The organism is Massilia atriviolacea (assembly GCF_003953935.1).
Taxonomy (GTDB): Bacteria; Pseudomonadota; Gammaproteobacteria; order Burkholderiales; family Burkholderiaceae_D; genus Telluria_A; species Telluria_A atriviolacea.
This window is the reverse complement of sequence record NZ_RXLQ01000002.1, coordinates 340,259-455,601: the sequence shown is the minus strand read 5'-3', so window position 1 is coordinate 455,601 and position 115,343 is coordinate 340,259. Positions and strand designations below refer to the sequence as shown.

Genomic DNA, 115,343 nt, shown 5'->3' with positions numbered 1-115,343 from the left:
GCCGCTCATCCCGGCGCCGCGCACGAAGGAGGCGTTCGACGAGAAGAACAGCGCAAAATCCAGCGCCTCCGCCTTGAACACCTGGGCAATGCGCACACTCAGGTCGATTTTCACCGACAGCACCGCCCTGAAATCGTCTTCCGACACCGTCTTGAGGCTCTGGTCGAAGGCGCCGACGGCGCAATGGACGACGCCATGAATGACCGGGTGCTTGCGCTTGATCTGCTGGCAGGCGGCCGCCAGTTCGCCGGGCTTGCTGGCATCGGCCTGGATGTATTCCGGCGTTTTGCCCAGCGAGGCGAAGCTATCGAGTTTTTGCCGGATTTCCGCATTCAGTTCGCGGCGCCCGATCCAGATCACGTTCGCCCGGCACTGCTCGATGGCGTGACGGCTCCAGATCTCGCCAAGCCCGCCGCTGCCGCCGATGACGACATACACGCCATCGGTCCGATACGGCGCTTTTGCGTCGGCCAGGCCATCGACGCGCACCAGCTTCTGCGCGAACCATTCGCCGCCGCGCATGGCGTAGCAGGCATTTTTCGCCGTCCAAGGCAGCTTTTGCATGCTGCTCACCGCGCCACTGGTGAACGCCTGCAGGTCGAGCATGCGGATCTGCCAGCGCGGATACGCGTCCGACAGGCTGCCCGAGAAGCCCTGCAGCCCGGCGTGGGTCGGGTTGACGACGTCCGACGCCAGGACCGGAAGGCTGTTCAAGGTGACGATATCCCACGCCAGGGCGCGTTTATCGTCGCCGAGGCTTGCCAGCGCGCGCATGATGCGCAGCAGCTGCATGATGCCGCCGCGCTGGTCGCCGATGATCGTTTCTTCGGCAAAGGTCTCGACCGCGTGGGCCGATGCGATCCAGATCAGGCGCTCGACATCTTTCAGCACGGCGCCGATGTCGTCGACGCTGTCGCCTTCTGCGATATGCACGAAGCTGGCGGCAGCGTAGTGCGGCTCGAGCACCGCACGCTGCTCGCCGCTGGCGTTGACGACCACCACGCGCTCCCCTGCCGGTGCGTCGGCAGACGCTTTGACGGTATCCCAGCGTGGCGTGGTCATCAGCATGACGGCGTGATCGGCGGCCTGCTCGACAAAATCGGCAACGCCACGCACATGCACCTGATCCTGGGCGCCGGCCGTGTAAATCTCGAAAGCGATGCTGTCGTCGTCGTTGGCGAACAGGTCGACCACCAGTTCGAGCTTGCCGGTCACGCGCAGCGGCGTCTCCCAGCTGACTTCAGCGATGTCGATCGTTCCCGCCTGGTCAAGATCGCCGCTCGCGTGTTGCACCGCCAGGCGAGCCATTTCCAGCAAGGCGGAAGGCGCCATCACCCTGACGCCGTCATTGGTCTGTTCGAAGCAGGCCTCGTCGCCGCTGAAACTCGAACGGTAGCGCTGCTGGCTCAATACCGAGACATTCCTGTGCAACAGCGGGTGCAGCACGCTGGCGCTGGCCTGCTGCGCCACATTGCGCGCGCCTGCACCGATCCAGAAGCGCTCCTTTGCGAACGGATAGCCCGGCAGTGCCATGCGCTGCGGCTTGGCATCCCCGTACAGCATCGACCAATCCAGGTCCAGTCCCTTGACCCACAGGTCCAGCAGCTTGCCGAGGGCGCGCTGGCCCAGCCACTTATCGACGATCATGGCCTTCATGTCGTCGTCCTGGACGATCAGCTTCAGACCTTCCTTGTGGCGCTTAACCTGGCCCTGGTACACGCCATCGATGGCGGTTGCGCCAGCCGTGTAGGCCGCCAGCTTGGCGCGCAGTTCCTCGACCGACGCGGCCAGAATGCCCAGCCGCTCGCCCATCGCGTCGCGGCCGAGCTGCAAGGTGCAGGCCAGTTCGCCCAGGTCGACATCGCCCTTGCGGGCGTCGATAAAGTCCAGCAGGTCGCGTGCGCCCTGGCGCAGCTGCTGCTCGGTGCGGGCCGACAGAGGCAGCACCATGGCCCCATGCTGCGTGACGATCGATATGCCGGCCTTTGCCTGCACGCCCGGCTGATGCTCGGCGACGACGATGTGCGCATTGGTGCCGCTGAAACCGAAGGAACTGATCGCCGCGCGGCGCTTCGCGCCCTTGGCGACGGTCCACGGTTTGAGCGTGTCGTTGATGTAGAACGGGCTGCCATCAAGCTGGAAGTGCTCGTTGCGACGCTCGAAATTGATCGTCGGCGGCAGCGCGCGGTGCCGCAATGCCAGAACGAGCTTGATGAAGCCCGCCGCGCCGGCCGCCGTCAGGCAGTGGCCGATATTGCTCTTGACCGAACCGAGGGCGCAGAAGCCCGCCGTGTCGGTGAAGGGTTTGAACGCCTCTTTCAGGCCAGCCACCTCGATCGGATCGCCCAGCTTGGTGCCGGTGCCGTGCGCTTCGACCAGGCCGATGCCGGCCGGGTCGATGCCGAACTTGCGGTACACCGATTGCAGCAGGCGGGTTTGCGATTCTTCGTTGGGGGCGGTGATGCCATTGGTCTTGCCGTCCTGGTTCACGCCCCAGCCTTCGATCACGGCCTGGATGCGGTCGTTGTCACGCTCGGCATCGGCCAGGCGCTTGAGCATCATCACGCCGACGCCCTCGCCCGGCACGAAGCCGTTGGCGCGCTGGTCGAAGCTGAAGCAGCGGCCGTCAACCGAGAGCATGCCCGCCTGCGCCGTCATGATGTGCATCGCCGGGCCGGCCATCACGTACACGCCGCCCGCCAGTGCCAGGTCGCTGTTGCCGGCGTTGAGGCTGTCGCAGGCGCTGGCGATGGCGACCAGCGACGACGAACACGCGGTCTCGATCGACACGCACGGTCCGCGCAGGTTCAGAAAGTACGAAATGCGCGCCGCCAGGATCGAGCTTGCGGCGCCGGTAAAGCCCTGCGCGCTCAATTGCTGCTCCGGTGCGGCCTGTAGGTAGTCGCTCGGCCCGCAGCCGACGAACACGCCGCACTGGCTGCCGGACAGCGACTGCGGGTTGTAGCCGGCGTTCTCGATGCTGTGCCAGCACGATTGCAGGAACAGGCGCTGCTGGGGATCCATGCATTCCGCCTCGGTCGGCGAGATGCTGAAGAACAGGGGATCGAACATATCGTATTGCGCGAGTGCGCCGAGCCACTTGCTGTTGGTTTTGCCCGCCGTTGGCGCACCTTCCTGGTAGAACGCGCCGAGGTTCCAGCGCGTGTCGCTCACTTCCTCGATGCAGTTCCTTCCTTCGGCAAGGTTGGTCCAGAACTGGTCCAGATCGTTCGCCTTGGCGAACTGCCCCGCCATGCCGATGACCGCAATCTGCTGCGACGCGGTCGGCAGCGCCGGAACGACCGGCGATGCCGGCGCCGCAATCACACGTGCGCGGCCACGCCACGATACCAGCGCGCTGCGCGCTGCGCGTACCGGCGCAAGCGCCACCGGCGGCGCTTCGGCCGCGGCCTGCGCGGGCCGATCCTGCAAGAGTCGCGCGAATTGTTCCAGGGTCGGGTGGCTGTAGACCTTGGTCGCCTCGATATCGGTGCCGTAGTGTTCATTGATCTTGCGCACCCAGGTCACGCCGGTAATCGAGTCGAGGCCCATGTCGATAAACTGGGTCGTCTCGTCGATTTCGTCGGCGCCGAGATGCAGTTCCCTGGCCAGCATCTGCTTGATCTTTCCGACGACCGGGCCTGTCGAAGGCGGTGTGGTACGGATTTCTTCGACTGCGACACCGGCCACGAGCTGGCTCAGTTGCTTCAAGGTCGGGTGGCTGTATACCTTGGTCGCCTCGATGTCGGTTCCGTAGTGGGCGTTGATCTTGCGGATCCAGGTTACGCCGGTGATCGAATCGAGGCCAAGGTCGATGAACTGGGTGTCTTCGTCGATTTCTTCCGGCGCCAGGAACAGTTCGTGCGCGAGCATCGTCTTGAGCTTGGCGATGACGGACGACGAAGCGGCGGCTGTTTTTACGGAAGCTGCAACCGGCTTCGATTTCGCGGTGACCAGCTTCGCCTGGATATGCCCGAGCGTGTCGGCATTCTTCACGAAGGTCTGCTCGTGCATGTCGACTTCGCGCCGGTAGCTGTTGTCGCGCGCAGCGCGCAGCGCCTCGGTCGACAGGCGCTTGAGCTGCACCAGGCGGGCGCGCGGCTGCTGCGCCATGCGCGCGGCAAGCGCTATCGCCGCCGGAACCACCTCGCGCCGTGGCAGTACGGTGAGCGGTACCCCGCGTTCCTTCAACTCGCGGCCTGACATTTCGTTCGCGCTCAGCAGCGTCTCGCGCGCCAGGTCGTAGCCGATCTTGGCAGGGAACATCAGGGTGGAGCCGGCGCCCGGCGTAAAGCCGTAGCCCATGTAAGGACTCAGGTAGCGGCTTTCCTCACTGAGCATGACCACATCGGCAAACATCCCGAACGACCAGCCGCCGCCGATGCCGTGGCCCTGGATGGCGGCAATGACGGGGAGCGAACAGTCCATGGGCAGCTGGAACACCTTCTCGTCGGTGAACTGCGCCTGGCCGTCCTGGATTGCCAGCAGCGTCTCCATGGTGCCGCCGGTGGCGAAATAGCTGTCGTACCCGGTCAGCACCACCGCCTTGTAGCCCGGCGTTTGCTCGATGTGGGCAAAGGCTTCCTTCAAGCCGCCAACCAGCGCCTCGGAGAACATGTTCTTGTCGTCGCGGTCCTGCATGCCGACGACCACGACGCCATCGGCGTGCGCGGTGACCGTCACCACGCGCGAGCGCAGTGCGACGGGGCCTGGCGGCGGGACTGCGACGTCCGCCACCGCATCGGGCAGCGCGGCGCCGTCGACGCTGCGCGCCGGTTTCCATGAGCGCTTGCTCCACAACGCAGCGAGCTCGCGCGCCTGCGCCAGCGGGTCGCCCGCAAGCGCACCGAGGTCGGCGCCGGAGTAGCTGCCGCCCGCGAGGCCGATTTCCTGCCCCACGACACGGCCGAAACGCCGCGTACACGTTACCGGCACGGTGATGTAACGGGCGTCGTGTCTGTAAAACGCCATGTCGCAGCTGATGCCGAACAGCCATCCCATGCCCTCGGCATCGCCCTCGAACGCGGCGATGAGCGGAATCGGGCAGTCGCGCACTAGCTGCCGCAAGGCGGCGAAGGTCTTGTCGTCGGTCTTCGGCAAATAGCCCTGCAATGCGCTGGTGACGATGGCCACGCGCGTACCGGGCTGGAAGCCGCGCTTCAGGTCCGCCATCAGTTCCTCGACGCCGTACGCCTTGCCCAGCTTGACGACGGCGATACCCTCGGCCGGGCCGGCGACGGCCGGATCCGCAATCCCGAGTGCGTCGGCCAGGGGCAGCATATGCCGCCCCAGGTGCGTCTTCAGCAGCCCGAGGGCGAGGCGCGACTTGCGCGACAGGTCGGCAGCCAGTTGCCTGGCTTTTGCATCGACTTGCGCCTTCGGCACCACGATCCCGATGGCCGGTTCGCGGCCGGTCCGGTACAAAAACGCAGCGGACGCGGATGCGCCCAGCCGCTCCTGGAACAGGCGCTCTTCCGCAGCGCTCGGAACGATGCCCTGCCCGATGTTCGTGAAACCGCATGCCCCACCTTCGCCGCGCACGATGAAGTCGCACAGCGCCGCCAGCAGCATGCCGGCGCCACTGGCGCCATCGCGCACGACTGCCACGACCGGATACGGGAATGCGGCAACGGCGCCCGGCAGGCCGCGTTCGACGGCCTCGTTGCAGGCCGCCCGGTCGCCGCGCCAGAACTGCGCGCGGCGGGGGTTCAGCAGCAGTACCTTGAGCGCGGGTTCGCCGCGTGCGCGCTCGAACGCTTGCGACAGCGAACCGATCGCCTCGCGCACGCTCGCCGCGTCGATATCGATCGAGAAGACGCCCTCGCCCAGGTCGAACAGGCGCACATTGCCGGCGTCGTTCGATGATGCAGTCAGCTCCATCAGGGCAAAGGTGGCTTTCGGCGTCGCCGCCTGCGCTGGAACGGCCACGCTGGCTTGCAGTGCGATCTGCGCCGGCTTTTTGCGCAGCGGCGGCAGCGCCATGGCAGGCGCGGTCCCCAAGCGGATCTCGCGCGGACCAGCCGCCGGCGGCAGGCGGAGCGGCGCTGCCTGGGCGCCGAAGATGACCCTTCCCTGGCAATAGACGACGTTGTCGGCGCAATTGTAGATCTCGGCGTCGACGGCATTCTCGTCGCGCGCGAACAGGGCGATGCCTAGCTGTCGGCCAGCCGCGATCACGACAGGTTCGCCCCAGACCACGTCGCCCACCTCCCATGCACCGGCGTCGAGCCGCTTCGGTGACGCCAGTTCGACTGCGGCGCACATCATGTCCAGCACCAGATGCGGTGGCAGCGTCTTCCGCCCCGCTTCCTCCACCAGATAGTCCTCGGACCCGGTGAAGGTCGAGGTGTAACCCTGTTCGGCGAGGCTGGACGTGTTGGCGTGCACCAGCGGATGCATGGGGGCCGCCTGCGCGGCCGGAGTCGGCGCCTTTGCCTGGTTCCAGTAGCGTTCTTTTGCAAACGGGTAGGCCGGAAGGCTCATCAGGCGCGGCGTGCCTGCCGGATCGGCAAGGCGGCTCCAGTCGACGTGCGCGCCCTTGACCCACATGCCGGCCAGCCTGGCGATATCCCGGTCGGCGATCCACTGCGCGAGCGAATCCTGGAATGCCGGATCTTCTTCCAGCTGCGCGATCTCGTCGCGATGCTGTTTGACCTGGCCGCGATAGACCTCCGGCCCGCTCGCCGCGCTCCGCATGAACGCTGTTAACTTGGCTGCCAGGTCGGCGCTGGATGCGACCAGGAAGGCTGCACGTTCTTCCATCGCCTCGCGACCGACCTGCAAGGTATGCGCCATCGAACGCAGGTCGATCTCGCCTTCGAGCACCGACAGCAGCGCAGCCACCCGCTGCTGCAACTGCTCCTGGGTGCGCGCCGACAGCGGCACCACGACCTGCCCTTCGACCGCCACGGCGGCCCGCGCCGGCGCGCGATACTCCTCGATGATGACGTGCGCATTCGATCCCCCGGCGCCGAACGAGGAAATGCCGGCGATGCGCGGCAGCACCCGGCCATCCACCTCCGGCTGCCGCCATGGCTTGAGCGTCTGGTTGACCACGAACGGCGTGCTGGCAAAATCGATGTGCGGATTGAGTTTGCTGGAATGGAGCGACGGAACGATGGCGCCATGCTTCATCTGCAGCAGCACCTTGGTGACGCCTGCGATGCCGGCTGCCGACTCGCAATGGCCGATATTCGATTTGGCCGATCCGATCAGGCAGTAGCCCGCCTCGCGCCCGGCTGCCTCGACGCCTTCGTGGAAGGCGCGGGTCAGCGCGGCGATCTCGATCGGATCGCCGAGTTTGGTGCCGGTGCCGTGCGCTTCTATATAGCTGACGTGGCGCGGATCGATCGCCGCCTCGGCCAGCGCGCGCCGTATCACGTCGGCCTGGGCCTGCGGATTGGGTACCGTGTAGCCGTTGGTCTTGCCGCCGTGATTGAGGGCGCTGCCCCGAATGACGCCGTAAATATGGTTGCCATCGCGCTCGGCGTCGGACAGGCGCTTGAGCACTGCCACGCCCACGCCCTCGCCGGGGATGTAGCCGCCGCCGCCCTCGCCGAAGCTCTCGCAATGGCCGTCGCTGGAGATGAACTGGCCGCCGCTGAGCATCGTGTATTTATTCGGATGGATGCTGACGTTGACGCCGCCCGCAATCGCCAGGCTGGTGCGCCCCATGCCCAGGTCCTGGCACGCCAGATGGATGGCGCTCAGCGAGGACGAGCACATGCTGTCCAGGGTCAGGCTCGGGCCATGCAGGTTCAGGAAGTACGACACGCGGTTGGCGATGCTCGCCAGGCTGCCCGACAGATTGTATTCGCCGTACATCACGCCCGCGTAGACGCCGACCTGGCCGTCCATGCCGCTGGCGTTCGGGATTTGCAGGCTGTCGCGGGTATAGCCTGCGTCCTCGATGGCGTTCCAGGCGTACTGCAGGAACAGGCGCTCCTGCGGATCGATGCTGGCCGCCTCGCGCGGGGCGATGTTGAAGAAGCGCGGGTCGAATTCGTCCACGCCCTCGATGAAGCCGCCCCACTTGCTGTAATGGGCGCCTTCCCTGGTGCGGTCTTCGCTGTAATACGCGCGCCAGTCCCAGCGCTCCTTCGGCACTTCGACGATGCAGTCGGTCCCGTCGCGCAGGTTGCGCCAGAAGGCATCCAGGTCGCGCGATTCCGGATAGCGGCCGCTCAGGCCCACAATCGCGACCGCTTCATTGACCGGCGCCGCCGCCTGGGCAGGCGTGGACGCGAACGGAAAGCGCTGGCGCTGGCGACGCCCGCTGGCGGGGGCCTGCACGGCGGCCTTGATCGCGATCGGGCGGCTTGCCTCAGGGGCCGACGGTATCGCAAACAGCGTCGTCAGCCTGCCGGCGTGCGACTCGACAAAATAGTCCGCAAGCTGGTCGATGTTCTGGTATTCGAAGAACAGGGTCTTGGGCAAGGGACCGAAGCTCGCTTCGATCTGCTTGGTCAGGTTCATGGCAAGGATCGAATCGATGCCGTAGTTTTCCAGCGCGGCGCGGGTGTCGATCCGGTGAACCGGGATCTTGAGGATGGCGGCAAATTCCGCGCGCAGGAATGCGCGGGTTTTCGCCGCCAGGTCGGCCGATCCGGCGACGGCGGCCGGTTTGGCGGCGCTCTTGCGAATCGTCCGCTCGGCAGCCAGCGCGCGCTGCATGCCGGCGCGATCGCCATGCATCACCATCAGCAGGCTGTGGGGCAGCGCGAGGCAGCGCTTGAACGCCTCCATGCCCTGGTCGGTCGCCAGCGAGCGCAGTCCGGTCCTCTGCTGCAAGGCGTCGCTGCTGTCGGCGTCGATGTGCATGCCGCCGTCCACCCAGTGCGGCCAGGCGATGGCCACGGTGCGTCCCTTGCGCTTGCCGGCGTCGACCAGCGCGTTGCGGTAGCCCGCGAATTGGTCCATGAAGCCGTTTGCGGCAGTGTAGTCGGCCTGCCCGACGTTACCGGACCACGATGCAATCGACGAGAACAGCACAAAGAAATCCAGGTCGATGTCCTGGCTGGCCAGGTCCAGGTGCTCGGTACCCGCCACCTTCGGCTGCAGGACCTCGCTGAACTGCGCGCAACCCTTCTTGAGGATGAAATCGTCGTGCACGATGCCGGCGCTGTGAATGATGCCGTCAAGGCGGCCGTACTGGTCGACGATCGACGCCAGTACCCTCTGCGTGCCGGCGGCGTCGCGCACGTCCATCTGGCGGTACTCCACGCGGCCGCTTTTCTGCAGCGCCGCGAGCCGGATGCCGGCGTCGGACGAGCGCCCCGTCAAGACAACGCTGGCGCCCGTCGTGGCACGCAGGATCTCCGCCGCCACCAGCGCGCCCAGGCCGCCCAGCCCACCGGTAATCAGGTAGACGCCATGCTCCCTGAACGCGCATGGCGCCGCGGCGGGCATATCGACAGTACGCCAGCGCCGCGCCAGCCGGCTGTCGGCCGTGTAGTGCACGACGCGGTCTTGCGGATTGCCGACTTCGGTGCGCAGGCGGCGTGCCAGGTCGCCGCCCGGAATGGCCGGGCGTACCAGGACGATCTGGCCGACGATCCCCGGGTTTTCCAGGGCCGCCGTGTCGATCATGCCGGACAGGCCGGCAAACATCTGCGCGTCGTCGCGGTCCGCGACGACAATCTGCACGAACTGCGAACCCTGGGGCCTGGACTCCAGAATGCGCCGGATCGCCTCGAAACAATGGAGCGCGATGTCCGCATAGCCCTGCGAGAGCGCGCCGGTGACGATGTTCACGCTGGTGCAGCGTGATCCCGGCAGCAGCGCTTCCAGTTCGGCGGCGGCGATCTGCGGCAGGTCGCACAGGATGATGTGGTGTTCGCTGAATGCCGCCGCGTCGTCCTTCGCTGCCGCCGGTGCGGCGCAGCGCTCCCAGACGGGCGACGCCAGCAGCGTCGCGATCGGGCTGGCCTTCACGGGCTGCTTGTTGAGCGCCTTGATGCGCTCCAGGGCCTCCTGTTGCGAAAGCTTGCCGGCTGCCAGTGCGCGGTAGATGTTCGTTATCTCTTGCTTCATAGGTTCCCTAACTCGACAGCTTCGTCAACGGAGATCTTGTTGCTGACAATGTCAGCCAAAATCGCTTGGTAATGCGCTTCATCGAAGGCGGCGGCGCTTTCCATGGGGCGCGAGGAAAAGCCCCGCATCTGCACGCAGATGTCGCCGGCCGGGCCGCACAGGTCGATGTCGACCTTGATCAGGTCCGCCGATGCCCCCTGCCCGCCCGCCGAATAGCGCACCCAGGCCACCATCGTCTCCACACAAGGTGCGACGATGCGCAGCGATTCGAGGGCGAACGGCAGCGCGACCTTTCCGGATGCCTTGAGGCAGGTGTCGATCAGGGCGATCGATCCTTGCAGGGCGCTGTCCATCATGCTCGGATGAAGGACGTAATCTCCCGGGCGGCGCGCGCTTTCCGGCAAGCGCAGGTCGACCAGCAGCTCCCGGTCGCCCTGATGGACCGCCACGATGCCGCGCAAGGCAGCTCCGTAGCCAAGTCCCATGCCGGCAAAGGCCGGATACAGCGATGTCGCCGGCGCACTGGCGCCTGTCATCCGTGCCCGCAAGCGCTCCAGGTCGAGCGCCTGCGGCGGACTTTGCACGCCCATCGCGTAGCTGCCCTGGCAATGCAGCACTTCCTCGTCAGCGCTCTCGCTGTAGACTTCAAAGGCGACCTGCTCGCCGTGGTCGGAGAACACGGCAATCGTGACGCTTCGTGCCTCGGCAACGACGATCGGCTGGGCCCATGCGACGTGGCGCAGTTCGAGCTGGCCGATTGCCTTCTCCGCCGGCATCGCATCCATGAATGCGGCACGCGCCATCTCCAGGTACGCCACCGCCGGCAGCACCGGCTCACCGCCCACCCGGTGATCGGCGAGGAAGAATTCGTCGCCGCCGAACGTGCTGGTGTAACTTTGCTGGTTCAGGTCCGAGGTATTGCGGTGCAGGAGCGGATGCAGCACCGCCACCGCGCCGCGTGGTGCGGCGCTCTTGCGCGAACCTGTTCCGTCGACCCAGCAGCGCTCCCTGGCGAAGGGATAGGTCGGCAGGGTCATGCGGCGTGGCGTGGCGCCGGCATGCAGCTTGTTCCAGTCCAGCGCAAAGCCCTTGACCCACAGATCGGCGACCTTGGGCAGGTTCTTGCGCGCGACCCAGCTCTCGATCACGGCGCGCATTTCCGGATCGGCGGCGAAGGCGGACAGGGTGTCGTCGCCCTTCGATGCCTGGCCGCGAGCCACGTCGGGATCGCGTTCGCCGTCCAGGACCGCCTGGAGTTTCGCGGCCAGTTGCACAACCGAGTCGACCGCCAGGACCAGGCGGTGATCCATGTCGTCGCGGCCGGCTTGCAGGGTGTAGGCCAGGCTGGCCAGGTCGAGCGCGTGTTCCTGACGGCTGATGAATGCCAGCAGGTCGCGCACTTTTTGCTGCAATTGTTCTTCCGCCTTGGCCGACAGCGGCACCAGCACCTTGCCTTCCGGCGTGTGCGCGCGATGGGCCGATGGCGACGATGCCATATGCTCCTCGATCACCACGTGCGCGTTGGTGCCGCTGAAGCCGAAGGAACTGACCGTCGCCATGCGCGGGGCATCGCTGATCCAGTCGCGATACGCGGTGTTGACAAAGAACGGCGACCTGTCGAATTCGATGTGCGGATTCGGCTGGCTGTAGTGAAGCGAGGGCACCAGCTTGCGGTGCTTGATGCACAGCAGGACCTTGACGATACCCGCCACGCCAGCGGCAAAGCCGGCGTGGCCGATATTGCTCTTCACCGAGCCCAGTGCGCAGTGGCGCGCATCGTCCGCCGGCTTGCCGAATACCGACGCCAGCGCATTGACTTCGATCGGATCGCCCAGCGCCGTGGCGGTGCCGTGCGCCTCGACGTAGCCGATGCGCTTCGGATCGATGGCAAACCTGCTGTAGATCTGGCGCAGCAGTTGTTCCTGGGCGCGCGAGCTCGGCGCGGTGATGCCGTTGGTCTTGCCATCCTGGTTGATGCCGGAACCCCGGATCACGCCGAGGATCTGGTCGTTGTCGCGCTGCGCTTCCGACAATGCCTTGAGCAGCACGACCCCGCAACCTTCCGAGAACACGATGCCGTTGGCCGAGGCGTCGAAGGCGGCGCAGCGGCCGTCGCGCGATGGCATGCCCACTTGCGAAGTGAGGATGTGGCCGAGCGGCGTGGCCAGCACGTTGATGCCGCCCGCCAGTGCAAGCCGCGTTTCGCCGCTGCGGATAGCGGCGCATGCCAGGTGCACCGCCACCAGCGACGAGGAACAGGCCGTGTCGAGCGCCAGGGCCGGCCCCTTCAGGTTGAGGTGATACGAAATGCGCGCGGCCAGAATCGCGTTCGAGGTGCCCATGAACGCGGCGCCGGCCGTATCCTGGCCGTCGTCGGCCAGCACCCTTGCGTAGTCGCCGCTGGAGCAGCCCACATACACGCCGCACGCCTGGTTCGACAATGCACCCGGCGCGTAGCCCGCGCTTTCGATCGTCTTCCAGCACTCTTCCAGGAAAATGCGCTGCTGCGGATCGATCAGTTCCGCCTCTGCCGGCGAGATGCCGAAGAACAGCGAATCGAAGCTGTCGATGTTATCCAGGAAGCCGCCCCACCTGGAGTACGAGGTGTGCGGATGGCGCGGATCCGGGTCGTACCAGTCCGGCCAGGCGCTCCAGCGGTCCTCGGGCACTTCGGTCACGCAATGCGTACCGGATTTGAGGTTCTCCCACAGCGCATCGACGCTCTCGCTCATCGGATAGCGGCACGACATGCCGATGATGGCGACGCCCTCCTCGGCGGTGCCGACGACTGCCGGTAATGGCGATACGGTTGTCTGCTGTTCGATCGCCTTGCGCGCAACGCGGCGCAGGCTGATGGCGTCGATGACGACGACGACCTTGCCGGCGCGGTCGACCATCTCCACGTCAAACTCGATGGCATCGTGTTCGATGCTGCGCACCTGCGCATAGCAGCGGTAGTCGACGCCATCGAGCTCGCCGTGCACCGCCATCCGGCCGATCCTGTATGGCAGGAACTGGTCGTCGCTGGCGCCGAAGCGTTGGGCGGCAAGGTGCGCACCGTAGTTGATGACGGTGCACAGGGCGCCGTACAAGGCGAAGGGATTGGCGGTAAAGACAAAATCGTGCCGGGCGACCTTGATTATCCCCAGCGCGGCCGACTCGCCGAAGCGCAGCGATTGCAGCGGCGCGTAGTAAGTCCCGGCATTGGTGGCGATGTCCCCGTGATCGAGTGTCTTCAGGACCGCAAATCCATCGTGGAGGCGGCCGGCCGCAGGTGCGGCCGTGGTCGCGATAAAACCCTGCATGTGCAGCTTGTCGTTGCTGAAGTCGGGCGAGGCGCTCGACTTGACGAAGAACTGCAACTCGGCACCGGCGCGCCTGAACACGACCTTGATGTGGTTCTTCCGGCCCTGCGCGCCGACCATCGGATTGACGATGACGAGGTTCTTCAGCGCGACGCCGGTGCAGGCGAAATACGTCTTGCAGGCGCCCAGGACGAGTTCAAGATAGGCGTCCGTCGGCAGCAGGTGCGCGCCGAACACCACGTGCTCCTTGAGCGAGACATTGGTCGCCGGGTCGATTGCCAGGCGCACGGCGAACTCGCCATCGGCGTCGATATCGCCCTCGCCATCGCCGCAGTGGAAGTACAGGTCCTTGAACCGCCTGGCGAACTTCGGTTCGAAGCGGATTGTAGCCGCTTCACTAACGCGAGCCGGCGGCGCCACGACCGCGGGGACCGGCGCCACCGGGGCGGCGACGCTCATTTCGCCGCCGAGGAACGCCGCCAGCTCCCTGACGGTCGGGTAATCGTAGACGCGGGTGGCACCGATGCTGGTGCCGTGCTGTCTGTTGATGTTCTTGACCCACTCCACGCCGATGATCGAATCGAGACCGAGTTCCGTGAACGACTTGTCGATGTCGATATCGGACGGCTGCATGAACAACGCTTCCGCGAGGCTGATTTTCAGTTGCTGCCGAAGGCCGTCGCGCGGGACCGGCGCAGCTGGCGCCGGCTCGGCCACGCCGATCTGCGTCCGGATAAAATCGGCCAGTTCGCTCACGCTCGGATAATCGTAGACGCGGGTCGCCGATAACGCCGTGCCGAACTGCCTGTTCACCGCCTTCATCCATTCGACGCCGATGATCGAATCGAGCCCCAGGTCGGTGAACGACTTGCCCACATCCACGTCGGATGGAATCATGAACAAGGCTTCCGCTAGACTTGCCTTGAGCTGCTGGCGCACCTGCTCGGCCGGCACGGATGCCTCGCGCACCGGAGCGACGGGCACCGGCAGCGCGACGACAGGGGCCGCGACAGGCGCCTCATCCACCGCATCGATCCAGTAGCGCTCTTTGGCGAAGGGATAGCCCGGCAATCCCATGCGCCGTGGCGGGTTCTGGTAAAAGCCGGTCCAGTCGAGCGCCATGCCCTTGACCCAGAGTTCCGCCAGGCGTGGCAATTCTCTCCTGGCGATCCACTTGCCGATCATGGCCTGGAAGTCGCTGTCCGCACTCATCGCCGCCAGCGCGTCCTTGCTGCCGCTAACCTGGCCGCGATAGACCTGCGCGCCATCGAACGCGGCGAGCGCCTTTTCCAGCTCGGCGACGGTCGCCACGACGACAGCGGCGCGTTCGTTACCTTCTTCACGCCCGGTTTGCAGGGTGTATGCGAGGCTGGCGAGATCGATCCTGGCGCCGCCCTCGGCGCGGATGAACGCCAGCAGCTCGGCCGCCTTGCGCTGCAACTGCTCCGGCGTGCGCGCCGACAGCGGCACGATGACCGGGGCCCCGGTCGCGGCGCCAGCGGGTGCGGCCACGTACTGCGCAACGACCACGTGCGCGTTGGTGCCGCTGAAGCCGAACGAGTTGATCGCGGCGCGCCGTGGTTCGCTGCCGTTGCGCTTCCATTCTCGCAGTTGGTCGTTGACGAAGAACGGCGAATCCTTGAGCGAGATATGCTTGTTCAATCTGCTGAAATTGATCGTCGGCGGCAGCTGTTCGTGCTTGAGCGCGAGCAGCACCTTGAGCAGTCCCGACACCCCGGCCGCAGTCAGGCAGTGGCCGACGTTGCTCTTCACCGAGCCCAGTGCGCAGTAGTCCTTGTTGGTGGTGAATCTGGCGAACGACGCCTTGAGCCCCGCCACTTCGATCGGATCGCCCAGCGGCGTGCCGGTGCCGTGCGCTTCGATCAGTCCAATGCCGGCCGGATCGATGCCGAACCGGGTGTAGACATCGTTTTGCAGGCGCGTTTGCGAATCGGCATTGGGCGCGGTGATGCCGTTGGTCTTGCCATCCTGGTTGACGCCCCAGCCCTCGATGACGCCGTAGACGCAGTCGCCATCGCGCTGGGCATCGGCCAGGCGCTTGAGCATGACCACGCCGACGCCTTCGCCGTTGGCGATGCCGTTGGCGCGTTCGTCGAAGGTGAAGCAGCGCCCCTGCGGCGAGAGCATGCCGACCTGGGACGTCATGATCTGCATGGACGGCCCGGCCATGACGTTCACGCCACCGGCCAGCGCCATGTCGCTGGCGCCCGCTACCAGGCTGTCGCAGGCCATGGCAACGGCGACCAGCGACGACGAGCAGGCGCTGTCGATCGGTATGCTCGGCCCGTGCAGGTCCAGCAGGTAGGAGATCCGCGCGGGGAGGATCGACGGCGACGCCCCGGTGAATCCCTGGCCGCTAAGTCGTTCGCGGGTCGACAGCTGATGGTAGTCGCCCGCGTAGCAGCCGGCGAATACGCCGCACTTGCTGCCGGCGAGCGATTTCGGGTTGTAGCCCGCATGCTCGATGCTGTGCCAGCAGGTTTGCAGGAACAGCCGCTGCTGCGGGTCCATGCTTTTCGCTTCGCGCGGCGAGATGTTGAAGAAGGCCGCGTCGAACAGGTCGACGTCGTCGAGTGCGCCCATCCAGCGGCTATAGGTCTTGCCGGGTGCGGCGTCGCCGGCCTGGAAGTACAGGTCGATGTCGTAGCGGTGCTTCGGAATCTCGTCGATGCAGTCCCTGCCCTGCGCGATATTCTGCCAGTACTCATCCAGGTTGTTCGACTTGGCGAACTGGCCGGCCATGCCGATGATGGCGATGGCCTGCGTGGCCCGAACCGGCGGCAGCTCGGCCGCCTTTGCAAGTCCTGGCTGGCGCCATGATGTCAGCGTGACGGCGACCGGCTCCGGAGCCTCCACGACGGCGCCCGCAAGGCCGGCTTCCTCGGCCACGAAGGCGCTCAGCGCGGCCAGCGTCGGATAGCTGTACACCTTGATCGCCTCGATCGCGGTGCCGTAGGTGTCGTTGATCCTGCGGATCCATGTGACGCCGGTGATCGAATCGAGGCCCAGGTCGACGAACTGCTCGTCCTGCGCTATCTCGTGTTCCTGCATGCGCAGTTCGTGCGCCAGCATGGCCTTGAGACTGGCGCTGACGGCGGCAAGGTCCACCGCACCGGCGGGCGCGGCGACGGCGCTACGCTGTACCGGCGTGTCGCTGCCGAAGCGGCTCTGGATGCGTGCCAAGGTGTCCGCCTGGCCCACAAACGTCAGTTCGTGCATCGCCAGTTCGCGCGCCAGGGTATCGGCCAGGCTGACTTGCTGCGCTGCGGACCAGTGGCGTTTGAGCGCCACCAGCAGCGCACGCGGACTTTGCGCGATGCGGCGCGCCATCGCCAGGGCGGCAGGCAGGACCTGCTCGCGCGCGAGCGCCGAATGGCGCATGCCGCGTTCCTTGAGCTCTCCACCGGCAAATTCGCGTGCGGTCAGCAAGGTTTCGCGGGCCAGGTCGTGGCCGATTTTGGCCGGGAACATCTGCGTCGATCCTGCGCCAGGCGTAAAGCCATAGCCCATGTAAGGACTGACGTAACGGCTTTCGTCGCTGAACAGGGTGAAGTCGGCGTACATGCCCATCGCCCAGCCGGCGCCGATGCCGTGGCCCTGCATCGCGGCGACCACCGGCACGCTGCACAGCAAGGGAAGCTGGAACACCAGGTTGTCGGTAAATCTGGCGCGGCCCTCGTGGATCGCCAGCAGCGTGTCCTGCGTGCCGCCTGACGAGAAGTAGTTGTCGTAGCCGGTCAACAGCAGGACCTTGTAGGCGCCACTGGCTTCGACGTGCGCAAACACTTCACGCAAGCCGTTCGAAAAGGCATCCGAGAACATGTTCTTCGCATCGCGGTCCGCCATGCGCACTTCCAGCACGCCGTCCGGATGGGCGGTGGCCGAAATCACTGCCGATGCGAGCCTGAGCGCCGTCGCGGGCCTGGTCGCATGCTTTTCGGTGAGGTCAAGCGGGTTTGCCGCCTGGAGGAAGCCGGCGCTGCGCTTCTTCCAGGCGCCGAGAACGGCCGTCGGGAATGCCGATACCGCCTCGGCGATCTTCAGGGCCGTGGCAAGTACCCGGCCGGCCGGCACGACGTAAGGCATACCGAACTGGGTCCGCAATTCGGCGCCCGACGCCATGGCGCCGGCCATCAGGAACTGTTTTGCGGCGTCGTCGCCGAAGCGCAGCGAGGCCAACGCAGGCAAATGGGGATCTTGCAGCGGACCCGCATAGCGTCCCTGCTCGCTGTACACGCACGCGTCGCTGTAGTGGGCAAGCAGCCAGCCGGCGCCGCTGGCGTCGCCAGTCAGGGCGGCGACCACCGGCACGCCGGCGTCCAGCATGATGGCCCTGATGTTGTCCTCGTCCGCAGCCGGAAGGAATTGCGGCAGTTCGCTGGTCAGCACCACGCAGCGGCAAGCGCGCGTTTGCAGAACCTTGGCCAGGCTGTCCGTCAGGCCATCGGCGCTGCGGATTGTCACAATCAGAACGCGGTCGCCATGCAATGCAAGATGCAGGCCGTCGTACGCCGCTTGGGGTTGCGCATTTTTTGCGGTGACTGGCGCAAACCAGGCATCGGCGACAGCGGGAAGCGCGTGGACGGCCTCGGTAATCGCGCGCGCAAGGTGCTGTTTCAGCAGGCGCAGTGCGGTTTGCGACTTGGTCGCCAGTTCCGCTGCCAATGCCCGCGCCGCGCCGTCAACGGCATCGGCCGCGACAATCGGGCAGGTCCAGCCCTTGGCTTTGAGCTCCGCGCCGGTGGCGCCAGCGCTCAGGTACAGGAAGTCGTTCGCCTGCACCCGGCCGTAGCGTTCGGCCAGCAGGTCCTCGGCAGCCGATGGATACAGGCCATCGGCCGGCTGGGCAAAGGCGTACCGCGCCGATTCGCTGCACACCACGAAGTCGCACACGGCGGCCAGCAGGAAGCCGGCGCCCGTGGCATCGCCCTGGGCGACTGCAATGACGGGGTACGGGAATTCGGCGACGGCCTTGTACAAGCCCGCTTCGACTGCCTGCCGGTGTTGCGCCAGGCCGCCGGTGAGGAAAGCGCGGGCGCCGCCTTCGATGGTCAGCGCTTTTGCCGCCGGTGCATCGGCGACCGCGCGCATGGCGCGCAGCAGTTCGCCGATCAGCGCCGGCGAGAGGCTGGCATCGGCGATCCGGATCGTGAAAATGCCGTCGCCAAGGTCGAACAGGCCGACCGGCGATGCGGACGTTGCCGGCGCCGGCGCATCGAATACGGTTCCGGACAGCGAAATGCGCGGTTTGCTGACATGGCGATAGGCGTCGGCCGGTACCGCGTCCGGCGCGCGCAAGGCAATGCTGCGCTGCGGCTTTTCCGGCAGCGGATTGTCGACGCTGAACTGAACCAGTCGGGCTGGCGCCTGCACTGGGACGCCCGCCGCTGCGCGCCACGCCGCGCGGCCCTGGCAGTAAACGACCTCACCACGATAGATTTCGAACGCCACCTGATCGCCGCGTTTGTCGAACAAGGCGATGGTGACCGCAATGCCGCCCGCATCATCGGGCTGGGCAAAGGCAAGGTCGCTCAGTTCCAGCATCATCGATGCGGAAGGCGACGGCATCGACAGGCCGACCGCGGCGCGCGCCATGTCCAGGCACGTTGCGCGGGTCAGCCGATGCGCAAAGGTGGACGTATAGCTTTGCTGCGTGAAATCCGACGTGTTCGCGTGCAGCAGCGGATGCGGCGCCGATTGCAAGGTCGCCGTGCGCGGCGCGATCTCCAGCCAATGGCGCTGGCGCGCGAACGGGTACGTCGGCAGGCTGACCAGCGGCGGCCGGGTAGTATGCAAGCCGCTCCAATCGACGTCCGCCCCCTTGACCCAGCTCTCCGCCAGCGCTGCCAGCGGCGACAGGTCCGCACCAGCGGTCCGCCCGTCGACGTACGCCTGCAAGCGCTCGACCAAGGCGGCGGCCGAATCGGCGACGACGGCGAAGCGCTGCGCCATCGCTTCGCGTCCCGCGCCAAGGGTGTAGGCGATGGACGCCAGCGGCAGCGCGCCACCTTCGGTGCGCATGAAGGCCAGCAGGTCGCGCGCCTTCTCGCGCAGTTGGTCGGTGCTGCGCGCGGACAGCGGGAAAATCATCATCGCAGCCGGTTGCGCTGCCACCGCGGCCGGCACGTACTCCTCCACGATCACGTGCGCATTCGAGCCGCCGGCGCCGAACGACGAAATGCCGGCGATGCGCGCCACCTGCCTGCCGCCCACGACAGGCCGCTCCCACGCCGTCAGGGTCTGATTGACCACGAACGGCGTGCTGGCAAAATCGATGTGCGGATTAAGGCGCGTCGAATGCAGCGACGGCACGATCTGCCGGTGCTTCATCTGCAGCAGGACCTTGGTCAGTCCGGCGATGCCGGCGGCAGCCTCGCAATGGCCGATGTTCGATTTGGCGGAGCCGATCAGGCAGAAGCCCGTGTCCTCGGTACTCTCCTGGAACACGCGGCTGAGGGCGGCGATCTCGATCGGGTCGCCCAGTTTGGTGCCGGTGCCGTGCGCCTCGATATAGCTGATGTGGCGCGGCTCGACCCCGGCCTGCGCCAGCGCCTGGCGGATCGCGCTGGCCTGCGCCTGCGGATTGGGCACGGTGTAGCCGTTGGTGCGGCCGCCATGGCTCAACGCACTGGCGCGGATGACGCCATGGATATGATTGCCGTCGCGCTGAGCGTCCGCCAGCCGCTTGAGGACCACCACGCCAACGCCTTCGCCCGGAATATACCCGTCGCCGCCCTCGCCGAAGCTCTGGCAATGGCCGTCGCCGGAGATGAACTGGCCGGAACTGAGCATCAGGTATTTGTTCGGGTGGATCGTCACGTTCACGCCACCGGCAATGCCCACCGGCGTGCGGCCAAGCTTGAGGTCCTGGCACGCGAGGTGGATCGCCGTCAGCGACGAAGAGCACATCGTATCGACCGCCATGCTCGGGCCGTGCAGGTTCAGCGCGTACGACACGCGGTTGGCGATGCTCGCCACGTTGCTGGCCATGCCCATGCGCTTGCCCTGCATGCTAGCCTCGGCCCCCAGCAGCTGGTATTCGCCGTACATCACGCCGGCGTACACGCCGACCTGCCCCGGCAAGTCGCTGCCGTTCGGGCTTTGCAGCGAAGCGCGGGTGTAGCCGGCGTCTTCGATTGCCATCCACGCGTGTTCCAGGAACAGGCGTTCCTGCGGATCGATGGTTTCCGCTTCGAGCGGCGAGATATTGAAGAAGCGCGCGTCGAATTCGTCCACGCCGTCGATGAAGCCGCCCCATTTGCTGAAATGGTGACCCTTTTTGGTGCGGTCGTCGGTGTAGTATTCGCGCCAGTCCCAGCGATTGCCCGGCACTTCGACGATGCAGTCCTTGCCGTCGCGCAGATTGTCCCAGAAGGCGTCCAGGTCGCGCGCTTCCGGGTAGCGGCCGCTCAGGCCCACGATTGCGATGGCATCGGTGTCGGGCAGCGCCGGCTGCGGCGCCCTGTCCTCGGCGCGGCGGCGGCTGCGGATGCTCGATGTCGGCTCCTGTCCGGTCGGCGCGCTCAGCGGCGCCTTGGCCGCGCCCGAGAACAGCGCGGCCAGGGTCGCGCCGTGCGATGCGGCGAAGTAGCCGGCCAGTTCGCGGATGTTCAGGTATTCGAAGAACAGGGTTTTCGGCAGCGCGCCGAAGCTGTTCTCCAGCACGCGCGTCAGGTCCAGTGCGAGGATCGAATCGATGCCGTAGTCGCCCAGCGGCGCGCGCGGGTCGACCATGTCGGCCGCCAGCTTGAGCAAACCTGCCAGTTGCGTGCACAGGAAGGCTTCGCATTGCTGCGCCAGGCCATCGGACGGCACGGCCGGCGCTGCCGGCGCGGCCACGTGCAGCGCGGCGCCGACGCCGAGCGCCCGCTGCATGGCGTTCAGGTTCCCTTCCATGACCAGCGTGTGCCCCACGCCGAGCGCGAGGCTGCGGTAGAACATGCGCATGCCGGTCCTTGACCGCATCGGATGGATGCCGGTCGCCTCGTGCAGCTGGTCGCGCGCCGCGGCGTCGACCTGCATGCCGCCGTCTTCCCACAGCGGCCAGCCGATGGCGACGGTCCTGCCGTTGCCCCGGCTGACAGCGAATTCGTTCAGGAAGCCGTTGGCCGCCGCGTAATCGGCCTGTCCCAGGTTGCCCACGGACGCCGTCAGCGACGAGAACAGCGCCAAAAAGTCCAGGTCCAGGTCGCGCGTGGCCTGGTCCAGATGGACGGTGCCGGCCACCTTGGGTCCGAGCACCTGGCGCATTTGCTGCGCCGTCTTCTTGAGGATGAAGGCGTCGGCGGTCATGCCGGCGCTGTGGATGATGCCGTTGAGCTGACGGTGCTCGGTGCGGATCGCTGCAATCAGGGCGTCCACCTGCCCTGCATCTTCCAGGTCGACCTGGCGGTACTCGACGCGCGCGCCGTCCGCCTGGAGCGACGCCAGGACCGCCTGCTTCTGGCCGAGGTCCGCCATCGCGGCGCGCCCGGTCAGGACGATGGTCGCCGTCGCGCAGCGGGACAGGATCTCTTTTGCGAACAGCACACCCAGCCCGCCAAGCCCGCCCGTGATCAGGTACACGCCATGATCCTTGAACGGGCTTTCGGCAGGCGCGTCTTCGCTCAGGAAGCGCCATCCCGCCGTGTGGCGGGCGCCGCCCTCGTATTTGATCAGCGTATCGTGCGCGTGGGCGCGTTCGGCCAGCAGCAGGGCCGCCAGGGCGTCGGTCTGCACGCCGGCGTCGACCAGCACGATCTGGCCGGCCACCTGCGGGTTTTCCAGGGTGGCGGTCTTGAACATGCCGGACAGGCCGGCGTACAGGGTATTTTCTTCCGTGTTCGGCAGCACCAGCTGCAACAGGGTTTTTCCTTGCGGCTTGCTGTTGACGAGCGACTGGAGCTTGTCGAAGCAGGCCAGCGCCATGTCGGCGTAGCGCGTTGCGGCGTCCTCGCCGGAATCGAGCGGCCGCACCAGGCAGTCGCGCGCGATCCTGTCGGCGTCGACCTGCGGCAGCCCGCACAGCATCACATGCTGCTCGGCGTGCGCCGCCTGGCCGGCCGCCGCGTCGTTGCGCTGCCATTCGCGGGTGGCCAGCAGGCTGCCGGGTACTTCGCGGCCCAGCGGGCGCGGCGCAAAGCCACGGATGCGCACGCACAGATTGCCGTCAACGTCGAGCATGTCGATATCGAAGCTGGCCGCCTTGTCGCCGTCCGCATGGCGTGCCCAGACCAGCATCTCGGCGCTGCATGGGGCCAGCAGCTGCACGCTGTCGATCGCGAACGGCACGATCGGCGCGCGTGGCGGACGGGCCGGATCGAACATCAGCACCGTGGCCGCCTGCAAGGCGCCGTCCATCAGGCTCGGATGCAGCACATAGGCCGCGCCGCCGGCCTGCACGCTGGCCGGCAGGTTCAGACGGGCGAGCAAGGCCCGGTCGCCGCGCTCGATGCCGGCGATCGGCCGGTGCGCCGGCCCGTAGGCCAGTCCCATTGTCTCGAACGCGGCGTACAGCGCGGGCCCGGACCAGTGGCCCTGCCCCATCGATTCGGTCAACTGCGCGGGATCGAAGCGTTCGGCCGTGACACCGGTGCTGAACTGGCACCAGCCCTGGCAGTGAATCTGGTCGTCCGATGCGTAGATCTCGAAGCCGATGCGCTGGTCCGCCACGATGGCGATGTTGACCTGCGTGTCGGCGTCGACCGGGATGGGCCGCAGCCAGACGATGTCGCGCAGTTCCAGCACGCTGGCGTCCGCGTGGACGGGCGCGGCCTGCTCGATGGCGGCGCGCGCCATTTCAAGGCAGGCGACCGCCGGCAGCACCTTCTGCAGCGCCGATGCGCCCGGTTTGGTGCGCACCAGATGGTCCTTCAGGAAGAATTCTTCGCCGTTGAAGGTCGAGCTGTACTTTTGCTCGTTCAGATCGGACTTGTTGACGTGCAGCAGTGGATGCAGCATCGCCGCGGCGGGAGCGGCAGCAACAGGATCGATCCAACAGCGCTGTCTGGCGAACGCGTAGGTCGGCAGGCTGACGCGCTTGCGCCTGGCGCTCCCATTGAGCGCATGCCAGTCGATGTCGGCGCCGCCGACCCACGCTGCGGCCGTTTCGCCTTCGGGCAGGCTGTCCGGATTGCCGTCGAGGAAATTGGCGAGCCGCGTCCGCAGTTCGGCCAGCGACCCGGCCACGAAGGCAGCGCGCATGCCCATGGCCTCGCGTCCGGTCTGCAGGGTGTAGGCCAGGTCGGCAAGATCGAGCACGGGTTCGCTGGCGAGGAAAGCGGCCAGCTTCTGCACCTGGCCATGCAGGCTGGCGGACGATTTTGCCGACAGCGGCACCACGACCGGCCCGCTGGCAACTTTCTTGCCGGACCGTTTTGGCGCGACATAATTCTCGATAATCACAAACGCATTGGTCCCGCCGACGCCCAGGCTGTTGACCGCCGCGCGCCGTGGCTTGCCGCCATCGTCCCATTGCTGCAGGCCGCCATTGATGAAAAACGGCGTATTGTCGAATTTGATACGGGGATTCGGTGTGGCGTAGTGCGCGGTCGGCGGAATCAGGCCGTGCCTGACCGCGAGCACCGCCTTGATGAAGCCGGCAATGCCGGCCGCCGCCTCCAGGTGGCCGATGTTGGCCTTGACCGCGCCCAGCGCGCAAAACGCCTTCTTGTCGGTCTGCTCCTTGAAGGCGGCGGACAGGGCCTTGACCTCTTCCGGGTCGCCCATGAGCGTGCCGGTGCCGTGCGACTCGACGAAGCCGATCGACCCCGCCTCCACATCGGCCCTGGCCAGCGCCGCGCGCACGCAGGCGATCTGCCCCTTGGCGCTGCTGGCGGCATAGCTCATCTTGCCCTTGCCGTCGTTCATGATGGCCGAGCCCTTGATGACGGCGTAAATATGGTCGCCGTCGGCAATCGCGTCGGCCAGGCGCTTGACCAGCACCAAGCCCAGCCCGCTGCCGAACACCACGCCGTCGGCCGCCTCGTCGAAGGCCCTGATCTGCCCGGAGCGCGAAAAAATGTAGCCTTCCTGATAGTGATAGCCCTGCACGTGCGGCACGCGCACGGTGACGCCGCCGGCAAGCGCCATGGCGCATTCGCCATGCAAGACGCTCTGGCACGCCTGATGCAGGGCCACCAGCGAGGTCGAGCACGCGGTCTGCACGGTCATGCTCGGACCGGTCAGGTTCAGCTTGTACGAAATATAGGTCGCAAGGAAATCCTTGTCGTTGCCCAGGTGCGTAGCACCCGCCGTGATCTTCTTGAAGCGCTGGTCGAGATTGACGAAATTGGCGAAATAGCTGGTCGTGACCCCGCCCGCGCCGGCAAACACGCCGATGTTCTGGGCTTCCTTGCGGGCGTGGCCGGCATCTTCCAGCGTTTCCCACGCGCATTGCAGCAGCAGGCGGATCTGCGGATCCATCAGCTCCGCCTCCAGCGGCGAGATCCTGAAGAAGCCGGGGTCGAACATCGCCACGTCGTCCAGCAGGGCCGACGCTTTCACGTAGGCGCTGTCGGCGATATCGCGCTCGGGCACGCCGGCGCTTCGCAGTTCTTCGTCCGATAGCGCGCGAATGCTGTCCTTCTTCGCGCAGATGTTCTCCCAGAACTCGGCAACACTATTGGCACCGGGGAATTTCCCCGACATCCCGATAACGGCAACACGTTGGTCCTTGATATTCATGCGGTCCTATCTCTCGAAAAACGGAAGCGCCGTGCTCAGCGGCTGCGGGCGAGGCAGCTCACATACACATCGCAAAGGTGTTTGATGGTGCGGATGTCGGTGATCATCACGTCCTCGTCCTGGAACGGATCGACGCCGAGCTCTTCTTCCAGGTTGGCGATCAGGCCGGCCACCATCATCGAAGAGAACCCGAGTTCGTCCACGATTTCGGTGTCGTCCTTCAACGCCGGCAGGCTCAGGCTGCGTTCCTCGGCAATTTTTCGGATGACCTTGTCGATCACACTCCTCACTTCGCTGCTCATCATGCAAATCTCCTGTTCAGACTGTTAGGCCGCCGTCGACGACGAGCGTTTGACCGGTGATGAAACCGGATGCATCGGAAAGTAAAAACCGCACCACGGACGACACGTCGTCCACCCGGCCCAGGCGGGCCAGCGGGGTCTGCCGCACCAGGCGGGCTTTTTGCGCCTCGGTCAGCTCGGACGTCATGTCCGTTTCCATGAAGCCGGGCGCGACCGAGTTGACGCGGATGCCGACCGGCCCCAGCTCCTTGGCCATGCTGCGGGTCAGGCCGTCGAGGGCGGCCTTGGTGGCGCTGTACGCCGCCACGCCCTTGAAGCCGCGCACCCCGACCACCGAGGAGACGTTGAGAATCACGCCGAACTGGCCGACCATCATCTGCTTGACGCAGGCTTGCGCCAGGTTGATGGCGCCTTCCAGGTTGACCTGGATCATGCGCGCCACTTCCTTGCTCTTCATCATCGTGAGCAAGCCCTCGTGGGCCATGCCGGCGCTGTTGACGAGGTAGCCGACGCGGCCGAGCTTGTCTTTCACGCGGCGCAGATAGCCGCCCAGCTGGCCGTCGTCGCAGATGTCCAGCGCCTCCCAGTACAGCCGGCCTTCGCTACGCATCAGCAATTCGTCCAGTTCGGGCGTGCTCTTGCGGCTGAAAGTGGCCACGTGGTAACCGTCCGCCAGCAGGCTCTTGCAGATGCCGAACCCCAAACCCTTGCTGCCGCCGCTGACGACAGCGACTTTCTTTGCCAATTCCGACATGGTCATGCTCCGTGTGTGGTTGTTGCGGGTAATGGCTTATCCAGGCGAATCTTCTTGAAGCGGGCGCCGACCAGGCTGTCGTCGTCGCCGATGGTGATGAAGCCGGGCACCTTGAACGGCGCCAGATGGCGCTGGCATTGCTCGATGACGCGCTTCTTGAAGGTGGCGCTGTCTTCTGCCTGGTCCAGCAGAAACTCGGCCCAGACCATCTGGCCCACCACCGGACTCTTTTTGGCGCGCACCAGCACGTCCCTGACGTTGTCGATGGTGAGAAGAAAACTCTCCACTTCAATCGGAAAGACTTTCTCGCCGGCGACGTTGATGATTTCCGACTCGCGGCCCAGGATGTGGAGGTACTCGCCATCGACCTCGACCCGGTCGCCGGTGTTGTACCAGCCGTCCGCATCGAAGGGGCTGGGCGCGTTCAGGTAGCCCAGCATGGCTTGCGCGCTCCTGATCCACAGCACGCCGTCGCGCACCTGCACCTCGAAGCCCTCGCCGCCGATCTTCATCCATCTGGATGTGGAATCCTTCGACCTGGTGGCCAGGATGCCGAGCTCGGACAGGCCGTAGGTCTGCTTGAGCAGCACCCCCGGCAGCGCGCTGTGCAGGCTCGCCAGCGTCGAGGCCGGCATTGCTTCGGTGCCGTAGGTAATGACCTTGAGCGAAGACAGGTCGAACTGGCGCTGCACCCCCGACATCAGCAGCATGGTCAGGAACGACGGCGTGGTCGGCAGCAGTTCCACCCGGTACTGCTCGATGCAGGCGCAGATATCCCTGGCCTGGCGCGAGGCGCAGGTGACGATGGTGCCGCCGTTAAAGATCACCGAAAACAGCGTGTTCAGGCCGCCGATGTGGTCGAGTTTCAGGAACAGCAGCGTACGGAAGGCATCGCGCACCTTGCCGCGAAACTTTTGCGTCATGCGTTCGTAGTCCAGCAGCACGGCCTTGCCCTTGCCGGTGCTGCCCGAGGTAAAGATGACGACACCGGGCCGCCCCGCCGCCACCATCGGTTCCAGCAAGCCATGCAGCGGGCCTGGCGGGAGCGCCCGGCAGGCGACGCTGGCCGGGCCGATCTCACCAAAGGCCGGCACCGTCACCAGCCTGGTGGCGCACACGGTAAGCAGGCGTTCGTCGAACAGGCTGCGGTCGTCTTCGGACAGGGGAATCACGATGCAGCCGGCCTCCACCAGCGCCTGCAGCAGCGCCACCACGTCGATGTGGTAGTGCGAGACCAGTCCCACCCGCTCGCCCGCCGTCACGCCCCACTGCGCCACAGTGGCGCGCCACAGCACCACCTTGTCGAGGAACTCGGCATACGTGACAGCGCCCGATTCGTCGATGGCGACCAGGCGCCGGCCGAACTGCGCCAGCCGCTCGCCCGTCCAGTTGATTGCCGCCGCCATCATTTGGCCAGGCCTTCATCGATGAAATCCAGGCGCGCATTGCGGTATTTTTCCTGGCGCAGCAGCTTGGGGTTGTCGACGGTCAGCATCTTGTGGATTTCTCCGGGGGCGCCCAGGTTCAGCAGGAACTTGGGAAACGCACCGCCCATGTCCATGTCGTTGACGAATTCCACCTTGATGTTGCCGTCCCCCACCGGGGTGTAGCGCCACACGTTGTGCACATGCGAAAGGCGCACGCAGCAGTCGTTCGGGGCGATCCTGTTCGGCACAGCGATATTTTCCAGGGTCAGCACCTTGCTCGCCGGGTCCTGGGTCAGCTGGCCTTGCAGCAGGATTTCGCGCGGCGAGAACGGACCCGGCATGCCCAGGGTCCACATGGTCACATTGCTCTGGGTCTTGGGGTTCCAGGGTGTCAGGATCTTGTAGCTCAGGCAGCCAGGCACCCACCTGGCGCAGTCGTCCTGGATGCTGGTGTCGAGCAAGGGCGCCAGGTGGTTGCTGAGGGTGAATTCCTTGGTCTGCATCACTGCCCGGATCTTGAGCATCGTCGCGCCCGGCGCCTTGAGGGTGTAGACCTGGGTGCCGCCCTCGTCGATCTTGAGCTCCCACTGATTCGAACCGGACAGTATCCACAGCCAGTTGGCGAAAAAGCTCAGGACGATCAGGCCCAGCAGGAACTTCAGGGTGTTCTTCAGGTAACGCCGCAGCCGCGACGGGCCAGCCTTGCCGTGGGCCGCTGGAGCGACCGCTTCGGCCATCGGTGTGGTGATTTGCGCTTGCATGTTTTCTCCCGGTGTTGGTTTAGTCGGCGGACAGTTCTTGGATGTTGGCGAGGCGCGCATCGCGGTACTTGGCCATGTTCATCAGGCCTTGCATGCCGAGCAGGATTTCGTGGGTGCCGTAGGTCAGCGCCGGGTTCGCCAGGAAGTAAGGCAGGCCGCCGATGTCGGTGTCCTGCATGAATTCGATGTCGAGTTCGCCGTTTTTCAGCGGCGTCAGGGTCCAGTGGTTGTGCAGGTGGGTAATGCGCACGCAGCAGGCGTCGCGGGGAATCCGGTTCGGCGCGGCGATGATGTTGATGTCGAGCTTTTTGCTGACCGGGTCCTGGATGTGCTCCTGCAGCAGGACGTATTCGCGCGTCTTGAGGCCCGGAATGTCGAACTTGAACTGGACGAAGGCGGCGTACTGGTTCGGCATTGTCGCAATCGGCTGGATTACGCTGGCGTCGTAGCACTTGGCGTCGACGCAGCTTTCCAGGTCTTCCAGCAATTTCACCATGCCCGCCAGGCTCGACTTGATGCGGGTGGCGGCCTTGATCCGGACCAGGTCGGTGCCGGGCGTCTTCATGGTCCACACCTTCACGCCCTCCTTGTCCATCGCCAGCTCCCATGCGTTCGAGCCGGAGCGGTTCCAGAGCACGTGCGACAGCGCCAGGATGACGGCCAGCGCCAGCAAACCGTAGAGGGCAAAGCGGGCGAAGCGGGCGAAGCGGCTTTTGCGCTTCGGCGTTGCCGGCGGCGCCGCGGCGGCCGGCGTGACGTCTTGGGTTGGTGTCAAGGTTTCCATTGAGGCTCCGTAGAGTGAGTGAAATGAATCGTCGTTCCCGCAAAGGCGGGAACCCAAGTTCGTCGTGTAGCCATCGGCTGTGCCTGGCGCGCTTACAGCGCCTTCAGGAGGTGCCTGGAGAGATAGCGTCCCATGCTGACCAGGGTCACCGTGGGCGTGCCGCGCATGTCGTCGGGAATCACCGATCCGTCGCACACGTGCAGGTTGCGAAATTGCGTTTCCAGCTTGTGATCGACGTGCTCGCCGATGCTGAGCAGGCCCCCTACCCGTCCGGCGGCGGTCAGGCCGAAGTCGACGATGTGCCCGGCGCCTGCCTGCTTCAGGATGCGGATGGCGGCGTCCTTGCCCTTGTCGAGCTTGGCGATGTCTTCCTTGTCGAAGTCCTTGAAGAAGCGGCCGTCTTCCTTCAGCCGGCCGGACAGCTTGTCCTTGACCTTGACGCCGATGCCGATGCAGTCGGAAAAGCCCATCAGGTGGCGCAATTTCATGCCGCCGATCATCATCGGCCGGTGCAGGGACTGGGGAATGTTGGCGTCGCCCAGTTCGATGCCGTCTTCGTACACGCAGCCCATGCTGCCCACGAAGCCGCTGCTGGCGTTCAGTCCCGGCACCAGTCCGTAGATGGCATAGCCCGGATTGCAGTAAAAGCCGCGCTGGCCGATGCCCTGCACGCCGCTGTCGCGCAGCAGCTTCGGGCTTGCCAGTTCGCCCGCCGCCACCACGATCCTGGCGCCGTAGGCCCGCTTGATCTCGGAGCCGAACATGCTCTTTTTGACCCGGTATTCGACCCCCACGGCCACCTTGTCTTCGATGATGATGGACAGGACCGTGGCGCGGTTGACCAGCGTGGCGCCCTGGGCGACGGCGTCGTCGACATAGCTTCTGGCTTTCCATTTGGCGTCGTACGAATAACCGGCGCCGCACTTGGACAGGTCGACCAGCATGTCGTTCTTCAGCCAGGCGTGGCCGAGCGCGTTGGCGCTCTCGCGCAGCTTGATGGCCTGCGATCCGAGCAGGGAATCGGGCACGGGAGCGATCGGCAATTCCTTGCGTACGGCATCGAGTTCCTGCGACAGGTCGATGCCGACCTTGCGGAAGGTTTCCTCCTGCGGGTAATTGACGACCCCGAAATACAGGCTGGTCGAGCCGCCCGTCGTCAGCGCCCGCACCGTGGACAATTTATCGTCGCCCAGGAATACCTGGTCGGCGATGGTGGCCAGGCCCATGAAGCTCTCTTTCAGCACCGTATTGCCGCCCCGTTCGAGGATCAGCACTGTCTTGTTCTGCCGCGTCAGCTCCCTGGCAATGGTCGCTCCGCAGGTTCCCGAGCCGATCACGATGGCATCGAATTCATTGTCTTTTTTGATTTTCATGTCTTTCCCTGGAGAGAATGGCGCCGTTTAAAATTGGTACTGGACCCTGAACACGATCTGGTCGCGCTGGCGGAAGGTCACCAGCTGGCTCTTCGGATGCTGCGCATCGATCAGGTGGGCATCGATGCTGAACGTGGTGTTGTCGTTCCATTTGTACGAGGTACGCAGGGACGACTGGATGCTCGAATACGGCCTTGAGCGGATCGTCAGCCAGTTCACCGACAGGTTGTCGTTCATGAACAGGAAATTCGCATTCAAGACCAGCGAATTGGCGTTTTTCGGAATCCCCATGATCGACTCGCTCCAATCGCGCACATGGCTGTTCACCGCTTCCAGGCCGATGGTGTTCGACTGCCCCAGCGCGTACGTCACGCCGAGCGAGGAATCGACCACGTCGCGGTCGGTCAGGCCGCCGCCCAATTCGGCAAAGTCCTTGGGCGTCTTGTAGGCCGACTCGCCCTTGACCAGAAAATGCCCGCGCGTGTAATTGAAGGTCACTCCGGCCAGGCGCGTGCGCTGCCGGGAACGCAGCAGCTCCATCTCGCCCGCCGCGTTGACGCCGGAAACGCGCACGCCGTAGTTGTTGTCGATCAGGCTGGCGGCCATGAAGCTGATATCGCTCTTGCCGAAGGTCTTTTTCCAGCGCATCCCGAATTCATGGTCGTTCGCGCCCGATTCCTCTTCGGTGATCGACACCGTGCCGTTGAACGGATAGGTGTCGTAGGCGGAACGCGGCGCCGCGTAGCGATTGAACTTCGGCTTGGGCACATAAAACAGGCTCAGGTCCCCATAGCTGGTGAAGTGATCGACGCTGACCATCATCTGGCCGAGGCGCGATTCCTCCAGCGGCACCAGGAACAGTTCCGAATAATTGCGCGGACTGACTTCATCGGTGATCGCGCCCGCTTCCGATTCGCCCCAGATGATTTTCTGGATGCCCACCTTGACGCTGGTCTGGCCGCCGGCCGCGCTGTACTGCAAAAACGCTTCAGGCGTCATGGTGTCGAACAGGGTGCTGCGGTTCTCGGCACGGGCGCGGTGATCCTTTTTCCAGAACCCGTTCAGTTTCGAATCGAGCTGCACGTAAAAACTGTCGAGGAAGAACTTGGCGTACTCCAGGCGCAACCAGCTGCGCTGATTCACCACGCCCTTGTCGCCCCGTACCAGGTAAGCGCCCTGGTGGCCCAGGGTGGTGCGCAGGGCCCTGGTGACTGGATTGACTTTGTCGTCTCCCGACAGATCGATGTTTTCGGACGGCGCCAGCTGCGCGGCGCTCGTTGCATCCTGCGCCAGCGCCACGGAACCGAAGGCAAGGCCGCACGCAAGATATGCTGCTCGACAATGAACGTTCATCCGGTGACAGCCTATTTAGCCAGGCGGGCGCGGTACTCGGCCAGGCTGCGCTCGCGGAAGGCGAAGTCGGTCAGGCCGCGCTGGCTCAGGAACTCGTCCGGCACCTCGGTGTTGTGGCGCATCGCCATGTAATCCATCTGGCTCACGCGCGACGAGGAGCGGTTGTTGATCACGACCTTGAGCATCACGTTCACGCCGTCGATATTCTTGATGTCGGTCTGGGTGCGCTGCTTGTGGATCTTGCCGTTGCGGTAAAGGTCTTCTTTCAGCGGCAGGTGGGTTTCCTTGTCGATCCACGAAATCACCTTGCCGTAGCTGGTCTTGCGGCCCTTTTCCTCGGTCGGCATCATTTCGATGACCCAGGCCGGACGGTTCTGGTAACTGGTCTCTTCCAGGATCCTGTAGGTGTATTCGTAGATCTTGCGGGCCTCGGGATTCTCGGTGGTTTCGACCGAGAATTCGGAGCCGAACACGCTGCCGGCATCGTCGTCGCTGGCAATGACGCGATTGACCTTGCCCAGCGCCGGCAAATACAGCCAGTTGTCGTTGTCGCGATTGCGTTCGCCGTATTCGTAGACCAGCAGGCTGGTGCCTTTGTCGCTGACCGGCTCGCGCACGATCAGCAGCGATTTATCGTTGTATTTGCCGTCGACGACGGCGCCTTTCTTGATGTTCTCCGCCACCACCACGCGCGGCTTTTCCGAGCACTTCACATTGCCGCCGGCCAGCATGTATTTGCAGGTCGTGATTTTCACGCTGGCCAGCTGGGTCGAATAGGCGGTGCGGGTCGCGTGATCGACCTTGGCCATGATGGCGTCGGCCGATTCGGTCGATGCCGCCATGACGGGCGCCAGCGGAGCGATGGCGGCCAGCAACATGATCGGCAGGTTGGTCTTGATGAATGTCATACAGTCCTCTTGATTCGTTGGTCGTTGAGTCGCTTGGTCGTTCGGTCGATCCGGGTCAGTCGGCACTGGCGGGCGCCAGTTCGGGGGCGACGGCGGCCGGCGCAGCGGCGCCCACGGTATTGAATTTCAGCTTGAACACCAGGATCATCGCGGGCAGGAAAAACAGGTCGTTCAACAGGCCGATCAGGATCGCCATCGACCCGAACAGGCCCAGGTTGGCCATGCCGGTACCGGAAGCGAAGGCCATCACGCCGAATCCCAGGCCGAGAATCATGGTGGTGAACACAATCGACTGCCCGGTATCGGTAATGGTCGTATGCAGCGCGCGCCGGATATTCCCGTCGATAATCACTTCGTTGCGGTAGCGCATGATGAAGTGCACCGTGTCGTCCACCGCGATGCCGATGACGATCGGTGCGATCATCATGGTGGTGATATCCAGCGGTTTGCCGAGCAGGCCCAGGGCGCCATACGCCAGGATGGCCGGAATCAGGTTGGGAATGAGCGCGATCGCGCCGGCTTTGACGGAGCCGAACAGCATCAGCAGGATCACGCTGATCAGAATCAGCGCCAGCCCGAAGCTTTGCAGTTCGGAGCGGGTCAGGTAATCGGCGCCCTGCATCATCAAGGCCAGCACGCCGGTAATCGATACCTCGGCCTCGGGATAGCTGCCGCGCAGGGTCGCGACCGACTGGTTGATATCCTTGCGCATCGCATCCCAGGTCTTGGCGTACTCGTAGGAACCGGCGTTATACAGGCGCACGCTGATATGCGATTTATCGAAGTTATCCGACACCAGCTTGCGGCGGTCGTCCGGATTCGACTGGTTGAACAGGAATAGCGTCTGCGATACCGTCGCCTCCTTTTCCGGAATGACGTACATCTCTTCCCGGCCCTCGTTCAGGGTTTTATAGGAGTGCTTGACCGTATCGACCAGGGACGTGGTCTTGACCACCAGGTGCCCGTACTTGCCCTCGATGGTGCGCTGCAGCTGCTCCACCGTGCGCAGCACAAAGGGATCGTGGAAAGCGTTGTCCTTGCCCAGGTCGAGGAAGATTTCCATGCTCTGCGCGCCCATCATGTTCTGGTCCACCACCTGCACGTTGCGGCGGATGGGCGAATCGAGCGGGAAGGAACCGACAGGATCGGTGTCTACCTTGGTCAGCATGGCGCCGTACACGCAGACCGCGAACAGCGACACGAACATGGCAATGAAGCTGAGCGGGCGCTTTTCGACGGCCGGCAGCACCTTGTCGAGCTGGCGCGCGACAAAGCTGGCAAGGTCGGGGACCAGGCGGCCGATGGCGGCGGCCAGCCCTGCCCTGGGCGCCTGCACAGCAAGTGTCGGCGCCCAGATGTCCAGCATCAGCGGCAGCAGGTACACCGAGAACAGGAAGGGCAGCGCCACGCCCAGTGCGCACATCAGGGCGAACACCTTGATCGGCACCACCGGGGTGATGCTCAGCGCCAGCACCGCCACGATGTTGATGATGCTGGTCAGCAGGCAGGCGACCGCCACGTGGCGAAAGCCCGTGCGCAGCGCTGCCGCGTGGTCCTGGCCCTCCCTGCGTCCCGACAGATAGCCTGCCAGCACGTGCACGGTGTCGGCCACCCCCACCGCCAGGGTCAGCATGACGGCGATCATCACGAAGGAGGTGATCGGCAGGCCCAGCCAGGCGGTGATGCCGGTCATCCAGATCACGCTGAGGACAACGATCACGACCGGCCAGACGACGGCGCTCAGCGAACGGAACAGGAACCACAGCAGCAAGGTGATGATGCACAGCGCCGCCACGTTGAGCATGCCCATTTCCGTGACCATCGCCCAGTTGAACTCGGCCATGGCGGTGCTGCCCACCGGGAAATACTCGAAATGGCGGGCGTAGGCCGGCTTGTTGAGCACGCTTTTGACCGCGTCCATCAGGGCGATGTAGTCGGGCATGTCGGTCGGCTTGAACTTGGGGCGGCGCTCCTTTGCCGCCGCGCCCGGGTCGTCGAAGGTCAGGTCCGAGAAGGCCAGGTCGGCCGTGGCGACTGCGGACTCGACCGGAATCGCGCCGAAGTTGGTCTCGACCATGATGCCGCCGTACTTGTTGTCTTTCGAGAAGTACAGCAGCGGGAAGCTCTTCTGCGACAGGGCCACCCTGCGGATCTCGTCGAGTTCGGCCTGGGTGCCAGGAACGGTGTTGCCGACCAGCTTTTTGGAGATCAGCGCGTCCTGTTCCGCCCGCAACACCGGGGCATTGATCAGCGAGGTGACCTTGACCACATGGTTCAGCGGCGAACTGTCGCCCTCCTTCACCGCCGCCACCTTCGCGGCGAGCTCGTCCTGCATCGCTTTCAGGGTCTTGAGCGAGGCTTCGGAAAACACATTGCCGTCTTTCGGCTTGTAGACGATGTACAGATGGTCGTCGCTGCCGAACTCATGGTGGAACCAGTCGAAGGCAACGATGGTCGGGTCGTCCGCTTCGAACCAGCCCTCGATCGAGGCATCGAACTTGGCCCGGCCCAGGCCGGCGAACATGAAGGCCGTCGCCAGCACGAAAAACAGCCAGGCGAGGTATTTACGCTTCCTGAGCTGGTCGGGAACGTTCCCGAAGTAAGCGATCAGGGTGTTCATCAAACGCTTCATCGATTTCTCCAAAAGGGTTGAATCAGGCGCTTACAGTCAGATGCTGACGACCAGCTCGTCCACGGCTGCGGACTTGCCCGCCTTGCCCGGCTTGCCGCCGAGGGCATGGATTTTTCGTGCGAGCTCCTGCACGGACGCTTTCTCGATCAGCGAGAAGTGATCGCCCTTCAAGGGAAAGATGCGCACCGGCACCGAGGCGAATTCGCCCCAGCCGTAGTCGTTCGGCACGCCCTTGAAGCCGTCCATGGCCTTGAGCAGCACCACATCCACCTTTTGCGTGAGCGGCAGCGGCTGGTAGGCGCGGCAGGCGTGCTCGCTCGCCGTGGCGACGTTGAACGTGGCAACGAATTGCTCGCGCGGCAAGGCGTGGCCGAGCATGACCAGGCTGTCGTACAGGTAGTCGCTGCGCTCGCCTTCGGGGATGCGTTTCAGGGTCTGGACGTCGAGCTCGACATGGCCGCCGAGCGAGCTGGCGAAGTTCTTGAACACCGCCACCACCATGTCGTCGATGGCTTGCCCGCCGCGCGCGGTCGGGCACAGGCTGTCGAGCAGGATCAGGGAAGCCACCTTGTCCTTGCGCGCCAGCAGTTGCCGCGCCATCTCGAAAGCGACCACGCCGCCGTTCGAGTAACCCAGCAGGCGGTAGGGACCGCGCGCCTGCACCGTCTTGAGGCGCTCGATATTGAGTTCGGCAATCTCTTGCACGCTGGTCATGGGCGCCAGGCGCCCGTCCAGGCCGACCGGTTCCAGGCAGTAGAACGGTTGCTCCTTGCCCAGCGCGTGGCTCAGTTGCTGCAAGGACAGCGCATTCCCGCCAGCGCCTGGCATGGCGAAGATCGGCTCGCGCTCGCCCTTGGCCTGGACCGCAACCAGGATCTCGGCCGCTGCGCGCGCGGGCGTCGGGCGCGCGGTCTCCGGGTAGCTGTGCGCCAGGTAGGCCGACAATTGCGCGATGTCGGGGTGCCGCAACACCTCGCCAGGCGACAGGTGGCAGGCCAGCAAGGCATCGGTGCGGGTAATCAGCTCGGCGATGCCGACCGAACTCATGCCCAGCTCGACCAGCGGCTTGCCGGTCGCGATCTGCTCGACCCGTTGGCCGAGCTGGCGCGCCACTTCCTGCCTGAGGAACAGCGCAATCTTCTGGCTGCGGTCCATCGGAGCGGCGTCGGCCGCATGGTCGCGATGCGCCACGGCGGCGGGCACAGGCAGATCGACCACGGGGGCGGCCACGCTGTCGATCCAGTAGCGCTCGCGGGCAAAGGGATAGCCGGGCAGGGACACCGGGCGCATGGATGCACCCTGCCACACCGCCTCCCACGGCATCGTCACGCCGTTCACCCACAGCTGCGCGACCGGTTTCCATTGGCGGGTCCGGATGCCTTGCGTCAGGGGCGCCAGGGCCATCTCGGCCGTGATCAGGGCGGCGACCGGCTGCTTGTCGCCCTGGGCGGCGCTGCCCCGGAAGATCTCCTTCGCGTCCAGTCCCAGCGGCGCGCGCTGGCCGGCCTGGCGCACCAGGGCCAGCTTTTCCAGCAGTTCGGCGCGGTTGGCGGCGACGATGGCCAGGCGCTCGTCCATGGCCGCGCGCCCCCTCTGCGCGGTATAGACGATGTTGCCGAAGTCGACGTCCCGGGCACGCGTCAGGCAGGCGATGAGCTCGTCCACATAGGCGGCAAGACGGCCGGGTGTCTTTGCGGACAGCACGAACAGCTGTTTACCGTCGGCATGCGAGAGCGCGGGCGCAGCGGCGGGAACGTATTCTTCCAGCAAAATATGCACATTGCTGCCGCTGTCGGCGAAGGAATTGACACCCGCCCGCAGCGGTACGCCAGCTTCGCGGATGTCGGCAAATGGGATGGCTTTGCTGGCGATATACAGAGGATGCGCGGGGTTGTCGATATCGATGAAGCTGCTGACAGTCTTGCAGGAAATCGTGGCCGGGAACACCTTGTGATGCAGCGACAGCGCCAGCTTGATCACATTGCTCACCCCGCTGGCGGCCTCCACATTGCCGATGTTGCCTTTCACGCTGCCGAGGGCGCAGCGTTTTTCGCCGGGGCGGCCGCCTTTGAAGGCATTCTTCACCCCTTCGTACTCGAAGGAATCGGCCCATCTGGTGGCGTAGCCGTCGACCTCGACGTAGCGCACGGTGGCGGGATCGATCGCGGCCTGCCGGTAGCAGGCGCCGAGCACGTCGGTGATCGATTCGTGCTTCATCTCCGACTGGCTGCGCGCCGCGCCCCGGAAATTCTGGTGGCAGGCCTTGATGACGGCGTAGATGCGGTTGCCGTCGCGCTCGGCGTCGTCCAGGCGCTTGAGCACGATCGCCGCCACGCCTTCGCCGCGCGTAAATCCCTTGGCCTCGTTATCGAACACGCCGCTGCTGCCGTCCGGCGACAGCAGGCCGTACTGCGACGATGCGATGTAGTCGCCCTCGAACAGGTTCAGCGACACGCCGCCGGCGAGCGCCGCGTCCGACTCGCCGTTGACCAGCGAAAAGTAGGCGCGGTTGATCGCCACCGCCGACGAGGCGCAGTTGACATTGAACGACTCGCTCGGCCCGCGCAGGTCGAAGGCGAACGAGACACGGTTGGACAGGTAGTACGAGGGACTGGACGAGCTGAACAGCGGGCCTGCTTGCGCCTCCCGATTGCCGCTGTTGCGCAGCAGCTGCTCGTATTCCGAGTATTGATAGCCGACGAAGACGCCGGTCTTCGATCCGGCCAGGGCGCCCATGTCGATCCCCGCATCTTCCACGGCGCGGTAGCTTTCCTGCAACAACAGGCGCTGCTGCGGGTCCATCATGGCCGCTTCCTGCACGGGGATATTGAAAAACGCCGGATCGAAGCAATCGACGTCGTCGACCAGTGCACCCCATTTCGACACCGTCTTGCCGGGCTGTGGGGTGTCCGAATGATGCTGCTCCCACTTCCAGCGCGACGCGGGAATTTCCCGGGCGCTGTTCTTTTCGCCCAGCAGGTTGTCCCAGAAGGCGCGCGCGTCGGGCGCGTCCGGCAGGCGGCAACTGATGCCGACGATCGCCACATCCTGCGAGCGGGCCGGCGCGGCGGGCGCGTCCGCCAGGCCGATGCCGTAGTGGCGCAGCAGGTCGCTGGTGTGATCGGCCAGCAGCGCGTCGGCCATGGCGTCGACCGAGGCCAGCCCCATGTGCGACAGGTCGACCGCGTAGGTCTGGTTGATGAAGCCGAGCATGTCCGGCGCCGCATCGGCGCGCGGCAGCTGCCGGTCCACCAGGCCCGCCAGGTCCGACAGCGTTTCCACGTCCACGAACAGGGCGGGCGTGAGCGCGATGCCGAATTCGGCGTCGATGTTCTCGATCAACTCCATCATGATCAGGGAATTGATGCCCATCGTTTCCAGATGCACATCGATATCGATCTTCTCCGCTGGCAACTTCAACGTCGCCTCGATGATGCTGATCAAACGATTCAAGACATTAGCGTTGGACACGTGATTACCCCTTGTTTGAAGTTTGAAAGCGGCGCAGATCGGCCAGGACCAGTTCGCGCAGCCTGTCGGTCTCGATTGTGGTCACGCTGCCGCCCGCAGGCAGGCGCCTGGCTGCGGGCTCGAGCGCCTGATCCGGGAACAGCAGCGTTGTCAGGCGCTCGACATGGCCTTCCATGACCAGCGTTTGCCCGACCGGCAGCGCCAGGCTGCGCTGGAAGGCTTGCATGCCGGTATCGGTGCGCATCGGGAGCATGCCCGACATCTTGAGCAGCATGGCGCGGCTGCGCGCGTCGACCTGCATGCCGCCCTCCTCCCACAGCGGCCAGTTGATCGACAGGGTGCGGCCGTGCCGCTGTTGCTGATCGACCAAGGTGTTGCGGTAAGCGGCGAATTGGTCCATGAAGCCGTTCGCGGCCGCGTAATCGGCCTGCCCGACGTTGCCCATCACCGCCGTGACCGACGAGAACAGCACCATGAAGTCGAGCGCGATGGCGGCGCTTGCCTGGTCCAGATGCACGGTGCCGCCGACCTTGGGCGCCAGCACCTGCGCGAACTGCGCCGGCGTCTTGTTGACGATCAGGCTGTCGCGCGTCGTCCCCGCGCTGTGGATGACGCCATTCAGGGCGCCGTACGTGGCCACCACCTCGGCGACAAGCGCCGTCACGCTCTCCTGGCGATCGAGGTCCAGCTGGCGGTACGCCACCGCGCCGGGCAGGTCGGCCAGCATGGCGCGCTGCTCGGCGGTGAGCGCCGCGCGCCCGGTCAGCACGACAGTCGCGCTCGGGGCATGGGCCAGGATGTCCCTGGCGAACAGCAGTCCCAGGCCGCCCAGACCGCCCGCGATCAGGTACACGCCGCCTTCGCGGAACGCCTGCGGTGCAAGGCCCCGGTTGACCTGCGCCTGCCAGCGCAACACGCTCTGGGTGCTGCCTTCGAACCTGAACAGCGATTCGTCCGGCTGCGCGCGGCACACCAGCAGCTGGCCGGCGGCGGTGCGCGGGTCCGCCGCGTCGGTCAGGATGACCTGGCCGACCAGGCTCGGGCTTTCCATGCGCGCGCTCTTCATCATGCCGGCCAGGCCCGCCAGCAGCGCGTCCTGGCCCTGATTGCCGACCAGAACCTGGAACAGCACCTTGCCTTTGGGCTTGGTCTTGAGGATCGCTTGCAGTTGCTCGAAGCAGGCCGAGGCCGTCGCGCCGAAGTGCCCGGCGATGCCGCCAGCCTCCTGCGCCGGCAGGCGCCGCGCATCGGCGCCGAGCTGGCCGATATCGAGCTGCGGCAGGCCGCACACCAGCACCCGGTGCAGCTGCACGCCGACCTGCTTGCCGACCACCGCGCCGGCCGTGCTGGTCCACACCGGACGCGCCAGCAGGCTGCCCACGTCCGGCGAATGCAGCACGGACACGGTCGGCGCCGGTTTCGGCGCCGTTTTGCCGGCGGCGGCAATCCAGTAGCGCTCGCGGGCGAAGGGATACGACGGCAAGCTGATGCGGCGGCGCTGGCCTTGCGGGTGGAGTGCGTGCCAGTCCACGTCGGCGCCCCTCACCCACGCGTCGGCCACGCTGTCGAGATCGCCGCGCGCCGCTTCCGGCTTGCTGCGCTGCACGCGGCCGCGATGCAGGCCGGCAGTTGCGCCGGCGCCGAAGGCGCGCAGCCGCTGTACCAGTTCCGCCAGCGAATTGACCACCATGCCCAGCCGGTGATCCATCGCGTCGCGCCCGACTTGCAGGGTGTACGCCAGGTCGCCCAGGTCGGCCTCGTGCTTGCCGATATGCGCCAGCAAGGAGGCGGCGCTGGCCTTCAGGCGTTCTTCGCTCTTGGCCGACAGCAGCACCAGTTGCGCGCCTGCCTGCCCCGGCGCGCGCGATGGCGCAATGTATTCTTCCAGCACGACGTGGGCATTGGCGCCGCCCCAGCCGAACGAGCTCACGCCCGCCCGGCGCGGCAGCGGCGCACCGTCCGGCCCGACGGGCGCTTCCCACGCGGTCGTCTTGTCGACGATATAGAAAGGGCTGCCGGACAGGTCGATGTAGGGATTGAGCTGCTCGAAGTGCAGCAAGGCCGGAATCTGGCGGTGCCTGATCGACAGCAGCACTTTGAGCAGGCTGGCGATGCCGGCCGCAGGCTCGAGGTGGCCGATGTTGGTCTTGACCGAACTGAGCCCGCACGATGGCGCGCGCGGGGCCTCCTTGCCGTGCTTCTTGTACAGGTCCGCAAAGGCTTTTTTCAGGGCCTGGATCTCGATCGGATCGCCCAGGCTGGTGCCGGTGCCGTGACACTCGATGTAGCCGACCGTGGACGGATCGATCTGCGCCTTCTCGTACGCTTCCACCAGCAATTCCGCCTGCGCCTTCGGATTGGGGGCGGTCAGCATGGTGACGCGGCCGCCGTGGTTCTCGGCAGTGGACTTGATGACGGCGTAGATCGGGTTGCCGTCCAGCTCGGCCTGCGCCAGCGGCTTGATGAAAATCGCGCCCGACCCTTCGCCGCGCACGTACCCGTTGGCATCCTTGCTGAAGGTCTTGCATTTGCCGTCCACGCTCAGCATGCCGGCCGAGCTGAGCGAAATATGCCCGATCGGGGTCAGCATCACTTGCACGCCGCCCACGATGGCCATGTCGCTGCTGCCCGTGTGGATCGATTCGATGGCGCGGTGCAAGGCAATCAGCGAGCTGGAGCACGCGGTATCGAGCGGCGCGCTCGGCCCGCGCAGGTTGAACAGGAAAGACACGCGGTTGGCCAGGATCGAGTGCGAATTGCCGGAAGCAGAGTAGCCGTCCAGCGGCGACTTGTTCTCGGCCAATACGTCGATATAGTCCTTGGCCGAGGCGCCCACGAACAGCCCGGTCCGGGTACCGGACAGGTCCGACACCTTGTGCCCGGCATCCTCGATGGCGCTCCACACGGTTTCGATGAAGATACGTTGCTGCGGGTCCATCATCTCCGCCTCGCGCGGGGTGATGCCGAAGAACAGCGGGTCGAACTTATCGACCTCCTTCATGAAGCCGCCCCATTTGGAGTTCGATTTGTTCGTTTCCTTGAAGGGATTGCCGTCGACGTCTTCCCAGATCCAGCGGTCGCGCGGGATATCGGTGACCATGTTGCGGCCGTTCTTCAAGTTGTCCCAGAACGCTTCCATGTTGGCCGACTGCGGCATCACGCCGCCGATGCCGACGATGGCAATCGGCTGCTCGGCAAAGCGGCGCGCGCGCGACAGCCCAGCCGGCGCCGCCGGCGGCGCGGCCGGCGCTTCCCAGCCCTTGTTGATGGCGCCGAGGGGCACCGCTGCGGCCGGCGCCGCTGCGGCAACGCTGGCGAGCGTCGCCTTGCCATGCGCTTTGGCGACCGCATCCTTGTAATCGCCTGCAAGTACCTCGGCGATCGCGCGAATTGACGGATATTCGAAGAACATGACCGGATTGATATCGAGCAGGTAACGCTCGTTGATCGCATTGGCAAAGCTTGCCAGGCCGATCGAGTCGAAACCCAGGTCGAGCAGGATGGCGTCCAGCGACAGGTCGTCGGCACTGATCTTGAGCAAATCCATGACCGTGGCGGACAGCTCGCCCGTAACCAGCGCGGCCAGGTCGCCCTGCACAGGCTGCACGCTCGCCGCCACCGGCGCAGGGGCGGCTTTCTTGGTGATGCCCCATGCCAGTTCGATCTTGTCGCGCACCCCTTCCAGCACCGCAAGTTGCGGCTGGGCCATGGACAGCGCGTTCATGAAGGCGTCCAGGCCGAGTTGCGTCCTCAGCGGCACGATGCCGAGGTTTTTCTTGAAGAATTCTTCGGTCTGGGCATCGAGTTTCATGCCGCCGTCGGCCCACAGCGACCAGTTGATGCTGACCGTGCGGCCGCGCCGCTCGCCGCTGGCGCGCAGTTGCTCGCGGCGGGCCGCGACACTGTCCATATAGTGGTTGGCGAAGGCGTAATCGCATTGGCCGGCGTTGCCGCCCACCGCCGCCAGCGAGGAAAACAGCACAACAAAGTCGAGATCGTCGTTGCGGGTCGCGTTGTCCAGATGGAAGGTGCCGAACACCTTCGGCGCGAACACGGCTGCCATCTCGTCCCGGGTCTTTTTGCGCAGCAAGGAGTCGCGCAGCACGCCGGCGCCGTGGATGATGCCGTTCAGCGCGCCGAAACGGGCCCTGGTGTCGGCAATGAGATGCTCGGCCTGGGCGGCGTCGGACACGTCGGCCGCCACGTACATGACCTGCGCGCCGAGGCTGCGCAAGGTGTCGAGCCGCGCTTCCTGCTCGTCGGACAGGGTCGAGCGGCCGGTCAGCACCAGCCTCGCCTTGCATTCGGCGGCCAGGAACTGCGCGAAGATCAGGCCCAGCCCCCCCACGCCGCCGGTAATCAGGTACACCCCGTTCTGCTTGAGGGCGATGGCGGACGCGCCGGACGGCGCCGCCACGTCGAGTTTGCCGAGAACGCGGATCGACCTCAGGCCGCCGTCGTAGCGCACGGTCATGTCGTCCTGGGCGCCCGCGTGCAGCTCGGCAAGGATGACCGGCAGCGTTTGCTCCGCGTCCGCGCCCTGGGCGCCGATGTCCAGCACCTTGCAATCGATCTTGGGATTTTCGAGACGCAGGCTGCGGGCGAAACCGTTGACTGCCTCGTTGTGGGCGCTGGCGCCGGCGTGCAGGTACAGCAGCTGCACCCTGCCCTTGGGTTTCTGTTCGATCACGCCCTGGCAGGCCGCCAGGAAACCGTAGACCCCGCGATCGAGCGCCGCACCGAGCGCTTGCGCCGCGTCCGGCTCGGCCGATTCCGGCCAGGCGTAGCAGATCTTGTCGGCGGAGAAGCTGGCGCGCTCCAGCGCCTCGAACAAGCGTGCGACATCGTTGCGCTCGCGCGGATTGACGCCGTAGCTGCCATTGCCCAGGTCCTCGAAGCGTTCGCGCGGCAAGACCAGCACGGTCTCGATGTTGCGGGCGAGGCAGGCATTGCGCAGGCAATCGTCGGTGTCGAACAGCAGCAGCGACTGCACGTCGGTGGCGACAGGCGCCAGCGGCGCCGCCTGCCAGCGGTGCGCGTAGTACAGCTGCTCGTACCCCTGGGCAAGCGGTGCCGGCTTGTCGTGCACGCTGCTCAGGGACACGCCGACCGAGTCGCGGATGCGCGCCAGCACCTTGCCGGTCTCGTCGACGATGGTGACGTTTTCGCGCGCGACGTTCGCTCCCGCGCCGCGCTCGCTCTTTACCTTCGTCAGGTAGCTGTAGCAGGTGCGCGTGAGCGGAAACAGCAGCTCGACCTCGCCGATCGAGTACGGCACCTTCATCTCGCCCGCCGCCGCGCCGAACTGGGCCATGACCCCGGCTTGCATCGCCGCATCGAGCACGCAGGGATGCAGCACGAAATCGTCGAAGTCGCCGCTGCGCGCCTCGGGAATCGTCAGCAGGCCCAGCACTTCATCGTCGTTTTTCACCACTTCCTGCAGCACCTGGAAACTGGGCCCGTAGTGCATGCCCATGGCGTCGAACAGGGGATAAGCCTCTTTTGCCATAATCGGCCGGCCGCAGCGGGCGCGAATGGCATCGATGTCAATACGCTCCGGCAAGGACGTGCCGTGATCGTCGCTCGCGTACACCAGCTTGCCTTGCGCATACAGGCGCTTCTTGCCCGCCGCTTCGCCGAAGACCTCGAACTGCACCGCATCGGCGCCCGGTTTCAGTTCGACAAAGGCTTCGGTCGGCAGCGCTCCCTCGACCGCGAGCGGGCTGACCCAGGTGACATTGCGGATCTTGCGCACCTTGCGCCCCGCCGCGATCTCGCCGGCCATGCGCGCCAGGTCCAGATAAGCGGTGCCCGGCAAGGTCGGCACGCCCGAGACGACGTGATCGCGGATGAAGAATTCGCGCGCATGGAAGGTCTTTTTGAACAACTGGCGCTGGAAGGTCGATTCGTTGCTGTCGATCATCGGGTGCAAGCTCGGCAGCACCTGCGCTGCCGGTGCGGCGGACGCCGCCTTGCCGGTGCCGATCCAGTGACGCTTGTCGGCGAACGGGTAGGTCGGCAGGGAGGTGCGCTTGCCGCCCGACTCGGGCAAGCCGCTGCAATCGGCCAGCAAGCCATCGATCCACAGCTGCGCCAGCTTGTGCGGATCGCGGCCTTGCGACAGCAAGGCGACGAACAGCTCTTTTTCGGCGCGGCTGAGCAGCTTGGTGACCCCATCCGCATTTTTTGCATGGCCGGACAGGATGTCGCCATCTTTGGTCCCATCCACGAACAAGCCGAGCTTGTCGATCAGTTCGTCCATGCTGGCGGCCACCACGGCCACCCGATGTTCGAACGACTTGCGCCCGTTCTGCAGGGTGAAGGCGACATCGGCCAGGCTGGCCTGCCGGTCCCCGCGCCGCAGATGGGTGCGCAGGCGCGCCGCCATCTCGCGCAACTGGGCGTCGTTGCGCGCCGACAAAGGAAAGATCAGGCTGCCGTCGACGGCGGCGGTTTCCCGCTCGGGCGCGGTGTAGGCTTCCAGCACGATGTGGGCGTTGGCGCCGCCCGCGCCGAAGGAACTCAGTCCGGCGCGCAACGCCTGCTTGACGCCGTCGACGTCCTTTTCCTTCCACGCTTCCAGGCGGCGCTGGACGTAGAACGGCGAATTCTTGAAGTCGATCAGTTCGTTCAATTCGGCGGAATGCAGGGACGGCACCAGCAGGCGGTGTTTCATCTGCAGCAACACCTTGCTCACGCTGACGACGCCGGCGGCCGCTTCCAGATGGCCGATATTGGTCTTGACCGAGCCGATCGGACAACTCTGCCGGCCTACATCATGCCCGGCGAAGGCGCGCGTCAGCCCGGCGATTTCGATCGGGTCGCCCAGCTCCGTCCCGGTGCCGTGCGCCTCGATGTAGGCAATGCTGCGCGGATCGACATTGGCCTTGGCCAGCGCTGCCGCGATCAGCTCGCCCTGGGCCTTGGGATTGGGCACGGTGTAGCCGCTGGTCCGTCCGCCGTGATTGACGACGGCGCTCTTGATTACCCCGTAAATATTGTCACGGTCGGCAATGGCCTGGGCCAGCGGCTTGATGAGGATGGCGCCGACGCCCTCGCCCGCCACATAGCCGTTGGCGCCGGCGCCGAAGCTGCGGCAGACGCCGTCGGGCGAGAGCGCGCCGCCGGCGTTGTTGATGTCGAACTTGTGCTGATGCAGGTCCAGGTTGACGCCGCCGACAATCGCGCTGCTGCAATCGCCATTGCGGATCGCCTCGCACGCCAGGTAGATCGCGCTCATGCTCGACGAACAGGCGGTGTCGACCGTCAGGCTCGGGCCGGTCAGGTTCATCCAGTACGACACGCGGTTGGCGATACTCCAGAGGAAGGAATTCGGATTCAGGTTGTTGCCGCAAATTTTTTCCTCGACCCCGGCCATCTGGTACATGGCCCAGACGGCGCCGACGAATACGCCGACCTGGCGCGCGCCTTCCTCGCTGGACATGATTTCCGGGTAGTAACCGGCGTCTTCCAGGGTTTCCCATGCCACTTCGAGGAACAGGCGTTCCTGTGGGTCGAGAAACTCGGCTTCGCGCGGCGAAATATGAAAGAACAGGGAATCGAATTTGTCGACATCGTCGACAAAGCCGCCCCGGTAGTCCGTGGAGAAGGGATTTTGCAGGCGCCGCGCGCGCCGTTCGGGCGGCAGTTCGCCGACGCAGTCGACGCCCTCCTTGAGGTTGTCCCAGAACTGGGCCAGGCTGGCCGCCTTGGGGTAGCGCCCGGCCATGCCGACGATGGCGATATCGCCGACCCGGCTTTCCGCCGGCGCCGCCTTGGGCGCGCCCGATTGCACCGGCCTCGACAGCAGTGACAGCGCCGGCAACACCGGGCCGGAGTCGGCAACTTGTTCCTGCGCATCGTCCACGGCGCCGTGATAGCGCACCAGCTCGTAGCGCTCGTGCACATCGCCGAACGCGCTTGCGCTGGAGGCCGGCAGCGCGAGCTCGGGGATATTCCTGTTGTCGCGGAACAGTTGCACCAGGCGGGCGGCGATGTCCTCGGCCTGCTCTTTCTTCAGGCCGACCGGAATCGCCAGCCTTACCTGTCCGCTGAGCGGGCCATGGGTTTGCATGCCCGTGCTGTGCGCCCCACCGCGGATGCCGGTGTTGGCGAACAGCCAGGCCAGGAAGGATGGCACCGGATGGGCGAAGCCGGCGAATTGCGGCAGCCGTTTGACATCGATCAATATGCAATGGGCGCCTGCCGGCCGAACCAAGGGAAGCTGCGCGCTGTCCAACGCTTGCCAGATCGTTTCGACGGCGCGCATGCGGCGCACCACCGACGCTTCGATCTGCCTGCGGTTTTGCAGGGACAAGGCGACCAGCTTCTTCTCGATGACGTTGAGGCCGCCGCCTTCGCGCCGCATCAGGTCCTGGAGCGTGCGCAGCAGGGTTTCATCGTTGGTGGCGATCAGGCCGCCCTTGTTCACGCTGAAGTCCTTGGCCAGGCTGCCGATGACGGCATCGGCATACGCCAGGATCTCGGCGGCCACGTCGAACAGCGCCCTGCCCTTGCAGGATGGGTCGCGTTCGATCAGGAACTGGGCGTTTTCGAGCACGCGCGTGCCGTCGATCACGAGGGCGATCGCATGCGGCGCGAGCAGGTCCTTGAGCTGCCGCAGGTGCGCGAGCGATACCGGGTGGCCGCCGGCCGCGTTGTCGCTCACTTCGATGCAGACGTAGGCGATCCGGCCGGCGTGGGCGGCGACGTAGGCGTGCAGCGCGTCCAAGTCCAGTTCGGACTGGCGCGGGTCGCCGGAATCGGTGACGAACACCGATGGGTGCGGCAACTCGTGCGGCGTGTAGCCTTTGTCGATCTGGTGATAGATGCAGGTTGGAAACAACAGGTTCTGGACGACGATGCCCTTCTTCGGCCAGGCTTTACAGAACAGGTGGTCCGCGCTGCGGCCCGAATCGGTCAGCACGAAGTACTTGAAGGGGAAGACCGCACGCAGGCTGTCGTCGATATTGGCCGGCTGCTGCAACTGCGTGTGCAGGTGCGCCATCTGTTTGCCGATGAAGCCGGCGTGGTCGAGTTGCGCCCAGGAGTCGGTCTTGAGGTCGTAGTCGACCTGCCCGGCTGGCATATTGAGCGGGTTGTAGCCGCAGGCGGCGAAGTCGGTCGACTCGACCGGTGTCGCGGGCCTTGGTACAGGCGCTGGATTGACGGTCGCGGCAGCCGGTGCGGCCGTGGGAGCGGCGGGGACGACGTCAGCGACATTGCCCGCCTGGGCGGCGTCGGCATTCCGGTTGTCGGTTTCCGGGGTCTGGGCCTTGGCCGGGTCGGCGATCATCATGATCAGGTCGATGACGTTGTCGCCGCTGCCGCTGCCGACCGGCCGGCACAGATAGATGGTGCGGTTCTCCGGGCGGAATTTGTTCTTGAACTGCAGGTTGCCGTCGTCGCTGAAAATGCCCTGCCTGTGCAGGTCGTCGAGGATGGCGTCCACCGCCGGGTCGGCGTGCGGCGAGGTCTCCAGCCGGCAGCCGTAGGTGCCGCCCAGGCTGAACATGGCGCAGCCCTCGGCCTTGAGCGTGCCGATGATGTGCGCGATGGCATATTCCAGGCCGCCGAGCGGCATGTCGTCGCCATAGAATTCGAGGTCCATCAGGTAGCCGTTGAGCGAGGCGCACATGGCCGAAATCAGGATCACGTTTTGCAGCTTGTCATCCAGGTAGGTCAGGAAGATGCGGTGTTGCGCATGCAAGGTGCCGGCCAGGATTTCTTCGCGCACGATGTGGATCAGCGGGTTGACCATGGTCTTGGCGGCGCACCAGCGGTCGATGACGGCGGCGATCTCGCGGTCGACCGCGTGATCGGTGCCGCAGGCGTATTCCGTGGTGCGGCAGGCGCCGGCTTTGTCGAACTTGGCGACCTGGTAGCGCAGGCGCCGCATGGCCCCGCCTTCCAGGCTGAAACTGCCGATGTCGAGCACGCGCTGCAGGGCGCCGAACGGCGTCGACGAAAATGCCACGCCGTCGATCGCGGGAATGGGTGCGTCGCCGAAGATATTGAGCTGGAATTTTTTCTCGACGCAGTAGCGCTGCATCTCGGCCGCGAGCTCGGCAAAGTAGTCTTCCGGGCCGGTAAAGGCGTACACGAGGATGATGCGATTGCTGCGGCTGTAATTGAAGTAACCCTTGCGCGCGCTGCCGATAAACAGGTTCGGAGCGATGTTGCGGGTGCCGCGCGACACGCAGCCTTCGTTCTTGTAACGCTCGAACAAGTCCGCGACCACGGCCGCCAGGGCCGGATAGGCGGGCAGATCGGTTTCGAGGACGCGCACCGGCAGCGCCGCCGGCGCGGGTGCGCTTGCCTGCGCTGCCGGACGGGCCCACGCCTGGACCGGAACCGGCGCCTGCAGGAACTTCTTGGGCTTTGGATTTGGCGTTGCCGAAGGGAAACCGGGAGCGCTTCCACTGCGCGCTTTTTCAGGCATGCCGGCGGCCTTTGCAGGCGATGCCGCACGTTTGGCCTGGCCTTTGGAGAACTTGTCGCGCAGCGTATCGGTGTGCTCGTCGACAAAGTAGTTCGCCAGCGCATCGACGTTGAAATTTTCGAACAGCAGCGTTTTCGGCAGCGTGCCGAAATCCGCTTCGAGCGCCTTGATGATCTTCAGTACGCGGAAGGAATCGATCCCGAGCTCGCCGAACGGCGCGGCGCTATCGAAATTGGTGCCCAGCGACACCGACGTCTCGGCGACCAGGGATTTAAGGTAGGACTCGGTGTATTCGAGCAGCATTTCTTGGCTAAGCATTTCATCTCCGGCGGAAAGGCGGACACACGAAAACTCGAAAGAAGATCGTTGGAGCTGCGACCTGGCGCCGGGAAATCACGTTCCCACTGAACTCCAACGGTGAAGCATTCGGACCTGACGATCTACTGCGGTTGCGCGACTTCATGAATCGATCGCCGGAACGGTTCATCCACGCCTTGGTATTGTCCTCGTCGAGGTCATACGTCTGTGGAAGAAACCGCTACAACGGGGGCGGCTGTTTTCCATACAGGCAGGCTCCGCCCTGTCGAGGCCATCGAGGACCTGTGCGGGGGAACCGGGGACTGCGGGTATATCCGGGCATGCTCCGCCCTGTCGAGTGCAAGGTTGCACTGTGCGCGGAACAAGCTTGATTAAACATCGTGACAACTTCCTTACCTGGGATTTTTCGATCCCCTCACCTGCGACTGAGGTGAACTGCGCTGCGGCTGGGTAATACGCTGACGTTTACAGCACGTCGATGGCATCGCGGTCGATATCGACACGCACGCTGCTATTGAGCATGTCGATATTCACGACCAGCAGGTCCTGCGATTTGACCGACACCAGCTCGCCTTCCATGCCTGCCAGGGGGCCGGCGACGATCCTCACGCGTTTGCCCGCGGTCAATTCCGGGTCGACCATCAGCGAAACGCCGCTGTCGACCAGGATCTTGACCGATTCCAGGTCCTTCTCCGGCATGCGGGCCGGCCTGTTATCGGCCAGTACCAGTCCGCACGAACCGCGGATATAGCGCATGCTGTCGTATTGCGCCTCGGTCGGCCGCACAAACACATAGCCTGGAAACAGCGGCAACTCGACCACCTTGCTGCGGCCTTTAGCGGACCGTACCACCTTGCATTTCGGCAGATAGGAGGTGATGCGTTTCTGCTGCAAAAAGCTTTCGACAACGCTTTCGTGACGGCTTTTTGTACGCAGCACCAACCATGGATCGACTCGGTCATCGTTCATTCGGTTTTCTCATAAGGCTATGCGAAAACTCATCAGATCACGGTTGGAAGATTTTTGTCAATTATAAATATTGCATTATCCTCCGTGCATAATCTCCCCAAAAGTCACCAAACACAGTCAAAACCGCTAAACTCGCGGTCATTTCGCGCGCTGTAAGGCCGGCGTAAGGTCAATATCTGTTCAAATCCGGACATTGTGAATATCCACTTTCGCCTGTTTAATAACCGCCAGCATTTCTAATATCCGGGCGAAAACAAAAGAAAAGACCGGAACGAATTTGACAATCGTTTTCACTTTGATATCAGCGGATCGATGCGATTTGCATACCCACATTGCATAAAACGGCGTTAATTGCACTGCGTCAATTTCGCGATGGTGCGGCCACAAAAAATTTATCCCGAGCAGATTTTTATGTGGCGTTTACCCGCCAGTGGGTGGGCCGCGACGCGCCGGATCCCGGCGTCGGGCATGCCGGCATAGGGAGATCGATGCGGGTTCTTATTCGAGCCTGGAGTCGCGGTCGCAAACGAAACCGGGATGGCGCCCTGGCCTGAGGAAGGTATCGATAGCGGAGGTAATTCTGGCCTTGAGTTGTTCACTGCCAGCATCCCGCATATCGTTGTGACGGGCGCCGTCGATGCGAACCACGCAGCTACGGTAGCGACTCCGCTCGTCCTCGTCCGGCAGGACGCCGGGGTCCGCAGCGGTGTCGCTGGCACGAATGGTCAGGACGCGGATCTCGGCCGAGCGCGGCAACGCAACCCGCCGGCTGTCCAGGCTGATCAGGGCGAAAACGCGGTTCGGCCTGTCAGCGGCAAACTGCGCCGAACTATCCCCGCCTAGCGAGTGCCCGACCAGCAGCAGCTGTCGCCAATCGAACTGCGGATACCGTTCTGCGGTTTCGTCGATCATGGTGGAGATGGACTGCGAAGTTACCCTGGCTATTGCCTGCACCTGCTCCGCCACGGGCGCATCCCTGTCCAGTGTCACGCCGCCGGCACTGTCTTGCAGGGCGACAACCAGGTAAGCCATGCCGTTCAGATAGCTGGTGACGAAGGAATAGTCCGAACCCGAGAATCCATACCCCGGGCTTAAGATTGCTACCGGACATGGTTTCGCCGCCGTACAGGCGTGAACACTGGCGGGCCGGTGAATGTCCACAGGGATGGCGGCCATTGCCAGAGGCATGCCAAACAGCAAGGGCATCAGGGCGAACAGACGGCGCATATTGTCCTTTCTTTGCAGGTGGCTCAGACCCAGCTTGCGGCGCCGAGCGACAGCGGCGCAAGCAGCGCTGCAAGGCGCGCGCTGGCGCTCACCGCGCTGCGCGCAAACGGCAGGCAGCAGATCAGCGCCACGCCCAGCATCCCTGCCTGGCACAGCCAGAGCAGCAGGCCGAACTGGCTCCCGTCCGCGACGACGGCGGCCGCCAGCGAGACGGCGAGCAAGGCCGCTCCGGCGAGGATGAAACCCCACTGCTGGCGCCCGCTCTGCTCGCGCAGGCCCATGCGCTGGCGTTGGCTCGAGGATTGAAAACACAGCACGGCCATGCCGGCCCAGGCGGCAAAGGCCGACCCTGCGGCCATCAGGGCCGCGTTCATGCCGACGCTTCCTTCAATAATGGCCGCGCGCGCGCCGCCGCCATGGCGCGCGTACGCAAACGCCGCGCGGTCAGTACCGCCAGCGCCGCGCTGGCCAGCAGGACCAGGTCGGTTCCTGCCACGGCCATATTCCCCTGGCTGACGGTGCGCAGCAGATGGTCGCCCGTCATCACGCCATTGAGCACCACAGCCAGCACCGCAAGCACTGCGCTGGCCCAGGCCTGCTCGCGCCACGCCGTGGCGAGCTGGCCGGTGGAGCGCGCCTGCCACGCCCGCCCCAACGCATGGGCCAGGGTGCCGATCCAGGCCAGGAAGAAGATGCACTGCTCCAGCACTGCCCGGCCGACGATTCCCTCTGGCAAAAGCTTGTTGGACACCAGCATGGCCAGGGTTGCCACCAGCACGCCCACGCTGCCCGCCGCCGCCACCGCGTTGACCACCAGATAGCTGCTGCGGCCTTCCTTCGCCTGCCGCAGCCGGCGCTTTTCCACCCACAGCAGCATGCCGGTGCCGATCATCGCGCAGCTCACCAGCCCCATCGCAAAATACATCCAGCGCAGCCACCAATGGTCGAAAGGAAGCATGTGCAAGCCGGTAAAAAAGCGCTGCAACGCCAGCGTCGACGACAGCTCCGAGCGGCCCAGCAGCGCGCCGCTCGTGCCGTCAAAGGTCAGCATCTGGGTGTCGTAACTGATCCGGTCGTGGGGGCGGCGCTGGAAGTCGACGCTGGCATGGGCGTCGTGCGGATTGCGCACGCTGACCCGGCGGATCTGGCCGCCGCCCCAGAGCAGGCGCGCCTGCGCCGCCATCGCGTCGACCGAGGCCAGTTCGCCGGGCTGCCCGGCGGGGGCGCGCTGCACCAGGGCGAACGCCTCCCGGCTCGCCTGGTCGGCCTGCTTGCCGTACACCAGCGCGATGCCCGGTTTGGCATAGACGAACACCATGATGATCAGGCCGGTCAGCGTGATGGTGAAATGAAAAGGCAGCAGCAGCACGGCCGACACGTGGTGCAGGTCGAGCGTGGCGCGCTGGCGCGACTTGGCCGGGCGAAAAGCGAAAAAGTCGGTGAAGATTTTCTTGTGGATGATCACGCCCGACACCAGCAGCGCCAGCATCGCAATCGATACCAGCGCCAGCAGCCAGTAGCCGAGGTCCATCCACTTGATATGGAAGGTGTAATGAAACGGGAAAAAGAAGCCGGTGCCGCCCTTGCTGCCCGATGGCGGCAGCAGTTGGCCGGTATTGGCGTCGAGTTCGCGGCTCTGGAGCGCGCCGTTCTCGAACCAGCTCAGGCGCATCGTGGGTGCGCGGCTGGTCGGATACTGCACGGTCCATTGCTTCGCACCAGGCGCCAGCCGCGCCAGATGGGGCAAAGCCAGCTTGTCGAACGATACCGCCGCCGGCTGCGCCACCCGGGTCGCCGGCATCATCCAGCGGTCGAGCTCCTGGTCGAACACCGAGAGCGTGCCCATGAAGAACACGAGGAACAGCAGCGTCGAGCACAGTACCCCGGCCCAGGTATGCAGGTAATCCATGGCATGGCGCAGGCGCGGCGGCATGGACGTTGCGGCCGGCGCCGTCATGCCACGCCCGCCAGCGACAGGCTGGCCCAGCCGAGCAAGGCAAAGCCGAGCGCGGCGCCCAGCACCCAGGCCGCGGCGCGCCCGGTCGTGGCGGCGCCGAAGGCCACCAGCAGCGCGACGGTCCAGACGACAAAGGCCAGCATGCCGGTGCCGACGACCGCATCGGCCCGCCGCATCAGGCCGCTGGCAAGCAGGACGCCGGAGCCGGCAGCCATGAAGGAGATCGCCAGGACATAGCCGCCCAGCGTGCCGATCAGTGCGCGCGCCAGGGCCGCCCGCCCGCTAAAGCCGAATTTGGACATGACAATCGTGGATAGAGGATCCCAGCCTGACATCGCTGGTCTGCCATACTAGCCGAAAATGGAATGAAAATCACTATCATTCTCATTGTGGCTGGCGGCCCCCTTCACGCAACCGTTTCCAGGCTCGACTCCTGCACGACCGGGGCGGCCGCTGCCGGCGTGTCGATTGCCACGATCTGTCCGTCGACCATGCGGATCAGGCGGTCGGCCAGATGGAAGTAGCGGTCGTCGTGGGAAATGACGAGCACCGTCTTGCCCCTGGCCTTCAGTTCCGGCAACAGTTCGCGGTAGAACACATCCTTGAACAAGGGATCCTGGTCGGCCGCCCACTCGTCGAACACCAGGAACGGCCGGTCCTCCAGGTAGACCACCACCAGCGCCAGGCGCTTGCGCTGGCCCTGCGACAAGGCCCGCGTGGTAAAGGCGCCGTTGCGCAGCTGCACCTTGTGCTGCAGGTTCAATTTGGCGATCAAGGCATTGCCCTGCGCGTCCAGTTCGGGCGAAGTGCCGTCGAGCAGTTGATCGAACAGGTGAAAATCCGAGAAGATGGCCGAAAACAGCTGGCGGTAGCCGTCGCGGCTGGCGTCGTCCACCGCTACGCCGTTGAGCACGATGGCGCCCTGCTCCGGCCGGTACAGGCCGACCAGCAGCTTGGCCAGCGAGGTCTTGCCGCTGCCATTGCCGCCCACCAGGTAGGTGATCTGGCCGGGAGCGAAACTCAGCTCGACCGGGCCGAGGGTAAACAGGTCGTCGGTCCCTTCATGATAATAACGATGCGCGATCCCCTGCAAGGCCAGGCTGGCCAGTGCGGGGGCGGCATCCTCCTCCGCCTCGCCCCCCTGCTGGCCGAGCTGGCGCGTGATCTCGTCGATGCGCGCGCCCGACACCTTGGCCAGGTTCGCGCGCGGCAAGGCCAGCAGCAGGCCCTCCAGCGGCACCACCATGTACACGAACACCAGCGCAAAGCCGGTCATGATGCGGGCCCGGTCGGGCACCTCGCCCACCAGCATGAACAACACCAGGCCGATGAAGGCATAGATCAGAAAATTGCCCCACGCCACAGAGATCGAGAACAGCGACATGCCGAAGGTGCGCGCCTGGCGCACTTTCTCGATCGAATCGCCCAGCACGTCGCGCGCGAAACGGCCGCGCTTGGCGGAATGCAGCCGCAATTCCTTGGCGCCATCGACCAGCGAGCGGAAATGGTCGTACAGCCGGTCCTGCTCCTTCGACGCCGCGCCCAGGTGCCCGATCGCCTTCAGATGCGCCAGATGGTAGCCGAGCGAACCGAGGCCGATCACCAGCACCGCCGCCAGGAACACTTGCCACGACAGCCAGGCCATGTACACCAGGCAGCCGAGCACGATCACCGCATTGACCAGGATCGCCGGAAAACTGACGAAAAAGTCGGCCACCCGCGCGCTGTGCTCGGACAGGGCCGCATGCACCTTGGGCCCGCCGATTTCTTCCAGCTTGCGGAACTCGGCCGCCATCACGCGCGCCGAGATAAAGCGCCGCAGCTCGGCGTGGGCGCCCTGGCTCAGGCGTTCGAACAGGACCGAGGACGCCATCCGGGCCAGCATCGCCGCCACGGCGAAGGCGCCGAAGCGCCAGGCCAGCGCGCTGGTGTCGGTGCCGCCGGGAGCGCTCAGGACGGCATTGATCTGGGTGAGCAGCAGCACGCTGCAGACGCCGCTGGCGATGCTGGCCAGCGCGGCTCCCATCAGCAAATGGCGGGACTGTCGGATCAAATGGGCAAGCAAGGGCGATTCTCCGGGCGGTTGGGAAAAAGTTGGAAAAAGGGCCGTTATCAGGGCCGCAGCACGCTGCGCCTGAGCCCCGGATCGCGCGCGATCTCCTTCTCGTGGAAGGGGAAGCGCAGCCAGTCCTTGCGCGCATAGCGCTCCACCGGCGCGCTGCCCTGGCCGTTGGAGACGGCCAGCTCGTCCTGGCCGTGCGCCATCAGCGTATGGGCCTCCACCCCGCCGGGGCCGAAGTGCACGACCTGCAGGTAGGCGTTGCCCATCGAATCCGGTCCGAGGCGGTAGCTGCCGTCGTAATTGCAGGCGACCGCAAAATAGCCCGACGTATGACAGCCGCCGTAGAGCGGCACCTGCCGCCCGCCGCTGTCGACGTAGCGGCGGCTGCCGAGCGCGGCATCGAGCGCGACGCCCTGCCCTTCGAGTATCCGCACCGCCGCCCCCAGGGCTTGCCCCGCCTGTTCGGGCGTCGGCGTGGGCTTGGCCGGCGTGTCCAGCGGCGCGGCGCCGGAGAACGCCGTCCCGTACAAGGACGCGGCGGGAATCGTGCGCAGGCGCCCCCAGAAGGCTTCCCACAGCAGGGCGCCGCGGTCGTCCGCATCGCCCTGGCCCGACCATGCGCGCAGCGTGCGGCAGGCGTCGGCCAGGTCGACCTCCGGCGCCGCATCCGGCTTGGCCCCGGCCGCCTTGAGGCTGGCGGGGTCGAGTACCACCTGGGATCCGGTACAGGCCTGCGCCAGCAGCTCGTCCCTGAACAACTCGGCCGAATGGATGCGCGGGCTCAGCGCGGCCTGGCGCAGTTGCCGGCTCACGGTCGCCGCCGACGATGCCGGCTGCGCCAGCAGCTCCGCCGCGATCCGGTGCCCCAGCCGTCCACGCAGTTCCAGCGCCGTGCGCTCGCCGCCGAGTACCGAGGGGAAGCCTTCCAGCGGCTGGCGCGCGTTACTGAGCCAGTAGCTGTCGTTCATGTTGGCCACATAATCCTCGCGCAGCAGCCAGGGCTGGGCCGACGCCGGCATGGCCCCGGCCTGCACGGCCGCGCCATCGCTGCGCCAGCCGCATTCGGAGCGGCTGGCATCGAGGAAGGGCGTGAGCGGGTCGACCCGCGCAAAGCCCTTGGCCAGCGGCGTGGCGCAGGCTTCGCGCAGGCTGTCCGGCACATTCGGCACCGCGCCGATGTCGCCGTACCAGATGCGCCCGTCGCCGCGCGCGATCGCCATCGTGTTGATCCAGGGCGCCGCCGCTTCGCGCCGCTGGATGGCGATGAAGTCGTCGAGCGAGCTTGCCTGGTTCCAGTAGAAGAAGTTGCGGAAGATGCGGAAGTTATCGGCGTTGACGTCGCGGATCGCCAGCGCGTGCCGCTTGCCCCAGCCGAAGGCCGGGTCGCTGGCGGCCAGGTCCAGCACCGGCCCGAAGCGCGTGCCGTACAAGGTGCGCGTGACGCGGCGCGCCGCACCGTCCTCCCCGCGCACATCGACGCTGAACTCGCGCCCGCGCATCGCCTCGCTGGCGCCGTCGACCACGTAGCGGGTCGGCTGGTCCGCCTCCAGCGCCAGGTCGAACAGGCCGAAACGGCGCGCGGCCGATACCGTGTGGCTCCAGGCCACGTTCTCGTTAAAGCCGATCATGATCACCGGGATCCCGAGCAAGGCCACCCCCGCCGCATTGAAGCGGCCCGGAATCGTCAGGTGCATCTGGTAAAAGCGGTCCGGCCCGCCCCAGAACCAGTGCGGATTGCCGAGCAGGACGGCGCCCGCCTCGCCGGTCGCCTCGCGCCCGAGCGCCAGCATATTGCTGCCGATGCCGGGCTGGTCGCCGATCCGCTGCGCCAGGGTGGCGCGCACCGCATTCGCATCGACAGCGTCGGCGGTTGCCGGCGCGGCCGGCCCGGCGTTGGCGATGGCGGCGACAAAGCGCGCATAGCCGGCGCCCACCTGGGCTGCGTACATGCGCCGGAAGATATCGTCGGCGCCGATCGGGCGCACCCAGGGCTGGTCCAGGCAGGTCCGTCCCGCAGCGCCCACGCGTTTGGCGCGTGCGTCCGCCAGGAAGCGGTTGTAGCCGGCCGCGTAGCCTTCGATCAGCTGATTCAATTCGGCCGGATGGGCGGCGCGGTAGCGCGCCGTCACGCTCTGGTCGGCAAAGGCGCGGAAGAAGAAGTCCGAGTCGATGTTCTTCGGCTTGCCGTAGGTGGAGTTGCGCGTGGCCCGCGCATCGGCGCCGAAATACCAGGAGCGCCGTCCCTCGTAGGTGACGAAGCCGTCGGCCAGGGTGCACAGCGCATCCTCGGCCTGCACATAGCCCGCGCCGGTGCCCAGGCCGCGCCAGCTGGCGGCGCGCAGATGCGGGATGCCGTCGGTGGTGCGGCGGATTTCCACGCCGCTGCCGGCCCGCCTGGGGTCCTGCCTGGCGTCCTGCCTGGCGTCCTGCTTCGCGGCCCGGCCTGCGGCGTTCGACTCCGCCTGCGCGCCGGGCGCGCACAGCCCGAGCGACAGGGTGGCCGCCATGGCCAGGGCGGGCAGGCGCCGCCGAATGTGTCGACGCACTGTCATTGTTGTCTATCCCGAATGCCAGCCATCTGCGCCAGGCCCTGGTACAGGGCCGGGAACAGGCTGTGGTTAAAGTTATTCCAGCGCAGTTCGAGGATGGTGTCCTGCGGATCGATCCTGGTACCCAGCACGTCGGCGATCACCTCGCCCGAATCGATGCCGTTGTCGACGTAGTGAAACGAGGCGCCCGTCATGTCCACCACCGGCACCGGCCTGGTTTGCATGGTGTTCCAATCGCTCACCTTCAAGCCCCTGGCGCCGTACAGCGCGTCCAGGGTCGCGCAGGCGCCGCGCCGCTCGTAGGGCGACGCGATCCGGGTGATCCCGGGATGGATGTTGACGATCTTGCGCTCGAAGGCGGCGCCCGGGCGCACCAGCTCATCGAGGATGACCAGCAGCCCGTCCAGCACCACCAGTTCGGCGCCCACCGTCAGCAGCTTGTCCATCAGGCGCGCCTCCCAGGCGCTCTTGGCGGCGCGCCGCTCGGGCGCGTCCAGCGCCATCCGGCGGTAGGTCGATGGCACCGCGCGCAGCAGCGAGTTGACAAGCTTGCCCTGCACCTCCAGTTGCGCGGGATAGATCCACTGGCCGTCAGGCCGGCAGCTGAAGCCGTACTCGCCCACCTTGTCGCGGTCGCGCTCCGAGCCCTCGTCGTCGTCGTAGATCACCGTCACCAGTTCGTAGGCGTCGCCAAGTTCGGTCTCGTTGAGCGCCTCGACCAGGTATTCGAGCGGCGACTTCATGTAGCGCTGCTCCCCCTTGTACGCGATGAACTGCCCGGCCTTGTCGGCAGCCGCATTCCTCAAGGACCAGATATACACCAGCTTCGTTTTTGCCATGTTCGTGCCATCACCATGAATTAATCGAGAACGCCCGCTCCGCTTGCGCCGTTTCGGCAGGCTCGCCACTGAAGACGAATCAGCTGCGCCGATGTTTAGCGACTAAAAAAATAGCGACTAAACAAAGCGCCGTCCGGTTCGTCTTGTAGAACGCAGTCCGGCAGTTCCCACGGCGCCGGCAGATGCACCGAGATGGTGCAACCACGCATCCCAGAAAAAGGAAAGCAGCATGCTCATCCACGATCTCATCGGTATCGGCTTCGGGCCATCCAACATTGCGCTGGCGATCGCGCTGGACGAGAAACGCCAGGCCGGCGAGCGCATCGACGCCCTGTTCATCGAGCGCCAGCCGGGATTCGTCTGGCACCAGAACATGCTGCTCGACCACGCGCACATGCAGGTGTCCTTCCTCAAGGACCTGGTCACCATGCGCAACCCCGCCAGCCGCTTCACCTTCATCAACTACCTGCACGAAAAGCGGCGCCTGCACGACTTCATCAACCTCAAGACCTTTTTCCCCAGCCGCCACGAGTTCAACGACTACTTCGCCTGGGCGGCGGCGCAGTTCGAGGACCAGTGCGTCTACGGCGACGAGGTGTTCGAGGTGGCGCCGGAACAGCGCGGCGGCGAAGTGACGGCGCTGCGCGTGCGCTCGCGCGACAGGGCCGGCGCCGTGCACGAGCGGCTGGCGCGCAACCTGGTGGTGAGCATCGGCGGCGGCCCCAGCATCCCGGCCTGCTTCAAGCCTTTCAGGGACGACCCGCGCATCTTCCATTCGCACAGCTACCTGGCGAGCATCGCGGCCAACGCCGGGGCCGGGCGCATCGCCGTGATCGGCGCCGGCCAGAGCGCGGCCGAAATCTTCATGGACCTGCAGGGCCGCCCGAACGCGCCGCAAGTGGACCTGATCATGCGCGCGCGGACCATCAAGCCGTCCGACGCCAGCCCTTTCGTCAACGAGATCTTCAACCCGGACTTCGTCGATCACATGTTCAGCCGGGGCGAAGCCGAACGGGGCGAACTGCTGCGCGAATTCAGGCATACCAACTACGCCTGCCCGGACCTGGCCCTGATCGAGGCGATCTTCAAGCTGCTGTACGAACAGAAGGTCAAGGGCGAGGAGCGCCAGCGCTTCCTGCGCCGCCACGAGGTGATGGGCGTGCAGGCGGACGCCGACGGCATCGCCCTGCGCCTGCACGACGTCAACGGCGGGCGCGAACTGACCGCGCGGTACGATGCGGTGGTGCTGGCCACCGGCTACGCGCGCGACCAGTACCAGTCCGTGCTGGCGCCGCTGGCGTCCTACCTGCCCGGCTTCCAGGCGGACCGCCACTACCGGCTGGCCAGCGTGGCCGGATTCCAGCCATCGATCTTCGTGCAGGGCGTCTCCGAAGCCTCGCACGGCCTGTCCGACACCCTGCTCTCGGTGACGGCGATCCGCAGCGGCGAAATCCTGGCCGCGCTCGACGCCCACCGCCGCTCGGCCAAACCAACTCCTGCAGGGGCCCTTCATGCCATAGTAGAATGAGCCGATCCAGCAGGTTTTCACCAGCGCGCCAGCGGCGCGCTCGGCTCCATCCGGGAGCGCATCAACAGGCCGAGGCCTGTTGATTTCATTTGTAGGCCGTCTTTTATCCGTACATGAAAACACACCAACCAGCCCACCATTGCACGCCGTTCCGACGCACCGTCATGAGCGCCGCCCTCCACGCCGCATGCCTCGGCCTGGCCCTGTCCTCGACCGCAAGCCACGCCCAGCAAGCCGCCAGCACGGCCAGGCAGGAAGTCGTGCTGCCGGCCATCAGCGTGATCGCCACCGGCACCCCGGTGCAGGGCTACGTCGCCAGCCGCAGCGCCGCCGCGACCAAGACCGACACGCCGCTGATGGAAACGCCGCAGGCCATTTCCGTGATCACGCGCGCCGAGATGGATGCGCGCAACGTGCGCGACCTGGGCGAGGCGGTCGCGTACAGCGCCGGGGTGACCTCGGGCGGCACCGGTGAAACCACCCTCTTCGGCGGTAACAGCGTGCGCGTGCGCGGCTTCGGCGGCGGCGGCACCGCCGGCTTTTCATTCAACGAATACCTGGACGGCATGAAGCTGCAGGGCACCGGCTACGACGGCGGCAACCTCGACCCGTACCTGTTCGAGCGCGTCGACATCGTCAAGGGACCGGCCTCGGTCCTGTTCGGCCAGACCCAGCCCGGCGGCATCGTCAACATGGTCAGCAAGCGCGCCGGCGCGGACATGGTCAACGAGGTGCGCCTCGGCGCCGGCACCCTTTCGCACGTCGACGGCGGCGTCGACCTGGGCGGCGCCATCGGCGCCAATATGCACTGGCGCGTGACCGGCCTGGCCCTCGACGAAAACCTGCAGCAGGATCCCGCCAAACGCAAACGCCAGCTGGTCGCGCCGTCGTTCACCTGGTCGAACGGCAAGACATCGCTGACCGCGCTGGCGCATTACCAGCACGACGACATCAACGCCACCCTGGTCAATGTGATTCCCGCCGCAGGCCTGTTCGGCAATCCGGGCGGCCGTGTGCCGAGCGATTTCCGCGTCGGCGATCCGGGCCACGAAAACTGGGACCGCAAGAGCGCGGCGATCGGCTATCTGTTCAGCCATGCCGTCAACGACACGCTGTCCATCCGCCAGAACCTGCGCTACACCCGCAACGAACTCGATTCGCAGTGGCTGTACCGGCGCGCGCTGGCGGCCGACCGCCGCACCCTGAACCGCAGCGCCTTCTCCGCCGTCGAGGATGCGAACCACATCAGCCTCGATAACCAGCTCGAATGGAAGTTCAGCAGCGGCGCCGTGCAGCACACCGTGCTGGCCGGGATCGACTACCAGCGCCGCACCAACGATGCGGTGCGCCACTTCGGTTTCGCCGGCGTGCCGGCGCTCGACCTGTTCGCGCCCAAGTACAACCAGGTCATTCCCGCGCAGGCGCTGTTCCAGAGCGAAGACGTGGTCGGACGCCAGCTCGGCGTGTACGTACAGGACCAGCTCAAGTTCGGCGCGCTCTCCGTGCTGGTGGGCGGCCGCCACGACAAGGCGCGCAGCAATACGCTCAACCGCATGAACAACAGCACCACCTTGCAGGACGATGACGCCTTTACCGGCCGCGTGGGCGCGATCTACAACTTCGCCAGCGGCGTCGCGCCGTACGCCAGCTACGCCACCTCGTTCGAACCGATCGGCGGCCGCGCCTTCAACGGCAATGTGTTCGAGCCGATGAAGGGCAAGCAGCTTGAAGCCGGCGTCAAATACCAGCCGGCCGGCAGCGCCCACCTGGCGACCCTGGCGGTATTCGACCTGACCCAGAAGAACATGACCACGGGCGACCCCGATCACACCGGTTTCAGCATCCAGACCGGCGAAGTGAGCACGCGCGGCATCGAGCTCGAAGGCAAGGCGCAGCTGCTCAAGGACCTGGACCTGACCGCGTCCTACACCTACCTGGACGACGAAGTCACGCGCAGCAACGGCACCGACCTTGGCAAGCGGCGCGCGCAGATCCCGACCCACAGCGCTGCCGTGTGGGCCAACTACGCCGTGCGCACCGGCGCGCTGGCGGGACTGGGCATGGGCCTGGGCGCGCGCTACACCGGCAAGACGCAGGGCGACACGATCAACAGCTTCACGGCGCCTGCCCGCACCCTGTTCGACCTGGCGCTGCGCTACGACCTGCGCCGCCTGGGCATGGCCGACTGGATGGCCGAGCTAAATGTGAGCAACCTGACCGACAAGGACTATGTCGCCTCCTGCTTCGCCACCCACAGCTGCTACATCGGCCTGTCCCGCTCGGCGCGGGCAAGCCTGAAGTACAACTGGTAAGCGCGAGCCTGCCCGCCTCCTTGCCCATGTTGCGCCAATGAGGCGGCACGGAGGCGGGCCTGCCTCAACTCAAGGCCCTGGCAATCGACTCCAGCGTCGCCGGCAGGCGGACCGCCTCCTTGTGGTCCCCCTGCACTTCATGCTCGTACACCCTTTCCAGTTTCAGCCACGCGGCAAAGTGCGCCCGCACCCCGGGTGCGCGCTGGTGCGACCACCACACCGATACCGGCAGGCCAAGGCCTGGCGCATCGATGCGCGTGCGCGCCAGCGCGTCCAGCGCGCGCCGCGCCGCAAACAGGTCGGCCAGCCCGGCGCCGCCCAAGCTACCCAGCGCCCCGGCCTCCAGCGTTGCCAGCACCTCGTCGAACAGTGCGGCGATGTTCTCCGGCTCCGGTCCCGCCGCCGCCACCCGCGCGCGGATCGCGGCTTGCTGCGCCTGCCCCACCTCGGCGCCGGAAGGCAGCAGGGAAGACAGGAACTCCAGCAGCATCACCCCGGTGTCCGGTTCGGACGGGGTCGGTGCCTGGACATACGGGTCGATCGCGCCGACGAATTCGACCTCCCTGCCCTCGCGTTCGAGCGCCGCCGCCACCAGCGGCGCCAGGGCGCCGCCGAGCGACCAGCCGCACAGCCGGTACGGCGCCGTCAATCCGGCCGCCATGATGGTGCTCGCATGCTCGGTGGCCAGCGCAGCGAGCGAGGCGTATGGCGCGCCCTCCGGGCGATGGCGGAACGGCAGCCCGAGCACCGGGCAGCGCCCGTCGAGCGCCTTGGCCAGTTCGATGTAGTCGAGCAGGTTGCCGTAGCCGTCGTGGATGACGATCAGCGGCGACACGCCGGGACGCCCGCCGTTCAGGACCACCACGGCGGCGCCTTCGCCCCCCTTCCCGGCAGCGGCCATGCGGGCGACGGTCGGGCGCGCATACAGGTCCTGGATGCTCGGCGAGGGATCGAAGCACCCGCTCTTGCGCATGGCCGCCACCAAGCGGATCGCCGTCAGCGAATGCCCGCCGAGTTCGAAAAAGTTGTCGTCGCGGCCGACCTGCGGCAGGCCCAGCACCTGCGCCCAGATTGCGGCCAGCGCCTGTTCGGCCTCGCCTTGCGGCGCCTGGTAGCGTCGCAACTCGCCCGCGTGCGGCGCGGGCAGCGCCTTGCGGTCGATCTTGCCGTTCGCGGAGAGGGGCAGCGCGTCCAGGGTCACGATGGCGCCCGGGACCATATACTCGGGCAGTACGCGCGCCAGCCGCTCGCGCAGGACGGCGCCGTCGATGCGCTGCTGCGCATGCGGCACCACGTACGCCACCAGGCGCGCATCGGCGCCCTGGCCCAGGGCCAGCACCACCGCTTCGCGCACGGCGCCCTGCGCCAGCAGGCTGGCCTCGATTTCGCCGAGTTCGATCCGGAAGCCCCGGATCTTCACCTGGTGATCGAGCCGGCCCAGGTAATCGAGTTGTCCGTCTGCGCGCCAGCGTACCAGGTCGCCCGTGCGGTACAGGCGCGCGCCGTGTGCGTCGAAGGGATTGGCGATGTACTTGTCCGCCGTGACACCGGCCCGCCCGGCGTAGCCGCGCGCCAGGCCGACGCCGGCAATATGCAGTTCGCCCGCCACGCCGGCCGGCACGGGATTGAGCTGCGCATCGAGCACGTACACCCGCACATTGGGAATCGGCTCGCCCAGCGGCAGGTCCGCACCGGCCACGTGGGCCGGCTTGGCGAAGTACATGGCGACGTCCGCGCATTCGGTCGGCCCGTAGGAGTTGACCAGCATGGTGCCGCGCGCCGCCAGTTCGGCCGCCAGCGCCGCGTCGATCGGCTCGCCGCCGAGGACCACCGTGTCCAGGGCGCTGTCCGGCAGGCTGCCCAGGAAGGCGCGGCAAGCGGACGGGGTGCAGTTCATGCGGGTGGCGGCGTGGCGTTCGACGGCATCGGCCAGGGCCGCCACGTCGCGCACCTCGCCCACCGGCAGCACCACGGCGCCGCCGCTCACCAGCGGGCCGAGGATATTCTTCTGCGTCAGGTCGAAACCGAGCGCGCTCGCCAGCACGGTACGCGCGCCCGCCTGCCCGCCGAGGGCCTGCGAGCCGTACCAGCGCAGCAGGTTGGCCAGGCCCCGATGGGTATTGAGCGCGCCCTTCGGCATGCCGGTGGAGCCGGAGGTATAGATGCAGTATGCCAGGCTGTCCGGATGGAGCGTGTCGGCGGGCGCCTCGGCCGGACAGGCCGCAATCGACTGCCATTGCGCGTCCACGCATACGATCGGCATGGCGCGCCCGGCCAGCCGCTCGCGCAGATGCGCCTGCGTCAGGACCATGCGGCTGCGGCTGTCGTCGAGCATGTAATTGAGCCGCTCGGCCGGGTAAGTCGGGTCCAGCGGCACGTAGGCCGCGCCGGCCTTGAGAATGCCGAGCAGGGCCACCACCAGCTCCACCGAACGCTCCATGCACAGCGCCACCAGCTGGTCCGGCCCGACTCCGGCCCGGACCAGGTAATGCGCCAGGCGGTTGGCGCGCCCGGCCAGCTCGGCATACGACAGCGCGCGCTCGCCGTGCAGGACGGCCGGCGCGTCCGGGGTGCGGGCCGCCTGGGCGTCGAACAACGCGCCCAGGCTCGTCATTCCTTGCGCAGCCACGGCGCCGCCGCCCCAGCGCAGCTGGCGTTCCCAATCCTGCGCGCCGATCAGGCTCAGTTGACCCAGGACCGCATCCGGCCGCTGCGCCAGGGCGGCGGCGATGCCGTCCAGCGCGATGCGCATCAACTCGCACAGCTGCCGCGCGCCGACCGAGGCACTGACGTGGCCAACCAGCTCGAAGCCGTCGCCCTGGTCGTTGACCGACATGCCGACCGGGTAGTTGGTGCGTTCCTCGCCGCCCAGCGCGACCACGCCTTCCAGGCCGGGCATGACGGCGCCGGCCTCGCTGCGCGGGCTGTAGCGGTAATTGAGCAGGGCCGAGAACAAGGGCGTATTGGCCGGCAAGCCGCTGCAGCGCTGGGCCAGCGCCAGGCTGGCATGCTCGTGGTGCAGCAGCGCGCTCAGGGCTTCGTGGGTCTGGCGCAGGCTGTCGGCCACGCCGCGCGCGCCCAGCTTGACGCGCATCGGCAGGGTATTGATGAACATGCCCAGCGCGCGCCCGGCGCCCTCCCCGCCCTGCATGCGCCCGAACAGCACGGTGCCGAACACCACGTCGTCGCTGCCGCCGGTGCGCGCCAGTACCTGCGCCCAGGCCAGGTGGAACAGGCTGGCCGCGCTCACGCCATGGCGCTGCGCCTGGGTGCGCACCTGCGCCGCCAGCTCGCCGCCCAGCGCCAGGCGCGCCTGCTCGATGCCGCTGCCGCCGCCCTGCACGTCCAGCAGGCCGAAAGGCGCGGTCGGCTGGTCGACGTCGCCCAGCATGCGTGTGAAGAAGGCGGTGTGCTCGGCCTGGCTCACGCCCGCCCTGGCTTGCGCCACGAAGCGCCGGAACGGGATCGGCTCGGGCAGTTCGCTCTCCCTGTCCTGCTGCACCAGTGCGATCTCCTCGACCATCAGCGCCAGCGTGGTGTGATCGAGCACCAGATGGTGGCTAGGCAGTTGCAGCAGCCAGCGGCCGTTGGCCGCATCGCGCGCCGCCACGGCGCGCATCATCGGCGCGCGCCGCACGTCGATGCGGTGCACGGCCGGGTCGACCTCGGCCTGCAACCGGTCTTCCACGCTGCCGTTGGCGCCTGGGGCCAGCCATGCGAGCAGCAGCGGCGCCCGGCGGCACACGACCTGCACCGGCTCGCGCGATTGCTCCCACAGCACCGCCGTGCGCAGGATGTCGTGGCGCGCGATCACCCGGTTGAAGCTGGCGACGAAGCGCTCCAGCCTTTCCCGGCTGTCGAAGCCGATCAGATGGGGCGTCACGTAGGCGTCGCCCTGGCGCTGCAGCATGTGGTGGAACAGGATGCCCTCCTGCAGGGGCGCGAGCGGATAGATATCCTGGATGTTCGCGGCCCCGCCGGGAATGGCCGCTTCGATGCGGGCGATCTCGCCGGGGTCGAGTTCGACCATGGTCAGCATCTCCGGCGCGATTCCCTGGCAAGCGGCCGGAATCAGGTTCGGCGGCACGACCACATCGGCGCGCGCCGGGTGCTCGTCCATCGCCAGGGCGAAGGCCGCCAGCACCGGCCGCTGGAACAGGGTGCGCACCTGCGCGCCCATGCCCTCGGCGCGCATGCGTTCGAGGAGCGTCAGCGCCAGCAGGGAGTGCCCGCCCAGTTCGAAGAAATTGTCGTCACGGCCGATCCGCTCGACACCGAGCACCTCGGCCCAGATGCGCGCCAGCGCCTGCTCCCTCTCCCCCTGCGGCGCGACGTAGGTACGCGCGCTCTCGACGGCCGGTTGCGGCAGCGCCTTGCGATCGACCTTGCCGTTGGCGTTCAGCGGCAGGGTATCCAACACCACGATCATCCCCGGCACCATGTAGTCGGGCAGCGCCCGGCCCAGGCGCTCGCGCAGGACCGCGCCCAGCGCCGGCCCGTCCGCCGCCACGTAGCCGACCAGCCGCGTGCCGCCCGCGCCCTGCAGGGCCACCACCACGGCTTCGCGCACCTCCGGCTGCGCCTGAAGCTGGGCTTCGATCTCGCCCAGTTCGACGCGCAGGCCGCGAATCTTCACCTGATGGTCGATCCGTCCCAGGTAGTCGATCTGTCCTTCGCCGTTCCAGCGCACCAGGTCGCCGGTGCGGTACAGGCGCCCGCCGTCGGCGTCGAAAGGATCGGCGACAAAGCGCTCGGCGCTCAGGCCGGCGCGGTTCAGATACCCGCGACCGAGCAGCGCGCCCCCGATGTACAGTTCACCCGGCACGCCGGCCGGCACCTGGTTGAGCGACGCGTCCAGCACATAGGCCTTGGTTTCGGCGATGGGACGCCCGATCGGCACCATGCTGCGGCCATCGTCGCGGCAGGTCCACTGGGTCACGTGGATGGTCGTTTCGGTCGGACCATACAGGTTTTGCAGGCTCATGCCGGTCAAGCGGCGCAGCGCTTCGTGCTGGGTGGCCGCCGGCATCGCCTCGCCGCCGCAGATCACATAGCGCAAGCGGGTCTGCGTCTCGATGCCCTCGTGCGCCAGGAAGGCCTGCAGCATGGCCGGCACGAAGTTGAGGGTGGTGACCTGATGGCGCCGAATCAGTTCGGTGATGCGGGCCGGGTCGCGCTGGTCGCCCGGCTTGGCCAGCACCAGGCGCACGCCCGTGGTCAGCGGCCAGAAAATCTCCCACGCCGACACGTCGAAGCCGAACGGCGCCTTGTGCAGCACGGTGTCGGCCGGCGTCAGGCCGTAGGTTTCCTGCATCCAGGTCATGCAGCTGGCCAGGGAGCGGTGGCGCACCGCCGCCCCTTTCGGCCGCCCGGTCGAACCGGATGTATAGATCACGTAGGCGATATGTTCGCCATGCAGGGCCACCTGCGGGTTGTCGCCGGATTCCCCGCTCAGGTCGAGGGTGTCGAGTTCCAGCACCGCCACGCCGGCCGGGATGGCCAGGCGCGCGCGCAGCTCGCCCTGCGTGAGCAGCAGCGAAATCCGGCTGTCTTCGATCATGTAGGCCAGCCGCTCGTCCGGGTAGTCCGGGTCCAGCGGCACGTAGGCGCCCCCCGCCTTGAGAATCGCCAGCATCCCGACCACCATCGCGACCGAGCGTTCGAGTGCGATGCCGACCAGGCTTTCCTGCCGCACGCCGCTGCGGATCAGGCGCTGCGCCAGCCGGTTGGCGCGCGCGTTCAGCTCATGGTAGCTGAGCACCTCGTCGCCGAACAGCAATGCGGTGGCGTGCGGCGCCTGCTGGGCGCGCCGTTCGAACAGCCGGTGCACGCTCTCCAGTTCTCCGTAGCGCCGGCCGTCCAGACCCCATGCCGCCAGTTGCCGCCGTTCGTCCTCTGGCAGGAGCGCGATATCGGCGGCCGCGCGGCCCGGATCGCGTTCCAGCGCGTCGACGATGCCGCACACGGCCAGGTGCATGTAGTCGCACAGGCGCTGCGCGCCGACTTCGCGCGTGACCTGTCCGACCAGTTCGAAGCCATCGCCCAGGTCGTTCACCGACATGCCGACCGGGTAATTGGTGCGTTCCTCGCCACCCAGCGACTGCACGCCCTCCCAGCCGAGGCCCGCCTGCGCCGGCGTGCTGCGCGCGCTGTAGCGGTAGTTGAGCAAGGCGGAAAACAAGGGCGTATTGCCCGGCAAGCCGCTGCAGCGCTGGGCCAGCGCCAGGCTGGCATGCTCGTGATGCAGCAGCGCGCTCAAGGCGTCATGCGTCTGGCGCAGGCTATCTGCCACGCCGCGCGCGCCGAGCCGGATCCGGATCGGCAAGGTGTTGATGAACATGCCCAGCGCGCGCTCGGCGCCCTCCCCGCCCTGCATGCGGCCGAACAGCACGGTGCCGAACACCACGTCGTCCTTGCCGCTGGTGCGCGCCAGTACCTGCGCCCAGGCCAGGTGGAACAGGCTGGCCGCGCTCACGCCGCAGCGCTGCGCCAAGATCCTTACCTGCGCGGCCAGTTGGTCCGCCAGCGCCAGGCGCGCCTGCTCGATGCCCCCGCCCCCGCCCTGCACGTCCAGCAGGCCGAAAGGCGCGGTCGGCTCGACCACGTCGCCCAGCATGCGCGTGAAAAAGGCGCCATGCTCGGCGCGGCTCACGCCCGCACGGGCCTGGGCCACGAAGCGCCGGAACGGAATCGGTTCGGCCAGCTCGCCATCGCGCCCTTGCTGCATGAGCGCGATTTCTTCGGCCAGGCGTTTCACGGTCGTGTTGTCGTCCACCAGATGGTGGCCCAGGAGCCGCAGCAGCCAGCGGCCGCTCGCGCCGTCGGGCGCCGCATAGCCGTGGAACATCGGCGCGCGCCGCACGTCGATGCGCTGGCGGCGCGGGTTGGCAACGCGGTCCAGCTGCGCCAGGGCGCCACCGTCCTCCCGCGCCAGCCAGTCGAGGCCGAAGTCCGCCTGGCGGTACACCACCTGCACCGGCTCGCGCAAGCCTTCCCACAGGACGGCCGTGCGCAGGATGTCGTGGCGGCCGATGGCGCGGCCCAGGTGCGCGGCGAAGCGCGCCAGGCCTTCCTTGCTGTCGAAAGCGAGCGTGTGCGCGGTGACGTAGGCGTCTTCGTCGCGGTGCAGCACGTGATGGAACAGCATCCCTTCCTGCAGGGGCGCCAGCGGGTAGATATCCTGGATGTTGGCGGCGCCGCCCGGCACCGCTGCTTCGATGCGGGCGATTTCGACGGCGTCGAGTTCGACCAGGGTCAGCATGTCCGGCGTGATCGCCTTGCATGCTGGCGGAATCAGGTTGGGCGGCACGGCCGGTGCGCCGGATGCCGCGAGCGCGCTCGCTTCGGCGGCGAAGGCGGCCAGTTGCGGACGCTGGAACAGGCTGCGGACCTGGGCCGTCAGCCCCTGCGCGCGCATGCGTTCGAGCAGGGTGAGGGCCAGCAGGGAATGCCCGCCCAGTTCGAAGAAGTTGTCATGCCGGCCGACCCGTTCGACGCCCAGCAGCGCGGACCAGATGCGTGCCACGGTCTCCTCACGCTCGCCTTGCGGCGGCTCGTACGCCGCCTGGGCGGCCAGTTCGGGCTCGGGCAGCGCGCGCCGGTCGACCTTGCCGTTGGCGTTGATGGGCAGCGCGTCCAGTACCACCAGCGCGGCCGGCAGCATGTAGTCGGGCAGCGTGCGGGCAAGCCGTTCGCGCAGCTGCGCCACGTCGATCGCCTGCCCCGCCCTGGCCGACAGCCAGGCCACCAGCCGGGTGCCGGCCGGGCCGTCCTTGGCCAGCACCACCGCCTCGCGCACGGCGGGCTGCGCCAGCAGTTGCGCTTCCACCTCGCCCAGCTCGATGCGGAAGCCGCGTATCTTCACCTGGTGATCGATGCGGCCCAGGTATTCCAGCTGCCCCCCGGCGCTCCAGCGAACCAGGTCGCCCGTGCGGTACAGCCGTTCGCCGGCGCTCCCGAACGGGTCGGCGATGAAGCGTTCGGCGCTCAAGCCGGCGCGGTTCAGGTAACCGCGTGCCAGGCCGGCGCCAGCCACATACAGCTCGCCCGGCACGCCGATGGGCAGCTCGTTGAGGGCGCCGTCCAGCACCCGCATCCCGAGGTCCGGAATGGCGCCGCCCACCGGGCTGCGCCGGCCATCGACGAGATCCTGCCGGGTGATCGGGCGGTACGTCACGTGGACCGTGGTTTCGGTGATGCCGTACATATTGATCAGGCGCGGCTCCCGGTCGCCCCAGCGATCGATCCATGGCCGCAGCCGCTCGGGTTCGAGCGCCTCGCCGCCGAAGATCACCACCCGCAGCGCCAGCGCCTGTTCGTAGGTGGCGGGCAGGTCGACCAGTTGTCCGAACGCCGACGGCGTCTGGTTCAGCACCGTGACCCGCTGCGCGCGCAGCAGGTGCAGGAAGTCTTCCGGCGAGCGGCTGACCCAGTGCGGCACGATCACCAGCTTGCCGCCGGTGGCGAGCGCGCCGAAGATCTCCCACACCGAAAAGTCGAAGGCGTAGGAATGGAACAGGGTCCAGACGTCGCCCGGACCGAAATCGAACCACGGCTCGGTCGCCTGCAAGAGGCGCGAGAGATTGCGGTGGCACAGCTGCGCGCCCTTGGGACGGCCGGTGGAACCGGAGGTGTAGATCACATAGGCCAGCTGGCCGGCATTCACGGGAACGTCCGGATCGTGCGCCGGTTCGTGCTCCAGCGACAGGGTATCGAGCATGAGCGGCGCCACTCCGGCGCCGGCGGGAATGCGCGCATGCAGCCGGCTGTCCGTCAGCAGCAGCTTGATGCCGCTGTCCGCGACCATGTGCGCGAGGCGTTCGGCCGGATAATCCGGGTCGAGCGGCACATACGCGCCGCCCGCCTTCAGCACCGCCAGCAGGGCGACGATCATCGTGGTCGAGCGTTCGAGCGCGATACCCACCCGTACCTCCGCTCCCACGCCGAGCGCGATCAGATGGTGCGCCAGGCGGTTGGCGCGGCGGTTCAGTTCAGCGTAAGCGAGTCTCTCTTCGCCGCACACCAGGGCGGACGCGTCGGGCTGCCGCCGCGCCCACGATGCGATCAGTCGATGCACCGGTGCGGCATCCGGCCAGGTGTGGGCGATGGCCCCCCACTGCTGCAAGCGGGCGCGTTCGGCCTGGTCGGGCAGACAGAGCGTTGCCAGCGGACGGTCGGCATCGCTCACCAGGGCTTGCAGCACTTCCAGGTAGCAGGCCGCCAGCCGCTGCGCACTGGCGCGTTCGAACAGGCGCGTATTGTATTCCAGGCGCGCACGCGTGCGCGCGCGGCCGACCGTCACGTCCAGCGACAGCTCGTACTTGGCGCCGCGCTGGGCAAAGGCGAGCGGCGTCGCCGCCAGTCCGTCGAAATCGAGTTCTTCGGCCGCGTCGCTCATCTGCACCCCGAACATCACCTGGAACAGGGGGCTGCGGCCCGGTTCGCGCCGGTCCTTGCGGCTCGCCAGCAGCAGGTCGAACGGCACGTCACCATGGTTCATGGCGGCGATCGCATCGGCGCGCACCTGGCGGCACACGTCGCGCAGGCGCATGCCCGGCGCCAGGCGCGCCCGATAAACCTGGGTCGTCACGAAAAATCCCATCAGGTCCTGCACTTCCTCGCGTTCACGTCCGGACGAGGGCACGCCGATGGCAAACGTATCCTGGCCGCTGTAGCGCGCCAGCAGCATCTGCCAGGCCGCCATCAGCACCACGAAGGGCGTGCAGCGCTCGGCGCGGCAGAAACCGAGCAAGGCGGCGCCAAGTTCCGCTTCGATGTCGAAGTCGACGGCGTCGCCGTCGAAGCTCTGGCTTTCGGGCCGCTTGCCGTCGAGCGGCAGTTCGAGCGCCGGCACCGCCTCGCCCAGGTAATCGTTCCAGTACGCGAGGCCGCTTTCCAGCGCGCCCGCAGCGGCGTGTGAACGCTGCCAGGCCGCGTGATCGGCGTACTGCAGCGGCAAGGGATCGAGCCGCACCGGGCCGGCCTGCCGGCGTGCCTGCCGGTAGGCGACGCCCAGGTCGCGCGCCAGGATGGGATTGGACCAGCCGTCCGAGACGATGTGGTGCAGGCACAGCGCCAGCACATGCTCGTCCTCGCCCAGCTTGAGCAGGCGCGCCACCAGCGCGGACGACTCGCCGAGATCGAAGACGTGGCCGGCGATGGCGGCGATGGCCTGCTCCAGCGCGGCGTCGCGCGCCCCGGCCGGCAACGCCGACAGGTCTTCAGCCGGCAGTACGAAAGGCATGGCGGGCGCCACGCGCTGCATCGGCACCCCGTCCTGCTCGTGGAAGCGGGTGCGCAGCACGCCGTGGCGTTCGATCACGGCGTCGAAAGCGCGCGCCAGAGCGTCCGCATCGAGCGCGCCGCGCAGGCGGAATACGCGTGGCAGGTTATACGCGGTCAGGGCCGGCTCGAGGCGCTGCAGGAACCAGAGCTGCTCCTGCGCGAACGACAGCCGGACGGCGTCGTTCAGGGCCTCTGCCGGGATCTCGATGACTGCTGTATTCATTGTGGCATTCCTTGGGTATGCAATGTGTTGGATGCGTGCTGCGCCCTGGCCAGCAGCGCTTCGCGCTCGCCGCCGGCGCACAGGGCCGCGGCCAATGCCTGCGGCGTCGGATGGTCGAACACGAGTCCGGGTACGACCTCGATATCGAGCAGCTTGCGCAGGCGCGCCACCAGGCGGATCACGAGCAGCGAATGGCCGCCTTCGTCGAAGAAGTCGGCGTCGGCGGCGATGTGGGCGCGTCCGAGCAGGCCGGCCATGGCGCCGCCCAGCAGGGCTTCCAGCGCGTCCTGCGGCTGCGCGCCGGCGCCTTGCGGCTGTGCGGCATCGGGCATCTCCGCCAGTGCGCGCCGATCGATCTTGCCGTTGGCCAGACGGGGAAACTCGCCCAGCAGCGTCCACCCGGCCGGCACCATGTGCTCGGGCAGCTGGCGGGCAAGCTGCGCGCGCCAGTGGGCCAGTTCGCCGTGGCCGGCCACGAAGGCGGCCAGCTCGGCGCCCGCGTTCCCGGCGCGGGCCAGTACCGCCGCCTGCCGCACCCCCGGCAAGCCAAGAAGCGCCGTCTCGACTTCGGCCGGCTCGACCCGGAAGCCGCGAATCTTGACCTGATGGTCACGGCGTCCGGCCAGGCGCACGCCGCCATCGGGCAGCACCCAGGCCAGGTCGCCGGTGCGGTACAGGCGTTCGCCATCCCAGGGGGCTGCGACGAACACGCCGTCGGCCGCGCGGTTCAGGTAGCCCCGGCAAAGCTGGGCGCCGCCCACATACAGTTCGCCCATGGCGCCAGCCGGCACCGGCTCAAGGCGCGCATCGAGCACGTGCACGCGGTTGTTCGCCAGGACGCGCGTGAGCGGAAGTACATCGGGAAGCGTCTGGCCCGGATCGACCCGGTGCAGCATGACGCCGACCGTCGTTTCGGTCGGGCCGTAGTGGTTGTAGACGACGGCGCCGGGGTCGAGTTGCGCGATCCGCTCGATCAGCGCGCGCGGCGCGGCTTCGCCGCCCAGCACCAGGGTGGCGGGCACGCATGCGCCCTCGCCTTCGAGCAGCGCTTCGAGGTGTGACGGGACGATCTTGATCGCGTCGATGTCCTGGGCGGCGATGAAGCGTGCAAAGGCGGCAGGGTCGGTAGCCGCCTGCGCGTCGGCCACCACCAGGCAGGCGCCGTTGAACAGCGCCCCGAACAGGGACGTGTTTCCGAGGTCGGCCGCGACCGAACTGGCCAGCGCCCAGCGGCGGCAGCGCGCCAGCTCCATGGCGTCGGAGGCGGCGGCCACGTAGTTGAGCAACTGCGCCTGTTCGATCGGCACGCCCTTGGGCTGTCCGGTCGAACCGGAGGTATAGAGCACGTAGGCCAGTTCGCCGGCCTGCGGCGCGTGGTCCGGAGCCGCGCCGGGGCCGGACTCCAGATCGAAGTCGCCCAGCAGCGCTTGCGGACAAGGGCCGGCATCGTCCGCCGCTTCCGCGCGCAGCACCAGCGCCGGGGCGGCGTCGGCCAGCACGGCATGGCGCCGGGCCGCCGGCCAGGCCGGTTCCAGCGGCACGTAGCCGGCGCCGAGGCGCCAGGCCGCCAGGATCGCCACGATCAGCTCGGGCGAGCGTGGCAGTTCGAGCGCCAGCAGCGAGCCTGCCGCCAGGCCGCGCGCACGCAAGCCGTGCGCAAGGCGATTGGCGCGTGCGTCGAGCTGCGCGTAGCTCCAGGTGCGGCCCGCATCGGCGACGGCAGGGGCATCGGGCGTGACGCCGGCCCAATGGGCGACGCGCTGCGCGATGCTGTGCGGGCCGACATCGAAGGCCGGGCCGGCGGCGTCTTCCAGCAGGGCCTTGCGTTCCGCCTCGTCCAGCCAGGCGAGGTCCCCGACCGGGATGTCCGGATTGAGGACCGCTTCGCGCAGGAAGTTCAGGTACAGGGCCAGCAGGCGCTCGGCGCTGCGGCGCGAATACAGCGCCGTGTCGGCGTGCAGCGACAGAGTCAGGCCAGCGGACGAGAGGTCGGCCTGCAAGGCCAGTTCGAAACAGGGCATGGGTCCGGGCAGCTCCAGCACTTGCCATGGCAGTGCATCGTCCGGCGCGTCGTGGACGGTGAAGCCGACCAGCGTATGGGCCGCGCCGGAGAGGGCCTCGATCGGGCACAGCTCCTGGGCTTCCAGATGGCTCGCGCTCACCGCCGCCATGCGCGCCATCCACGCCGTGAACGATTCGTCGGCGCTGCCGTCAATAAAAAACGGCAGGATCTTGTCGAATACGCCGAGCGCGCCCTGCATGGGTGCGTAGTCGCGCCGGCAGTCGTGCTGCCAGCCCCCGGCAAGGTGCTGGTCGCCGGTGAGCCTGGCCAGCAGCGCCCACCACGCGCCTTGCAGCACCATGTCGGCTGCCATGCCGATCGCGCCTGCCGTATCCGCGTCCACACGAGCGGCAACGACGTGGCGCGGCGTGGCCGGCATGCGGCTGCCCGGACGCCGCCCGGCCAGGCGCGGCGCCTGCCAGTTGTCGCTGCCTTGCAGGTAGCGCCGCCAGTAGTCGCGGCCAGCCCCTCCCTGCTCCTCGTCATCCTGTTCGATGGACTGGCGCCACTCGATGTAGTGCGGGTACTGGAATACGTCCTCGGGCGCGCTGGCGCGGGCGATCTGCCCGCACAGCGCCGCCAGGCTGCCCCGGTCGGCCACCAGCGCGCTCACGGCCAGCACCAGCACCGGGCCATCGGCCACGGCGGCGCGAACAAGCTCCCCGCGTTCGAGCGCCAGCGGCGCCAGCATGACTGCATCCGTGGCGTCGGTCTGCCATGCCACGGGCGCGGCGCTGTCCAGCGCCAGCATGCGCAAGCCGCGATAGCCGGCCACCGGCGCGATCGCGCTGGCAAGGATCAGGTGCGGCTGCAAGGCCCGTTCCACGGCCGCGCGCAAACCATCCGGCGTGACGCCGGGAGCCGCCTTCAGGCGCAGCACATGGATCAACCGGCCGGGCTCCTGCTTGCCCAGCAGCGCGCGCTGCTCGGCGCTGAACGGGTGGGAAACGGCATTTTCTTCGCCTGCGATACCCATCGATCAACCCTCCTGCGCCGCAGCCATCATGGCGCGGTCGTACATATCGCCCATGGCGACGACAATCTTGCGCGGTTCTTCATACGGGTCGCGGGCATGCGCCGCCAGCATATTGTCCAGCATGACGACGTCTCCACGGCGCCAGTCGAAGCGCACCGCGCATGCCTCGTAGGCGCGGCCGATCTCCGCCATCGCGGCGTCGGGAATCGGCGTGCCGTCGCCGAAGAACACCTGCCGTGGCATGCGTTCGGCGCCGGCGATGGCCAGCAGGTCTTCGCGCACCGCCGGTTCCAGGCAGCTGACGTGGTGCAGCTGCACCTGGTTGAAGAAGATCCGTTCCCGGGTCAGCGGATGCCTGACCACCGCCGGGCAGCGCGTGCGTGTCTGCAGGGTGTGTTCGTCGAGCCACTGCCAGGCGATACCCGCTGCGGCCAGCCGGGTTTCGACCTCGGCGCGGCTGTCGGTCTTGAAGAAGTCCTGCCAGCTCACGTCCAGGCGCGGCACGAAGGTGCGCACGTACAGCAGCTCCTTGCGTTCCATCTCCTCGACCAGGGTGGCGGGCAGGCGGCGCAGCATGTCGCGGCAGTCGACGATGGGCGTGGCGCCGCCCACGCGCGACGGCAGCTCGCAGAAGAACCACTGCTTGCGCGGCCACTGCGCCATGTGTGCGCTTTCGTTATGGTAGAGGATCATCTCGCGCTCGGGATACGGCGTCGACTTGTAGGTATTGCGGCCGCCATCCTTCTTGGGCAGGTCGCCGTAGCTGCCGTACAGCTTCGGCTCCATGGCCTCGGCGAAGGCTTCGAAGTCCTGCGCCGTCGCCACGCCGAAATTGCGGAACAGGATGGCGCCATGCTTGCGCAGCGCCGTCTCGATGAAGTCGCGCTCTGCGCGGGCCCAGGCCACGCCGTCCATGTCCGCGCCGGCAGCTTCGAGCACCAGCGGGAATTCCTGGCCCGGCGCCAGCAAGGAGCTGGTCACCTGCGGCCGCGCGGGGGCCGCAGCCTTGTTCAGCGTACCGAGTTTGCCGAGCTTGCCGAGTTTGTCGAGCTTGCCCGCCAGGGGCGGCGTTGGATTCATGATGGGGAACTCCTCAAGGCTGGATTGAATGTGTTGGTCGAGCGAGCCGTCCGGTGCATTGGCGACGCGCCGCAGCAGTGCGTTGAAGACGCGCGCGCAGCGTTCGACCGTGGCGCGGCGATACAGGCTGGTGGCGAACACCCAGTCGGCATGCAGGCCGCCGTCGCTCTCGCTGACGAAGACGGCGAGGTCGAACTTGGCCGCCGCTGCGGGCACGGGCAGCACCTCGACCGCGAGGCCGGGAATGTCGAAGTGGGTCGTCGGCGTGTTCTGCATGACGAACAGCACCTGCACCAGCGGGTTGACGCCACGGCTGCGTTGCAGTCTGGCGTGGTCGACGATCCGGTCGAACGGCAGTTCCTGATGGTCGAAGGCGGCCAGGCTGGCCTGCTTGACCTGTTCCAGCCAGTCGCCGAAAGTGACCGCACCGGAGCGGCGCGAGCGCAGCGGCACCACGTTGACGAAGAAGCCGATCAGCTCTTCCAGGGCGGGATGGGGACGGCCCGCGACGTCGGTGCCGATCACCAGGTCGTCGGTCGCGGCGAGCCGGTGCAGCAGCGCGTTAAAGGCGGCCAGCAGCACCGTGAACAGCGAACTGGCATGGCGGCCGGCCAGGCACCTGAGCGCCTGCGCCACATCGGCGGGAATCCGGAGCTGCACGCTGCCTGCGGCGCACGCCTGAGCTCCACGCACGTGGTCGGGCGGCAGCGTGGACAACACCGGCGCATCGGCCAGGCAGGCGCGCCAGAAAGCGCCGTCGCGTTCGGCCGAAGCATCGAGCCGGCGCCGCTGCCAGACGGCGTAGTCGGCGTATTGAATCCCGAGCGGCGCAAAGGCGGGCGTGCGTCCGCCTCTCGCGGCCTGGTAGATGGCGACGAAGTCCCTGACGAACACCGCTTGCGACCAGCCGTCGAAGGCGATGTGGTGCACGCAGAGCAGCAGCACGTGTTCGGTCGGTCCGAGGCGCAGCAGGCCGGCATGCAACAGCGGCCCGCGCGCCAGGTCGAACGGCGTGGCGGCCAATGCGGCCAGCTTGCCAGGCACGCCGGCGGGATCGATCGACAGGTCGGTCACGGGCAGATCGACGGCGAAGGCCGGCACCACCCGCGCCACCGGCTGGCCGTCGTCATCCTCCGGGTACACGGTACGCAGGCTTTCGTGGCGGGCCACGATCGCGTCCAGCGTGGCGCGCAGTGCGGCCGCATCGAGCTCGCCCGACAGGCGCAGGGCCGCCGCCATGTTGTAGGCGGCGTCGCCCTGCCCGGCCATGCGTTCCACCAGCCACAGGCGCTGCTGGATCGGCGCCAGCGGCAGGGTGTCGGCGCGCGGCGCCGCGACCAGCGGCAGGGCCGGAGCCGCCCGCCCTTGGCCGCGCAGTTGCCCAATGCAGGCCGCCAGTTCCTGCAAGGTCTGGGATTCGAATACCCTGCGCAGCGGCAGATCCACGTCCATCGCGGCGCGCACCCGCGAAATCATCATGGCGGCCAGCAGCGAGTGCCCGCCCAGCGCGAAGAAATTGTCGCGCCGGCCGATGCGGCCCAAGCCCAGCACTTCGGACCAGATACCGGCCAGGTCCACTTCGTCGCTGCCTTGCGGCGGCTCGGTGTCGCCCTCGGCGGCTGCCGTGAGCGCGGGAAGCGCCTTGCGGTCCACCTTGCCGTTGGCGTTCAGCGGCAGGCTATCGAGCACCACGATCACGGAAGGCACCATGTGGGCCGGCAGCGACCGGCCCAGTTGTTCGCGCAGCGACGCGTCGTCGATGTGCTGTGCGGCGGCGGCCGACACATAGGCCGCCAGCCGCAAGCCGCCCGTTCCGCTGGTGGCCACCACGACCGCCTCGCGTACCTCTTCCTGCGCCAGCAGCGCGGCCTCGATTTCGCCCAGCTCCACGCGCAGGCCGCGAATCTTGATCTGGTGGTCGATCCGACCCAGGTAGTCGATCTGCCCATCCGCATTCCAGCGCACCAGGTCACCGGTGCGGTACAGGCGTTCGCCTGACCCGCTCAGCGGATCGGCCACGAAGCGGTCGGCCGTCAGTCCGGCGCGGCCAAGGTAGCCGCGCGCCAGCCCGATCCCGCCCAAATAGAGTTCGCCCGCCATTCCCTGCGGCGCGAGGTTCAGGTCCTGATCCAGCACGTAGGTCCGGATGCCGCTGATCGGCTGCCCGATCGGCACCTGGCTGCGGCCATCCGCCACGCAGGTCCAGTGGGTCACGTCGATGGCGGCTTCGGTCGGTCCGTACAGGTTATACAGCGCCGCCTGCGGCAGGCGCGCCAGGACCTCGTCGCGCACCGGAGCGGACAAGGCTTCGCCGCTGCACACGATGCGCCGCAACCGATTGCAGCCGTCGACGCCGGGGTGCGCCAGGAAGGCTTGCAGCATCGAAGGGACGAAATGCAGCGTGGTGACCTGGTGGCGGCCGATCAGATCGACCAGCCGTCCGGGGTCGCGATGGTCGCCCGGCCCGGCCAGCGCCAGGCGCGCACCGGTCATCAACGGCCAGAAGAACTCCCACACCGACACGTCGAAGCTGAACGGGGTTTTCTGCAGGATCGTGTCGGCCGGGCCGATGCGGTACGCATCCTGCATCCACGCCAGCCGGTTGGTCAGCGCGCCATGGTGGTTGGCCGCGCCCTTCGGACGGCCGGTCGAACCCGACGTGTAGATCACGTAGGCCAGGTGCTCGCCATGCAGCGCGGGCTGCGGATCGTGGCCGGGTTCCCCGCTCGTGTCGAGGGTGTCGAGCGCATACGCCGTCAGCGAGGGCAGGCGCGGGCGCATCGCGCTGTCGGTCAGCACCAGCTGCACGCCGCTGTCGGCGATCATGTAGGCCAGCCGCTCGTCCGGATACTCCGGGTCCAGCGGCACATATGCAGCGCCGGCCTTGAGGATGGCCAGCAGTCCCACCACCATCGCGAGCGAGCGTTCCAGCGCGACACCGACCAGCACGTCCGGTCCCACGCCGTCGCGCCGCAAACGGTGCGCCAGGCGGTTGGCGCGCAGGTTCAATTCGCCGTAGCTCAGTTGCGTGTCGCCGAACAGCAGGGCCGGGGCATCCGGGTGGCTGGCGGCGCGCTGTTCGAACAGGCGGTGCACGGGCGCGGTCTCGGCATGGTGCCGGCGGTTGACGCCCCAGTTTTCCAGCTGGCGGCGTTCGTCCTCACCCAGCAGCGCGACCGCGCCGACCGTTTGCGCCGGCCGCTCGGCCAGCGCGCGCAGCAGCGCCAGATAGTGCCGCGCCAGGCGCGCCACCGTCGCGGCATCGAACAATTCGGCCGCGTAGGTAAAGTTAGCGTCGAGCCGGCCGTCATCGTACTCGCAGGTTTGCAGCGTCAGTTCGAACTGGGCGTCGGGCGCGTCGACATCGAGCCGCTGGACCGTCAGGCCCGGCCAGTTGTCCAGCGAGCGATGATCCTGGCGCAGGTGGTTGAACATCACCTGGAACAGGGGATGGCTGCCCAGGCTGCGCTGCGGTTGCAGCGCCTCGACCAGCCGTTCGAAAGGCAGATCCTGGTTGGCCTGGGCGCCCAGTGCGGTCTCCCTGACCTGATCGAGCAGCGCGGCCAGGGTCGTGCCGCTGTCGATGCGGGCGCCGAGTACCTGGGTATTGACGAAAAAGCCGACCAGCTTCTCGGTTTCGGTGCGGTTGCGGTTGGCGACCGGTACGCCGATGCGCACCTCGCCTTGTCCGGTGTGGCGGAACAGCAGCGCCGCAAACGCCGACATCAGCGCCATGAACAGCGTGCCGCCCTGTGCCAGCGCTGCTTTCCTGAGCCCTTCGGCCAGTTGCGCGTCCAGCGCCAGCTTGTGCGTTGCAGCGCGATAGCGGCCGTCGGCCTTGCGCGGCCTGTCGGTCTGCAGCGCCAGCGCGGTCTGCTCGCCGCCGAGGCGCCCGCACCACCATGCCAGCTGCCGCTGCCCTTCGGCGCCGTCGAGCCAGGAGCGCTGCCAGGCCGCGTAGTCGGCGTAATCGATGGAAGGCTGCGCCAGCGCCGGCGCCGCGCCGGACAGGTGCGCCCGATACAGCGCGGCCATCTCGTCGAGGATGATGTGGGTGGAGCTGCCGTCGGAAACGATGTGGTGCATGGCCACGACCAGGCGATGCCGGTCGTGCGCGCTCTTGAGCAGGACCGCGCGCAGCAGCGGGCCCTTGGCCAGGTCGAAGGGGCTGGTGCACAGGCGCTCCTGTTCGCGCTCAATACGATCGGCCAGCGTCGCGGCGTCCAGGGTGCTCAGGTCGAGGCAAGGCAGGTCGAGGCCCGGAGCGGCATCGGCGACCTGTTCGAGGGTGCCGTCCGCATGCGCCGCGAAGCGCGTCCGCAAGGATGGATGGCGGACGGCCAGCGCCTGCCAGCTGGCGCGCAAGGCATCCACGTCCAGGCGGCCGGCCAGCAGCAGGACGCCGCACAGGTGGTAGGCGCTGCTGTGCGGATCGAGCTGCCACATGAACCACTGGCGCTGCTGGGCAAACGACAGCGGCGCGGGCGCGCCCGGAGCGCGGCGGGCAATGCCGTCCTGGCGCGCGCCGGTCTTGCCCCCGCGCAGTCGCTGCGCCAGCAGCTCGCGTTGTTCGGGACTCAGTTTTGCGCGGCGTTCGGCTAGTTGTTGAAGGTCGGCCATCGGTACCTCAAGGTGTCGCGGTTGAATGTGAATCGGCGTCGGCCAGCTCGATCTGTTCGATCAGGCGATCCTCGACCAGCAGGGCCAGGGCCGCCACGGTCGGCGTCTTGAAGAAGGCGGCGGGATGGATTTCCACCCCATACTCCTGGCGCACCCTGGCCAGCAGCTGGACCGCCAGCAGCGAATCGGCGCCGAGTTCGAACAGATTGTCCTGGCGCCCGACCGGCGCAATGCCGAGAAACCCGCTCCACAAGCGCGCCAGGCTTTCCTCGATATCGCCGTCCGGCGCGACGAAGGGCGTCGGGAGCTGCGGACGCGCTTCGGTACGGCGTTCGACGGGTGCGGGAGCCTCGATCAGTGCCAGCAGCTCGTCTCCGCTGCTCCCAAGACGCCTCTCCAGATCGATGCTGGAGACCAGCACGTGCGCCTGGTTGCTGCCCTGGACGATGCGCTCGAACAGCTGCGCGCCCTGCTCCGGCGCGATGCCGACATCGTCAGGCATGCGCATGCCGGCCGCCATGCCGACCTCGCGCCAGCCATCCCAGCCGATCGACACCACCATGCCGCCGCCGGCGCGGTTGGCGCTGGCTGCAGCGGCGTCCAGGTAGGCATTCGCCGCGGCGTAGGCGGACTTGCCCAAGCCGCCGGCGAGGCTGGCCAGCGATGAGCAGAAGGCCACGAAGTCGAGCGGCACGCCGGCGCTCGCCGCCAGCAGTGCCTGGGTACCGTGCACCTTGGCCGCGAAGACCTGTTCCACCGAGGCCCGGCTGTGCGCGGCGATCATGCCGCCCCCCGCCACGCCAGCGGCATGCACGATGCCGTTCAGGGCGCCGAAGCGTTTGCGGGCGGCTGCCACCGCATCACGCATTTGCGCGGCATCGGCGACGTCCGCCTGCAGCACCAGTACCTCGGCGCCCAGCGCTTCCAGCCCGGCGACTGCCTGCGCGGGTGCGGCGCGCCGTCCGAGCAGCACCAGGCGCGCCTGCCATTGACCCGCCAGATGGCGTGCCAGCGCCAGCCCGACCCCGCCGAGGCCACCGGTAATCAGGTACACGCCCTGGCGGCGCAGCCGCGCCGGACCTGCCGCCACATCGGGCGCGTGGACGAATTTGCGGATCCAGCGATGCGTGCCGCGATACGCCACCAGCGGTTCGCCCGCGCCGGCCTCGATTTCGGCAGCGATCTGGCGCGCCAGCCGGTGTTCGTCGCCGTCCGGGGCCAGTACGTCGAGCAGGCGGCAGGCGATCTGCGGATACTCTTGCGGGATGACCTGGCAGAGCCCATGCAGGGTGGCTTTTTCGGGGCATAGCGGCTCGGTGCCGGTGACGTCTTCCAGTCCGCTGGCCACGACCGTGATGGCCAGCGCGGCCTCGCCGGCGGCCTCCAGCGCCTGGACCAGCGCGAGCAGGCTGTAAAAGCCGGCTTCCAGCGCATCGCCCGGATCGGCAGCGATGCTCCATGCATGGCAGACGTGCGATACCGGACCGAGATCGGTTCCGACGCTGCGCAGGAGTTGTTCCATATCCTCCCGGTCGGCGGGACGAACCACATAATGATGCGCGGCGCGGCGCGCGAATGCGGCGCCCCGTTCCACCTGCACCACGCGCCGCTCGTGCGCATGCAGTTGGGTCAGCAAGCGGTCATCGAGCCTGCCGCCGTCGCCCATGAGCAGCAGCACGCCACGCGCCGAGGTGGCAGGCGCCGGGACCTGGCTGCGTTCCCAGGCCGGCACGTAGCACCAGCCGGACAGGTCGCCGCGCCGCTTCGCGGACGGCGGCGGCATCGCACCCGCGGCCGGGCGCTCGATCCAGTACGAGCGCCGTTCGAACGGATAGGCAGGCAGCGGCACCCGGCGGCCTGCCTGGGCCGCACCGGCTTCGATGCCGGCCACCCAGAGCTGGGCCAGGCAGCGCTGCGGCTGCACCGCGTTGTCGACCGCGCGATCCGGATGGCACTGGGTAGCCAGCACGGGCCGCGCGGCGCCTTGCGGATGGCGGCGCGCCAGGGTGCTCAGGGCGTCGCCGGGGCCGACTTCGAGCAGCACGCGGTCGGCCTTGGCGAACAAGGCGTGCACGCCGTCGGCAAAGCGCACCGTGCCGCGCACGTGGCGCACCCAGTAGCCGGGATCGCAGGCCTCCTGCGCGCTAATCCAGGTGCCGCTCAGGTTCGATACGAAGGCCAGGCGCGGCGCCGACAAGGTCGTGCGCTTGAGCAGGGCCGCAAATTCGTTCAGCATCGGTTCGACGGCGGCCGAGTGGAAGGCATGCGAGACGCGCAGGCGGCGCAGCGCCACGCCAAGCGCCGCCAGTTCGCGTTCGGCCTGCGCGATCGCGGCCGGCGGCCCGGCCAGTACGCACAGTTCGGCCCCGTTCACGGCGGCCAGGTCGCAGCCGGCGTCGGCGCGTGCGCGCACGGCCTGCTCGCTCATTCCGACGGCCAGCATCGCGCCGGGGACCATTGCTTGCAGCAGGCGTCCACGCGCGACCACGACGGCCAGCGCATCTTCGAGCGTAAACACGCCCGCCAGGCAGGCCGCCACGTATTCGCCGATGCTGTGGCCGAGCAAAGCGTCGGGTTCGACACCCTGGCGCATCCACCATTGCGCCAGTGCGTATTCGATCACGAACAAGGCTGGCTGGGTGATCGCAGTCTGCGCCAGGCGGTCGGCGGCGTCGGCGCGGCCGGCAGGCGCGGGAAACAGCAGCGTGCGCAGGTCCAGGCCCAGATGCGGCGCCAGCAGCGCGCAGCAATGGTCGACCGTGGCGCGAAAATCGCTTTCGCGCTCGTACAGCGCGCGCCCCATGTCCACGTGCTGCGCGCCCTGGCCGGGGAACAGGAACGCGACGCTCGGCCGCTCCGACATGGCCTCGCCGCGATACAGGGTGTGGGCTTGCTGATGCCGCAGCGCGCCGATCGCCTCGGCGCGGTCGCGTACCAGGGCGACGGCGCGATGCGCGAAGCGCTTGCGCCCGGCGCGCAGGGTATGGGCCACGTCGCCCAAGGCGAGTGTCGGGTGTTCCTCAAGATGCGCGGCAAGACGCTCCGCCATTGCCTGCAGCGCCGTTGCGCTGCGCGCGGACAAGGGCAAGGCATGCACGCCAGTGCCGCCGGCGTCGGCGACGCTATTCTGGGGCGCCTCCTCCAGCACGACGTGGACATTGGTGCCGCCGATGCCGAACGAGCTCACGCCGGCGCGGCGTCGGGCGGCACCGGCGTCCCATGGCCGCGCAACCGTGTTGACATAGAACGGACTGTTGGCGAAATCGATCTGCGGATTGGGACGCTCGAAGTTCAGGCTTGGCGGCAGGGTGCGGTGCTTGAGCGCCAATACCGCCTTGATCAGTCCCGTCACGCCGGCGGCGGCGTCCAGATGGCCGACATTGGTTTTCACCGACCCGATGGCGCAGTAGCCCGTGCCCTGCGCGCCGGCCTGGAAGGCCTGGGTCAGCGCGGCGATCTCGATCGGGTCGCCCAGCGTGGTGCCGGTGCCGTGCGCCTCCACGTAGCCGATGCTCTCGGGGCCGACGCCGGCCATCAGCTGCGCCGCGCGGATCACGGCGGCTTGCCCGCCGATGCTCGGTGCGCTGAATCCGACTTTGTCCGCACCGTCGTTATTGGCCGCGCTGCCCTTGATGACGGCATGGATGGTGTCGCCGTCGCGCAGTGCCTCGTCGAGGCGCTTGAGCACCACAATGCCGGCGCCGCTGCCCTGCACGGTGCCGGCGGCGCTGGCGTCGAAGGCGCGGCAATGACCATCGGGCGAGAGAATCGCGCCGGCCTGATGACGGTAGCCGCCGTTTTGCAGCAGGTTGAGCGACACGCCGCCAGCGAGCGCCATGTCGCATTCGTGGTTCAACAAGGCCTGGCACGCGGCATGCACGGCCATCAGCGAGGTCGAACACGCTGTCTGCACCGTCACCGCCGGGCCGCGCAAATCGAGCTTGTAGGCGACGCGCGTGCACAGGGAGTCGGGCAGGTTTCCGCCCATCAGGCCAAGCAGCTCGGCGACGCCGCCCTGCTCCAGATCCACATGCGGCAGCAGCTGGCGCATCAGATACACGCTGGCGCCGCTGCCGGCATACACGCCCACCGGCGCCGCGCCGCGCTGCCCTGCGTAGCCGGCGTGCTCCAGCGCTTCGAAGGCGCATTCGAGGAAGATCCGGTGCTGGGGGTCGAGCAGTTCGGCGTCGCGCGGCGTATAGCCGAACAGGCCCGCGTCGAACAGGTCGGCGCCGTCGAACGGCACGCCCGCCTTCACGTAGTGCGGGTCGTCGATCAGTGCCTGCGCCACGCCGCGTTCGCGCAGCTGGGCATCGGTGTAGTGAACGACCGATTCCACGCCCTCGCGGATGTTGTTCCAAAAGGCGCCGATGTCGGCTGCGCCGGGCACGCGCGCTGCCATGCCGACGATCGCAATTTCGAGCCCGGTGGCTTCGTGGTCATCATGTTGGTGCTGCATCAGTTGATCCTTTCGCCGGAGCGTTTGCGTTGCAGCAGGGCTGCGCGGCGGCGCTCGGCCGCCGCTGGTGCGGCATCGGCGGTGTGGGACTCGCCGCCGCAAGCCGCACCTTGTCCGATGCGCCTTGCCAGCGCGCCGATGGTGGGGTACTTGAACAGGTCGACGACCGACAGGTTCGATGCCAGGCGCTCGGCCAGCAGGTGATGCACGCGGATCAGCTGGAGCGAATGGCCGCCCAGGTCGAAGAAGTTATCGGCCACGCCGATGCGCTCCACGCCCAGCACCTCGCGCCAGATCCCCGCCAATACCTGTTCCGTCTCGCCCTGCGGCGCGGCGAACGCGATGCCGACCGCCATCTGCGGCGCGGGCAGCGCTGCGCGGTCCACCTTGCCGTTGGCGTTGAGCGGCAGCGCATCGAGTTGCACGATTGCGGTCGGGACCATGTAATCGGGCAGCGTTCGGCCCAGCCGCTCGCGCAGCGACGGCACATCGATGGACTGGCCGGCGACGGCGCAGACATAACCCACCAGCCGCGCGCCGCCGGGGCCCTCGCGCGCGGCCACGACCGCGTCGACCACCTCGGGCTGCGCCAGCAGCTCGGCTTCGATCTCGCCCGGCTCGATGCGCATGCCGCGCAGCTTGACCTGGTGATCGATGCGCCCCAGGTATTCCAGCTGCCCGGCGCTGTTCCAGCGCACCAGGTCACCGCTGCGGTACAGGCGGCCACCCGCTTGGTACGGATCGGCCACGAAGCGCTCCGCCGTCAGGCCGGCGCGCGCCAGGTAGCCGCGCGCCAGCCCGGCCCCGCCCAGATACAGCTCGCCCGGCGCGCCCATCGGCGCCAGGTTCATGTCGGCGTCGAGCACCAGGGCGCTGCGCTCTCCGACCGGACGGCCGACCGGCACGTAGGCGGCGTCGCCTGCGCCGCCGGCGTCCGACCAGACGGTGGGCGTGATGACCGTTTCGGCAGGGCCGTAGGCATTGAACACGCGCTCGGGCACGCAGATCGCGCGCACCCTTGCGAATTCCGGCGTGGCCCAGGCTTCGCCGCCGGCGATGCACAGCCGAACCGGCAGCGAGGCCGGCGCCAGCGTTTGCGTCAGCTGGCGCAGATAGGCCGGCGGCATGTACAGCACCGTCACGCCGTCGCGCCGTAGCATGCCGGTCAGCGCATCGAGGCCCACATGCCGCTCGCGCGGCAGCACGACGGCGGCCCCCGCGAGCAGCGGCAGCATCCACTGCTCCCCCGCCGCGTCGAAGCTGATCGAGGCAAATTGCAGCAGCCGGTCCTGCGCCACCAGCCCGTAGTGCGCGCCGATCGCTTGCAGGTGCATCGACAGCGGCCCGTGCGCCACCGCCACGCCCTTGGGTTTGCCGGTCGATCCCGAGGTGTAGATGACGTAAGCGAGATGCTCGCCGTGGATGTCCACGGCGGGCGCGCGATCGGGCTCGCCGTCGAGCTCCAGCGCGTCCAGTTCCAGCACCTGCACGCCGGCGTGCGCCGGCAGCTGCGCCGCCAGGTGGCGCTGCGTGAGCAGCAGCGCGATGCCGCTGTCGTCGACCATATGGCGCAGGCGCCCGGCCGGATAAGCCGGGTCCAGCGGCAGATAGGCCCCACCCGCCTTGAGGATCGCCAGCATGCCGACGACCATGTCGGCCGAACGCTCGACCGCGATGCCGACCTTGACCTCCGGCCGTACGCCCAGCCGGATCAGGTGGTGCGCCAGGCGATTGGCCTGCGATTGAAGCTGCGCATGGGTCAGCGTGGTGGCGCCGGCGATCAGTGCGGTGGCGTGCGGATGGGCCGCAGCCTGGCGCTCGATCAGGCGGTGCACGGCTGTCGTATCGCCAGTGGCCCGGGCGCCGGCGCCCCACTCCAGCAACTGCCTGCGCTCGGCGTCTCCCAGGAGCGCAATGTCGCCCAGTGCCCGGTCGGGGTTGCCGGCCAGCGCGGCGAGCAGCGCCGCGTAATGGTTCGCCATGCGCTCGATGGTGGCCGGGTCGAACAGGTCGGCCGCGTACACCAGGTTCACCTCGATGCGGCCGGCGGCGCTGGTGCGCGTTTGCAGCGTGAGTTCGAACTGGGCTTCCTGGTCGGGCAGCGCCAGCTCCTCCACCGCGAGCCCGGTACGCGCTGCAAACGTGGCGTAGTCGTTTTGCAGGTGGTTGAACATCACCTGGAACAAGGGGCTATGGGTCAGGCTGCGCTCCGGCTGCAATGCGGCGACCAGCTGCTCGAACGGCAAGTCCTGGTTGGCCAGGGCGCCGAGCGCCGCCTGCCTGGCGCCGGCCAGCGCTTGGGCCAGCGTCATGCGCGAGTCGATCGTATTGCGCAGCACCAGCGTGTTGACGAACAAGCCGACCACGCCCTGCAGTTCGGCGCGCGCGCGGTTCGCCACCGGCACCCCGATGCGGATGTCGCGCTGGCCGGTATGGCGGAACAACAGGACCTGGAAGGCTGCCAGCAGCACCATGAACAGCGTTGCGCCATGGGTCTCGGCCAGCGCCTGCAACTGCGCCAGCCGTTCGGCCGGCAGTTCCAGGCGCTGGCTGGCGGCGCGGTAGCGCGCCACGCTCGGACGCGGGCGGTCGGTCGGGAGCATGAGCACCGGATGCGCGGTATGCGCACCCGCGTCCAGATGCGCGCGCCAGTATGCCAGCTGGCGCTCGTGCTGGCCTGGACCGGCCTGACCGTGCTGCCAGCTTGCATAGTCCGCGTACTGGATCGACGGCGGCGGCAAGGCCGCGCCCTCGCCTGCGCGGCGCATGGCGTAGGCCTGCGCCAGTTCGTCCACCAGGATCTGCATGGACGCCCCATCGGAGACGATGTGATGCATCACCAGCGCCAGCACGTGCTCCTGGCCGGACACCTGGAGCAGCGCCGCGCGCACCAGCGGTCCGCTGGTGAGGTCGAACGCTTGCGAGCGCAGCGCATGCAGCGCGCGCACGATGCCGGCCTGGCCATCTCCGGCAAACGCGCGTTGCACGTCCAGCGTGGCGGCGGCCTGGATTAGCTGCTCGACTTCCCCATCGGGGCGCACGCGGAAGACGGTGCGCAGCGATTCATGGCGCCGTACCAGGTCCGCCAGCGCCTGCCTCATGGCGTCGGCATCGAGCGCGCCGCCGATGCGCAGCGCTCCCTGGATATGGTAGGCGGTGCCGTCCGGGTCGAGCCGCCACAGCACCCACTGGCGCTGTTGCGCCGGCGAGAGCGGCAAGGGCTCTGCGCGGCGCGCGGCCGGCAGGACCGGAATGGCCGGAGTCCCGGCCCGTACGCCCTCGTGCAGGACGCGCCGGATCGCATCGGCCTGCTCCTGCAGGCGCGCATGCTCGAACACCAGCCGTGGCGGAAAATCGATGGCCCAGCGCTGCGCGACCAGCGCCGCCAGCTGCACCGCCGCGAGCGAGTTCCCGCCCGCGCTGAAGAAGTGCGCGGCGCCGTCGTACCGGCGCGACGCATCGTGCCTGAGCACCTCGCGCCACAGGGCGGCAAGGGCTTGCGCGGTGTCGTCGAGGGAGGCCTGCGCCTCCACCTCGGCATGGTCGGCGCCGGCCAGGCGTCCGTTTTCGAAAACCGCATAGGCATCGAGCGAACGCGCGGCCCAGCCCTGGCGGCAGGCGCTGCGCTGCAGTTTGCCGCTCGATGTCTTCGGCAGGCCGCCCGGGTTGAGCAGAACGATCACTTGCGGCGCCTCGCCGCACTGCACGCTCACCGTGGCCGACAGCGCATCGGCCAGGATGTGCGGAGCGACCAGCTTTTGCAAGCCGCGCGACACTTCGGCCGCGACGCCGATCCCTTCGTGCCCGCCAAGGTCGACCGAGAAGGCCGCCACCCTGCCCTTGCGCACCGCCTCCACCTCGGCCTCCACAGCGCGTTCGATGTCCTGCGGGTACAGGTTATGGCCGCGCACGATGATCATGTCCTTGAGCCGTCCGGCGACGAACAGTTCGTCGTTGACCACGAAACCGAGGTCGCCCGTGCGCAGCCAGCGCAGGCCGTCGCGTTCGACGAACGTGTCGGCGCTTTCGCGCGGCTTGTTCCAGTAGCCGGCGGCGATGCTCTCCCCGGCGGCCCAGATCTCGCCGATCGTGCCCGCTGCGGCCACCTCGCCGCTGCGCGCATCGACGATCCGCAAGGCGTGCGCCTCGGCGATCCGGCCGCAGCCGACCAGCGCGTTGCCGCCGGCGTCCGGCATCACCTGCGACCGGGCCAGCGCGGCGCCATCGAAGCGCGTCGCCAGCATGCCGCTGCCGCGCCGCCCGCCGGTGAGAAAGAGCGTACTCTCGGCCAGGCCGTAGCACGGATATATGGCGCCCGCGCTGAAGCCGGCAAGCGCATAGCGCTCGGTGAAGGCGTCCATCGTATCCTGCCGCACCGGTTCGGCGCCGGTATAGGCCACGCGCCAGCTGGACAGGTCCAGCCCGGCGGCCTGGGCGGGCTTGATCCGGTCCAGGCACAGGCGATACGCAAAATCCGGTCCGCCGCTGATGGTGACGCGGTGGCGCGAGATCATCTCCAGCCAGCGCAGCGGGCGCTCCAGGAAGAAGCGCGGCGACGACAGCACGCACACGATGCCGCTGTAGAAAGGCTGCAGCAGGCCGCCGATCAGGCCCATGTCGTGGAACAGGGGCGACCAGACGCCGAAGCGGTCGTCGCCGCCGATCCCCATGCTGGAGCGGATCGCGCGTTCGTTGGCCATCAGGTTCCCGTGCGTGACCATCACGCCCTTGGGCGCCGAGGTCGAGCCGGAGGTGTACTGCAAAAAGGCGACATCGCCGGCGGCCGGCTCGCACGGCTGCCAGTCGCCGGCCGTGGCGGGATCGACCAGGTCGACGGCGATCACCTGCTCCACCTCGAACTCGGCGGCGGCGCCGTCGACCAGCGCCTGGAGCGCGCTGGCGGTCAGGATGCCGCGCGCCTGGGCGTCGGCGGCGATCCCGGCCAGCCGCGCCAGGTGCTGGGGACGGATCGATTCGGGCGGAAACGCGGGCACCGCAATCACGCCGGCGTAGAAGCAGGCGAACATGCTGACCGCGTAATGTTCGTCGTTGTCGAGCATGATCAGGACCCGTTCGCCCTTCTCGAAACGGCGCTGCAGCACGGCGGCCAGGGCGCGCACGCGCTGGTCGAAGCCGCGGTAGCCAAGCCGGGTTTCGACAAGTTCGCCGTCACGCTCCTGCACGACGATCACGGCCGCGTCCTCGGGCTGGCTGTCCGCCAGGCTCCTGGCACGTTCGACGAAATTGTTCGGATGACGAAATGGGTCGCTGTGGAGGATCGATTGCTTGGTCATTGGCTTATCTCGCAGGCGCAAAAGCCTGGAACGTGCATCGGATTGCAGTGCGGCCCGGGCCATGGCCGGCGCCGGGCGTGGAAAAAATCACTCGACGGCGGCGACCGGAGCCCCGGCGGCGGCCTGCTGGTCCATCCAGGAGCGCAGCGAGGCGGGGCGCATGTCGGTCCAGGTCTTTTCGACATACTCGGTCACCGTTTTCTTGTCGCCCTTGACGCCGTCGACCGCGCGCCATCCTCCGGGGACTGCCTTCCAGTGGGGCCAGATGGAGTACTGCTCTTCGTGATTGATAAGGACGATGAAGGTCTCGTCGTCGCGGTCAAAACAGCTGGTCGTCATAGGGTTCCTCGGTGGGTTGAAAGGGAGCGAGCACCGCCGCGCCCGCGGCCGGTGCGCGCTCATCTCCGTTTAAAGACGAAGCTGGCGCCGCTTTGTTTAAGCGGCAGCGGCGCGCGGCGCATCACGCCGCCCCGACGGCTGCGCGGCACGACACCAGGGCATCGCGCATCATGAAGTTCACCAGCGTGGCGGACACGCCCAGTTGATCGGCCACCTCGCGCTGGGTCTGGCCGCCGAGCCGGTTCATTTCGAAGGCGCGTTGCGTGCGTTCCGGCAGTTTGGCGAGCGCATCGGCCACCAGGTTCAGTTGCTGCAGGTCGCCGGCCAGCGCTTCGGGCGATCCGGCGCCCGCCGGCACGGTCCATCCCTCTTCCTCGGCAGCGAACAGGCGCGATTCCAGCGCCACGGAGCGATAGCGGTCGATCGCCAGGTTGCGCACCACCTGGAACAGATACGCCAGCGGCTGCTCCACCTGGCAAGACGCCGTTTCCATCACCTTGATGTAGGCGTCCTGCACCACGTCGTCGGCCTGTTCCCGCGTGCCGAGGATCTTCATCGCCACCCGGCGCAGTTGCACGTGATGGGTGATGAACATGCCTGATAGGCCCCCGACTTGTCTTTTTCCCGTACCCAAACGAACACTCCTCATTGAGATGCGCTGCGCGCGCCGAACCAGCTGGCGCAAGAAAATATCTTTTATGCATAATTGGCTTGATGCCAATGAATTGATTGTATGGTGTTTACAAATCTATGGCAATGCGAATCATTCTCATTTGCGTTAACATTCGCATTTGTGCGCAGCTGCCCGCCGTCTCCCAGGCTGTTCGTGGCCGCATTGACATATCGAGAAATGCCGATATAATCAAGCCATGGAATTGCTCGACATATTCAAAGCCCTCTCGAACCGTACACGCCTGGACATCCTGCGCGGCTTGAAGGACCCTGCCAACAACTTCCCTGCGCAGGATGAAGGGGACGTCCTGACGGTGGGCGTCTGCGTCAGCAGCATTCAGGAAGGCGTCGGGCTGTCGCAGTCGACGGTGTCCGATTACCTCGCCACCCTGCAACGAGCGGGCCTGGTGGAAGTGCGGCGCATCGGCCAGTGGACCTACTACAAACGCAACGAAGCAACCATCAGCGCGCTTGCCGAGATCATCGGAAAAGAGCTGTAATTTTTTAAGCCATGATCTCGACAATTCCCGATATCTCTTTTTAACGAAATTAGGAGATGCAATGAAAGCGATCGTACTGACCTCATTCGGGGGGCCGGACTGCTTCGAACTGCGCGAGCTGCCCACGCCTGTGCCGCACGCGGGTCAAGTCCTGGTGCGGGTCCATGCAACGTCCATCAATCCGCTGGACTACCAGGTCCGGCGCGGCGATTATCCCGATCTGGTGCAGCTGCCGGCCATTACCGGACACGATGTTTCTAGCGTGATCGACGCAGTCGGACCGGGCGTGACCAGTTTCTCGCCTGGGGACGAGGTCTGGTACACCCCGCAGATCTTCGACGGGCCCGGAAGTTATGCCGAGTACCACCTCGCTGCCGAGGGCATTGTCGGGAAGAAGCCGGCCTCGCTGAGCCATCTTGAGGCTGCAAGCCTGAGCCTGGCTGGCGGGACGGCGTGGGAAGCGCTGACCGTGCGGGCCGCGCTGCGGGTCGGGGAAAGCGTCCTGGTGCACGGCGGCGCGGGAGGCGTGGGCCATGTGGCGATCCAGCTTGCCAAAGCCATCGGCGCCAGGGTGTTCACGACCGTGCGCGAGAACAACTTTGCGTTCGCGCGCAGCATGGGCGCCGATGTGCTCATCGACTACGAGAAGGAGGATTATGTCGACGCCGTCATGCGGGAAACGGGCGGGCGCGGCGTCGATGTGGTGTTCGACACCATCGGCGGCATCACCTTGTCGCGCAGCCCCGGCGCGCTCGCACAGCTTGGCCGTGTCGTCACCATCGTGGACATGGCACAGCCACAAAACCTGGTGCAGGCCTGGGGCAAGAATGCGAGTTATCACTTCGTTTTCACCAGGCAGAACCGCGGCAAGCTCGATGAGTTGAGCGCCTTGATCGCGCGCGGTCAGCTGCGGCCCCACGTCGGCGCCGTCTACGCGCTCGCCGACATTGCGCTCGCCCATGCCCGCCTGGAACGTCCCAACAACGGTCTGCAAGGGAAGATCGCGATTGCCGTCGCCCCGCTGGCAACCGACTGAAGGAAGCGCGCGTCCGGCGCGGCACACCGCCCGCCTTTCCTTGCTCATGACGACAGCTAGCAATGTCAATGATTTCCCGGCCAAACACGCCCGCCCGACTGTCGTCGGCAGCGGCGGCGGCTCGATGTACCGCGACGGCGCCAGGTACATGGTCAACGCCTGCGACCGCAAGCAGGAGGTGCTCAAGGAGCCGCTTCGCTACTGTATGGCGCGGCCGCGCCGGGCGGCATCGGCGACACCGTCAGCAAGCGCGCCCGTGCGGGCATGGTCAACTGAACGGGGAAGCCGGCAACCTGTCGCACAAGCAATTGGCAGCCGATGGGGGCGGCACGCTCGATCCGGCCGGGCGGCTTCTGATCGCCATAGCCGCAAAAAAAATGCCCCGGAGCCAAGCCTGGCTGCGGGGCATTTTCCATTCGAGCGACGCTGTCAGGCCGCTTGCCGCTGCCCGGCCTGTGCCGCGACCGGTGTATCGGCGGCGCGCAGCGACCATACGCTGTGCGGGTCGCCGTGCAAGCCGCGCCTGAGGGCGGCCCGCCCCATCTTCCAGAAGGCGCAGCCGGCGGCGAGCGCCACGCCGTTCACGCTCGCCACTACCCACTCGGCGCGCCACAGCGACAGCAGCGGATGGACGCCGGACGCAGCCCACTGCGCCAGCGGAATGGCCAGGGTCAGCGCGGCGCACAAGGCCAGCAGTTCATGGGCGGCGCGCGCCGGCGGGCGGACGAAGGCCCAGGCAAGGGACAGCAGGAAGAGCGCATAGTAGCCGCGCTCTTCCCACAGCGGCAACGCGCCCGGCGCGGCCTGGAACAATTTGTTCACCAGGAATACTGCCGAAACGCCGGCCACGCAGCCCAGGCACACGCCGAGGGTGGCCTGGGCCATCAGGCGCCCGCTCAGCGGCTGGCGCTGGGCCAGGCGCTTGCGGCGCGCTTCGATCCACAGCAAATTTCCGCTGTAGAACAGGAAGGCGCCCGCCAGGCCGAGGAGGAAATAGATCCACTGCACCGCCGCATGGCCGAAATTCCCATAGTGCAGCGATTGCAGGCCGCGCAGGAAGGTCGTGCCCGGGCTGTAACGCTCCGGTGTAATCACGCGCACCACGGCCCCGCTGCCGGCCTTGAGCACCACGGCGGCGGAGCTGGCCAGCGTCCGCTGTCCGATGTCGCCGTAGGCCACGATATGGGCGTTGGCGTCGCCCGCCTGCTGATAGTGCACTTGCCGCACCGCCATGCCCGGCGCCGCTTGCCGTACGCGCGCCAGCAACTGGTCCGCAGGCAGCAGCGGGCCCGCCGTGCCGGACGCCTTCACCGGCGCGGTCGCCGAAATGTCGGGCTCGATCAGTTGCAGCAGCTTGCCGTCGAAGACCAGGAACTGGAACGGCGCCAGCAGCAGCACGCCCAGCGCCAGCACCGCCCCGCTCCAGGCGAACACGATATGGAACGGCAGCGACAGGATGCCGATCACATTATGCGCATCCTGCCACATGCGCTTGAGGTTCTTGCCCACGCGCAGCGCGAACAGATCCTTGAGGAACAGCGGCGCGTACGCCACCACGCCCGAGGCCAGCGCCAGGCCGTACAGGATGCAGACCAGGCCCAGCACATAGATGCCCCAGCTTGCGGGCAGCCCGGCCGTGTAGTGCAGGCGGTACAGGAAATGCGACAGCTCCGATTGCGGCTTCAGGTCCAGCAGCGCGCCATCGGGCGCCAGGCGGAACTGGTGCTCGGTCTCGCCGCCATCCTTGCCATGCTCGTGCCAGTCGAGCGTGAGATGCGGCTCGTTCAGGCTGGGCAGGTGCAGCGTGAACGCGTCCTTCGCTTGCGGATGCCTGCGCAGCACGGCGTCGACCAGGGCTTGCGCGCCGGCCTCGGAGGCCATCGGCGCGCGCGCCGACGAGGGCGTCTCCCAGGTATGCAATTCCTTGTTGAAGACGCTGATCGCGCCGGCGTAGAAAGCGATGAACAGGGCGAATCCGGCCACCAGGCCGACCCACGTGTGCACCGCGATATAGGTCTTGAGCGTGGACGCCTTCATGCCGCGACCCTCAGCAGGCCGGCCGCCTTCAGTCCGTACATCAGGGCGAAGCCGGCGAGCGTGGCGCCCCCCATCCACAGCCAGGCGCGCAGGGCGGTCTTGAAATGATAGGCCAGCGCCATCGCTCCCACCCATACCGGGAAGAACATCAGCAGGATCGGCAGGGTGTCGCGCTGCTGGTTGCCGCTGAGCAGTGCCAGCAAGCCGACCAGCACCACGCCCAGCGGCGGCGCCAGGAACACGGCGGCCATCGATTTACCCCACATGGCGCCCCCTGTTCCAGGCATTCACATAAGGCAGCGCCACCAGCGCGAGCATCAGGGCGGACATGGCGATAAACACGCCGCACCAGAAGCCGTAGCCGTGGCTGGCCGCCCCGACCGACACGGCGCACAGCGGCAGGGCGAGCCAGCGCAGCAGGCGCCTGGGCGCGGCGGCCCATAGCGACTGATGCGGTGAGGCCAGGTAAACAGCAAGCGCGGCCAGGCAGGCCGGGCCGAGGGAAATCCAGATCATGTAGCACCCATTGAATGAGAATTATTCTCAATACATGAATGATAGATGATTATTCCCGTCTGAAAAAGTGAAATTTTGCCAAGAAGCTACTTTTTAGCGCCTGTCGAGCGTGACGCCAACCGCCTGGCGGCCGGGCCGTCCCGCTCGGCCCGCATGCATCCCCCTGCTTCCGGGTAATTTCTCAATAGCCAATCGTGCGTCGCCCGATGCGGACCCCTGCGCCTTTCATATCACAAGCATCATATTGTTTGCTTGCGGAAACATCGAGTTTGGAAAGCAATAAGCGTTATCCGATTTGTACGCTTCATTCGCTTCTCTCGATAATTGTCAAGTCTCGCCTGCGTCATGACGCTGTAACTTTTGAACATTAGAATCATCCCCGTTCAATACAGGCTGCGCGATCGCAGCCGGTATCGGAGCACCCATTGCCATACCGTGTTCGCCCGTTCGTGAAATAGCCCGTTTGCCTTAGAGGCCACCATTGCAATCCATATCCAGCTTTATTGGCTCGCTTATTACCGTCGCCGCTGCAATTATTCTCAGTGCCTGTGCATCGAGCGCCACGACCAGGGCCTCGCCCTACCGCATCGACTTCCAGGCGGCCCGCGACGTAAATGCCGATAGCCGCCAGCGCCCGTCCCCGGTCCAGGTCAAGGTGTATGCGCTGCGCTCCCCGGCCAGTTTCCAGTCGGGCGATTTCTTTGCATTGCAAAACCAGGCCGACACGGTATTAGGCAAGGACCTGATAGAAATGGAACAGATGGTGCTGGCGCCCGGCGAAAGCCGCTCGATAAAAAAGCCGGGCAATCCTGATATCGCCGCGATCGGCATCGTCGCCGAATACCGGCTACTGGAAAAGAATAAATGGCGCGAAATAATCACCGTGCCGGATCCGAAACAATTGAATACCTTTAAGTTCTGGCAAACCCTGCCCGATCAGTTCTTATTACAGGTCGGTATTAACAAGGGCGGTATCGAATTGATTCAAAAATCCAAATGAAACCTTATTCACCGAACCCGAATATCGCCAGCAGCATGCATCAGCGCATCGTCTGGACCGAAGGCATGTTCCTGCGCCCGCACCACTTCCAGCAGATGGAGCGCTACCTCGAAAACTTCGTCCAATCGCGGGTGCTGCCCATGCAGGGTTTTCACTGGGGATGGTCGCGCCTGGAGCTGGACCGGGATGCGCTTGCCGTGGGCAAGCTGGCCATCGGCAGCGGCGCCGGGGTGATGCCCGACGGAACGCCATTCGCCTTTGAAGCGGACCATGCACCGCCCATGCTGGACGTGCCGGCACAGCTCAAGGACCAGGACATCGTGCTGGCCCTGCCCTTGTGGCGCGCCAACCGGCCCGACTTTTCCTGGTCCGACGACACCCCGGCCCCGGACGCCGCCGGCAACAGCGGCTGGACCCGCCACGACATCGGCGAGTTTGAAATCGACGACGCCAACAGCGAGGCATTCGGCCCGGCCGTGCTGCAATTCGGCCGCCTGAACCTGCGCCTGATGCCCGCCTCCGCGCTCAATGCGGACTGGCAGTCGGTGGGCGTGGTGCGCGTGAGCGAACGGCGCAACGATGGCCAGGTGCTGCTCGACGACAGCTACATCCCGCCGATGCTGGCCGCCACCGCCCATCCGGTGCTGGAAAGATTCGTCACGCAACTGCACGGACTGCTGCAACAGCGCGGCGACGCCCTGGCCGAGCGCATGGCGCAGCCCGGCAGCGGCGGCGTCGCGGAATTTGCCGATTTCCTGCTGCTCGAAGTGATCAACCGCTACACCGGCGTCACCTGGCACGCCGGTCAGAGCAGCCGCTTGCATCCGGAGATGCTCTACAAGGACATGCTGAAACTGGCGTGCGACCTGGCCACCTACACCGCCGACAAGCGCCGCCCGTCGGTCTATCCGCCGTACCTGCACGACGACCTGCAGGCCACCTTCACGCCACTGATGGCCGAACTGCGCCGGGCCCTGTCCATCGTCCTCGAGCAGCACGCCATCGCCATCGCGCTGCAGGAACGCGGCAACGGCATCCGCGTCGCCCAGATTCCGTCGCTGGAGCTGATCCAGGACGCCGGCTTCGTCCTGGCGGTCAATGCCGACATGCCGTCCGAGCTGCTGCGCACGCGCTTCCCGGCGCAACTGAAAATGGGCGCGGTCGAGCGCATCCGCGACCTGGTGCTGCTCCAGCTTCCCGGCATCGGCATGCGCCTGTTGCCGGTGGCGCCGAGGCATCTGCCCTACCACGCCGGCTTCACGTATTTTGAGCTCGACAAGACCGGCGAGTTCTGGAAACAGCTGGAAAAGTCGGGCGGCCTGGCGCTGCACGTGGCCGGTGATTTTCCCGGCCTGTCCATGGAATTCTGGGCCATTCGCCAATGAACACGACCAACACCCTCGGTTTCGATCCGCTCGGCCAGCTGGGCCGGCGCGGCGAGCACTTTGTCGCGCCCAATCCCGGCGGCGCCTCCGCCATGCCCGGAGTCGGCGCGGCGCCGGGCATGGCGGAGGCGCCGGCGCCCGGCCAACGCATCCACAGCGGCAGCAATCCGCTGGTGGCGCTGGCCAACCCGCTGCTCAATCTCATTCCACAGATCCGCACGACCGTGCATCACGCCGATCCGGCCATGCTGCGCGAGCAGCTGCTGGGCGAATTGCGCCAGTTCGAAACGCGCGCCCGGGAAGCCGGCATTGCGAACGAGACCATTATCGGCGCGCGCTACTGCCTCTGCACCACGCTCGATGAAGCCGCCACCCTGACGCCCTGGGGCGGCGGTGGCGTCTGGTCGGCCAGCAGCCTGCTGGTGACCTTCCATAACGAAACCTGGGGCGGCGAGAAGTTTTTCCAGTTGCTGTCGCGCCTGGCGTCCTATCCGGCCCAGCACATCGACCTGCTCGAACTGCAGTACTTCTGCCTGATGCTGGGTTTCGAAGGACGCTACCGCGTGCTCGACCAGGGCCGCTCGCAGCTTGAGCTGCTCAAGCAGCGCCTGCTGCAACTGATCCGCACCGAGCGCGGCGAGCATGCCGCCGCCCTGTCCGCGCATCGGCACGATCCGGTCCTCGCTGCCCGTGCTCAGCGCAGCGTGCCGCCGTGGGCAGTCGCCAGCGTGGCGGCGCTGGCCTGTATCGGCCTGTTCATCGCTCTGCAGTGGTCGCTGTCGTCGCGCTCCGACGAAGTCTATGCCGCCATCGACAAGCTGCGCGTCCCGCGCGTGGTGGCCAGCGCCGCCCGGCCCGCCCCGGCACCGCAAGCGCGCCGCCTGGCGCAGTTCCTGGAAACGGAAATCGCCGAAAGGCTGGTCAGCGTGCTGGACCTGAGCGACCGCAGCACGATCATCATCCGTGGCGACAGCCTGTTCGAGTCCGGCGCCGCGACGGTCAGCGGCAGCCCGGCGCACGCAGCCTTGCTGGAGCGCATCGGCAAGGCGCTCAATGCCGTCCCCGGCGCGGTGCTGGTGGTCGGCTACACCGACGATGTGCCCACCCGCGGCTTGCGCTTCGCGTCCAACTGGGAGCTGTCGGTGGCGCGCGCCGAGAGCGTCAGGAACGTGCTGCAAGCGCTGCTCGATCAAAAGAACCGCCTGCGCGCCGAGGGCCGCGGCGCAGCCGAACCGGCCGTGCCGAACGACAGCCCGGCCAACCGGGCGCGCAACCGCCGCGTCGAAATCACCTTGATGGTGCCGCCGGCGGCATCATCCACCGAGTCCGCACCATGAATGTTGTCATGAACCTGTTCGGCAGCGTCGCCGGTATCGTCTTCGGCCGCCAGCTGTGGATCCTTTCCGGGCTGCTTGCCCTGTGCTGCATGATCTGGCTGCTCGGCCCGATCGTCGCCATCGGCCAGGTGCGCCCGCTGGAGAGCGAACTGGCGCGCTGGTGCGCGATCGGCCTGGTGTTTGCCGTCTGGCTGCTGCGCGCGCTGTACCGCAACTGGCGCGCGGCCCGTCTGAACTCGCAGCTGCTGACCCAGATCCGCACGCCCGCCGCACGCCCCCATGCCGCAGCAGGCGCTGCCAACCCCCACCTCGATGAACTGAGCCAGCGTTTCCAGGACGCCTCCGACAAACTGCGCACGGCCAGGTTCGCCACCGAGGCGGGGCAAGGCAGGCTGGCGTTCCTGCAGCGCTTCTCGGGCCAGTATCTGTATCAGCTGCCGTGGTACGTCTTCATCGGCGCGCCCGGCTCGGGCAAGACCACGGCGCTGGTCAATGCCGGCCTGGAGTTTCCGCTGGCGGAACAATTCGGCAAGGCCGCCATTCGCGGCATCGGCGGCACCCGCAACTGCGACTGGTGGTTCACCAATGAAGCGGTGCTGATCGACACGGCCGGCCGCTACACCATGCAGGAGAGCCATCGCGAGCACGACCAGGGCGAATGGCAGGGTTTTGTCGACCTGCTCAAGAAATTCCGCCCGCGCCAGCCGCTCAACGGCGCCATCCTCACCGTCAGCATCGCCGACCTGCTCGGCAGCGGCGAGCAGGAACGCGCGCTGCATGCGCTCACCCTGCGCAAGCGCCTGCACGAACTGCGCGATCAGCTCGGCATCCAGTTCCCGGTCTACGTGCTGATCACCAAGGTCGACCTGCTGGCCGGTTTTACCGAGTATTTTGCCCAACTGAACAAGGAGCAGCGCAGCCAGGTCTGGGGCCTGACCTTCAGGCTGGACGCCGTGCGCGACAGCAGCTTCGATCTGCCCGGCGCGTTTGCGGCCCAGTACAAGCAGTTGCTGGAGCGCCTGTACGCCAGCCTGCCCGAGCAGTTGCTGGCCGAGCACGACCCGCGCCAGCGCGAACTGGCCTACCTGCTGCCGCAGGAATTCGCCGGCCTGGAAAGCATCCTGAGCCAGTTCCTGGCGCACGTCTTCGTCTCGTCCAAATTCGAGTCGAACGCCTTGCTGCGCGGCGTGTACTTTACCAGCGGCACCCAGGAAGGCACCGTGTTCGACCGCGTCCTCGGCGGCATCAAGAACTTCTTGCAGATCAATACCGGCCAGCGTTCGCCCCAGGTCGGCGAACCGGGCCGCAGCTTCTTCCTGCGCAGCTTATTGCAAGACATCATTTTCAAGGAAGCGGGCCTGGCGGGCATCAACGAACGCTGGCAGAGGAAGCAAACCTGGCTGCGCAGCGCCGCGTATGCCGCCACCGCCGTGCTGGCGGTCGCGATCTCGCTCGCCTGGATCAACAGCTACCGCGCCAACCACGCCTACGTCGACGATGTCGCGGCGCGCCTGCCTGCGCTGGAAAAACGCCTCGCCGAAGTAAGGCTGAGCGACCGCGAACGGATCGGCACCGTCATGCCGATGCTCGACGCCCTGCACGCCGTGCCTGTCAGCACGGTGCTCGACGTGGACAATCCGGCGCTGGCTCACCAGCTGGGCCTGTATCAGGGCGGCAAGCTGCAAGCGGCGTCCACCCGCGCCTACGAGCGGGCGCTGGACGACATGTTTCTGCCGCAACTGGCGCGCCGCCTGGAAGACAGCCTGCGCCAGGCCCCGAGCGGCGACGTCGAACTGAGCTACAACGCGCTCAAGGCCTATCTGATGCTGTTCGACCCGGCCCATTACGACGCCGATTTCCTGCAAGCCTGGTTGTCGCTGGACCTGGAACGCCAGATGGGCAACGCCCTCTCGAACATCGAGCGCGAGGAACTGCGCGCCCATCTGAAGCGCTTGTTGGCGCAACGCACCGTCGCATCGCCGTTCGCCGTCGACGAACCGCTGGTGGCGCAAACGCGCGAACGGCTGCTGACGCATACCCTGGCCCAGCGCGCCTACGGCAGCATGAAGCGCATGCTGCAAGGTAACAAGCAACTGCCATCGTTCAACGTCGGCGCTGTGGTCGGTCCCCAGGCACCGCTGGTGTTTCGCCGCGCCAGCGGCGCCAGCCTGAACCAGGGCGTGCCCGGCCTGTACAGCTATCGCGGTTACTGGGAACTGTTCGCCCCCGGCCTGGACGCGCGCATCGCCAAGCTGGCGGACGAAGAAAAATGGGTGCTGGCCCAGCCGAAAAACGCGCCGGCGGGTACCGATAACCTGGCCGCCTGGAGCGCCGAGGTGCGGCGCCTGTACCTGAACGACTACATTCGCGTGTGGGAAGACTACCTGGGCGACCTGCGCCTGAAGACCGGCGGCACGCTGGCCCAGAATATCCAGGTCGCCCGCATCCTGTCGTCCAGCGACTCGCCGCTGGTGCGCGTCATGAACGCCGCAGCCAGGGAGACGACGCTGGTGCGCCTCGATGAGATCAACGGCAACACCATCGTCGACAAGGCCCGCGACAAGCTCGACAGCACGCGCTCGTCCCTGAGCCAGATCTTCGGCCACAGCGACCTGTCCAGCGGAAAGCCGGAGACTGCCCCTGCGGAGCGCGTGGAAATGCTGGTCGATACGCGTTTCGCCGCGCTGCGCGACTTTACCACGGCGCGCGAAAAAGGCGGCAAGGCGCCGATCGACGGCATCGTCGAGACCCTCGGCGAGCTGTACGCCCAGTTGAGCGCGACCGACACCGCCCTGCGCGACGGCGTCGCGCCGCCGCCGAACCAGGTGCTCAGCAAGATCCTGGCCGAAGCGGGCCGCCTGCCGACGCCGTTTCGCGGCATGCTGGGCGAACTGGCCAATGCGTCCGGCAACAACGTGAGCGAAGTGCTGCAACAGCAGCTTGGCAAGAATGTTGCCGCCAACGTGGGCCACTACTGCCAGCAAAGCGTGAGCGGGCGCTACCCCTTCGTGCGCACCTCCTCGCGCGACATGGCGCTGGGCGACTTTGCCCAGATCTTTGCGCCCGGCGGCCTGATGGACGAGTTTTTCCAGAAGAACCTGGCAAGCCAGGTCGACACGGCGGCGCGGCCATGGCGCTTCAAGGGCGAGCAGAAGGCCCGCGCCGGCTACCTCAATTCCTTCGAGCAGGCCGTGGTCATCCGCGATGTGTATTTCGCCGGCGGCGCCCGTAGCGCCACCATCCGGCTCGATATCAAGCCGGTGCAGATGGACGCTTCCATCGCCCAGTTCGTGATCGATATCGACGGCCAGGCGGTGCGCTATGCCCACGGCCCGCAAGTGTCGACGCCGGTTCAATGGCCCGGCCCCGCAGGGCGCAACCAGGTGCGCGTGCAGGTTACCGGCAGCAACGGCAGCGGCGCTTCGCTGATGACCGAAGGCGCCTGGGCGCTGCACCGCATGTTCGACCGCGCCAGCCTGGCGCCGCAGCGCGACGCCGAAAAAATGCTGGCGACCTTCGACGTCAACGGCGCCAAAGCCGTGTTCGAGGTGACCGCCAGCAGTGCGCACAACCCGTTCCGCCTGGCCCAGCTGGCCAGCTTTTCCTGCCCGGGAGGGGTGTGATGAACGGCCCGTTCGCTACCCAGGTCCAGGGCGGCGCCAGCGCACCGGTCGGCTGGTTCGGCAAGATCCCGTCGGCCGGCGACTTTGTCCGGCAACAACTGCCGTACGCCCTGCTGGGCGGCTGGGAACACTGGCTGCACAACGGCCTGGCGGCCTTGCAGCAAGCCGGCCCGGCCATGCTGGCCACGCACTATGCGGTGGCGCCGCTGTGGAATTTCCTGCTGCCGGCGGGACTCGGCCACGACTCGGTCCAGCTCGGCGTCCTGGCGCCCAGTTGCGACCGGGTCGGCCGCTATTACCCGGTCGCGGCGCTGTGGCCGGTGCCGCTCGGCGCCTTCCATAACGGCATGCTGGAAGACTGCGACGCCTTCTACGGCGCGCTCGGCCAGGCGCTGCTGGAGGCGATCCGCCACGGCCACGCCATCGACCACCTGGGCGCAGCGCTGGCGCGCGTGGACACCGCGCCGATGAGCACGCGCGCCGCCGTGGACCAGGACGCGTTCTGGCGCCAGGCGCAGGCCGGCACCCGCCGGCACAGCAAGTCCAGTCCCGACCTGGCGCTGTATTTCGACCCTGCCAGCGCCACCAGTTTCTGGTGGACCAACCAGGGCGACGGCTCGCCCCTGAAGACCTGCACCCACACCGGACAGCTGAACAATGCCCTGTTCGCACGCCTGTTCGGTCCCCAACAAGGATCCGTATGACCGATGTTTCCAACGACAGCGTCTTGATCGAACCGGCGGCGGACGCCTCCACGCGCCCGCTGCCCAACGGCCACCGCATGGAAGAATTCGAAATTACCGGCGTGCTCGGTGTCGGCGGCTTCGGCATCGTGTACCGTGCGCTCGACCATACGCTGGCGCGCGTGGTGGCGATCAAGGAATACATGCCGGCCATGCTGGCGATGCGCCGGGGCGACCTGAGTATCGCCCTGCGCGGCGAGCGCTTCGCCGCCACCTTCAGGAGCGGCCAGGCGGGCTTTATCAATGAAGCGCGCCTGCTTGCCAAGTTCGACCATCCGGGCCTGATCAAGGTGCTGCGGTTCTGGGAAGCCCATGGCACGGCCTACATGGCCACGCCCTATTACGAAGGCCTGACGCTCAAGCAGCGCCTGGCGGGCGGGCGCGCCCTGAGCGAAGCGGACATCATGCGCATGCTGGCAGCCCTGCTGGGCGCGCTCGAAACCCTGCACCGCACCCAGTGCTTCCACCGCGACATCGCGCTCGACAATATACTGATACAGCCGGACGGCTCGCCGGTCCTGCTCGATTTCGGCTCGGCCCGCAAGCTCATCGGCGACCTGGTCGACGATTCCAGCATCATGCTCAAACCCGGCTATTCGCCGATCGAGCAATACACCGACGACCCGGCCTTTCCCCAGGGACCGTGGACCGACATCTATGCGCTCGGCGCGGTCATTCACATCCTGGTGTCGGGCCAGTTGCCGCCGGCGGCGGTCGTGCGCAGCATTTCAGACAACTACCAGCCGCTCGAAGGCAGCACCCAGCGCTACAGCGCGACCCTGCTGCGCGCCGCCGATGCGGCGCTGCGCCAGCGCATTGAGGACCGGCCGCAATCGGTCGGCGCGTTCGCGGCCCTGCTGGGCCTGACGTCGGCAACGCCCGGACACTACAGCGCGGCAGATCACTCGGCCCCAGCGGCAAACGAAGCGGCGCTGCCCGCCAGCCCGGTGCCCGCGCAAGGCTGGCCGCGCGACGCACTGGTCAGGTCGGCGTCGCCGACGCCGGCGCCGCAAGCGCCCTCCGGCGAGCGCGTCGCGCCCGCAAGCAAGGCACGCTGGTGGCTGCTCGGCGGCAGCGCACTGGCGGCGGCTGCCGTGGCAAGCTTGTGGCTGGTGAACGGCGGGCCGGCCCCTGCCCCGGTCGGCGCGCCACCGCCGCCATCGATCGCAGCGGCGCCGCCGGAGGAGCCGCCGGCAATGCCCGCGGCGCCGCTCGCCGCGCCGCTCGCCGCTACCGGGCCAGCGCCGGTAGCGCCCGTCCCGGTGGAAAACAGCGGCGCGCTGCCGGCGCCCGCGCAGCCGCCAGCGCAGCCGCCAGCGCAGCAAAGCGCAGCCGACGCCGAAGCCGAAGCCCCTGCGCCGGCGCCCGTCGATGCCGAACCGGCGCCCACGCCCAAGCCGGTGCTCAAGCCGGTACAGGTCGCGCTGCGCATCAGCCCATGGGGCGAAGTGTATGTGAACGGCAAAAAACGCGGCGTCAGCCCGCCCATGAAGTCGCTCCAGCTGATCCCCGGCGACTACAGGATCGAGGTGCGCAACGGATCGCTGACCGCGCACCGCGTACAGCTGCGGGTGACGGCCGACGCCGCCGTCCCCGATGTCGTCCACGCTTTTACGTCGGGACAGCCATGAACCTGCCTGACGCACCCTGCCCCGAGTCGGACCTGCTCGGCGCCCTGCTCGCGCCAGCCGGCGACGCCCAGCCGTGCGGCCCCAACCTGGAATATGCCGCCCCCTTCCTGGCGCTGATGCAGGCCGCCCAGCCGCGCGCCGAGCAGCAGTACGGCGACACCATCATCGCGGCCGAACCGCCCGACTGGCGTGAGGTCGCGCGCCAGGGTGAACAGCTGATCCTGCAATGCAAGGACCTGCGCATCGCCTGCCTGCTGGCGCAGGCCTGGACCAACCTGCAAGGCATGCAGGGCTACGCCCGGGGCCTGCGCCTGGTCGCTGGGCTGCTGAGCCGCTACTGGACCGATCTTTACCCGCGCCTGAAGGAAGACGGCGAGGACGACGAGGACAGCGACCCGTTCCCGCGCACCAACGCGCTGGCGCCGCTGTTCGAGCCGCAAAGCGTGCTGCGCGACTTGCGCGCGGTGCCGCTGCTCGGAACCGGCAGCCTGGCCTTGCGCGAGATCGAATCGGTATTGAGCAACAGCGCGTCGGAGCACGTGAACTACGCGGGCGGACCGGACCGCCTGCGCATGGAACTGACGCGCGCCCGCCACGACAATCATCCCGCCCTGCTGGCCGTGGGCGAGGCGCAGTGGGCGCTCGACACGATTGTCGCGCTGCTGCAGGAGCACCTGGGCGCGCAATGGCTGCCGGAACACCAGCCCGTCGGCAAACTGCTGCAACGCCTTGCCGAGACCAGCGGTGGCGGCAAGGCTGCTGTCGACATGGCACCTGAGCACGAATCTGGCCAGGACGAGGCCCCGCCGGCGTCCGGCACGCCTGCGACCGACTGGCGCACCCAGGAACCGGGCAGCCGCGACGACGTGCGCCTGATGCTCGAAAAAATCTGCTTTTACCTTGAAAAACACGAACCGAGCCACCCGGCGCCGCTGTTGCTGCGGCGCGCGCAACGGCTGATGCAGATGAATTTCTACGACATCATGCGCGACCTCGCGCCGGACAGCGTCAGCCAGATCGACCTGCTGATGGGCCCGCAAACCTGAGACCGCCCCCTCCCTTCCAGACCACTTGACAGCTTTCACAAGGAGTTATTTCCATGGCTAACCTACGGCCCGCGAGCAGCGGCCAGAAATTCATCGCACGCAACCGTGCGCCGCGCGTGCAAATCGAGTACGACGTCGAAGTGTACGGCGCCGAACGCAAGGTGCAACTGCCGTTCGTCATGGGCGTCATGGCCGACCTCGCCGGCAAGCAGCTCAACCCGCTTCCAGACCTGGCCGACCGCAAATTCATGGAAATCGACATCGACAATTTCGATGAACGCATGAAGTCGCTGCAACCGCGCACCGCTTTCCAGGTGCCCAACACCCTGACCGGCGAAGGCATGCTGCAAGTCGACCTGACCTTCAACAGCATGGACGCCTTTTCGCCGGCCAGCGTGGCGCGCAATGTGGACTCCCTGGCGCAGCTGCTCGACGCCCGCACCCAGCTGTCCAACCTGCTCTCCTACATGGACGGCAAGAGCGGCGCCGAGGAATTGATCAACAAGGTGCTGCAGAACCCGGCACTGCTGGGCACCCTGGCCGCCCGTCCGGCCAGCGACACCCCGACTGGCCCCGCGGCCGTGCAGGGAGACGCCCATGAATGATTTTTCCGCCCTGCTGGAACCGGGCGCCCTGCCCGCCCACGGCAGCAGCGCCGAGAGCGACTTTGCGCTGCTGCTGCAAAAGGAATTCAAGCCCAAGAGCGAGCAGGCGAAGAGCGCGGTGCAGAACGCGGTGCGCACGCTGGCCCAGCAGGCACTGGCGCACACGGTGACGATCTCGTCGGACGCCTACAGCGCGATCCAGGCCATCATCGCCGAGATCGACCTGAAACTGTCGGAGCAGATCAATGCGATCCTGCACCACCCCGACTTCCAGCAGCTGGAAGGCGCCTGGCTCGGCCTGCATCACCTGGTCAGCAACACCGAAACCGACGAATTGCTGAAGATCCGCGTGTTGCCGATCTCGAAAAAAGAACTGGCGCGCAACCTGAAACGCTACAAGGGCGTGGCCTGGGACCAGAGCCCGCTCTTCAAGAAGGTCTACGAAGAAGAATACGGCCAGTTCGGCGGCGAGCCTTTCGGCAGCATGATCGGCGACTTCCACTTCGACCACAGCCCGCAGGACGTCGAAACGCTGGCCGAACTGGCGCGCATCTCGGCGGCAGCGCACTGCCCGTTCATTTCCGCCGCCGCCCCCACCGTGCTGCAGATGGAATCCTGGCAGGAACTGGCCAACCCGCGCGACCTGACCAAGATCTTCCAGAACACCGAATACGCCGCCTGGCGCAGCCTGCGCGAATCGGAAGACGCGCGCTACATCGGCCTGACCATGCCGCGCTTCCTCGGCCGCCTGCCCTACGGCGCCCGCAGCAATCCGGTCGACGAATTCAGCTTCGAAGAAGACACCGACAGCGCATCGCACGAGCGCTACACCTGGGCCAATTCGGCCTATGCCATGGGCGTGAACATCAACCGCTCGTTCAAGCAGTTCGGCTGGTGCACCTCGATTCGCGGCGTGGAATCGGGCGGCGCGGTCGACAACCTGCCGTGCCACACCTTCCCGACCGACGACGGCGGCGTGGACATGAAGTGCCCGACCGAGATCGCCATCAGCGACCGGCGCGAAGCGGAACTGGCCAAGAACGGCTTCATGCCGCTGGTGCACCGAAAGAACTCGGACTTTGCCGCCTTCATCGGCGCCCAGTCGCTGCAGCAGCCGGCCGAGTATTTCGACGCCGACGCCTCGGCCAACGCGCGCCTGTCGGCCCGCCTGCCGTACCTGTTCGCCTGCTGCCGTTTCGCGCACTACCTGAAGTGCATCGTGCGCGACAAGATCGGCTCGTTCAAGGACCGCGACGAAATGACCAGTTGGCTCAACAGCTGGATCATGCACTACGTCGACGGCGATCCGGCCAACTCCTCGCAGGAAACCAAGGCGCGCAAGCCGCTGGCCGCCGCCGAAGTGCAGGTGGAAGAGCTGGCCGACAACCCGGGCTACTACGCCGCCAAGTTCTTCCTGCGTCCCCATTACCAGCTGGAAGGCCTGACCGTCTCCCTGCGCCTGGTATCGAAATTGCCCTCACTGAAGAAAGTGGACGGCTAAGCCAGCAACAACCCCGCAAGTCTTTTCTTAATTTAGGAGTTTTACATGGCAGCAATGATGTTTATGAAAGTAACTGGCGTCACCGGCGAAGCAACCGATGACAAGCACAAGGATTGGAGCGACATCAAATCGTTCTCGTGGGGCGCCAGCCAGCCGGGCGGCATGGTCGTCGGTGGCGGCGCGGGCCGCGCCAGCTTCAACGACCTGCAAGTGGTCGCCTACATGGACAAGGCCACCCCGGCCCTGATCAAGCACTGCGCCAGCGGTCTGCGTCTGGGCAGCGTGGTGGTCCATGTGTGCAAGTCGACCGGCACGAAAAAAGAGTTTTGCGTCGTCACCCTGGAAGACGTGCTGGTCACGTCGGCGCAGATCATCGGCGTCGATCCGCAAGACACGCTGGAGCGCCTGGTCATGAACTACGGCTTCCAGGCCGCCAAGGTGCGCCAGGCTTACACCGACAAGCAAGGCAATGGCGCAAGCAGCCCAATGGGCTGGAACATCACCGACAACGTCGAAATGTAATGGCCGGGGTTCATCGGGCCGAGGCGCGATGAACCCCTTCTCGAAGGTGGAAAATGACACAACACGCGATCGCCGAAGTCGCCGGCCTGGATGAAGAACATGCCCAGCTCAAGGAACGCATCCGGCGCAAGCCGGACGACGCCGACCTGCGCGCGCACCTGTTCCAGGTGCTGGCCCTGCGCGGCGACTGGCTGCGGGCGCGGGCGGCGCTGAGCATGACGCTCGAACTCAATCCCAAGGCCCACTCGCTCGCCGGGACCTACCTGCGGCCGCTGGCCTGCGAACTGCTGCGCGCGGACGTGTTCGCCGGCGCCCGGCGGCCCGAGGTCCCGGGCGCCGACGAGGCAGTGGAACGCCTGCTCGACGCCCTGCAGCTCGACGCCGCCGGCAGCGATGCGACCGCCGGCGCCCTGCGCGCCGCCGCCCTGGCCGACCTGCCGGCGCGCAGCGGTCACCTGCGCCTGCACGGCAGCGACACAACTGTCCCGTTCGCCTGGCTGGCCGACGGCGACAGCCGCCTCGGCCCGGTGCTCGAACTGTTCGCGGGCGAGCGCTATCTCTGGCTGCCGCTCTCCCAGGTGCGGCGCATCCGCCTCGTGCCGCCGGCCAGCCGCTGTGCGCTGGTCTGGTCCCACTGCGCCATCGATCTGGTCGGCGGCGAACCGATCGACGGCGCCGTGCCGGTGCGTTACCCCTTGCCCGCCGCGGCGAGCGGGCAACAGATCCTGAGCGCCGCGTATACCGAATGGCTGCCGCTGGCGGGGCCTGAGCAGTACCTGGGCATCGGCCAACGCATGCTGGTGAGCGAGCAGGGCGAATACGCCCTGCTCGATATCGCCGAGATCGTGTTCGACCTTGACGACGCGCAGGCGGGCAATGTTTAAGGCCGGCAATCAGGCCGCGCGCGCCCTCCACGGGCGCCATGACGACCCCGAGCGCCTGCGCCTGGGCGCGCGCGACCGTCTGCGCCCGGCCCTGCTGGAACGCCTGACCGACCACGATCCGCTGCAAGGCACCGAAATGGAGCCGCCCGGCACGTCCAGCGCGGCCCTGCGCAGCGCCGTCATGCGCGACCTGGTCTGGCTGCTCAATAGCACGGCCATGTCCGCCGACGTCGACCTGGGGGCGTACCCGCAGGTGCATCGCTCGGTGCTCAACTACGGCATCCTTCCCCTGTCGGGCAAGCATTTGTCCGAGCTGGACAGCCAGGAACTGGCCGGCAACCTGCGCCGCGCCATCCTCGCATTCGAGCCGCGCCTGCTGCCTGACACGCTGGAGGTTCGCTGCGTGTCCGACCCGGACAGCCTGTCCCTGCACAACGAACTGGCGTTCGAGATCCGCGCCCAGTTATGGTCGCAACCGTATCCGGTGCAATTCCTGGTGCGCTCCGACGTGGACATTGAAACCGGCCACACCAAACTGCACAACCTGGTGGCCGACTGATGGATGCACGGCTGCTGGACTACTACAACCGCGAACTGGGCTACCTGCGCGAGATGGGCGCGCAATTCGCGGAACAATTTCCCAAGGTCGCCGGGCGCCTGGGCATGCACGGCATCGACGTGGCCGACCCCTATGTCGAGCGCTTGCTGGAAGGTTTCAGCTTCCTGACGGCGCGCGTGCAGCTGAAAATGGATGCGCAGTTTCCGCGCTATACCGAACAACTGCTGACGTCGATCTACCCCGGCTACCTGGCGCCGACCCCATCGATGGCGGTGGTGCAGCTGCAGCCCGATCTGACCGTCGGCAGCCTGGCGTCGGGCTTCACCTTGCCGGCCAGGACCTCGCTGCGCGCCGCGCTGACGCGCGGCCAGCAGACGGCCTGCGAGTTTCGCACCGGCCACGCCGTCACCCTGTGGCCGCTGACCCTGGAGCAGGTGCGTTTCGGCCCCGCGCCCGGCGATATGCCGGCGCGCCTGCGCAGCCGGGCCAAGGCCGCGCTGCGCATCGAACTGCAACTGGGCTGCGGCCAGCGCTGCGAAACGACGCCGCTCGACAAGCTGACGTTCCACCTGGCCGGTCCCGAGCAGCGCGCCTTGCGCCTGCTGGAACTGGTGGCCGGCCACACGGTCGCCGTCCTGTGCCGGCCAACCGACAGCGGCCACGGCGCCAGCCGGCCATGGGGCGAGGTGCTCGACGCCAGCGCCGTGCGCCACGAAGGCTTCGACATGGAGCAGGCCCTGCTGCCGAACGACCAGCGCCACTTCCAGGGCTACCGGATCCTGCAGGAGTATTTCGCCTACCCTGCCCGGCTGCTGTTCTTCAGTATCGCCGGCCTGCAGCGCGCCTTGCGCGGCGTGACCGGCACCCGCTTCGAGATCACCATCCTGCTCGACCAGGATGATGCAACGCTCGAGCGCCTGGTCGGCACGGCCGACCTGGCCATGCATTGCACGCCGGTGGTGAACCTGTTTGCGAAACGTGCGGACCGGGTGTTGGTGTCGCCCAAGGTCAACGAATACCATCTGGTGGTCGACCGCAGCAAGGCGCTCGACTTCGAGGTCCACAGCGTGACGTCCATGCTTGGCCACGGCAGCGGCGAGGATCGCCAGTTCCGGCCGTTTCACGACTCGTTCGCACGCGACGCGCGCGACCATGGCGCCTACTACTGCCTGCGGCGCGAAGCACGCCTGCTGTCGCAGCGCGCCCTCCAGCATGGGGCGCGCACCTCGTACAGCGGCAACGATGTCCATATTTCGCTGGTCGACCGGCACGCGGCACCGTTTGCCGACACGCTGCGCCAGCTGTCGGTCGATACGCTGTGCACCAACCGCGACCTGGCCTTGCTGCTTTGCACCGGCGGCGACAGCGACTTCACGCTGAACGTGTCCGCCCCGGTGGGTGCGATCACGACCGTGCGCGCCCCGTCGCGTCCCCGGCCGCCGCTGGCCGACGGCAAGCTGGCCTGGCAGCTGATCAGCCACCTCGGCCTGAATCACCAGGGCCTGTTCGAGCAGGATGGCGAGCAAGGCGCGGCGATCCTGCGTCAATTGCTGGGCCTGTATCTGGACGACAGCCAGGCGGGATTGCAGCGCCAGGTCGACGGCGTGCGCTCGGTGGTGCACCGGCCGCTGTTCCGCCGCCTGCCCCAGCCTGGTCCGCCGATGCATGGCCGTGGCGTGAACATCGCCGTGACCGTCGACGAGCAGGCATTCTCGGGCGACAGTCCCTACCTGTTCGGCGCGGTGCTGGAACAGTTTTTCGCGCGTTACGTGCCGATCAACCTGTTCGCCGAGCTCGAGCTCCATAGCGGCAACCGGGGCCGGGTCGCCAGCTGGCCGGCCCGCCTGGGCAACAGGCCGCTGCTATGAACGCGGCCTGGACCGATCAGGCGCCGTGGCGGCAGCTGCGCGAGGCGCCCTACGAGCACGATCTGTTCGCGCTGCTGCGCTGGATCGACGCGCGCGCGGGGGCCGCCCAGCCGCTGGGCCGGAGCACGCACCCGTCCGGGGAACCGGTGCGCCTGGCGCAGAAGGCCTCGCTCGCCTTTGCGCCCGCCTCGGTCGCCGGCCTGCGCGAGCGCGACGGCCGCCCGCCGCAACTGAGCATGTACGGCTTCGGCCTGTTCGGACCGAACGGCCCGCTGCCGCTGCATCTGACCGAGTACGTGCGCGAACGCGAGCGCATGGCGGCCGATCCGACCCTGGCCGCGTTTGCCGACCTGTTTCATCATCGCCTGGCGACGCTGTTTTACCGCGCCTGGGCCGATTGCCAGGCCAGCGCCAGCCTGGATCGTCCGGGCGAGGCGCGTTTCGATGCGCATCTGGCCAGCCTGCTGGGCATGGGACTGCCGGCCCAGCAGCGCCCCGGCGCCATCGGCCTGCATGCGCGCTACTGCCAGGCCGGCCATCTGGGCCGGCAAAGCCGCAATCCCGAGGGCTTGCGGGCCATCCTGCACAGCTATTTCGCGATCCCGGTCGAGGTGGTCGAGCATGTGACGCACTGGGTCGGGCTGGACGAGGCGGACCGCCTGGCGCTCGGCCGCGCCGGCATGGGCCTGGGTCGCGGCGGCACGCTCGGCATGGCCGTGCGCGACGCCCAGTCGCGCTTCCGGCTGGTGCTGGGGCCGCTGACCCTGGACCAGTACCGGCGCTTTTTGCCGGGCGGCGAACATGTCGCCGCGCTGGTCGAATGGGTCCATGAATTTGTCGGCATGGACCTGAGCTGGGATGTCCAGCTGCTGCTGGCCGAGGACCAGAAGCCCATGGCGGCGCTGAGCCGCATGCAGCCGCTCGGCCTGTCGTCGTGGCTGGGCAAACGGCCTGCCGACACCCGGCGCGCCGCCAGCGCCCACCTGATTATCGATTACATGGCGCGCGCGTGCGGCAAGCGCGCCGCGCCGCGCGCCAACGCTCACCTTCAACGAGGAACACTTCATGTCTGAAATCAGCCGCCTGGCCCTGTTCGGCAAGCTCAATCCCACCCTGTACGCGGCCATCGAGAGCGCCACCGCCTTCTGTCGCCTGCGCGGCAATCCGTATGTCGAGCTGGTGCACTGGATCCATCAGCTGTGGCAGGCGCCCGACGGCGACCTGCAGCACGTCGCCAGCCACTTCAACGTCGAGCGGGAACAGTTGACGCGCGACTTGCTGACGGCGCTGGACCGATTGCCGCGCGGCGCCGGCGCGGTGAGCGACCTGTCCGGCCATATCGACGAAGCCGTCGAACGCGCCTGGGTCTACGCCAGCCTGACCTTTAACGCCGAGAAGATCCGGGGCGCCCATTTGCTGCTCGGCTTGCTTAAGACCAGCAGCCTGCGCCATGTGCTGACCGGGATCTCGCGCCAGTTCGAACAGGTCTTGCCGGACGTTCTCTCCGCCGGCCTCGACCAGATCCTGGCCGGCTCGCCGGAACAAGCCGGCG

The 115,343-nt window shown here is 67.0% G+C and carries 49 protein-coding genes and 1 pseudogene (2 of these 50 running past the window's edge); 19 read left to right on the top strand and 31 right to left on the bottom strand.

All coding sequences use genetic code 11. The annotated features are described in order from the left end of the window. The 21 genes from EJB06_RS04695 to EJB06_RS04595 form a co-directional block, all read right to left on the bottom strand. On the bottom strand, positions 1-10,032 hold the 5' portion of the coding sequence (locus tag EJB06_RS04695; RefSeq protein ID WP_126072828.1) for an SDR family NAD(P)-dependent oxidoreductase. The gene continues 4,065 nt to the left of window position 1, outside the view; only the first 10,032 of its 14,097 coding nucleotides appear in the window; its start codon is at positions 10,030-10,032; its stop codon lies beyond the left edge, outside the window. Beyond that, positions 10,029-25,022: an SDR family NAD(P)-dependent oxidoreductase gene (locus tag EJB06_RS04690; protein WP_126072827.1), complete on the bottom strand. Its 14,994-nt coding sequence runs from the start codon at positions 25,020-25,022 to the stop codon at positions 10,029-10,031. The genes EJB06_RS04695 and EJB06_RS04690 overlap by 4 nt, the downstream gene beginning before the upstream one ends. Before the next feature lie 35 nt (positions 25,023-25,057). Beyond that, the gene (locus EJB06_RS04685) at positions 25,058-25,327 is read right to left on the bottom strand and encodes an acyl carrier protein (RefSeq protein ID WP_126072826.1); all 270 of its coding nucleotides are present in this window, start codon (positions 25,325-25,327) and stop codon (positions 25,058-25,060) included. Positions 25,328-25,340: 13 nt separating this feature from the next. Next, a complete protein-coding gene (locus EJB06_RS04680; protein ID WP_164557813.1) occupies positions 25,341-26,078 on the bottom strand; it encodes an SDR family NAD(P)-dependent oxidoreductase in 738 nt (245 codons plus the stop codon). Positions 26,079-26,080: 2 nt separating this feature from the next. Then, complete coding sequence (locus EJB06_RS04675; RefSeq protein WP_126072824.1) at positions 26,081-27,487, bottom strand: ANL family adenylate-forming protein; 1,407 nt, start codon at positions 27,485-27,487, stop codon at positions 26,081-26,083. After that, positions 27,484-28,266 (bottom strand): SRPBCC family protein, encoded by a 783-nt coding sequence (locus EJB06_RS04670; protein WP_126072823.1) that lies wholly within the window; start codon positions 28,264-28,266, stop codon positions 27,484-27,486. The genes EJB06_RS04675 and EJB06_RS04670 overlap by 4 nt, the downstream gene beginning before the upstream one ends. Before the next feature lie 19 nt (positions 28,267-28,285). Further along, a complete protein-coding gene (locus EJB06_RS04665; protein WP_126072822.1) occupies positions 28,286-29,041 on the bottom strand; it encodes an SRPBCC family protein in 756 nt (251 codons plus the stop codon). 101 nt (positions 29,042-29,142) lie between these two features. Then, positions 29,143-30,423: an FAD-dependent oxidoreductase gene (locus EJB06_RS04660; protein ID WP_126072821.1), complete on the bottom strand. Its 1,281-nt coding sequence runs from the start codon at positions 30,421-30,423 to the stop codon at positions 29,143-29,145. Between the two features lie 27 nt (positions 30,424-30,450). Next, positions 30,451-31,776, bottom strand: coding sequence for a DUF1302 family protein (locus tag EJB06_RS04655; RefSeq protein ID WP_126072820.1), 1,326 nt, complete (start codon positions 31,774-31,776; stop codon positions 30,451-30,453). Between the two features lie 11 nt (positions 31,777-31,787). Then, positions 31,788-32,684 carry an outer membrane lipoprotein-sorting protein gene (locus EJB06_RS04650; RefSeq protein WP_126072819.1) on the bottom strand — a complete coding sequence of 299 codons (897 nt, stop codon included), beginning with the start codon at positions 32,682-32,684 and terminating at the stop codon, positions 31,788-31,790. Between the two features lie 55 nt (positions 32,685-32,739). Continuing rightward, entirely contained in the window at positions 32,740-35,316 is a 2,577-nt protein-coding gene (locus EJB06_RS04645) for an efflux RND transporter permease subunit (RefSeq protein WP_126072818.1), read from the bottom strand. Between the two features lie 36 nt (positions 35,317-35,352). Then, positions 35,353-38,787, bottom strand: coding sequence for a beta-ketoacyl synthase N-terminal-like domain-containing protein (locus EJB06_RS04640; protein ID WP_441295156.1), 3,435 nt, complete (start codon positions 38,785-38,787; stop codon positions 35,353-35,355). 4 nt (positions 38,788-38,791) lie between these two features. Further along, the gene (locus tag EJB06_RS04635) at positions 38,792-49,546 is read right to left on the bottom strand and encodes an SDR family NAD(P)-dependent oxidoreductase (RefSeq protein ID WP_126072816.1); all 10,755 of its coding nucleotides are present in this window, start codon (positions 49,544-49,546) and stop codon (positions 38,792-38,794) included. Between the two features lie 465 nt (positions 49,547-50,011). After that, entirely contained in the window at positions 50,012-50,515 is a 504-nt protein-coding gene (locus EJB06_RS04630; protein ID WP_126072815.1) for a UpxY family transcription antiterminator, read from the bottom strand. Between the two features lie 498 nt (positions 50,516-51,013). Continuing rightward, positions 51,014-51,742 carry an alpha/beta fold hydrolase gene (locus EJB06_RS04625; protein ID WP_126072814.1) on the bottom strand — a complete coding sequence of 243 codons (729 nt, stop codon included), beginning with the start codon at positions 51,740-51,742 and terminating at the stop codon, positions 51,014-51,016. Positions 51,743-51,765: 23 nt separating this feature from the next. Further along, positions 51,766-52,116, bottom strand: coding sequence for a DUF3325 family protein (locus tag EJB06_RS04620; RefSeq protein ID WP_126072813.1), 351 nt, complete (start codon positions 52,114-52,116; stop codon positions 51,766-51,768). Further along, on the bottom strand, positions 52,113-53,699 hold the full coding sequence (locus EJB06_RS04615; protein ID WP_126072812.1) for a PepSY-associated TM helix domain-containing protein: 1,587 nt from the start codon (positions 53,697-53,699) through the stop codon (positions 52,113-52,115). The genes EJB06_RS04620 and EJB06_RS04615 overlap by 4 nt, the downstream gene beginning before the upstream one ends. Further along, positions 53,696-54,001 carry an iron transporter gene (locus EJB06_RS04610; protein WP_126072811.1) on the bottom strand — a complete coding sequence of 102 codons (306 nt, stop codon included), beginning with the start codon at positions 53,999-54,001 and terminating at the stop codon, positions 53,696-53,698. The genes EJB06_RS04615 and EJB06_RS04610 overlap by 4 nt, the downstream gene beginning before the upstream one ends. Positions 54,002-54,105: 104 nt before the next feature. Continuing rightward, a complete protein-coding gene (locus EJB06_RS04605) occupies positions 54,106-55,752 on the bottom strand; it encodes a cyclic peptide export ABC transporter (RefSeq protein WP_307720436.1) in 1,647 nt (548 codons plus the stop codon). Between the two features lie 59 nt (positions 55,753-55,811). Continuing rightward, on the bottom strand, positions 55,812-58,313 hold the full coding sequence (locus EJB06_RS04600; RefSeq protein WP_229426931.1) for a penicillin acylase family protein: 2,502 nt from the start codon (positions 58,311-58,313) through the stop codon (positions 55,812-55,814). Beyond that, complete coding sequence (locus EJB06_RS04595; RefSeq protein ID WP_126072809.1) at positions 58,310-59,149, bottom strand: formyltransferase family protein; 840 nt, start codon at positions 59,147-59,149, stop codon at positions 58,310-58,312. The genes EJB06_RS04600 and EJB06_RS04595 overlap by 4 nt, the downstream gene beginning before the upstream one ends. A 229-nt stretch (positions 59,150-59,378) precedes the next feature. On the opposite strand from EJB06_RS04595, the gene EJB06_RS04590 reads away from it, so the two are divergent. Both EJB06_RS04590 and EJB06_RS04585 read left to right on the top strand, forming a co-directional pair. Next, positions 59,379-60,677 carry a lysine N(6)-hydroxylase/L-ornithine N(5)-oxygenase family protein gene (locus EJB06_RS04590; protein WP_126072808.1) on the top strand — a complete coding sequence of 433 codons (1,299 nt, stop codon included), beginning with the start codon at positions 59,379-59,381 and terminating at the stop codon, positions 60,675-60,677. Positions 60,678-60,841: 164 nt separating this feature from the next. After that, a complete protein-coding gene (locus EJB06_RS04585; protein WP_164557812.1) occupies positions 60,842-62,989 on the top strand; it encodes a TonB-dependent siderophore receptor in 2,148 nt (715 codons plus the stop codon). A gap of 64 nt (positions 62,990-63,053) precedes the next feature. On the opposite strand, the gene EJB06_RS04580 is transcribed toward EJB06_RS04585, so the two are convergent. The 7 genes from EJB06_RS04580 to EJB06_RS04550 form a co-directional block, all read right to left on the bottom strand. Continuing rightward, a complete protein-coding gene (locus EJB06_RS04580; protein WP_126072806.1) occupies positions 63,054-73,496 on the bottom strand; it encodes a non-ribosomal peptide synthetase in 10,443 nt (3,480 codons plus the stop codon). Next, the gene (locus EJB06_RS04575) at positions 73,493-76,534 is read right to left on the bottom strand and encodes a non-ribosomal peptide synthetase (protein WP_126072805.1); all 3,042 of its coding nucleotides are present in this window, start codon (positions 76,532-76,534) and stop codon (positions 73,493-73,495) included. Before EJB06_RS04575 ends, EJB06_RS04580 begins: the two co-directional genes overlap by 4 nt. A 3-nt stretch (positions 76,535-76,537) precedes the next feature. Beyond that, positions 76,538-82,234, bottom strand: a complete 5,697-nt coding sequence (locus EJB06_RS04570) for a non-ribosomal peptide synthetase (RefSeq protein ID WP_126072804.1) — start codon at positions 82,232-82,234, stop codon at positions 76,538-76,540. A 7-nt stretch (positions 82,235-82,241) separates the two neighbouring features. Further along, entirely contained in the window at positions 82,242-86,693 is a 4,452-nt protein-coding gene (locus EJB06_RS04565; protein WP_126072803.1) for a type I polyketide synthase, read from the bottom strand. Next, on the bottom strand, positions 86,693-91,987 hold the full coding sequence (locus EJB06_RS04560) for a non-ribosomal peptide synthetase (RefSeq protein WP_126072802.1): 5,295 nt from the start codon (positions 91,985-91,987) through the stop codon (positions 86,693-86,695). The genes EJB06_RS04565 and EJB06_RS04560 overlap by 1 nt, the downstream gene beginning before the upstream one ends. A gap of 87 nt (positions 91,988-92,074) precedes the next feature. Further along, a complete protein-coding gene (locus EJB06_RS04555) occupies positions 92,075-92,326 on the bottom strand; it encodes an MbtH family protein (protein WP_126072801.1) in 252 nt (83 codons plus the stop codon). Positions 92,327-92,447: 121 nt separating this feature from the next. After that, positions 92,448-92,975, bottom strand: a complete 528-nt coding sequence (locus EJB06_RS04550) for an RNA polymerase factor sigma-70 (RefSeq protein WP_126072800.1) — start codon at positions 92,973-92,975, stop codon at positions 92,448-92,450. A gap of 220 nt (positions 92,976-93,195) precedes the next feature. On the opposite strand from EJB06_RS04550, the gene EJB06_RS04545 reads away from it, so the two are divergent. Continuing rightward, on the top strand, positions 93,196-93,498 hold the full coding sequence (locus tag EJB06_RS04545) for an ArsR/SmtB family transcription factor (protein ID WP_126072799.1): 303 nt from the start codon (positions 93,196-93,198) through the stop codon (positions 93,496-93,498). 61 nt (positions 93,499-93,559) lie between these two features. Continuing rightward, complete coding sequence (locus tag EJB06_RS04540; protein WP_126072798.1) at positions 93,560-94,534, top strand: zinc-dependent alcohol dehydrogenase family protein; 975 nt, start codon at positions 93,560-93,562, stop codon at positions 94,532-94,534. A 429-nt stretch (positions 94,535-94,963) separates the two neighbouring features. Here EJB06_RS04540 and EJB06_RS04535 read toward each other — a convergent pair whose 3' ends face one another. The 3 genes from EJB06_RS04535 to EJB06_RS04525 are packed head-to-tail and all read right to left on the bottom strand — an operon-like array spanning position 94,964 to position 97,087. Continuing rightward, entirely contained in the window at positions 94,964-96,571 is a 1,608-nt protein-coding gene (locus tag EJB06_RS04535; protein ID WP_126072797.1) for a PepSY-associated TM helix domain-containing protein, read from the bottom strand. Next, on the bottom strand, positions 96,568-96,837 hold the full coding sequence (locus EJB06_RS04530; protein WP_126072796.1) for a hypothetical protein: 270 nt from the start codon (positions 96,835-96,837) through the stop codon (positions 96,568-96,570). Before EJB06_RS04530 ends, EJB06_RS04535 begins: the two co-directional genes overlap by 4 nt. Continuing rightward, on the bottom strand, positions 96,827-97,087 hold the full coding sequence (locus EJB06_RS04525) for a hypothetical protein (protein WP_126072795.1): 261 nt from the start codon (positions 97,085-97,087) through the stop codon (positions 96,827-96,829). The genes EJB06_RS04530 and EJB06_RS04525 overlap by 11 nt, the downstream gene beginning before the upstream one ends. Positions 97,088-97,568: 481 nt before the next feature. Between EJB06_RS04525 and tssJ the strand changes: the two genes are divergently transcribed. From tssJ to tssH, 15 genes and pseudogenes are all read left to right on the top strand, one after another. Beyond that, positions 97,569-98,087, top strand: coding sequence for a type VI secretion system lipoprotein TssJ (gene tssJ, locus EJB06_RS04520; RefSeq protein WP_126072794.1), 519 nt, complete (start codon positions 97,569-97,571; stop codon positions 98,085-98,087). Continuing rightward, positions 98,084-99,472: a type VI secretion system baseplate subunit TssK gene (gene tssK / locus EJB06_RS04515; RefSeq protein ID WP_126072793.1), complete on the top strand. Its 1,389-nt coding sequence runs from the start codon at positions 98,084-98,086 to the stop codon at positions 99,470-99,472. The genes tssJ and tssK overlap by 4 nt, the downstream gene beginning before the upstream one ends. Beyond that, positions 99,469-100,809: a DotU family type VI secretion system protein gene (locus EJB06_RS04510; RefSeq protein WP_126072792.1), complete on the top strand. Its 1,341-nt coding sequence runs from the start codon at positions 99,469-99,471 to the stop codon at positions 100,807-100,809. Before tssK ends, EJB06_RS04510 begins: the two co-directional genes overlap by 4 nt. 14 nt (positions 100,810-100,823) lie before the next feature. Beyond that, complete coding sequence (tssM, locus tag EJB06_RS04505; RefSeq protein WP_404932250.1) at positions 100,824-104,432, top strand: type VI secretion system membrane subunit TssM; 3,609 nt, start codon at positions 100,824-100,826, stop codon at positions 104,430-104,432. Beyond that, complete coding sequence (gene tagF, locus EJB06_RS04500; RefSeq protein ID WP_126072790.1) at positions 104,432-105,136, top strand: type VI secretion system-associated protein TagF; 705 nt, start codon at positions 104,432-104,434, stop codon at positions 105,134-105,136. Before tssM ends, tagF begins: the two co-directional genes overlap by 1 nt. Then, positions 105,090-106,002, top strand: a pseudogene (locus tag EJB06_RS33205) (serine/threonine protein kinase); the annotation flags it as partial. The gene tagF and the pseudogene EJB06_RS33205, both read left to right, overlap by 47 nt. A gap of 800 nt (positions 106,003-106,802) precedes the next feature. After that, positions 106,803-107,852: a type VI secretion system protein TssA gene (gene tssA / locus EJB06_RS04490; protein ID WP_126072788.1), complete on the top strand. Its 1,050-nt coding sequence runs from the start codon at positions 106,803-106,805 to the stop codon at positions 107,850-107,852. A gap of 53 nt (positions 107,853-107,905) precedes the next feature. Further along, on the top strand, positions 107,906-108,457 hold the full coding sequence (tssB, locus tag EJB06_RS04485; protein ID WP_126072787.1) for a type VI secretion system contractile sheath small subunit: 552 nt from the start codon (positions 107,906-107,908) through the stop codon (positions 108,455-108,457). Beyond that, positions 108,450-109,958: a type VI secretion system contractile sheath large subunit gene (gene tssC / locus EJB06_RS04480; RefSeq protein ID WP_126072786.1), complete on the top strand. Its 1,509-nt coding sequence runs from the start codon at positions 108,450-108,452 to the stop codon at positions 109,956-109,958. Before tssB ends, tssC begins: the two co-directional genes overlap by 8 nt. 45 nt (positions 109,959-110,003) lie before the next feature. Then, entirely contained in the window at positions 110,004-110,480 is a 477-nt protein-coding gene (locus EJB06_RS04475) for an Hcp family type VI secretion system effector (protein ID WP_126072785.1), read from the top strand. A gap of 53 nt (positions 110,481-110,533) precedes the next feature. Next, positions 110,534-111,364, top strand: a complete 831-nt coding sequence (locus EJB06_RS04470; RefSeq protein WP_126072784.1) for a type VI secretion system accessory protein TagJ — start codon at positions 110,534-110,536, stop codon at positions 111,362-111,364. Then, positions 111,357-111,923: a type VI secretion system baseplate subunit TssE gene (tssE, locus tag EJB06_RS04465; protein WP_126072783.1), complete on the top strand. Its 567-nt coding sequence runs from the start codon at positions 111,357-111,359 to the stop codon at positions 111,921-111,923. Before EJB06_RS04470 ends, tssE begins: the two co-directional genes overlap by 8 nt. After that, positions 111,923-113,791: a type VI secretion system baseplate subunit TssF gene (gene tssF, locus EJB06_RS04460; RefSeq protein WP_126072782.1), complete on the top strand. Its 1,869-nt coding sequence runs from the start codon at positions 111,923-111,925 to the stop codon at positions 113,789-113,791. Before tssE ends, tssF begins: the two co-directional genes overlap by 1 nt. Continuing rightward, positions 113,788-114,864, top strand: a complete 1,077-nt coding sequence (tssG, locus tag EJB06_RS04455; protein ID WP_126072781.1) for a type VI secretion system baseplate subunit TssG — start codon at positions 113,788-113,790, stop codon at positions 114,862-114,864. Before tssF ends, tssG begins: the two co-directional genes overlap by 4 nt. Beyond that, positions 114,857-115,343: the start of a type VI secretion system ATPase TssH gene (gene tssH / locus EJB06_RS04450; RefSeq protein WP_126072780.1), read on the top strand. Its footprint extends 2,204 nt past the window's final position; the window shows 487 of its 2,691 coding nt (coding positions 1-487); its start codon is at positions 114,857-114,859; its stop codon lies off the right edge, out of view. Before tssG ends, tssH begins: the two co-directional genes overlap by 8 nt.

Coding starts and splice junctions, on each gene's coding strand:
- EJB06_RS04650 (WP_126072819.1), bottom strand. CDS start 32,684: ATGACATTCATCAAGACCAACCTGCCGATCATGTTGCTGGCCGCCATC.
- tssA (WP_126072788.1), top strand. CDS start 106,803: ATGAACCTGCCTGACGCACCCTGCCCCGAGTCGGACCTGCTCGGCGCC.
- EJB06_RS04670 (WP_126072823.1), bottom strand. CDS start 28,266: ATGCAAGCGCAAATCACCACACCGATGGCCGAAGCGGTCGCTCCAGCG.
- EJB06_RS04690 (WP_126072827.1), bottom strand. CDS start 25,022: ATGAATATCAAGGACCAACGTGTTGCCGTTATCGGGATGTCGGGGAAA.
- EJB06_RS04475 (WP_126072785.1), top strand. CDS start 110,004: ATGGCAGCAATGATGTTTATGAAAGTAACTGGCGTCACCGGCGAAGCA.
- EJB06_RS04530 (WP_126072796.1), bottom strand. CDS start 96,837: ATGTGGGGTAAATCGATGGCCGCCGTGTTCCTGGCGCCGCCGCTGGGC.
- EJB06_RS04635 (WP_126072816.1), bottom strand. CDS start 49,546: ATGCTTAGCCAAGAAATGCTGCTCGAATACACCGAGTCCTACCTTAAA.
- EJB06_RS04600 (WP_229426931.1), bottom strand. CDS start 58,313: ATGACAGTGCGTCGACACATTCGGCGGCGCCTGCCCGCCCTGGCCATG.
- EJB06_RS04580 (WP_126072806.1), bottom strand. CDS start 73,496: ATGAATACAGCAGTCATCGAGATCCCGGCAGAGGCCCTGAACGACGCC.
- EJB06_RS04675 (WP_126072824.1), bottom strand. CDS start 27,487: ATGATGGCGGCGGCAATCAACTGGACGGGCGAGCGGCTGGCGCAGTTC.
- EJB06_RS04630 (WP_126072815.1), bottom strand. CDS start 50,515: ATGAACGATGACCGAGTCGATCCATGGTTGGTGCTGCGTACAAAAAGC.
- EJB06_RS04660 (WP_126072821.1), bottom strand. CDS start 30,423: ATGAAAATCAAAAAAGACAATGAATTCGATGCCATCGTGATCGGCTCG.
- EJB06_RS04525 (WP_126072795.1), bottom strand. CDS start 97,087: ATGATCTGGATTTCCCTCGGCCCGGCCTGCCTGGCCGCGCTTGCTGTT.
- EJB06_RS04620 (WP_126072813.1), bottom strand. CDS start 52,116: ATGAACGCGGCCCTGATGGCCGCAGGGTCGGCCTTTGCCGCCTGGGCC.
- EJB06_RS04545 (WP_126072799.1), top strand. CDS start 93,196: ATGGAATTGCTCGACATATTCAAAGCCCTCTCGAACCGTACACGCCTG.
- tssC (WP_126072786.1), top strand. CDS start 108,450: ATGAATGATTTTTCCGCCCTGCTGGAACCGGGCGCCCTGCCCGCCCAC.
- EJB06_RS04595 (WP_126072809.1), bottom strand. CDS start 59,149: ATGGCAAAAACGAAGCTGGTGTATATCTGGTCCTTGAGGAATGCGGCT.
- EJB06_RS04550 (WP_126072800.1), bottom strand. CDS start 92,975: ATGAGGAGTGTTCGTTTGGGTACGGGAAAAAGACAAGTCGGGGGCCTA.
- EJB06_RS04610 (WP_126072811.1), bottom strand. CDS start 54,001: ATGTCCAAATTCGGCTTTAGCGGGCGGGCGGCCCTGGCGCGCGCACTG.
- EJB06_RS04685 (WP_126072826.1), bottom strand. CDS start 25,327: ATGATGAGCAGCGAAGTGAGGAGTGTGATCGACAAGGTCATCCGAAAA.
- EJB06_RS04585 (WP_164557812.1), top strand. CDS start 60,842: ATGAGCGCCGCCCTCCACGCCGCATGCCTCGGCCTGGCCCTGTCCTCG.
- EJB06_RS04540 (WP_126072798.1), top strand. CDS start 93,560: ATGAAAGCGATCGTACTGACCTCATTCGGGGGGCCGGACTGCTTCGAA.
- EJB06_RS04575 (WP_126072805.1), bottom strand. CDS start 76,534: ATGGGTATCGCAGGCGAAGAAAATGCCGTTTCCCACCCGTTCAGCGCC.
- EJB06_RS04655 (WP_126072820.1), bottom strand. CDS start 31,776: ATGAACGTTCATTGTCGAGCAGCATATCTTGCGTGCGGCCTTGCCTTC.
- EJB06_RS04615 (WP_126072812.1), bottom strand. CDS start 53,699: ATGACGGCGCCGGCCGCAACGTCCATGCCGCCGCGCCTGCGCCATGCC.
- EJB06_RS04560 (WP_126072802.1), bottom strand. CDS start 91,987: ATGACCAAGCAATCGATCCTCCACAGCGACCCATTTCGTCATCCGAAC.
- tagF (WP_126072790.1), top strand. CDS start 104,432: ATGAACGGCCCGTTCGCTACCCAGGTCCAGGGCGGCGCCAGCGCACCG.
- tssF (WP_126072782.1), top strand. CDS start 111,923: ATGGATGCACGGCTGCTGGACTACTACAACCGCGAACTGGGCTACCTG.
- EJB06_RS04625 (WP_126072814.1), bottom strand. CDS start 51,742: ATGCGCCGTCTGTTCGCCCTGATGCCCTTGCTGTTTGGCATGCCTCTG.
- tssE (WP_126072783.1), top strand. CDS start 111,357: ATGTTTAAGGCCGGCAATCAGGCCGCGCGCGCCCTCCACGGGCGCCAT.
- EJB06_RS04535 (WP_126072797.1), bottom strand. CDS start 96,571: ATGAAGGCGTCCACGCTCAAGACCTATATCGCGGTGCACACGTGGGTC.
- tssG (WP_126072781.1), top strand. CDS start 113,788: ATGAACGCGGCCTGGACCGATCAGGCGCCGTGGCGGCAGCTGCGCGAG.
- EJB06_RS04555 (WP_126072801.1), bottom strand. CDS start 92,326: ATGACGACCAGCTGTTTTGACCGCGACGACGAGACCTTCATCGTCCTT.
- tssK (WP_126072793.1), top strand. CDS start 98,084: ATGAAACCTTATTCACCGAACCCGAATATCGCCAGCAGCATGCATCAG.
- tssB (WP_126072787.1), top strand. CDS start 107,906: ATGGCTAACCTACGGCCCGCGAGCAGCGGCCAGAAATTCATCGCACGC.
- EJB06_RS04565 (WP_126072803.1), bottom strand. CDS start 86,693: ATGCAGCACCAACATGATGACCACGAAGCCACCGGGCTCGAAATTGCG.
- EJB06_RS04570 (WP_126072804.1), bottom strand. CDS start 82,234: ATGGCCGACCTTCAACAACTAGCCGAACGCCGCGCAAAACTGAGTCCC.
- EJB06_RS04590 (WP_126072808.1), top strand. CDS start 59,379: ATGCTCATCCACGATCTCATCGGTATCGGCTTCGGGCCATCCAACATT.
- EJB06_RS04470 (WP_126072784.1), top strand. CDS start 110,534: ATGACACAACACGCGATCGCCGAAGTCGCCGGCCTGGATGAAGAACAT.
- EJB06_RS04510 (WP_126072792.1), top strand. CDS start 99,469: ATGAACACGACCAACACCCTCGGTTTCGATCCGCTCGGCCAGCTGGGC.
- EJB06_RS04680 (WP_164557813.1), bottom strand. CDS start 26,078: ATGTCGGAATTGGCAAAGAAAGTCGCTGTCGTCAGCGGCGGCAGCAAG.
- EJB06_RS04645 (WP_126072818.1), bottom strand. CDS start 35,316: ATGAAGCGTTTGATGAACACCCTGATCGCTTACTTCGGGAACGTTCCC.